This window comes from Pseudolysinimonas sp. (genome assembly GCF_051954455.1).
Taxonomy (GTDB): Bacteria; Actinomycetota; Actinomycetes; order Actinomycetales; family Microbacteriaceae; genus Pseudolysinimonas.
This window is the reverse complement of sequence record NZ_JBQCHS010000015.1, coordinates 106912-210575: the sequence shown is the minus strand read 5'-3', so window position 1 is coordinate 210575 and position 103664 is coordinate 106912. Positions and strand designations below refer to the sequence as shown.

The 103664-nt window shown below is 71.3% G+C and carries 108 protein-coding genes and 1 tRNA gene (1 of these 109 running past the window's edge); 75 read left to right on the top strand and 34 right to left on the bottom strand.

Translation table 11 applies throughout. The annotated features are described in order from the left end of the window. The first annotated feature begins 158 nt into the window (after positions 1 to 158). The 14 genes from ACTHM3_RS07405 to ACTHM3_RS07340 are packed head-to-tail and all read left to right on the top strand — an operon-like array spanning position 159 to position 14945. Positions 159 to 1163 carry an ABC transporter permease gene (locus tag ACTHM3_RS07405; protein ID WP_440405466.1) on the top strand — a complete coding sequence of 335 codons (1005 nt, stop codon included), beginning with the start codon at positions 159 to 161 and terminating at the stop codon, positions 1161 to 1163. After that, on the top strand, positions 1163 to 2692 hold the full coding sequence (locus tag ACTHM3_RS07400) for a sugar ABC transporter ATP-binding protein (RefSeq protein WP_440405465.1): 1530 nt from the start codon (positions 1163 to 1165) through the stop codon (positions 2690 to 2692). Before ACTHM3_RS07405 ends, ACTHM3_RS07400 begins: the two co-directional genes overlap by 1 nt. Positions 2693 to 2715: 23 nt before the next feature. Continuing rightward, a complete protein-coding gene (locus tag ACTHM3_RS07395) occupies positions 2716 to 4194 on the top strand; it encodes an aldehyde dehydrogenase family protein (protein ID WP_440405464.1) in 1479 nt (492 codons plus the stop codon). A 43-nt stretch (positions 4195 to 4237) separates the two neighbouring features. After that, complete coding sequence (locus tag ACTHM3_RS07390) at positions 4238 to 5014, top strand: IclR family transcriptional regulator (protein WP_440405463.1); 777 nt, start codon at positions 4238 to 4240, stop codon at positions 5012 to 5014. Positions 5015 to 5027: 13 nt separating this feature from the next. Further along, positions 5028 to 6512, top strand: a complete 1485-nt coding sequence (locus ACTHM3_RS07385; RefSeq protein ID WP_440405462.1) for an aldehyde dehydrogenase family protein — start codon at positions 5028 to 5030, stop codon at positions 6510 to 6512. Then, a complete protein-coding gene (locus tag ACTHM3_RS07380; protein ID WP_440405461.1) occupies positions 6509 to 7543 on the top strand; it encodes a zinc-dependent alcohol dehydrogenase in 1035 nt (344 codons plus the stop codon). Before ACTHM3_RS07385 ends, ACTHM3_RS07380 begins: the two co-directional genes overlap by 4 nt. Continuing rightward, positions 7540 to 8289: a maleate cis-trans isomerase family protein gene (locus ACTHM3_RS07375; RefSeq protein ID WP_440405460.1), complete on the top strand. Its 750-nt coding sequence runs from the start codon at positions 7540 to 7542 to the stop codon at positions 8287 to 8289. Before ACTHM3_RS07380 ends, ACTHM3_RS07375 begins: the two co-directional genes overlap by 4 nt. Positions 8290 to 8326: 37 nt before the next feature. After that, complete coding sequence (locus ACTHM3_RS07370) at positions 8327 to 9547, top strand: FAD-dependent oxidoreductase (protein ID WP_440405459.1); 1221 nt, start codon at positions 8327 to 8329, stop codon at positions 9545 to 9547. A 7-nt stretch (positions 9548 to 9554) separates the two neighbouring features. Continuing rightward, positions 9555 to 10154 (top strand): 3-isopropylmalate dehydratase small subunit, encoded by a 600-nt coding sequence (leuD, locus tag ACTHM3_RS07365; protein WP_440405458.1) that lies wholly within the window; start codon positions 9555 to 9557, stop codon positions 10152 to 10154. Beyond that, entirely contained in the window at positions 10151 to 10795 is a 645-nt protein-coding gene (locus ACTHM3_RS07360; RefSeq protein ID WP_440405457.1) for an isochorismatase family protein, read from the top strand. The genes leuD and ACTHM3_RS07360 overlap by 4 nt, the downstream gene beginning before the upstream one ends. Continuing rightward, on the top strand, positions 10792 to 12210 hold the full coding sequence (gene leuC / locus ACTHM3_RS07355; protein WP_440405456.1) for a 3-isopropylmalate dehydratase large subunit: 1419 nt from the start codon (positions 10792 to 10794) through the stop codon (positions 12208 to 12210). Before ACTHM3_RS07360 ends, leuC begins: the two co-directional genes overlap by 4 nt. Next, positions 12207 to 13328: an alcohol dehydrogenase catalytic domain-containing protein gene (locus ACTHM3_RS07350; RefSeq protein ID WP_440405455.1), complete on the top strand. Its 1122-nt coding sequence runs from the start codon at positions 12207 to 12209 to the stop codon at positions 13326 to 13328. Before leuC ends, ACTHM3_RS07350 begins: the two co-directional genes overlap by 4 nt. After that, positions 13325 to 14200, top strand: coding sequence for an isocitrate lyase/PEP mutase family protein (locus ACTHM3_RS07345; RefSeq protein WP_440405454.1), 876 nt, complete (start codon positions 13325 to 13327; stop codon positions 14198 to 14200). Before ACTHM3_RS07350 ends, ACTHM3_RS07345 begins: the two co-directional genes overlap by 4 nt. A gap of 4 nt (positions 14201 to 14204) precedes the next feature. Next, complete coding sequence (locus ACTHM3_RS07340; protein ID WP_440405453.1) at positions 14205 to 14945, top strand: SDR family oxidoreductase; 741 nt, start codon at positions 14205 to 14207, stop codon at positions 14943 to 14945. Between the two features lie 13 nt (positions 14946 to 14958). Here ACTHM3_RS07340 and ACTHM3_RS07335 read toward each other — a convergent pair whose 3' ends face one another. Further along, positions 14959 to 15249, bottom strand: a complete 291-nt coding sequence (locus tag ACTHM3_RS07335; RefSeq protein ID WP_440405452.1) for a DUF1905 domain-containing protein — start codon at positions 15247 to 15249, stop codon at positions 14959 to 14961. Continuing rightward, entirely contained in the window at positions 15246 to 15674 is a 429-nt protein-coding gene (locus ACTHM3_RS07330) for a GtrA family protein (RefSeq protein ID WP_440405451.1), read from the bottom strand. Before ACTHM3_RS07330 ends, ACTHM3_RS07335 begins: the two co-directional genes overlap by 4 nt. A 114-nt stretch (positions 15675 to 15788) precedes the next feature. On the opposite strand from ACTHM3_RS07330, the gene ACTHM3_RS07325 reads away from it, so the two are divergent. Then, positions 15789 to 16220 (top strand): VOC family protein, encoded by a 432-nt coding sequence (locus tag ACTHM3_RS07325; protein ID WP_440405450.1) that lies wholly within the window; start codon positions 15789 to 15791, stop codon positions 16218 to 16220. 13 nt (positions 16221 to 16233) lie between these two features. After that, positions 16234 to 16890 carry a winged helix-turn-helix transcriptional regulator gene (locus ACTHM3_RS07320; protein ID WP_440405449.1) on the top strand — a complete coding sequence of 219 codons (657 nt, stop codon included), beginning with the start codon at positions 16234 to 16236 and terminating at the stop codon, positions 16888 to 16890. A 117-nt stretch (positions 16891 to 17007) separates the two neighbouring features. On the opposite strand, the gene ACTHM3_RS07315 is transcribed toward ACTHM3_RS07320, so the two are convergent. Genes ACTHM3_RS07315 through ACTHM3_RS07305 form a run of 3 tightly spaced genes read right to left on the bottom strand, consistent with a single transcriptional unit; the run spans position 17008 to position 20187 of the window. Beyond that, positions 17008 to 17643 (bottom strand): LysE/ArgO family amino acid transporter, encoded by a 636-nt coding sequence (locus ACTHM3_RS07315; RefSeq protein ID WP_440405448.1) that lies wholly within the window; start codon positions 17641 to 17643, stop codon positions 17008 to 17010. 56 nt (positions 17644 to 17699) lie between these two features. Further along, positions 17700 to 19106, bottom strand: a complete 1407-nt coding sequence (locus ACTHM3_RS07310; protein WP_440405447.1) for an MFS transporter — start codon at positions 19104 to 19106, stop codon at positions 17700 to 17702. Between the two features lie 43 nt (positions 19107 to 19149). Next, a complete protein-coding gene (locus ACTHM3_RS07305) occupies positions 19150 to 20187 on the bottom strand; it encodes a LacI family DNA-binding transcriptional regulator (RefSeq protein ID WP_440405446.1) in 1038 nt (345 codons plus the stop codon). 138 nt (positions 20188 to 20325) lie between these two features. On the opposite strand from ACTHM3_RS07305, the gene ACTHM3_RS07300 reads away from it, so the two are divergent. The 5 genes from ACTHM3_RS07300 to ACTHM3_RS07280 all read left to right on the top strand — a co-directional run bounded on the left by ACTHM3_RS07300 (position 20326) and on the right by ACTHM3_RS07280 (position 27667). Further along, entirely contained in the window at positions 20326 to 22428 is a 2103-nt protein-coding gene (locus tag ACTHM3_RS07300; RefSeq protein WP_440405445.1) for a beta-galactosidase, read from the top strand. A gap of 26 nt (positions 22429 to 22454) precedes the next feature. Then, positions 22455 to 23804, top strand: coding sequence for an ABC transporter substrate-binding protein (locus ACTHM3_RS07295; RefSeq protein ID WP_440405444.1), 1350 nt, complete (start codon positions 22455 to 22457; stop codon positions 23802 to 23804). 67 nt (positions 23805 to 23871) lie between these two features. Next, positions 23872 to 24807, top strand: a complete 936-nt coding sequence (locus tag ACTHM3_RS07290) for a carbohydrate ABC transporter permease (protein WP_440405443.1) — start codon at positions 23872 to 23874, stop codon at positions 24805 to 24807. Then, positions 24804 to 25730: a carbohydrate ABC transporter permease gene (locus ACTHM3_RS07285; protein WP_440405442.1), complete on the top strand. Its 927-nt coding sequence runs from the start codon at positions 24804 to 24806 to the stop codon at positions 25728 to 25730. The genes ACTHM3_RS07290 and ACTHM3_RS07285 overlap by 4 nt, the downstream gene beginning before the upstream one ends. Next, entirely contained in the window at positions 25727 to 27667 is a 1941-nt protein-coding gene (locus tag ACTHM3_RS07280; RefSeq protein WP_440405441.1) for a beta-galactosidase, read from the top strand. Before ACTHM3_RS07285 ends, ACTHM3_RS07280 begins: the two co-directional genes overlap by 4 nt. 40 nt (positions 27668 to 27707) lie before the next feature. Here the strand turns inward: ACTHM3_RS07280 and ACTHM3_RS07275 are convergent, their stop codons facing one another. The 6 genes from ACTHM3_RS07275 to ACTHM3_RS07250 are packed head-to-tail and all read right to left on the bottom strand — an operon-like array spanning position 27708 to position 33108. Next, positions 27708 to 28226, bottom strand: a complete 519-nt coding sequence (locus tag ACTHM3_RS07275) for a gluconokinase (RefSeq protein WP_440405440.1) — start codon at positions 28224 to 28226, stop codon at positions 27708 to 27710. A 39-nt stretch (positions 28227 to 28265) separates the two neighbouring features. Next, positions 28266 to 29204: a siderophore-interacting protein gene (locus ACTHM3_RS07270; RefSeq protein WP_440405439.1), complete on the bottom strand. Its 939-nt coding sequence runs from the start codon at positions 29202 to 29204 to the stop codon at positions 28266 to 28268. Next, positions 29197 to 29994: an ABC transporter ATP-binding protein gene (locus ACTHM3_RS07265; protein ID WP_440405438.1), complete on the bottom strand. Its 798-nt coding sequence runs from the start codon at positions 29992 to 29994 to the stop codon at positions 29197 to 29199. Before ACTHM3_RS07265 ends, ACTHM3_RS07270 begins: the two co-directional genes overlap by 8 nt. Continuing rightward, positions 29991 to 31025, bottom strand: coding sequence for a FecCD family ABC transporter permease (locus tag ACTHM3_RS07260; RefSeq protein ID WP_440405437.1), 1035 nt, complete (start codon positions 31023 to 31025; stop codon positions 29991 to 29993). Before ACTHM3_RS07260 ends, ACTHM3_RS07265 begins: the two co-directional genes overlap by 4 nt. Then, positions 31022 to 32077: a FecCD family ABC transporter permease gene (locus ACTHM3_RS07255; protein ID WP_440405436.1), complete on the bottom strand. Its 1056-nt coding sequence runs from the start codon at positions 32075 to 32077 to the stop codon at positions 31022 to 31024. Before ACTHM3_RS07255 ends, ACTHM3_RS07260 begins: the two co-directional genes overlap by 4 nt. After that, positions 32074 to 33108, bottom strand: coding sequence for an iron-siderophore ABC transporter substrate-binding protein (locus ACTHM3_RS07250; RefSeq protein WP_440405435.1), 1035 nt, complete (start codon positions 33106 to 33108; stop codon positions 32074 to 32076). Before ACTHM3_RS07250 ends, ACTHM3_RS07255 begins: the two co-directional genes overlap by 4 nt. Positions 33109 to 33223: 115 nt before the next feature. Between ACTHM3_RS07250 and ACTHM3_RS07245 the strand changes: the two genes are divergently transcribed. The 4 genes from ACTHM3_RS07245 to ACTHM3_RS07230 all read left to right on the top strand — a co-directional run bounded on the left by ACTHM3_RS07245 (position 33224) and on the right by ACTHM3_RS07230 (position 36073). Continuing rightward, entirely contained in the window at positions 33224 to 33787 is a 564-nt protein-coding gene (locus tag ACTHM3_RS07245; protein WP_440405434.1) for a dihydrofolate reductase family protein, read from the top strand. Beyond that, the gene (locus tag ACTHM3_RS07240; RefSeq protein WP_440405433.1) at positions 33787 to 34812 is read left to right on the top strand and encodes an alpha-hydroxy acid oxidase; all 1026 of its coding nucleotides are present in this window, start codon (positions 33787 to 33789) and stop codon (positions 34810 to 34812) included. The genes ACTHM3_RS07245 and ACTHM3_RS07240 overlap by 1 nt, the downstream gene beginning before the upstream one ends. 89 nt (positions 34813 to 34901) lie before the next feature. Further along, positions 34902 to 35246 (top strand): PadR family transcriptional regulator, encoded by a 345-nt coding sequence (locus ACTHM3_RS07235; RefSeq protein ID WP_440405432.1) that lies wholly within the window; start codon positions 34902 to 34904, stop codon positions 35244 to 35246. Beyond that, positions 35243 to 36073, top strand: coding sequence for a hypothetical protein (locus ACTHM3_RS07230; protein ID WP_440405431.1), 831 nt, complete (start codon positions 35243 to 35245; stop codon positions 36071 to 36073). Before ACTHM3_RS07235 ends, ACTHM3_RS07230 begins: the two co-directional genes overlap by 4 nt. A 9-nt stretch (positions 36074 to 36082) precedes the next feature. Here ACTHM3_RS07230 and ACTHM3_RS07225 read toward each other — a convergent pair whose 3' ends face one another. Next, positions 36083 to 38560 (bottom strand): MMPL family transporter, encoded by a 2478-nt coding sequence (locus ACTHM3_RS07225; protein WP_440405430.1) that lies wholly within the window; start codon positions 38558 to 38560, stop codon positions 36083 to 36085. A 134-nt stretch (positions 38561 to 38694) separates the two neighbouring features. Between ACTHM3_RS07225 and ACTHM3_RS07220 the strand changes: the two genes are divergently transcribed. Beyond that, entirely contained in the window at positions 38695 to 39261 is a 567-nt protein-coding gene (locus tag ACTHM3_RS07220; protein WP_440405429.1) for a TetR/AcrR family transcriptional regulator, read from the top strand. Here ACTHM3_RS07220 and ACTHM3_RS07215 read toward each other — a convergent pair. Next, positions 39246 to 40007: an SDR family NAD(P)-dependent oxidoreductase gene (locus ACTHM3_RS07215; RefSeq protein ID WP_440405428.1), complete on the bottom strand. Its 762-nt coding sequence runs from the start codon at positions 40005 to 40007 to the stop codon at positions 39246 to 39248. The genes ACTHM3_RS07220 and ACTHM3_RS07215 overlap by 16 nt on opposite strands. 39 nt (positions 40008 to 40046) lie before the next feature. Between ACTHM3_RS07215 and mgrA the strand changes: the two genes are divergently transcribed. The 3 genes from mgrA (at position 40047) to ACTHM3_RS07200 (ending at position 42207) form a co-directional block, all read left to right on the top strand. Further along, on the top strand, positions 40047 to 41108 hold the full coding sequence (mgrA, locus tag ACTHM3_RS07210; protein ID WP_440405427.1) for an L-glyceraldehyde 3-phosphate reductase: 1062 nt from the start codon (positions 40047 to 40049) through the stop codon (positions 41106 to 41108). Continuing rightward, on the top strand, positions 41105 to 42106 hold the full coding sequence (denD, locus tag ACTHM3_RS07205) for a D-erythronate dehydrogenase (RefSeq protein WP_440405426.1): 1002 nt from the start codon (positions 41105 to 41107) through the stop codon (positions 42104 to 42106). Before mgrA ends, denD begins: the two co-directional genes overlap by 4 nt. Positions 42107 to 42131: 25 nt before the next feature. Then, positions 42132 to 42207: transfer RNA gene (locus ACTHM3_RS07200), tRNA-Arg, on the top strand. A gap of 31 nt (positions 42208 to 42238) precedes the next feature. On the opposite strand, the gene ACTHM3_RS07195 is transcribed toward ACTHM3_RS07200, so the two are convergent. Both ACTHM3_RS07195 and ACTHM3_RS07190 read right to left on the bottom strand, forming a co-directional pair. Further along, positions 42239 to 43519, bottom strand: a complete 1281-nt coding sequence (locus tag ACTHM3_RS07195) for a site-specific integrase (protein WP_440405425.1) — start codon at positions 43517 to 43519, stop codon at positions 42239 to 42241. After that, a complete protein-coding gene (locus tag ACTHM3_RS07190; RefSeq protein WP_440405424.1) occupies positions 43512 to 44078 on the bottom strand; it encodes a hypothetical protein in 567 nt (188 codons plus the stop codon). Before ACTHM3_RS07190 ends, ACTHM3_RS07195 begins: the two co-directional genes overlap by 8 nt. A 109-nt stretch (positions 44079 to 44187) precedes the next feature. On the opposite strand from ACTHM3_RS07190, the gene ACTHM3_RS07185 reads away from it, so the two are divergent. From ACTHM3_RS07185 to ACTHM3_RS07135, 11 genes are all read left to right on the top strand, one after another. Continuing rightward, the gene (locus ACTHM3_RS07185) at positions 44188 to 44460 is read left to right on the top strand and encodes a helix-turn-helix domain-containing protein (RefSeq protein ID WP_440405423.1); all 273 of its coding nucleotides are present in this window, start codon (positions 44188 to 44190) and stop codon (positions 44458 to 44460) included. A gap of 252 nt (positions 44461 to 44712) precedes the next feature. Continuing rightward, positions 44713 to 44940 carry a hypothetical protein gene (locus ACTHM3_RS07180; protein WP_440405422.1) on the top strand — a complete coding sequence of 76 codons (228 nt, stop codon included), beginning with the start codon at positions 44713 to 44715 and terminating at the stop codon, positions 44938 to 44940. A 352-nt stretch (positions 44941 to 45292) separates the two neighbouring features. Beyond that, positions 45293 to 45601 (top strand): hypothetical protein, encoded by a 309-nt coding sequence (locus tag ACTHM3_RS07175; protein ID WP_440405421.1) that lies wholly within the window; start codon positions 45293 to 45295, stop codon positions 45599 to 45601. After that, complete coding sequence (locus tag ACTHM3_RS07170; RefSeq protein ID WP_440405420.1) at positions 45601 to 46851, top strand: DUF3631 domain-containing protein; 1251 nt, start codon at positions 45601 to 45603, stop codon at positions 46849 to 46851. Before ACTHM3_RS07175 ends, ACTHM3_RS07170 begins: the two co-directional genes overlap by 1 nt. 368 nt (positions 46852 to 47219) lie before the next feature. After that, complete coding sequence (locus tag ACTHM3_RS07165) at positions 47220 to 47459, top strand: hypothetical protein (protein ID WP_440405419.1); 240 nt, start codon at positions 47220 to 47222, stop codon at positions 47457 to 47459. Further along, entirely contained in the window at positions 47456 to 47917 is a 462-nt protein-coding gene (locus tag ACTHM3_RS07160) for a hypothetical protein (protein WP_440405418.1), read from the top strand. Before ACTHM3_RS07165 ends, ACTHM3_RS07160 begins: the two co-directional genes overlap by 4 nt. Continuing rightward, positions 47904 to 48347 (top strand): hypothetical protein, encoded by a 444-nt coding sequence (locus ACTHM3_RS07155; RefSeq protein WP_440405417.1) that lies wholly within the window; start codon positions 47904 to 47906, stop codon positions 48345 to 48347. Before ACTHM3_RS07160 ends, ACTHM3_RS07155 begins: the two co-directional genes overlap by 14 nt. A 136-nt stretch (positions 48348 to 48483) precedes the next feature. Beyond that, the gene (locus tag ACTHM3_RS07150; RefSeq protein ID WP_440405416.1) at positions 48484 to 48879 is read left to right on the top strand and encodes a hypothetical protein; all 396 of its coding nucleotides are present in this window, start codon (positions 48484 to 48486) and stop codon (positions 48877 to 48879) included. Beyond that, on the top strand, positions 48851 to 49468 hold the full coding sequence (locus tag ACTHM3_RS07145; RefSeq protein WP_440405415.1) for a hypothetical protein: 618 nt from the start codon (positions 48851 to 48853) through the stop codon (positions 49466 to 49468). Before ACTHM3_RS07150 ends, ACTHM3_RS07145 begins: the two co-directional genes overlap by 29 nt. A 747-nt stretch (positions 49469 to 50215) precedes the next feature. Then, on the top strand, positions 50216 to 50605 hold the full coding sequence (locus ACTHM3_RS07140; RefSeq protein ID WP_440405414.1) for a DUF7426 family protein: 390 nt from the start codon (positions 50216 to 50218) through the stop codon (positions 50603 to 50605). Between the two features lie 48 nt (positions 50606 to 50653). Further along, a complete protein-coding gene (locus tag ACTHM3_RS07135; protein WP_440405413.1) occupies positions 50654 to 53341 on the top strand; it encodes a hypothetical protein in 2688 nt (895 codons plus the stop codon). A gap of 8 nt (positions 53342 to 53349) precedes the next feature. On the opposite strand, the gene ACTHM3_RS07130 is transcribed toward ACTHM3_RS07135, so the two are convergent. Next, positions 53350 to 53610: a hypothetical protein gene (locus ACTHM3_RS07130; RefSeq protein ID WP_440405412.1), complete on the bottom strand. Its 261-nt coding sequence runs from the start codon at positions 53608 to 53610 to the stop codon at positions 53350 to 53352. Between the two features lie 45 nt (positions 53611 to 53655). Here ACTHM3_RS07130 and ACTHM3_RS07125 point away from each other — a divergent pair, with 45 nt between their 5' ends. Then, complete coding sequence (locus ACTHM3_RS07125; protein WP_440405411.1) at positions 53656 to 53991, top strand: hypothetical protein; 336 nt, start codon at positions 53656 to 53658, stop codon at positions 53989 to 53991. A 40-nt stretch (positions 53992 to 54031) separates the two neighbouring features. Continuing rightward, positions 54032 to 54571 carry a hypothetical protein gene (locus ACTHM3_RS07120; RefSeq protein WP_440405410.1) on the top strand — a complete coding sequence of 180 codons (540 nt, stop codon included), beginning with the start codon at positions 54032 to 54034 and terminating at the stop codon, positions 54569 to 54571. Between the two features lie 871 nt (positions 54572 to 55442). On the opposite strand, the gene ACTHM3_RS07115 is transcribed toward ACTHM3_RS07120, so the two are convergent. Then, positions 55443 to 55778, bottom strand: a complete 336-nt coding sequence (locus tag ACTHM3_RS07115; protein WP_440405409.1) for a hypothetical protein — start codon at positions 55776 to 55778, stop codon at positions 55443 to 55445. Further along, the gene (locus ACTHM3_RS07110; RefSeq protein WP_440405408.1) at positions 55775 to 56119 is read right to left on the bottom strand and encodes a hypothetical protein; all 345 of its coding nucleotides are present in this window, start codon (positions 56117 to 56119) and stop codon (positions 55775 to 55777) included. The genes ACTHM3_RS07115 and ACTHM3_RS07110 overlap by 4 nt, the downstream gene beginning before the upstream one ends. A gap of 456 nt (positions 56120 to 56575) precedes the next feature. Here ACTHM3_RS07110 and ACTHM3_RS07105 point away from each other — a divergent pair, with 456 nt between their 5' ends. The 11 genes from ACTHM3_RS07105 to ACTHM3_RS07055 all read left to right on the top strand — a co-directional run bounded on the left by ACTHM3_RS07105 (position 56576) and on the right by ACTHM3_RS07055 (position 68435). Then, positions 56576 to 57532: a ribokinase gene (locus ACTHM3_RS07105; RefSeq protein ID WP_440405407.1), complete on the top strand. Its 957-nt coding sequence runs from the start codon at positions 56576 to 56578 to the stop codon at positions 57530 to 57532. Between the two features lie 94 nt (positions 57533 to 57626). Next, positions 57627 to 58670 (top strand): LacI family DNA-binding transcriptional regulator, encoded by a 1044-nt coding sequence (locus ACTHM3_RS07100; RefSeq protein ID WP_440405406.1) that lies wholly within the window; start codon positions 57627 to 57629, stop codon positions 58668 to 58670. Next, positions 58667 to 59578, top strand: coding sequence for a carbohydrate ABC transporter permease (locus ACTHM3_RS07095; RefSeq protein ID WP_440405405.1), 912 nt, complete (start codon positions 58667 to 58669; stop codon positions 59576 to 59578). The genes ACTHM3_RS07100 and ACTHM3_RS07095 overlap by 4 nt, the downstream gene beginning before the upstream one ends. Beyond that, positions 59575 to 60432 (top strand): carbohydrate ABC transporter permease, encoded by an 858-nt coding sequence (locus ACTHM3_RS07090; protein ID WP_440405404.1) that lies wholly within the window; start codon positions 59575 to 59577, stop codon positions 60430 to 60432. The genes ACTHM3_RS07095 and ACTHM3_RS07090 overlap by 4 nt, the downstream gene beginning before the upstream one ends. Positions 60433 to 60477: 45 nt before the next feature. Then, complete coding sequence (locus ACTHM3_RS07085) at positions 60478 to 61761, top strand: ABC transporter substrate-binding protein (protein ID WP_440405403.1); 1284 nt, start codon at positions 60478 to 60480, stop codon at positions 61759 to 61761. A gap of 67 nt (positions 61762 to 61828) precedes the next feature. After that, on the top strand, positions 61829 to 62992 hold the full coding sequence (locus tag ACTHM3_RS07080) for an ADP-ribosylglycohydrolase family protein (protein ID WP_440405402.1): 1164 nt from the start codon (positions 61829 to 61831) through the stop codon (positions 62990 to 62992). Next, positions 62989 to 64326 (top strand): ADP-ribosylglycohydrolase family protein, encoded by a 1338-nt coding sequence (locus tag ACTHM3_RS07075; RefSeq protein ID WP_440405401.1) that lies wholly within the window; start codon positions 62989 to 62991, stop codon positions 64324 to 64326. The genes ACTHM3_RS07080 and ACTHM3_RS07075 overlap by 4 nt, the downstream gene beginning before the upstream one ends. 29 nt (positions 64327 to 64355) lie before the next feature. Then, entirely contained in the window at positions 64356 to 65354 is a 999-nt protein-coding gene (locus ACTHM3_RS07070) for an ADP-ribosylglycohydrolase family protein (protein ID WP_440405400.1), read from the top strand. Continuing rightward, positions 65351 to 66355, top strand: coding sequence for an ADP-ribosylglycohydrolase family protein (locus ACTHM3_RS07065; RefSeq protein ID WP_440405399.1), 1005 nt, complete (start codon positions 65351 to 65353; stop codon positions 66353 to 66355). The genes ACTHM3_RS07070 and ACTHM3_RS07065 overlap by 4 nt, the downstream gene beginning before the upstream one ends. A gap of 2 nt (positions 66356 to 66357) precedes the next feature. Next, positions 66358 to 67563 (top strand): CaiB/BaiF CoA transferase family protein, encoded by a 1206-nt coding sequence (locus tag ACTHM3_RS07060; protein WP_440405473.1) that lies wholly within the window; start codon positions 66358 to 66360, stop codon positions 67561 to 67563. Next, the gene (locus tag ACTHM3_RS07055; protein ID WP_440405398.1) at positions 67560 to 68435 is read left to right on the top strand and encodes an HpcH/HpaI aldolase/citrate lyase family protein; all 876 of its coding nucleotides are present in this window, start codon (positions 67560 to 67562) and stop codon (positions 68433 to 68435) included. The genes ACTHM3_RS07060 and ACTHM3_RS07055 overlap by 4 nt, the downstream gene beginning before the upstream one ends. Before the next feature lie 127 nt (positions 68436 to 68562). Here the strand turns inward: ACTHM3_RS07055 and ACTHM3_RS07050 are convergent, their stop codons facing one another. Further along, a complete protein-coding gene (locus ACTHM3_RS07050; protein WP_440405397.1) occupies positions 68563 to 69144 on the bottom strand; it encodes a GNAT family N-acetyltransferase in 582 nt (193 codons plus the stop codon). Further along, positions 69125 to 69616 carry a DUF2076 family protein gene (locus ACTHM3_RS07045; protein WP_440405396.1) on the bottom strand — a complete coding sequence of 164 codons (492 nt, stop codon included), beginning with the start codon at positions 69614 to 69616 and terminating at the stop codon, positions 69125 to 69127. Before ACTHM3_RS07045 ends, ACTHM3_RS07050 begins: the two co-directional genes overlap by 20 nt. Positions 69617 to 69832: 216 nt before the next feature. Between ACTHM3_RS07045 and ACTHM3_RS07040 the strand changes: the two genes are divergently transcribed. Genes ACTHM3_RS07040 through ACTHM3_RS07025 form a run of 4 tightly spaced genes read left to right on the top strand, consistent with a single transcriptional unit; the run spans position 69833 to position 74760 of the window. Then, complete coding sequence (locus ACTHM3_RS07040) at positions 69833 to 70561, top strand: hypothetical protein (RefSeq protein ID WP_440405395.1); 729 nt, start codon at positions 69833 to 69835, stop codon at positions 70559 to 70561. After that, positions 70558 to 72969 (top strand): bifunctional lysylphosphatidylglycerol flippase/synthetase MprF, encoded by a 2412-nt coding sequence (locus ACTHM3_RS07035; RefSeq protein ID WP_440405394.1) that lies wholly within the window; start codon positions 70558 to 70560, stop codon positions 72967 to 72969. Before ACTHM3_RS07040 ends, ACTHM3_RS07035 begins: the two co-directional genes overlap by 4 nt. A gap of 28 nt (positions 72970 to 72997) precedes the next feature. After that, on the top strand, positions 72998 to 73666 hold the full coding sequence (locus ACTHM3_RS07030) for a response regulator (RefSeq protein WP_440405393.1): 669 nt from the start codon (positions 72998 to 73000) through the stop codon (positions 73664 to 73666). Between the two features lie 11 nt (positions 73667 to 73677). After that, on the top strand, positions 73678 to 74760 hold the full coding sequence (locus ACTHM3_RS07025) for a sensor histidine kinase (protein WP_440405392.1): 1083 nt from the start codon (positions 73678 to 73680) through the stop codon (positions 74758 to 74760). 205 nt (positions 74761 to 74965) lie between these two features. Here ACTHM3_RS07025 and ACTHM3_RS07020 read toward each other — a convergent pair whose 3' ends face one another. Both ACTHM3_RS07020 and ACTHM3_RS07015 read right to left on the bottom strand, forming a co-directional pair. Further along, positions 74966 to 75745 carry a carbohydrate ABC transporter permease gene (locus ACTHM3_RS07020; protein WP_440405391.1) on the bottom strand — a complete coding sequence of 260 codons (780 nt, stop codon included), beginning with the start codon at positions 75743 to 75745 and terminating at the stop codon, positions 74966 to 74968. A 25-nt stretch (positions 75746 to 75770) separates the two neighbouring features. Further along, positions 75771 to 77072 carry an ABC transporter substrate-binding protein gene (locus ACTHM3_RS07015; RefSeq protein ID WP_440405390.1) on the bottom strand — a complete coding sequence of 434 codons (1302 nt, stop codon included), beginning with the start codon at positions 77070 to 77072 and terminating at the stop codon, positions 75771 to 75773. A gap of 107 nt (positions 77073 to 77179) precedes the next feature. Between ACTHM3_RS07015 and ACTHM3_RS07010 the strand changes: the two genes are divergently transcribed. The 5 genes from ACTHM3_RS07010 (at position 77180) to ACTHM3_RS06990 (ending at position 81287) form a co-directional block, all read left to right on the top strand. Continuing rightward, positions 77180 to 78190 carry a LacI family DNA-binding transcriptional regulator gene (locus ACTHM3_RS07010; protein ID WP_440405389.1) on the top strand — a complete coding sequence of 337 codons (1011 nt, stop codon included), beginning with the start codon at positions 77180 to 77182 and terminating at the stop codon, positions 78188 to 78190. Positions 78191 to 78256: 66 nt separating this feature from the next. Further along, positions 78257 to 78457: a hypothetical protein gene (locus ACTHM3_RS07005; protein ID WP_440405388.1), complete on the top strand. Its 201-nt coding sequence runs from the start codon at positions 78257 to 78259 to the stop codon at positions 78455 to 78457. A gap of 64 nt (positions 78458 to 78521) precedes the next feature. Then, positions 78522 to 79235, top strand: coding sequence for a hypothetical protein (locus ACTHM3_RS07000; protein ID WP_440405387.1), 714 nt, complete (start codon positions 78522 to 78524; stop codon positions 79233 to 79235). Between the two features lie 31 nt (positions 79236 to 79266). Beyond that, on the top strand, positions 79267 to 79950 hold the full coding sequence (locus tag ACTHM3_RS06995) for a response regulator transcription factor (protein WP_440405386.1): 684 nt from the start codon (positions 79267 to 79269) through the stop codon (positions 79948 to 79950). After that, positions 79947 to 81287 carry a HAMP domain-containing sensor histidine kinase gene (locus ACTHM3_RS06990; RefSeq protein ID WP_440405385.1) on the top strand — a complete coding sequence of 447 codons (1341 nt, stop codon included), beginning with the start codon at positions 79947 to 79949 and terminating at the stop codon, positions 81285 to 81287. Before ACTHM3_RS06995 ends, ACTHM3_RS06990 begins: the two co-directional genes overlap by 4 nt. A gap of 14 nt (positions 81288 to 81301) precedes the next feature. On the opposite strand, the gene ACTHM3_RS06985 is transcribed toward ACTHM3_RS06990, so the two are convergent. The 3 genes from ACTHM3_RS06985 to ACTHM3_RS06975 are packed head-to-tail and all read right to left on the bottom strand — an operon-like array spanning position 81302 to position 85296. Beyond that, complete coding sequence (locus tag ACTHM3_RS06985) at positions 81302 to 82132, bottom strand: ferritin-like domain-containing protein (protein ID WP_440405384.1); 831 nt, start codon at positions 82130 to 82132, stop codon at positions 81302 to 81304. After that, entirely contained in the window at positions 82133 to 84451 is a 2319-nt protein-coding gene (locus tag ACTHM3_RS06980) for an SDR family oxidoreductase (RefSeq protein WP_440405383.1), read from the bottom strand. Beyond that, positions 84448 to 85296 (bottom strand): hypothetical protein, encoded by an 849-nt coding sequence (locus ACTHM3_RS06975; RefSeq protein ID WP_440405382.1) that lies wholly within the window; start codon positions 85294 to 85296, stop codon positions 84448 to 84450. The genes ACTHM3_RS06980 and ACTHM3_RS06975 overlap by 4 nt, the downstream gene beginning before the upstream one ends. A gap of 80 nt (positions 85297 to 85376) precedes the next feature. Here ACTHM3_RS06975 and ACTHM3_RS06970 point away from each other — a divergent pair, with 80 nt between their 5' ends. Genes ACTHM3_RS06970 through ACTHM3_RS06950 form a run of 5 tightly spaced genes read left to right on the top strand, consistent with a single transcriptional unit; the run spans position 85377 to position 90574 of the window. Then, complete coding sequence (locus ACTHM3_RS06970; RefSeq protein ID WP_440405381.1) at positions 85377 to 86168, top strand: SDR family NAD(P)-dependent oxidoreductase; 792 nt, start codon at positions 85377 to 85379, stop codon at positions 86166 to 86168. Beyond that, positions 86165 to 86935 carry a lysophospholipid acyltransferase family protein gene (locus ACTHM3_RS06965; protein ID WP_440405380.1) on the top strand — a complete coding sequence of 257 codons (771 nt, stop codon included), beginning with the start codon at positions 86165 to 86167 and terminating at the stop codon, positions 86933 to 86935. The genes ACTHM3_RS06970 and ACTHM3_RS06965 overlap by 4 nt, the downstream gene beginning before the upstream one ends. After that, entirely contained in the window at positions 86932 to 88731 is a 1800-nt protein-coding gene (locus ACTHM3_RS06960; RefSeq protein ID WP_440405379.1) for an FAD-binding oxidoreductase, read from the top strand. The genes ACTHM3_RS06965 and ACTHM3_RS06960 overlap by 4 nt, the downstream gene beginning before the upstream one ends. 32 nt (positions 88732 to 88763) lie before the next feature. Further along, positions 88764 to 89678 carry a pseudouridine-5'-phosphate glycosidase gene (locus ACTHM3_RS06955; RefSeq protein ID WP_440405378.1) on the top strand — a complete coding sequence of 305 codons (915 nt, stop codon included), beginning with the start codon at positions 88764 to 88766 and terminating at the stop codon, positions 89676 to 89678. Then, positions 89675 to 90574 carry a carbohydrate kinase family protein gene (locus ACTHM3_RS06950; protein WP_440405377.1) on the top strand — a complete coding sequence of 300 codons (900 nt, stop codon included), beginning with the start codon at positions 89675 to 89677 and terminating at the stop codon, positions 90572 to 90574. Before ACTHM3_RS06955 ends, ACTHM3_RS06950 begins: the two co-directional genes overlap by 4 nt. 16 nt (positions 90575 to 90590) lie before the next feature. On the opposite strand, the gene ACTHM3_RS06945 is transcribed toward ACTHM3_RS06950, so the two are convergent. From ACTHM3_RS06945 to ACTHM3_RS06935, 3 genes are all read right to left on the bottom strand, one after another. Continuing rightward, positions 90591 to 91955 carry a cryptochrome/photolyase family protein gene (locus tag ACTHM3_RS06945; RefSeq protein WP_440405376.1) on the bottom strand — a complete coding sequence of 455 codons (1365 nt, stop codon included), beginning with the start codon at positions 91953 to 91955 and terminating at the stop codon, positions 90591 to 90593. After that, positions 91952 to 92395, bottom strand: coding sequence for a MarR family winged helix-turn-helix transcriptional regulator (locus tag ACTHM3_RS06940; RefSeq protein WP_440405375.1), 444 nt, complete (start codon positions 92393 to 92395; stop codon positions 91952 to 91954). The genes ACTHM3_RS06945 and ACTHM3_RS06940 overlap by 4 nt, the downstream gene beginning before the upstream one ends. A gap of 235 nt (positions 92396 to 92630) precedes the next feature. Then, positions 92631 to 93554, bottom strand: a complete 924-nt coding sequence (locus ACTHM3_RS06935) for an NADP-dependent oxidoreductase (protein WP_440405472.1) — start codon at positions 93552 to 93554, stop codon at positions 92631 to 92633. An 80-nt stretch (positions 93555 to 93634) separates the two neighbouring features. Here ACTHM3_RS06935 and ACTHM3_RS06930 point away from each other — a divergent pair, with 80 nt between their 5' ends. From ACTHM3_RS06930 to ACTHM3_RS06915, 4 genes are all read left to right on the top strand, one after another. Continuing rightward, positions 93635 to 94627 (top strand): GlxA family transcriptional regulator, encoded by a 993-nt coding sequence (locus ACTHM3_RS06930; RefSeq protein ID WP_440405374.1) that lies wholly within the window; start codon positions 93635 to 93637, stop codon positions 94625 to 94627. Between the two features lie 84 nt (positions 94628 to 94711). Next, a complete protein-coding gene (locus tag ACTHM3_RS06925) occupies positions 94712 to 95092 on the top strand; it encodes a nuclear transport factor 2 family protein (protein WP_440405373.1) in 381 nt (126 codons plus the stop codon). 58 nt (positions 95093 to 95150) lie between these two features. Further along, complete coding sequence (locus ACTHM3_RS06920; protein ID WP_440405372.1) at positions 95151 to 95396, top strand: hypothetical protein; 246 nt, start codon at positions 95151 to 95153, stop codon at positions 95394 to 95396. Positions 95397 to 95406: 10 nt separating this feature from the next. Further along, entirely contained in the window at positions 95407 to 95781 is a 375-nt protein-coding gene (locus tag ACTHM3_RS06915; protein ID WP_440405371.1) for a nitroreductase family deazaflavin-dependent oxidoreductase, read from the top strand. On the opposite strand, the gene ACTHM3_RS06910 is transcribed toward ACTHM3_RS06915, so the two are convergent. After that, a complete protein-coding gene (locus ACTHM3_RS06910) occupies positions 95778 to 96488 on the bottom strand; it encodes a winged helix-turn-helix domain-containing protein (RefSeq protein ID WP_440405370.1) in 711 nt (236 codons plus the stop codon). The two genes, ACTHM3_RS06915 and ACTHM3_RS06910, sit on opposite strands and share 4 nt — an antisense overlap. Before the next feature lie 302 nt (positions 96489 to 96790). Further along, entirely contained in the window at positions 96791 to 97423 is a 633-nt protein-coding gene (upp, locus tag ACTHM3_RS06905) for a uracil phosphoribosyltransferase (RefSeq protein WP_440405369.1), read from the bottom strand. A 12-nt stretch (positions 97424 to 97435) separates the two neighbouring features. On the opposite strand from upp, the gene tadA reads away from it, so the two are divergent. Further along, positions 97436 to 97912 (top strand): tRNA adenosine(34) deaminase TadA, encoded by a 477-nt coding sequence (tadA, locus tag ACTHM3_RS06900; RefSeq protein WP_440405368.1) that lies wholly within the window; start codon positions 97436 to 97438, stop codon positions 97910 to 97912. Here tadA and ACTHM3_RS06895 read toward each other — a convergent pair. Further along, positions 97909 to 98691, bottom strand: coding sequence for an SDR family NAD(P)-dependent oxidoreductase (locus ACTHM3_RS06895; RefSeq protein WP_440405367.1), 783 nt, complete (start codon positions 98689 to 98691; stop codon positions 97909 to 97911). The two genes, tadA and ACTHM3_RS06895, sit on opposite strands and share 4 nt — an antisense overlap. A 101-nt stretch (positions 98692 to 98792) precedes the next feature. Here ACTHM3_RS06895 and ACTHM3_RS06890 point away from each other — a divergent pair, with 101 nt between their 5' ends. Next, positions 98793 to 99647, top strand: a complete 855-nt coding sequence (locus tag ACTHM3_RS06890) for a helix-turn-helix transcriptional regulator (RefSeq protein ID WP_440405366.1) — start codon at positions 98793 to 98795, stop codon at positions 99645 to 99647. Here ACTHM3_RS06890 and ACTHM3_RS06885 read toward each other — a convergent pair. Then, the gene (locus tag ACTHM3_RS06885) at positions 99631 to 100596 is read right to left on the bottom strand and encodes a cation diffusion facilitator family transporter (protein ID WP_440405365.1); all 966 of its coding nucleotides are present in this window, start codon (positions 100594 to 100596) and stop codon (positions 99631 to 99633) included. The genes ACTHM3_RS06890 and ACTHM3_RS06885 overlap by 17 nt on opposite strands. Before the next feature lie 42 nt (positions 100597 to 100638). On the opposite strand from ACTHM3_RS06885, the gene proC reads away from it, so the two are divergent. Beyond that, entirely contained in the window at positions 100639 to 101469 is an 831-nt protein-coding gene (gene proC / locus ACTHM3_RS06880; RefSeq protein WP_440405364.1) for a pyrroline-5-carboxylate reductase, read from the top strand. A 110-nt stretch (positions 101470 to 101579) separates the two neighbouring features. Beyond that, positions 101580 to 102695: a Fic family protein gene (locus ACTHM3_RS06875; RefSeq protein ID WP_440405363.1), complete on the top strand. Its 1116-nt coding sequence runs from the start codon at positions 101580 to 101582 to the stop codon at positions 102693 to 102695. Between the two features lies 1 nt (position 102696). Here ACTHM3_RS06875 and ACTHM3_RS06870 read toward each other — a convergent pair whose 3' ends face one another. Together ACTHM3_RS06870 and ACTHM3_RS06865 are read right to left on the bottom strand one after the other, a co-directional pair. Further along, positions 102697 to 103383 (bottom strand): potassium channel family protein, encoded by a 687-nt coding sequence (locus tag ACTHM3_RS06870; protein ID WP_440405362.1) that lies wholly within the window; start codon positions 103381 to 103383, stop codon positions 102697 to 102699. After that, positions 103376 to 103664 carry the end of a TrkH family potassium uptake protein gene (locus tag ACTHM3_RS06865; protein ID WP_440405361.1) on the bottom strand. Its footprint extends 1130 nt past the window's final position, so the window shows 289 of its 1419 coding nt (coding positions 1131–1419); the start codon falls outside the window, past its right edge — the gene reads right to left on this strand; its stop codon occupies positions 103376 to 103378. The genes ACTHM3_RS06870 and ACTHM3_RS06865 overlap by 8 nt, the downstream gene beginning before the upstream one ends.

Here is a 103664-nt window from a genome sequence, read left to right as displayed (position 1 = left end):
CGCCGACGGCCTGGTGTGCTCCCGGCTCTTTGTGACCGCGAAGCCTTCCCTGGGGGCTTGGAAGAATACGTCGGGTATCTGATCCCCGCCGCCGCCGCCCGTGTTTGGGGGGGGGCGGCGGCTCCCCCTCGATAGCCCTCGACGCGAAGGACCCTCCCATGAGCGAGTCAGCGCAGTCCCTCGACACGGCTCCGGCAGCGTCGCCGGCCCGCGTCGCCCCCGCCCGCCCGAACCTGGGGCGCGGGATCCAGCGATGGAGTCTCCCCATCGTCTTCGTCGCCGCGATCGTCCTCTTCTCGATCCTGCGGCCGGACGTCTTCCCCACCGTCAACAACCTCGTCTCGGTCCTGCAGCAGAATCTGCCGCTGCTCCTCGTCGTCGCCGGGCTCTGCCTCGTGCTGTCGCTGCGGGAGTTCGATCTCTCGTTCGGTTTCATCGCCGGCGCGGCCGCGGCCCTCGCGGTCCAGTCGATGGTGCTCTGGCACGTCCCGCCCGGCGTGGCCGTGCTCCTCGCGTTCGCGCTCGGTGGCGTCCTCGGACTGGTCAACGGTCTCCTCGTGGCCTTCACGCGACTCCCGTCGTTCATCGGGACGCTCGCGACCGGGGCGGCCATCGAGGGCGTCATGCTCGCGATCTCCACCCAGACCGTGTTCCAGGGGATCCCGGAGTCCTACATCGCCCTCACGAACGTCAAGGTCGGCGGCGTCAACGTCGACATCGTTGTCGTGGCGGTGCTGGTCGCCGTGCTCGCGTTCGTCCTCCGGTTCACGGTGTTCGGGCGCCAGGCGACCGCCATCGGCGACAACCCGGCCGCCGCGCGCATCGCCGGGGTCAACGTGCGACTCACGCAGGTGGTCAGCTTCACGCTCGTCGGCATCTGCGCCGGCCTGGCGGGTGTGCTCATCACATCGCAGGCCGCCCAGTACTACCCGGATCCGGCGTCGGGGCTCACCCTGCCCGCGTTCGCGGCCGCCTACCTGAGCCTCTCACTCGGCCGCGGCTGGCGATTCAACGTCCCCGGAGCGATGCTCGGCGGCCTGTTCCTCGCCGTCATCCAGACCGGCGTCACGATGCTCAATCAGCCCACCTGGCTCGGCCAGCTGCTGCAGGGCGTCATCCTGCTCGTCGCGATCCTGGCCCTCAACCGTCGGCGGGCGGCCTGATGGCCGGACGGACAACGCCGCCGGAGCCCTGGCTGCGCGCCGTCGGGCTCACGAAGACCTTCAACGGAGTCGTCGCGATCGGCGATGCCGACCTCGAGCTCCGCGTCGGGGAGGTCCGCGGGGTGGTCGGCCCCAACGGCGCGGGGAAGTCGACTCTCATGCAGATGCTCGCCGGCATCCACCGCATCGACGAGGGTCAGCTGCTCATCGACGGCACCCCGGTGCGGTTCCGCGGCCCCCAGGAGGCGCTCGCCGCCGGGATCGCGCTCGTCCCGCAGGAGATGCAGCTCGCGATCAATCTCTCGGTCGCCGGCAACATCGTGCTCGGCCGGGAGCCGCGACGCGGCGGGGTGGTCTCCGCGGGGCGTTCGCGTCGCCTCGCGGCCGACGCGCTGCGGCGGGTGGGCAGCTCGATCGACCCGGACGCCGACGTCAGCTCGCTGTCCACGGTCGAGCGTCGGCTGGTGATGGTCGCCCGCGCGCTCGTCGCCGACGCGCGCCTCATCATCCTCGACGAGCCCACCGCCGCCCTCGCCCCGAGCGAGGCGACGGCCGTGCTGCGGATGGTGTCGACCGTCGCCGAGGGCGGCGTCTCGGTGCTCTACGTCTCGCACCGCTTCGACGACATCTCGGCGGTCGCCGAATCGGTCACCGGTGTGCGGGACGCCCGTGTCGTCGCCGACCTCGGCCGCGAGGAGATCACGCACCGCCGTCTCGTCGAGCTCGTCACCCCGGTCGACGCCGTCTCGCACCGCGTCCCCGAGACGGCCCGCGGGGCGCGCGTCGACGGGGAGCAGGTTCTCGTCGTGGACGCTCTCGGGGCGGGTCCGCTGCGCAACGCGTCGTTCACCGTGCGAGCGGGCGAGATCCTCGGGGTCGCCGGCCTCGCCGGATCCGGGGCCGACGAGCTGATCCGCGCCGTCGGGGCCATCGAGCCGCGCCGCACCGGCACGGTGACGGTGGGCGGTGCGGTGCTGAAGTCCGGCGACCGCCTGCGCGCGGTGCAAGCGGGTGTCGCCTACGTGCCCGGTGACCGCACGCTCGCGACGTTGCCGAGCCACGACATCGCGTCCAACATCTCGATCTCCGATCTGCGGGCCGTCGCCACCCTCGGGGTCGTCTCCCCGCGCCGCGAGCGTCGGCTCGCCGCCGAGACCGCCGCACGGGTCGATCTCGCCGGGTCCCTGGGGCGCGCGCTGTCGTCCCTCTCCGGCGGCAACCAGCAGAAGGCCGTCTTCGCCCGGTGGATCGCGACGCATGCGCGGGTGCTGCTGCTGCACGACCCGACCGCCGGCGTCGACGTGGGCGCGCGCGCCGAGATCCACCAGCGCGTCCGCGAGCTCGCCGCCGACGGCGACGCCGTGCTCCTCGTCACCACCGACCTGCCGGAGCTCGTCGAGCTCTGCGACCGGATCCTCGTCGTCGACCGCGGCGAGGTCGTCGACGAGATCGACGGCGCCGATGCGAGCGAGAGCGGCGTCCTGGCCGCCATGACCCGCGGCGGACGCCCGCTGTCCGCCGCTTCCTGACCCCACCCCTCGAAAGGATCGACATGCCCGAGTTCACCCGCCCCCGTCACTGGATCGACGGCGAATGGGTCGCCTCCACCGGCTCCGAGATGCGCGACCTCATCAACCCGACGACCGAGGAGGTGCTGGGCGCGATCCCGATGGGGACCGCCCAGGACGTCGACCTCGCCGTCCGTGCGGCGGCCCGCGCGTTCGAGACGTGGTCCGTCACGACGCCCGCGGAGCGCGCCGCACTGATCGCCCGCTTCGCCGAGGGCATGGAGCGCCGCGGCCCCGAGCTCGCCGAGGTGATCACGGCGGAGGTCGGTGCCCCGGTCAGCATCTCGCTGCCGCACCAAGTCGGCTTCCCGCTGAACGTGCTCAAGTCGCACGTGCCGATCCTCGAGAGCTTCGAGTTCACCGACCGGATCGCGAACTCGCTCATCCTCAAGGAGCCGGTCGGCGTCGTCGGGGCCATCAGCCCCTGGAACTTCCCCATCCAGCTCGTGATGGCCAAGCTCGCCCCGGCGCTCGCCGCCGGCTGCACCGTGGTGCTGAAGCCCAGCGAGTACACGCCGCTGACGGCCTTCATCCTCGCGGAGATCCTCGAGGAGGCCGGCCTCCCGGCGGGCGTCTTCAACATCGTGACCGGCGACGGGCCGACGGTCGGTGAGGCGATCAGCCGGCACCCCCTCGTCAACATGGTGTCGATGACCGGTTCCACCCGTGCCGGTCGGCAGGTGTTCGCCGCTGCCAGCGAGACCATCAAGCGCATGCACCTCGAGCTCGGCGGCAAGAGCGCGAGCGTCATCCTCGACGGCGCCGACTTCGAGAAGGCCGTCCGCATCACGATCGACCAGGCGTTCTTCAACTCCGGTCAGGCGTGCCTCGCCTGGTCGCGCATGCTCGTGCCGGCGCACCGGCAGGACGAGGCCGCCGACATCGCGAAGGACCAGGCGGAGTCCTACGTCGTCGGCGACCCGACCGACGCCGCGACCAACCTCGGACCGCAGCAGAACCTCGCGTGCTACGACCGCGTGCAGGACTACATCAGTGCCGCCCAGGCGTCGAACGCGCAGCTGGTCACCGGCGGCCTCGGGCACCCGGAGGGCCTCGACCGCGGCTACTTCGTGAAGCCGACGGTGTTCCGCGACGTCCGGCCCGACGATCGGATCGCACAGGAGGAGGTCTTCGGACCCGTCATGGCGATGCTCCCGTATCGCGACGAGGACGATGCGGCGGCGATCGCGAACAACAGCTCGTTCGGGCTGCACGGCGCGGTGTGGGCGGAGGACGACGCGACGGCGGTCGAGTTCGCGAAGCGCGTCCGCACCGGGCGCATGGACATCAACGGGGCCCCTCTCAACCTGGTGTCGCCGTTCGGCGGGTACAAGCAGTCGGGGTTCGGCCGCGAGCTCGGGGTCTACGGCTTCGAGGCCTACCTCGAGGTGAAGTCGCTGCAGCTGAGCGGCGACACGGAGGGGCTGAAGACCGGCATCCGTGTCAAGGAGGCCCAGGGCTGATGCATCGGACGAAGAGGGAGGCCAAGGGATGACCGGACCAGAGGTGAGACGGCCGGCAGCAGCGGGCAGCAAGGCGACCTCCGGGTCGGAGAGCGCCCGCAAGGTGCTCTCTCTGCTGCTCTCCTTCAGCGAGGAGGATCCGACGCGGAGTGTGCAGGAGATGGCGACGGCGCTGGATGTGCCGGTCAGCAGTGCCTACCGCTACGTGAGCCTGCTGCGCGAGTTCGGGCTCCTGGAGGAGGCCGAGTTCGGCGGCTACCGCGTCTCGCTGCGCGCGGTGGGCCTGGCCCGCGCCGCCCGCGCCGGTGCCGCCGGCCTGTCGGACATCGCCCACCCCGTCGTGCAGGAGCTCGCCCGCGAGACCGGCGAGACCGCGCTGGTCATCCGACGCCTCGGTCAGGCGGTCGTCGCCGTCGACATCGAGGAGTCGGCCCAGCCGGTCCGGCTCACCTTCGAGCGCGGCGTCCTGATGTCGCTCAATCGCGGCTCCGCCGCCCGGCTGCTGCTCGCCGCCCTCACCCCGAAGGAGCGGGCCGACTACTACTCCTTCCTCCGCACGGTGGAGAACGACCCCGAGCTGCCGGGGGAGGAGGAGCTCGCCGCGATCGCGGAGCAGGGCTGGACCGAGAGCTTCGGCCAGGTCTCCGACGGGATCTGGGGCTGCGCCGCCGCCATCACCGTCAACCGTCGGGTCGTCGCCGCACTGAGCGTGGCCGGCCCGCTCTTCCGCCTGGACGACGCGCACCGCGCGCGGATCGTCGAGGCGGTCCGCCGCCGCGCCGACGAGATCAACGCCGCCGTCGCCGGCACCGAGTTCTGACCTGGATGCATCGATGACCCTCTCCCTCCCTCTCTGGATCGGCGGCCGCGCCGTCGCCGGCACCTCCGTGATCACCCGCGAGAACCCCGCGCGCCCGACGGAGATCGTCGGCCAGGTGGCCGCGGGCGACGCCGCCCTGACGGCCGAGGCGATCGGTGCCGCGCACGCGGCCGCCGGTCCGTGGGCGGCGACGCCCGTCTCCGACCGCACCCGCCTCGTCCGCGACGCGATCGAGGCGGCGTCGGCCGCGAACCCCGAGCGCGCGCGTCTGCTGGCCTCCGAGCTCGGCAAGGTGGTGACCGACGCGCTCGGCGAGCTGGGGTTCGCCGCCGCGCTCGCGCGCTACGCGGCGCCCCTCGCCGAGCGGCTGTGCGCCGACGTCGTGGTCGAGGACGACGAGGGCCGTCTCGTCATCGTCCAGGAGCCGTTCGGCGTGGTCGCCGCGATCACGCCGTGGAACGCGCCGGTCATCCTGGCGTCGCTCAAGGTCGTCCCCGCCCTCATGACGGGCAACACGATGGTGCTGAAGCCGTCGCCGCTCGCGCCGCTCGCCGTCACGGAGTTCCTCTCCGCCGTGGCGGCCGGGCTGCCGGACGGCGTGCTCAACATCGTCAACGGCGGCGCCGACGTGGGCGAGGCCCTCGTGAGCGACCCGCGCGTCGCCAAGGTCACCTTCACGGGCGGGCTCGTGACCGCGCGGTCGATCGCATCGACCGCCGCGAAACGGGTGACCCCGACGGTCATGGAGCTCGGCGGCAACGACGCGGCGATCTTCCTGCGCGACGCCGAGTACACGGAGGACATGTACATCCGCGCGGTGTTCGGCGCCTTCCTCACGAGCGGGCAGGTCTGCATGGCCACCAAGCGGATCTTCGTGCCGCGCGAGCGCCACGACGAGTTCGTCGCCGGCTTCACCGCGGCGGCGGCCACGGCGCTGAAGGTCGGCGATCCCCTCGCGGCCGAGTCGACGATGGGTCCCGTCGTGACCCGCGACCACCAGGAGCGGCTCCACGCGCTCATCGCGTCCGCCGAGGCCGCGGGCGGCGTCCTGCACCGGATCGGCGACGTGGAGATCCCCGACGCCGACGGCTACTGGGTCCACCCCGCCGTCGTCACCGGCCTCGCGGACGACCACCCGCTCGTCGCGGACGAGCAGTTCGGCCCGGTCGTGCCGATCCTCGCCTACGACACCGAGGACGAGGTGATCGAGCGGGCCAACGCCGTCGAGCAGTCCCTGGCGTCGTCCGTCTGGTCCACCGACGAGGCGCACGCGCAGGCGGTCGCCCGGCGGCTCGACGTCGGGTTCACCTTCCTGAACTGCGCCAACCGCGCCGGCACCTCGCTCCGCGCGCCCTTCGGCGGGCGCGGGCTGAGCGGGCACGGGCGCGAGTTCGGGGAGGCGGGCATCGCCGAGTACCTGCAGACGCACGCGATCAACTACCCGAACGCGATCCGCACCGGGACCGCGCGCGGCAACGCCTACCCGGTGCCCGCGTGAGCGCCGTCGCCGAGCCGCGGGTCGGCGGCCGGGTCCTGACCCTCACGGCACCGCGCGAGCTCCGCCTGGTGGAGTCGCCCGCCCCCGAGCCGGGACCCGGCGAGGCGCGGGTCCGCATCCGCGCGGTGGGGATCTGCGGCACCGACGTGCACGGGTATCTGGGTCGCGCCGAGCGCTTCCCGACGACGCTCGGGCACGACGCCGTCGGCACGGTCGACGCGCTCGGGCCCGGCGTCACCGGGCCGGAACTCGGCGACCGCGTCACGATCGATCCGACCATCGCCTGCGGCGCCTGCCCCTGGTGCACCGCCGGCGGTCCCCAGCTTTGCGCGACGGGCAGCTACCTCGGCATGACCTCGGCCGGCACCATGGCGGACCTCGTGGTCGTGCCCGCGGATCGGCTCGTCGCCGTTCCCGCGGCCCTCGATGACGTCGACGCGACGGCCCTCGAACCCGTCGCGGTCGCCCTGCATCTGCTCGATCGGATCGGCGACTTCGCGCCCGCCGGGCGGCACGCCGAGGTCGTCGGCGGCGGTCCGCTGGGTGTGCTCCTGGCCCAGACCCTGCAGGCGCGCGGCTGGACGGCGCTCCTGCACGAGCCGCAGCCCGCCCGCCGCGCGATCGCCGCGGATCTCGGCCTCGCGGTCGCGGACGGCTCGGCCGCGGCGGCCGCCGCCGAGGGCCCGATCCTGGTGGTCGACACGTCCGCCTCGGCGCCCGGGATCGAACTCGCCCGGCGCCTCGCGAACCGCGGATCCGTCATCGCGCTCATCGGGCGCGCGTCCGCCGACATCCCCGTCCCGCAGATCCTCGGCGACGAGCTGACGGTGGTCGGCGTCAAGTCCGGTGCCGGCCGATACCCGGAGGCCATCGAGCTCGTCTCCTCCGGCGCGGTGACGCCGCGGGCCACCGTCACCCACTCCTACGACCTCGCCGACGCCGACCGGGCGTTCGCCGAGGTGACCGACCCGGCGGCGCAGGTGATGCGCGCCGTGCTTCGCACCGACACCGCAGACAAGGACCGTCCATGACCCTCGACGTCACCGGCTACCGCAGCAAGATCGGGGTCATCGTGCCCTCGACCAACACCGTGGTCGAGCACGACACCGCGATGCTCGCGCCGCACGGCATCACGTTCCACACCGGGCGCATGTACATCGAGCACCCGTCGATGGACAGCAACGAGAACTTCGACAAGCTCCGGCTCCAGATCAACGCGTCGATGGACACCGCGCTGCGGGACGTCATGACCTGCAAGCCCGAGCTCATGATGATGGGGATGTCGGCCCAGACCTTCTGGGGCGGCGTCGAGGGCAACGAGAGCTTCATCGAGCACGTGCGGTCCCTGACCGGCGGCCTCCCGGTCACCACCGGCGCCACCGCCTGCCGGGCCGCGCTCGAGACGCTCGACGTCAAGCGCATCGCCGTGTTCTCCCCCTACCAGCCCATCGCCGACGTCAACGTGCACCGCTACTTCACCGAGGCGGGGTTCGACGTGGTCGCCATCACGGGTCTCCGTGCGTCCAGCGCGACGGCCATCGCGGAGATCACCCCGGAGGAGGTGATCCGCACCCTCAAGGAGATCGACTCCCCGGACGTGGAGGCCATCGTGCAGGTCGGCACCAATCTGTCGTTCGTCCGCACCGCCGACGAGGCGGAGCACTGGCTCGGAAAACCGGTCATCGCCATCAACGCGGCGACCATCTGGCACACCCTGCGGCAGGCCGGCTTCACCGACACCTGGGGCGGTGCCGGCACCCTGCTCCGCAACTTCTGACCATCCCGCCGCCCCTTCTCCCGGAGAACCACACGCCATGAGCGACCCCACTGCCACCGGTCCCGCCGTCCCGCCCCTCGACGCCGACGTCATCGTCGTCGGCGGGGGCCCGGTGGGCGCGACCACCGCCCTCAAGCTCGCCCGCGGAGGGATGCGCGTCATCGTCCTCGAGCAGCGCGAGGCGACCGGACTCGAGGAGCGGGCGACCACGTTCCACCCGCCGACGCTCGAGATGCTCGACGACCTGGGTCTTGCGGAGCCGCTCATCGAACGCGGCGTCCGCGCCGACTCCTACCAGTTCCGCGACGCGAAGCTGGGCAAGATCGTCGACCTGCGGTTCGACATCCTGAGCGGCGACACCCGGTTCCCGTTCCGCCTGCAGTGCGAGCAGAGCGTCATGACCCGAATGGCGATCGCCGCGCTCGACGAGGAGCCCCTCGCCGAGTACCACCCGAACTCCCGGGTGGGCACGATCCGCCGGATCGACGGCCACGTGGAGGTGGACGTCCAGTCGGGTCCGCGCCGCGGCACGATCCGCGCCGCGCACCTGGTCGGCGCCGACGGGATGCGCAGCACCGTCCGCGAGCAGCTCGGCATCGGCTTCCACGGGCACACCTACCCGGAGCGCTTCCTCGTCATCTCGACGCAGGTGCCGCTTCAGGAGGAGCTTCCCGATATCGCCTACGTCAACTACATCGCCGACCCGGTGGACTGGCACGTGCTCATGCGCAACCCGAGCGGGTGGCGGATCCTGTTCCCGGCACCGCCCTCATGGGGTTCCGACGAGGACGTGCTCGCCCCCGACAACGTCCTGCGTCAGTTCCGGCGCGTGCTGCCGGACCGGGACGCCGATGCGATCGACTGGGTCACCCTCTACGAGGTGCATCGCAAGGTCGCCGACCGGCTGCGGGACGGGTCGACCTACCTCGTCGGCGACGCCGCCCACGTCAACAATCCGATGGGCGGGATGGGGATGAACAGCGGGGTGCACGACGGCTATCTGCTCGCCGAGATCCTGCTCCGGGGACATGCGGGCGAGGAGGTCGACGCCGACCTCGACCGCTGGGCCGAGCGTCGCCGCGCCGTCGCCCTCGACTTCGTGGGCAAGGAGACCGAGGGTAACTGGTCAGCCCTGCGCGACGACGACGAGCAGCGTCGCGCCGCGCAGCGGGCGGCCTGGGAGGCGCTGGGCGCCGACGACGAGGCGCGTCACGAGTTCCTGCTCACCTCCTCGATGCTGTCGAGTCTGCGGGGCTGAGCGGCGGATGGAGAGCTTCACGGTCCACGTCGGCGTGGGCGTGCCGCTGCGTGCGAGCAACGTCGACACCGACCAGATCCTGCCGTCGCGATACCTCAAGCGGATCTCCCGCTCGGGATTCGAGGACGCCCTGTTCGCGGCCTGGCGCCGGGAGCCGGATTTCGTGCTGAACGATCCCGCATTCAGCGGCGGGACGGTCCTGGTCGCCGGCCCCGATTTCGGCACCGGCTCGTCCCGGGAGCCGGCGGTGTGGGCGCTCCAGGACTACGGCTTCCGAGTCGTCATCTCACCGCGGTTCGGCGACATCTTCCGCAACAACGCCGGCAAATCGGGCCTGCTGGTGCTCACGCTGCCCGAACCGACGGTCGAGCGCCTGCTGGACGCGCTGGAGGCGGAGCCGGGGCGCGAGATCACGGTCGACCTCCGGCGCGGAGCGGTGCGCTGCGGCGACCTGGAGACCGCGTTCGAGATCGACGAGTACACGCGGTGGCGTCTTCTCAACGGCTTCGACGACATCGCGATCACGCTGGAGTCGAGCGCGGCGATCGCCGAGTACGAGGCGCGCCGCTGGCGCCTGATGCCGCGGATCCAGGAGGCTGCACGGTGAGCGCACGCGACGAGGTCATGACCGACGCGGACGCCGGGTTCGCCGGCCGGCTGCCGCTCGGCGCCCGGCCCGCTCTGGTCGTCGTCGACATGGTGAGGGCGTACTTCCAGCCGGGCGCCCAGCTGTACATGGGGCGCGACGACTGCCTGCGCGCCGCGGCCGAGCTCCTCGCTGCCGCACGCGCGGCCGGGATCCTCGTGCTGCACACCCGGGTCTCGTTCGTCGAGGGGGGTCTCGACGGCGGCCGCTTCTTCCAGAAGGTGGGCGCTCTCGCCGCCTTCGTCGGCGACAGCGACGAGGCGGCGATCATGCCGGAGGTGCAGCCGCTGCCGTCGGAGCCGGTGCTGGTCAAGCAGTACGCCAGCGCGTTCTTCGGGACGAGCCTCGCCTCCACCCTGCAGGCCAACGGCGTCGACACGCTCGTGATCGCCGGGGTCTCGACCAGCGGATGCATCCGCGCGACGGCGGTGGACGCGATCCAGCACGGTTTCGTCCCGGTCGTCGATCGCGAGGCCGTCGGCGATCGCGCGGACGGGCCCCACGAGGCGAACCTCTACGACCTGCAGGCGAAGTACGCCGAGGTGCTGCCGCATCGATCGGTGCTCGAGTACCTCCGGGGCGCGAAAGGGGGAGCCGCATGAGCGCGCCCCGGACGATGGTCGAGAAGATCTGGGATGCCCACCGCATCGAGCGCGATCCGCACCTGCCCGACCTGCTCTATGTCGACCTGCAGTTCGTCCACGAGGTCTCGAGCCCGCAGGCGGTCGACGGTCTCCGCCTCAGCGGGCGGCCGGTCCACGGTCCCGATCTGACGCTCGCGACCGAGGACCACAACGTGCCCACCGACACCCTCGAGCTGCGCGACCCCGTCAGCCGTGCGCAGGTCGAGGCGCTGCGGCGCAACTGCGAGGAGTTCGGGATCAGCCTGCAGCGGCTCGGCACCGCGGGGCAGGGGATCGTGCACATCATCGGGCCGGAGACGGGACTCACGCAGCCGGGGATGACGATCGTGTGCGGCGATTCCCACACCTCGACGCACGGGGCGCTCGGCGCCCTCGCCTTCGGTATCGGCACGAGCGAGGTCGAGCATGTGCTGGCGACCCAGACCCTGCCGCAGACCCGGCCCCGGACGATGGCCGTCACCGTGACGGGGGAGCTCCGACCGGGGGTCTCGTCGAAGGATCTCGCCCTGACCCTCATCGCGACCGTCGGGACGGGTGGCGGCCAGGGCCACGTGGTCGAGTACCGCGGGTCGGCGATCCGGGCCCTCTCGATCGAGGCGCGGATGTCGCTGTGCAACATGACGATCGAGTGGGGAGCGCGCGCCGGCCTGGTCGCGCCCGACGCGACGACGCTCGCCTATCTGGCGGGGCGCCCCTACGCGCCGACCGGGTCCGACTGGGACGAGGCGGCGGAGCGCTGGCTCGAGCTCGCGAGCGACGACGGCGCGGTCTTCGACCACGAGTTCGTGCTCGACGGCTCGGCCATCGAGCCGTTCGTCACCTGGGGCACCAACCCGGGCCAGGGAGTGCCGCTCGATGCGGCCGTCCCCGATCCCGACGGCATCGACGACCCCGTCGGTCGGGCGGCCGCCGAGCGTGCGCTCTCGTACATGGGTCTGCAGGCCGGCACCCCGATGCGCGACATCGCGATCGACACGGTGTTCATCGGCTCCTGCACCAACAGCCGCATCGAGGATCTGCGCATCGCGGCCGCCGTCCTCGACGGCCGCCGGGCCGCCGACGGCCTCAGCCTCCTGGTCGTCCCGGGGTCGATGGCCGTGAAGCGGCAGGCGGAGGAGGAGGGTCTCGACCGCGTGTTCCGGGAGGCGGGCGCCGAGTGGCGCTCCGCCGGCTGCTCGATGTGCCTCGGGATGAACCCCGACGTCGTGACGCCCGGCCGGCGGACGGCCTCCACCTCCAACCGCAATTTCGAGGGGCGGCAGGGACCGGGTGCGCGCACGCACCTGGTGTCGCCCGCCGTGGCCGCCGCCACCGCGGTGCGGGGACGGCTGTCCAGCCCCGCCGACCTGGAACCGCTCGGGAGGGCGTCGTGAAGATCACCGGAGCCGTCCTGGAAGAGGTCGGATCGGCCGCGCCCTGGAGCGTGTCGCGTCCCATCGTCGTCCGTGACCTGGAGCTCGGCGATCCGGGCCCCCACGAGCTCCTCGTGCGCATCGAAGCCGCCGGCGTCTGTCACTCCGATCTGTCGGTCGTCAACGGCGTCCGTCCCCGGGCCGTTCCCTTGCTGCTCGGGCACGAGGCCGCCGGCGTCGTCGAACGCGTCGGGACCGAGGTGGCCGATGTCGCCGTGGGCGATCGCGTGGCCATGACCTTCCTCGCGCGTTGCGGGGAGTGCGCGTCCTGTCGCTCGGGGGGTCGGACGCCGTGCGAGCCCGGCTCCGCCGCCAACGGGTCCGGTCGGCTCCTCGACGGGGCGAAGCGGATCCGCGATCACGGTCGGGTCGTCGACCACCATCTCGGCGTCTCGGGATTCGCCACCCACGCCGTCGTCGACCGCCGCTCGGTCGTCGTCGTCGGCGACGATGTGCCCGCGGCCGTCGCGGCGATCATGGGCTGCGCCGTGCTCACCGGCGGAGGCGCGGTCATCAACGCCGCCGACGTGCAGCCCGGGGAACGGGTGGCGATCGTCGGCCTCGGCGGCGTCGGCATGGCCGCGCTCCTCGTGGCGCTCGCGGTCGACGGCGTGGAGGTCGTCGCCGTCGACGCCAACGCCGAGAAGCTCGCGACCGCGATCGAGCTCGGGGCGGCCCGGGCGCTCACACCGGACGACGCCCTCGCCGAGGGGATCACGGCCGCCGCGGTCATCGAGGCCGTGGGCCGCGCCGCCGCATTCGAGACCGCGGTGCGGCTCACGGCGGCGGGAGGGCGCACCGTCACGGTCGGGCTGCCCGCGCCCGACGACCTCGCGTCGCTCTCGGTGCTCGCGCTGGTGGCGGAGGGCCGGCGGATCATCGGCAGCTACCTCGGCAGCTCGATCCCCTCGCGCGACATCCCGCGCTTCCTCGACATGTGGCGAGCCGGGCGTCTGCCGGTCGAGCGCCTCATGTCGTCGCGGATCGGTCTCGACGACCTGAACGAGGCGATGGACGCCCTCGACAGCGGTCGAGCGCTCCGCCAGATGATCCTGTTCGATGAGAAGGAGCCCGCATGACCGTCCCGACCCTCCGCCAGCAGCTCACCGACACCTCGCGGCCCGCGGTGATCCCGGGGGGCGGGACGCCCTTGGAGGCGCTCGCCACCCAGGCCGCAGGGTTCGGCGGCTTCTACCTCAGCGGGTACGCCGTCGCCGCCTGGCGGCACGGCCTCCCCGACATCGGACTGCTCGGCGCGACCGACCAGCTCGATGCGCTCCGCGCGGTTCGCCGGGTCGTGCCCGAGCTCCCGGTCATCGTCGATCTCGACACCGGGTACGGCGACGAGACCTCGGTCTGGGCCAACGTGCGTCTGCTCGAGGAGGCGGGCGCATCGGCCCTCCAGATCGAGGATCAGGTCTGGCCCAAGCGCTGCGGTCACATGGCCGGCAAGGAGGTCATCGACGCGGACACCGCCGTCCGCAAGATCGCCAGCGCGGCCGCCGCGCGCCGGAATCCCGAGACCGTGATCATCGCGCGGACCGACTCTCTGGCCCCGCGGGGTCCGGATGAGGCGCTCGCCCGGTGCCGTCGGTTCGCGGACGCGGGCGCGGACGTCCTCTTCATCGACGCGCCCGATCACGAGCAGCTGCGGCGGATCGGCACCGAGCTCCCCGGCCCGCTCATGGCCAACATGAGCGAGGGGGGACTCACCCCGCTGCTGTCGGCGGGCGAGTTCCACGCCCTGGGATTCCAGCTCGTCATCTATCCGACGACCACGCTGCGGATCGCGTCCCACCAGATGAGCGGCTTCCTCGCGGATCTGCGCCGCTCGGGCGATTCCGCCCCGTGGCGCCCCCGGATGGACGGGCTGGACGAGCTGAACGCCCTCGTCGGGCTGGACGAGTACCTGACGATCGGCGATCGGGTCTCCGCGCCGTCCGGGAGCTGAGGGGATGAGGGCGAGCGGCAACACGATCCTGGTCGCGGGAGGGACCTCGGGGATCGGCCTGGGGCTCGCGCTGCGCTGGCGCGACGCCGGCAACGTCGTCGTCGTCGCGGGACGGCGCGACGACCTGCGCGCGGCGATCGAAGCCGAGCACGGCCTCGCGACGCTTCCGCTCGACGTCGCGGATCCGGCCTCCATCGACGAGCTCGCCGCTCGGGTCGCCCGCGACCACCCCGATGTCGACGCCCTCGTGTGCATGGCGGGCATCATGCTCGCCGAGGACCTCACCGATCCGGGTCACCTGGACATCGCCGAGCGCACCGTCGAGGTCAATCTGCTGGGCACGATCCGGCTCGTCCACGCGATGCTGCCGCAGCTCCTCGCCCGCGAGTCGTCCGCGATCATGACCGTGTCGTCCGGGCTCGCCTTCGTCCCGCTGCCGGTCACCCCGACCTACAACGCGACCAAGGCGGCGATCCACTCGTACACGCAGAGCCTGCGGGTGCAGCTCGCCGGCCGGGGCGTGGAGGTCGTCGAGCTGGTCCCGCCGGGTGTGCGCACGACGCTCTTCGGTCAGGAGGAGGCCGGCTCGGGGATGCCTCTCGACGAGTTCCTCGACGAGGTCATGCAGCTCCTCGCGGTCGAGCCGCCGCTCGAGGAGATCTGCGTGGAGGACGTCGGCTACTTCCGATACGCGGAGGCGCGGGGGCAGCATGCCGAGGTGCTGCGGGTGCTGAGCGGCGCCTGATCCGGCGCCGGCCTCAGTTCAGCCGGCGCGCGAGGTGCACGGTGACCTCGTCGCCGTCGGACTTGCCGATCCGCCGGCGGATCGCCGCCGCGACCGGGAGCTTGTGCGTGCCGTCGCCGAGCGCCATGAACGCCCCGCGGAACGGCTCGCCGTCCACGGTGCCCTCGACTTTGACGAGGCCGTGGGTGCCGAGGATCGTGGCGGAGCCGGGCATCTGCACGCAGGTCCAGGTGTCGCCCTCGCGGACCCTGCCGAGCGTCGCGGTGAAGGTGATGTCGAGATCCGCCGGCTCCGTCGCCGTCATGGCGACCAGTGTGCTCCCGATCGAGCCCGAGGACCACCCCCGGCCCGCGGACGGAACACGAACCACCGCATGGCGCAGTACATGAAGACGCCCTCGCCGGCGCCCGCGATGATCCTCGCCAGCTGGTACTGCACGCCGATCGCGCTGAGACCGGTCGTCAGGCCGAGCAGCAGCACGAGGAAGTTGACCGCGACGACCCCGACGTACCGGGCGACCTGGCCGCCGACCGGCGCGTGCGAGCGGAAGTTGAACCGGCGGTTCAGCACGAACGAGACCGTGAACGCGATCGCGTAGCCGACCGTCACCGCGACGGGGACCGGCCACCCCCACACCCCGTGCGTGAGCGAGACGATCCCCAGGTCGAGCGCGAACGTGCAGCCGTTGATGAGGACGAAGCCGATGATCGTCCGCAGGTTGCCGGGCACGGTCGGACCGTAGGGCAGCCGGGTGAACTCCGGTCGACGCGGGGATTGACCGTGTGCTTGTTTTTTGCAAGTGTGGTTCCCGTCCGACACGGACTCCGACGAGAGGAACCAGCCATGATGTTCGTCACCCTGCCGGTCACCGACCTGGATCGCGCCGTCGCGTTCCACACGGCGATCGGCGGCACCGTGAATCCCGCGTTCACCGACCACAACGCCGCCTGCATCGTGATCGAGGAGGACCACAACTACTTCATGCTCGTGACGCGCGACTTCTTCCAGACCTTCACCGACCTGCCGATCGGCGACAACGCGAAGAACCCCGCCGTCGCGATCTCGCTGTTCTACGACAGCCGGGAGGAGGTCGACGCCGTCGCCGGGAAGGCGCTCGCCGCGGGCGGCACGGAGCCGCGGCCGGCCTCCGACTACGGCTTCATGTACCAGCGCGGCATCGCCGACCCCGACGGCAACCAGGTGGAGTTCGGCTGGATGGATCCGAAGGCCGCCGCGGAGGGCCCCGCGGCCTACGCGGCCGAGCACCAGGCCTGATCGGGGACCGGTCATGGCCGCGCGCGACTACGGGCAGTACGACGGCGTGACCCGCGGGCTCGAGCTCGTGGGCGAGCGCTGGGCGCTGCTCATCGTGCGCGACCTGCTCGTCGGGCCGCGCCGCTACGGGGAGCTCGCCGCGGGTCTGCCGCGGATCCCGAGCAACATCCTGGCGGCGCGGCTCAAGGAGCTGCAGGCGGCCGGCGTGATCCGTCGCGCCCCGCGCTCGCGGATCGTCATCTACGAGCTCACCCCCTACGGCCGCGAGCTCGAGCCGATCGTGCTCGGCCTCTCGGCGTGGGGGTTCAAGGCGCTCGGCGACGCCCGCGAGGAGCAGATCATCACCCCCGACGCGATGACCGTCGCGCTCCGCTCCGCCTTCCGCGCCGACGTCGCGGCGGGCCTGCCCGCGACCGCCTACGCGGCGCAGCTCGGTTCTGCGGAGCTCCGCATCCGCGTCGACGGCCCGGCTCTCGACGTGCGCCGGGGCGCGGGCGAGGATGCGGCCCGCGGTGTCGACCTGGCGTTCGCGGCCGGCCCCGAGATCCGGCGTCTCCTGTCGGGGGAGCTCGCCCCGGCCCGCGCGATCGCGACCGGCGCCGTGCGCGTGCTCGGCGGTCGCGGCGAACTGCTCGACCGCTTCGCGAGCACCTTCCACCTCGCGGCCTGACCCGCTCGGCCGCCTCACGTCCCCGGACGAATGACGGAGATCGCGCGCTCGCGGGAGGTGGGAACCACGGATCCCCGGTGATGCGGTCGTACCGGACGACGCAATCTCCGTCATTCGTCACACCGACGGGAGCGGTGGCAGCAGGGGGAGCACGAGGGAGACCGCCACGCCGAACATCACGGCCGCGATGACCGCGTCGAGGACGCGCCAAGCGAGGGGACGGCGGAAGACCGGGCCGAGGGCGCGCGCCCCGAAGCCGAGCAGAGAGAACCACAGGATGCTCGCCATGGCCGCGCCGACGCCGAATGCCCAGCTCAGGTCGCCGTGCGTGCCCGCGATGGAGCCGACGAGCACCACGGTGTCGAGGTAGACGCCCGGGTTCAGCCAGGTGAAGGCGAGGCAGGCGGCGACGACGGCGGCGCGGGTGCCGGGGCCGGCCTGGGATCCCGCGACGAGAGCGGCCGCCCGGATCGCGCGCCGCACCGCGAGCACGCCGTAGGCCGCGAGGAAAGCGGCGCCCGCGATCCGCGCGACCACGATGAGCCACGGCACGGCCCGCACGAGCGTGCCCGCTCCGCCGACGCCGAGGGCGATGAGCACGACGTCGGAGCCGGCGCAGATCGCGACGACCAGCGCCACGTGCTCGCGGCGAAGACCCTGCCGGAGCACGAACGCGTTCTGCGCGCCGATCGCGACGATGAGCGATGCCCCGAGTGCGAGGCCCGCGAGCGCGGCGGTCAGGGCGGCGAGCACCCCTCGACCGTAGGGGTCCGGCGTGTCGCGAGGATAGCCACGCCGCCGGCGCCCGCCTAACCGGCCGCCCGCTCCCGCGTCTCGGCGCGCACCGCGATCGGCAGGGCGACCAGCGCGATGACGGTCGCGAGGAGGATCGCGACCGGGAATCCCAGCCCCGCGGCGCCCCCCGCGGTCGCGAACGCGAGACCGCCGAGCGCGATCGCGGTCGCCCCGCCGACCGACTCGATGTTGCTGAGCGCCGAGCTGTTGAATCCCTGGTCGGCGGGCGCCGAGTAGCCGAGCATCATGGTGCTGAGTCGCGGGTACATCGTGCCCATGCCGCCGGCCGCGATGAGCCACCCGACGCCCGCGACCGCGGGGTGCAGCGTCAGCGCGGCCGTCACCAACTGCAGTGCGATGCCGGTCGCGAGCAGGCAGGCGCCCACGACGAGCGCGCGCGTCTCGCTGATCCGGTCGCCGAGCCGCGGCTGGACGACCGACGCCGCGGCCCACGCGACCGCGCCGATCGTCAGGATGAGGCCGGCCGCCCACGGCTTCCAGCCGTAGTGCGCCTGCAGGAGGTAGGGCAGCCGCACCTCGGTCGAGAAGAAGGCGGCGGCGATCACCCCGCGGAGGAGGATCGTCGCACCGAGCCCGCGCCGCGCGGTCAGCGCGCCGTGCGGGAGGAGGGGTCGGAACAGCAGCACCGCGGCGACCACGCAGACCGCGGCGACGATCCATCCGACCGCGAGCGGCAGCTCCTCCGCGGCGCTGATCCCCACGACCGCGAGGGCGAGGAGCGTCGCCAGGACGAGGTCGCGCGCGGTGCGCGAGAGCGGCGTCGGAGCGGCGCCCTCGTGCACGGGCGGCGGCTCGCGTCGCAGCCGCACCAGCGACGGCCCGACGATGCCGAGCGCGACGACCACGAGCACGCTCACCCCGACGAAGACCCAGCGCCACCCGACCGCGTCGGAGACGGCGCCCGCGGCGACCGGCCCCACGAGCCCCGGCACGACCCACGCGGCGGCGAAGGTCGCGAACACCCGGGTGTGCAGGGCCGGCGGGTAGGCGCGGGCGATGATGACGTAGATCGACACGATCGCGGCGCCCATCCCGAGCCCCTGGAGGAACCGGCCGAGCACGAAGAGCGGCATGGCGGTGGCGGTGGCGGCGACCACGAGCCCGGCGACGAAGATCGCGACGGCCGCGACGAGCGGCGCGACCGGTCCGCGGCGGTCGGACCAGGCTCCCGCCGCCACGGTGCCGATGACCCCGGCGGCGAGCGTCGAGGAGAACGCGGCGGAGTACAGCGCGGCCCCGTCGAGCTCGCGTGCGACGGTCGGCATGATCGTCGTCACCGCGAGGGCATCGAACGCGGCGAGGAAGACGATCGCGTTGGCGCCGAGCGTGAGCCACAGGAGCCGCCCCGACCAGATCCCGGCGCTCGCGGGCGCAGGCGCGGCGGCGGAATCGGCGGTCACTTCCCCACGCTAGCCGCGTCCGACGCGGTGCCGCCGGGATCGGTCAGCGCCGCGGCGCCGGTGCGGGCCCGGTCGACCCGCGCTCGATGAACAGCGCGGTCGGCTCGGTCGGGACGCCCGGTCCGGCGGCCGCCGCGGGGTCGATGCGCTTCAGCAGGCGCAGGAACACCCCCTCGCCCTGGGTGAGGAAGTCCAGGCGCACGGTGGAGAGCGGCGGGCGCAGGTAGGCGGCCTCCGGGATGTCGTCGACCCCGGTCACCGACACGTCCTCCGGCACCCGGACCCCGTGCTCCTCCAACCCGCGGAGCGCCCCGAGCGCCATCTGGTCGTTCGAGGCGACGATCGCGGTCACGTCGGGTGGCAGTTGCGCGACGGCCGCGTACCCGGAGGCCGACGACCAGTCGCCGGCGATGGTGGCGGCCGACTCCAGCCCGTGCCGCTCGACGGCGGTGCGGTAGAACGCCTCGCGGTTGCGGGCCGCGACCCAGCCCGGGGGGCCGGCGATGTGCACGAGGCGGCGGTGGCCGAGCGCGGCGAGCCGGGCGACCGTCCGGTCGAGGGCGCGGCCGATCGACTGCTCGACGGACGCGCCGCCGTCCTCGTCGATCGAGAGCTCCACGGGCACGCGGAAGCGCGCCTGCGCGTACGCCTCGGCCATGTCGTCGGTGGAGGCGAAGACGATGATGCCGGCGAGGTCGTGCTGGGTCATCAGCTCGAGGCTCTCCTCGATCGAGGCGCGATCGGTCGCGTCGAGCGTCACGATGTCGAGCACGTAGCCCGCCTGGCGCGCCGCGCGGGCGGCGCCCTGCACGATCCGGCTCGGTCCCACCTGCTCGAACTCGTGCATGACCGCGCCCACGCGGTGCGAGCGGCCGGTGATGAGCGATCGGGCGGTGAGGTTCGGGCGGTAGTCGAGGGTGTCGAGCGCGTGCTGCACGCGCTCGCGGGTCTCGGGCCGGATGCCCTCGAAGCCGCGGAGCATGCGCGTCACGGTCGCGTGCGACACCCCGGCGAGCCGCGCGACGTCGTAGATGGTGGCAGCCCGCGCGGGCTCGGCCACCGGGCCGCGGGCGTCGTTCATCGTGCGCCGACCCTAGCGGGCCGGACACGGCCCGGATGTTGCGCTCGTCGTCGCGCGTCGGTTACGGTCATGGCACTCGCTCGATGTTAACGACAACATGCGGAATGTTGTCGATAACATCCCTCACGAAAGTCGATGATGACGGCAGCTCCCCGCTTCTCCGGTGTTCTCTACGGAGCCGCGTATTACGCGGAGTACCAGCCCGTCGACCGCACCGAGCGCGACCTCGACCTCATGCAGGAGGCGGGCTTCACCGTCATCCGGGTCGGAGAGTCGGTCTGGTCGACGTGGGAGCCGCGCGAGGGGGACTTCGACCTCGAGTGGCTGCTGCCGGTGCTCGACGGGGCGCACGCGCGCGGGATCGGCGTGATCCTCGGGATGCCGACCTACGCCGTCCCGATGTGGCTCGCCCGCCGCCACCCGGAGATCGCCGCCGAGAGCGCGACCGGGCAGCGCGTCGGCTGGGGCGGGCGGCAGGAGATGGACCAGAGCCACCCCGCATACCGGTTCTTCGCGGAGCGGATCGTGCGGAAGGTGACCGAGCGCTACGCCGGCCACCCGGCGGTGATCGGGTACCAGGTCGACAACGAGCCGGGCCTCCTGCTGCCGCACAACGAGGGCGTCTTCCAGCGCTTCGTCGACTGGCTGAGAAGCCGCTACGGCACGGTCGAGGCGCTCAACGAGGCGTGGGGTCTCGTCTACTGGTCGCACCGGCTCTCCGACTGGGCCGATCTCTGGCGCCCGGACGGCAACTACCAGCCCCAGTACGACCTGGAGTGGCGGAGGTTCCAGTCGACGCTCGCGACCGAGCTCATCTCGTGGCAGGCGGACGTCGTGCGGGAGTACGCGCGCGACGACCAGTTCATCACCACGTGCATCTCGTACCCGCGCCCGCAGGTCGCCGACGACCAGCTCGTCGCGAACCTCGACGTCGTCGCGGGCAACCCCTATTACCGGATGCAGGACGCGCTCGATCAGCCGGCGACGGTCGCGGCGTCGCCCGAGCGCTGGTGGCACACCGGCGTCTGGGCGCTGCACCAGTGGGGCGACCGCGCCTGGTCGTCCGCCGACTGCCAGTACCTCGTCACAGAGACCGACGCCCAGTCGATCGGCGGCCCATGGAGCAACCACCCGCCGTACCCGGGACAGCTGCGCCAGGCGGCCTTCGCGCTGCTCTCGCGCGGCGGCCGGATGGTCGAGTACTGGCACTGGCACACGCTGCACTTCGGCACCGAGACCTACTGGGGCGGGGTCCTCCCGCACAGCGGCGAGCCCGGGCGCGTGTACCGCGAGGTCGCCGAGATCGGCGCCGCGTTCCGCGCGATCGGGTCGGCGCTCGACGACTACACGCCCGACGCCGATGTGCTGATGCTGTACTCCACCGACACGAAGTGGTCCTACTCCTCTTACCCGCCGCTCGCGGACGCCGCCGGCGGCCCCGACCGGCACGCCTACGAGCACATCCTCGACGCGTACTACCAGGGCCTCTTCGAGGCGGGCGCGCAGGTGCGCTACCAGCACGTCGCGCGGTTCCTCCGCACCCCGGTCGAGGAGCTGGTGCGGCGCCACCCCGTCCTCCTGGCTCCGGCGCTCTACGTCGCCGGTGACGAGGTGCTCGCCCACCTGCGCGCGTACGCCGAGGCCGGCGGCCATCTCGTGCTCGGCATCCGCACCGGCTACGGCGACGAGCTCGCCCGGGCGCGGGCCGAGGTCGCCCCGGCACGGCTGACGGACGCCGCGCGGCTCCGCTACGACGTCTACAGCAACCTCGAGGCGCCGCTGCCGGTGACCTCCGACGCGCTGGAGCTCGAATCGGGGGCCGCCGGCGAGCACTGGATCGACGTGCTCGAGCCCGAGGGCGCCGAGGTGCTCGCCCGGTTCACCGCCAACGAGCTCGGCGCGGAGGCGGCGCTCACCAGCGCGCCCTTCGGCGCCGGGCGGGTCAGCTATCTGCCCACCGTGCCGAACCCCGCGCTCGCGCGCAGCATCGCCCGCTGGCTCGTGCCGGATCGCGCGAGCGCCGCGTGGTCCGCGGGCCCGAGCGTCTCGGTCGCGACCGGCGTCTCGGCGGGGCGGCGCATCGCCTTCGTCTCCAACTGGTCGTCCACCGCGAGCGAGGTCGTCGTGCCCGCCGCGATGCGCGACCTCGTGACCGGCGCGCAGCACGCCGCCGGCTCCCCCCTGCTCCTCGCGCCGCGGTCCGCCGTCGTGCTCGAGGCGACGGACTCCTCGACCGAGTAGTCCGACCCCTTCACCGAAAGAGAACCATGAGAAGCGCACGCAAGACAGCAACGCTGCTGGGCGGGCTCGCGGTGGTCGCCGCGCTCGCGCTCACCGGCTGCTCGGGCAACACCGGCTCCGGCGGCTCCAGCGGCCCCGTGAGCCAGTCCGACATCGACAAGGCGATGAACACCCCGACCACGATCACCATGTGGAGCTGGGTGCCGAACCTCAAGAACGAGGTCGCCCTGTTCGAGAAGAAGTACCCCAAGATCAAGGTCAACCTGCAGAACGTGGGATCGGGCGCCGACCAGTACACCAAGCTGCGCACCGCCCTGAAGGCGGGCAAGGGCGCCCCGGACGTCGCGCAGATCGAGTACCAGTACATCTCCTCGTTCCGCCTCACCAACAGCCTCGAGGACCTGTCGAAGTACGGCGCCGACAAGCTCGGCAGCCAGTACGTCGACTGGGTGTGGAACCAGGTGTCGGACGGCGGCGTGTGGGCGATCCCGCAGGACTCCGGGCCGCTCGGCAACCTCTACCGCACCGACATCATGTCGGCGGCCGGCGTCACCACGCCGCCCGCGACGTGGGACGAGTACGCCAAGGACGCGGAGGCCGTGAAGTCCAAGACGGGCTCCTACATCTCCAACCTCCCGGGCAACGACCCCGGCCAGATGGTCGGCTTCTTCTGGCAGGCCGGCGCCAAGCCGTTCGGCTACGACGGCAAGAAGGGCGTGAAGATCGACCTGAACAGCGCCGACACCCAGAAGGTCGTCTCCTACTGGAACGACCTGCTGCAGAAGGACCTCGTCTCCAACGACGCGGACTTCAACGACAACTGGTACCAGGGCTTCAACTCCGGCAAGTACGCCGGCTGGCCGTCGCCGGCCTGGGCGCCGGTGTTCCTCCAGGGCTCGGCCAAGGCGACCGCGGGCAAGTGGGCCGCGGCGAAGATCCCGCAGTGGAACGCGGGCGATGACGTCTCGGGCAACTGGGGCGGGTCGTCGGACGCGGTCCTGTCGTCGTCGCAGCACAAGATCGCGGCGTACGAGCTGGCCAAGTTCATCAACAACGACAAGGAGTCGACGCTGAAGCTCGCGAACGAGCAGTTCCTGTTCCCGACGCTCAAGTCGACCCTGCAGGACTCGTCGTTCGTCGACCAGAAGGCCGACTTCTACGGCGGCCAGCAGGTCAACAAGCTCTTCACGGGCATCTCGGACACCGTCGACGTGAAGTTCCAGTGGCTGCCCTTCATGGACTACGTCTACTCGAGCTACAACGACACCCTCGGCAAGGCGATCTCGGACAAGACCGATCTCAAGAAGGGCCTGTCCGACTGGCAGGACGCGGTCGTCGCGTACGCCAAGAAGCAGGGATTCACGGTCACCCAGTGACCTCCCGCGGGGGTCGGGATCCGTTCCCGGCCCCCGCGCCCCCTACCCGTCCGTCCAAGGAGATGCGATGACCGCCGCACCCGCCGTCGCCCGTCCCGCGCGTCCCGCGCGCCGGCGCGCCACCCCCGCCAAGCGCCGCCAATGGATCGCGGCCTACGTCCTGATCATCCCGTTCCTCGTCGTGTTCATCGCGATGCTGGTCGTGCCGCTCGTCTATTCCGGCTGGCTCAGCCTCTTCACGAGCCAGCTCATCGGCGGGCAGCAGTTCGCGGGCCTCACCAACTACGTCAACGCGCTCACCGACCCGAAGTTCCTCTCGAGCGTCGGCCGCATGGGGCTCTTCCTGCTCGTGCAGGTGCCGATCATGCTCGCGCTGGCGCTCTTCTTCGCCCTCGCGCTCGACAGCAACCGGGTGCGCGGCAAGCGCTTCATCCGGCTCGCGATCTTCGTGCCCTACGCGGTGCCGAGCGTCGTCGCGACGCTCATGTGGGGCTACCTCTACGGCAAGGACTTCGGCCCGATCTCGCAGTTCTTCCAGGCGATCGGGCTGGGGACGCCGGACCTGCTGTCGAACCAGACGATCTTCGGATCCCTCGTCAACATCGTGACCTGGGAGTTCGTCGGCTACAACATGATCATCCTGTACGCCGCGCTGCGGACGATCCCGGCGGAGCTGCTCGACGCGGCCGAGGTCGACGGCGCGGGCGCGTGGCGGACCGCGTGGAGCGTGAAGATCCCGGCGATCCGCCCGGCGATCCTCCTCACCGTGATCTTCTCGATCATCGGCTCGTTCCAGCTCTTCAACGAGCCGAACCTGCTGCACGGCGTCGCGCCGAACGTGATCGGCACGAGCTACACGCCGAACCTCTACGCGTTCAACGTCGCGTTCATCAACCAGGACGTCAACTACGCGGCGTCGCTCGCCTTCATCCTCGGGATCGTCATCATGGTCGTGTCGTACGTCGTGCAGCTCACCACCAACCGGGCGGAGCGGAACCGATGAGCGCGGTGGCGACCGCGCGGCCCGCCGGGACGGCGACCCGCGCGAAGGGACGCAAGCGCAAGGCCCTCGCCCGCGACGACCGGCGGAGCACGCTGCTCACCATCGTCATGTGGCTCGCGGCCGCCTACTTCCTGCTGCCGCTCGTCTGGCTGCTGATCTCGGCCACGAAGAGCACGGGCGACCTGTTCTCGACGTTCGGGTACTGGTTCGCGCCGCACTTCGGGCTGTGGGACAACATCGTGCGCACCTTCACGTACGAGGACGGTGCGTTCGGGCGCTGGATCCTCAACACGATCCTGTACGCGGGCGCGGGCTCGATCGGCGCGACGATCCTCTCGACGATGGCCGGCTACGCGTTCGCGAAGTACGACTTCCCGGGCGGCAAGGCGATCTTCAGCGTCGTGCTCGGGTCGATCATGATCCCGCTCACGGCCCTCGCGATCCCGACCTACCTGCTGTTCTCGGGCGCGGGGCTCACCGACACCCCGGCGGCGGTCATCATCCCGTCGCTCATCAGCCCGTTCGGCGTCTACCTCATGCGGGTGTACGCCGCCGACTCGGTGCCCGACTCGATCCTCGAGGCGGCGCGGATGGATGGCGCGGGCGAGTTCCGGATCTTCCTGCAGGTCGCGCTCCGACAGCTCGGCCCCGGCGTGGTCACGGTGTTCCTGTTCGCGCTCGTCGCGACCTGGAACAACTACTTCCTGCCGCTCATCATGCTCAACTCCTCGCAGTACTTCCCGCTGACCGTCGGCCTCGCACACTGGCAGGCGACGGCCACCAACCCGAGCGGCGGCAACACCCCGCTGTTCGACATCGTCATCACCGGTTCGGTGATCTCGGTGCTGCCGCTCGTCGCGGCGTTCCTCTACCTGCAGCGCTACTGGCAGTCGGGCCTCGGCACCGGCGCCGTGAAGGGATGACCGCCGGCATGGCGATGGACCGCATCTGGTACGGCGGGGATTACAACCCGGAGCAGTGGCCGAGCGAGGTCTGGGACGACGACGTGCGCCTCATGCGGCGCGCCGGCGTCACGGTCGCGACGGTCGGCGTCTTCTCGTGGGCGCTCCTCGAGCCGGAGGACGGTCGCTTCGACTTCGCCTGGCTCGACGACGTGCTCGACCGGCTGCACGCCGGCGGCATCCGGGTCGACCTCGCGACGGCGACCGCCTCGCCGCCGCCGTGGCTCGTCGCGGAGCATCCCGACATCCGCCCGGTGACCGCCGACGGCGTTCCGCTCGGGATCGGCAGCCGGCAGTCCTACTCCCCGAGCTCCGCCACCTACCGCCGCTACGCCGACCGCCTGGTGCGCGCGATCGCCGAGCGCTACGGCACGCACCCGGCGCTCGAGGCCTGGCACGTCAACAACGAGCTCGCCTGCCACGTGCGGCACGACTACTCCGAGGAGTCGGGGGCGGCGTTCCGCGCCTGGCTGGAGGCCAAGTACGGCACGATCGACGCGCTCAACGCGGCGTGGGGCACGGCCTTCTGGTCGCAGCACTACGGCTCGTTCGCGCAGGTCGAGCCGCCGCGCGCGATGCCGACCTTCGTCAACCCGGGGCAGGCCCTCGACTGGGACCGCTTCTCCTCCGACGCGTGGCTCGGGGTCTACCGGGCCGAGGCGGCGATCCTCCGCGAGATCACGCCCGACGTGCCGATCACGACCAACTTCATGGGCTTCTTCGCGGGCGCCGACTACTGGCGCTGGGCCGAGGAGATGGATTTCATCTCCGACGACCACTACGTCGACCCCGCCGACCCGGCCGCCGCCGCGTACGCCGCGATGAGTCGCGACCTCATGCGCTCGCTCGCCGGGGGCGCGCCGTGGATCCTCATGGAGCAGTCGACCAGCGCCGTCAACTGGCGCGCGCGCAACGCGCCGAAGCCCCCGGGGATGCACCGGGCGCTCTCGCTGCAGGCCGTGGCGCGCGGCGCGGACGGCGTGATGCAGTTCCAGTGGCGGCAGTCGGCGGCGGGAGCCGAGAAGTTCCACTCGGCGATGGTGCCGCACGCCGGCGAGGACACCCGGGTGTTCCGGGAGACCGTCGCGCTCGGCGAGGAGCTGGCCGGCCTGGCCGACGTGGTCGGCTCGCGTCTCTCGGCGCGCACCGCGATCCTCTTCGACTGGGACAGCTGGTGGGCCCACGAGCAGTGGGCGACCCCGTCGCGCATCGACTACGTGCGCACGGTGTTCCGCTGGTACCGGGAGCTGTGGCGGAAGGGCGTGCTCGTCGACTTCGCGCGGCCCGGTGCGTCGCTCGGCGGGTACGAGGTCGTCGTGGTGCCGGCGGCGGTCGTGCTGTCGCCCGCCGCGCGGCAGGAGCTCGCGCGGTTCGCGCACGACGGCGGGCGGCTCCTCGTCACCTACCAGTCGGCGATCCTCGACGAGGACCTGCACGTCGTCCTCGACGGCTACCTGGGTGAGCTGCGCGAGACCCTCGGCCTCCGCGTCGAGGAGTTCGCGCCGCCGGCCGAGCCGTCGCTGAGCGGCGGCCCGGTGCCCGCGCTCGAGATCGCCGGTCTCGCCGCGGGCGCCGCGCACGAGTGGGGGGAGGTCGTGCGCGCGGAGGGCGCCGAGGTGCTCGCGACGTTCGTCGGCGGGATGCTGGACGGGATGCCCGCGATCACCCGCAACGCGATCGGCACGGGAGCGGCGTGGTACGTCGCGACCGCGCCCGACGACGCGGCGGCGGTGCTCGACGCGGTGCTCGAGGACACCGGCATCGCGCCGGTCGCGGCGCCGCCCGCGGACGTGGAGATCGTGGAGCGCGGCGGGCGCCGCTTCGTGCTCAACCACGGCGCCGATCCGGTGGTCGTCGACGGCGTCGAGATCGAGGGGCACGGCGCCGTCGTCTCCTGAGCGGCTGGCGCGCCTCCCGAGCGCGGTCGGCGTGACGGAGTCAGCCGGCCGTCTCGTCCAGCCGCTCGACGATCGTGTCGACGAGCTCCGCCGGCGTCGGCCCGATGTCGACGACGATGCCGCGCTCGTCCGGCTGCAGCGGCTCGAGCAGCGCGTACTGCGATCCGAGCAGGCTCGCGGGCATGTACTCGTGATGGCGGTGCGCGACGCGCTCGACGATGGTCGCCGGGTCGCCGGCCAGATGGACGAAGAGTGCGCCGGGCGCCGCGAGCCGCAGCCGGTCGCGGTAGACGCGGCGGAGGGCGGAGCACGCGACGACGGGGGTCGGCGCCGCCGCGAGCCGCGCGCCGACGGCGTCGAGCCACGGCCAGCGGTCGTCGTCGTCGAGCGGGATGCCGGCGGCCATCTTCGCCTTGTTGGCCGCGGGGTGCAGGTCGTCGCCGTCGACGAACGGCATGCCGAGGCGCTCGGCGAGGAGCGCGCCGATCGTCGACTTCCCGCTGCCCGAGACTCCCATGACGACGAGCGGGGTGCGGTCGGACGGAGCCGTCGGGGTCATTCCGGCAGCGTACGGCGTCGGGCCGGGCGGCTCGCGCGGTCAGGCCCGCATCGCGACCCCGCGCCGCCAGTAGCCCATGAACGCGACGCGCCGCCGCGGCAGGCCGAGATCGGTGACGAGCCGGCGGCGGAGGGTCGTGACGACGCCGCTCTCGCCGGCGATCCAGACGTACCCGGTGTCGAGGGGGTCGTCCGCCGGGAGGACGTCGATGGCTCCGACGGCGGCCCCGTCGCCGGCCGGGAACGCGGGCGTCTCCCAGACCAGCTCCTCGCCCTCCGGCTCGCGCGCCCCCGCATCCGCGTCCGAGCCGAGGTGCGCGAGCACCGCCGGGATGAGCGCCGCGCCGTGCTCCGCCCCGTCGCGCGGGAGCCAGTGCACGTCGACGCCGGCCGGGGCCTCGACGTCGAGCGCATCGGCCGCGTGTGGCACCTCGATGAACGCGGCACCGCGCAGCCCGGGCCCGGCATCCTCGAGGATGCGGGCGATCGCGGGCGCCGCGGTCTCGTCGCCGGCGAGCAGCACCGTGCCCGCGTCGCCCGGGTCGAACTCGACGCCGCCCGCGTCCGGCCGCCCGCGCCGCGGCCCGATGAGCAGCACCTCGTCGCCGGGAGCCGCGGCCTCGGCCCAGAGCGACGCCGGCCCGGTCGCGCCCGCCGCGAGGTGACGGACGAAGTCGACGACGATCCGCGTCGCGGTCGGGCCGACCTCGAGCGACCGGATCGAGTAGGTCCGCATGGAGCCGCGCTCCTCCTCCGGCACGGCGAGCCACGCGCTCCACCAGTCGTCGTCCTCCGGAAGGCGAGGGACGGCGCCGCCGGGCGGCGGGAACACGATCTTGATCCGCTGGTCGAGCACGGGTCCGGGCCCGCCGATGTCGTGGAGCTCGGGGCCCGCGAAGGTCACCCGCGCGAAGGTCGGCGAGATCCGCTCGATCCATTCGACGCGGGAGCGCGCCAGGGCGAAGGCGCCGTCAGGCATGGTGCCTCCCCACCGGGAGCACGAGCGGGGCGCCCGACACGGGATCGGGGATCACCCGGCTCGCCAGGCCGAACACCTCCTGCACGAGTGCGGGTGTCACGATGTCGCCGGGCGCCCCGCTCGCGAGCACCCGCCCGTCGCGCACCGCGACGAGCTCGTCGGCGTAGCGGGCCGCGAGGTTGAGGTCGTGCAGCACCATGACGATCGTCGTGCCGCGCTCGCGGTTGAGGTCGGTCAGCAGGTCGAGCACCTCGATCTGGTGGGCGACGTCGAGGAAGGTGGTCGGCTCGTCGAGCAGGAGGATGTCGGTCTCCTGCGCGAGCGCCATCGCGATCCAGACCCGCTGCCGCTGGCCGCCCGAGAGCTCGTCGACGGGGCGCTCGGCGAGGTCGAGCGTGCCCGTCGCCTCGAGGGCCGCGCCCACCGCGGCGTGGTCGGCGACGCCGAAGCGTGCGAGGAGGCCCTGGTGCGGATGCCGCCCGCGTCCTACGAGCTCGGCCACCGTGATGCCCTCGGGCGCGACCGGGCTCTGTGGGAGGAGGCCCAGCATCCGGGCGACCTCGCGCGACGGACGGCGGTGCAGGGCCTCGCCGTCGAGCACGACCCGCCCGGCGCGCGGGGGCACGAGGCGGGCGAGCGCACGGAGCAGCGTCGACTTGCCGCAGCCGTTGGCGCCGACGACCGCGGTGATGCGGCCGGGCGCGAGGGCGAGGTCCAGCTCCTCGACGACGACGCGGTCGCCGTAGGCGAGGGTGAGGTCGTCGGCGGCGAGCCGACGGGCGGTGGTCACAGGGATCCTCCCGAGCGATGGGTGCGGACGAGCAGGAACAGCAGGTACGGGGCCCCGATCGCGCCGGTGACGATGCCGACCGGGTAGCGCACACCGAGCGCGGTCTGGCCGACGAGGTCCGCGACGAGCACGAGCTGGGCGCCGACGAGTCCCGCGGGCAGCAGCAGCCGCGCGCCGGGCCCGACGAGCCGCGCCGCGATCGGTCCCGCCATGAGGGCGACGAACGCGATCGGCCCCGCCCCCGCGGTCGCGAAGGCGAGCAGGCACACCGCTCCGACCACGGCGACGGCGCGCACGACGCCGACCCGCACGCCGAGTGCGGCGGCCGCGTCGTCGCCGAGCCGCAGCAGTCCGAGGCCCCGTTCCTGGAGGAGCAGCACCGGCACGATCACGACGCCGGCGACGGCGAGCGGCCCGATCTGCGGCCACGCGGCCGCGTTGAGGCTCCCCGTGAGCCAGCGCATGGCGGTCTGCAGGTCCCACTGCGCGGCGCCGGCGAGCACGTAGGTGACGACGCTGTCGAGCAGGGCCGCGACGCCGATGCCGATGAGGATGAGGCGCGCGCCCGCGAACCCGCCGCGGCGTGCGAGCAGCGCGATGACGAGCGCTGTCGCGAGAGCACCGCCGAGGGCGAGGAGCGCGATCGCGGCGCCGCCGAGCCCGAGGACGACGATCCCGACGACGGCGGCCGCGCTCGCCCCGGAGCTGATGCCGATGACGTCGGGGGAGGCGAGCGGATTCCGCAGCATGGTCTGGAACGTCGTGCCGGCCATGCCGAAGGCGAGGCCCGCGAGCACGCCGAGCGCGACCCGCGGCAGCCGCAGCTCGCCGACCGTGAAGGAGGCGCCCGGGACCGTCTGCCCGAGCAGCACCCGGATCACCTCGTCCGGCCCGTAGAAGGTGTTGCCGACCATGAGCGAGGTCGCGGCGACGACCACCACCGCGGTCGCGAGGGCGACGGTGACGAGCGCCCGACGTCGTGTGCGGCGTCGTCGACCCGCCGCGAGCGCCGGCACGGCGAGGGCGGTCACAGTTCGCGCACCTTCCGCCGGCGCACGATCGCGATGAACACGGGTGCGCCGATGACGGCCGTCACGATCCCGACCTCGATCTCCTGCGAGGGCACGACGACCCGCCCGACGACATCCGCGGCGACGAGCAGGATCGCGCCCGCGACCGCCGAGAACGGCACCAGCCAGCGGTGGTCGCCGCCGACGAGCAACCGGCAGAGGTGCGGGACGACGAGGCCCACGAAGCCGATCGGGCCGGCGATCGCGGTCGCGGCGGCGGCGAGCAGCACGGCGCCGCCCGCCGCCACCAGCCGGGTGCGCAGGACGCGCGCGCCGAGTCCGGCGGCGAGGTCGTCGCCGAGCGCCAGGAGGTCGAGGCCGCGGGCGGCGACGAGGCACACGACGGCGCCGAGGAGGAGGAACGGGGCGACCACGCCGATCCGGGTCCAGTCCGCCCCGCCGACCCCGCCGACCTGCCAAAACCGGAACACCTGCATCGCGTCGGTCCGCGGCAGCAGGAGGGCGCCGATCAGCGACGAGAAGGCGGCGGAGGTCGCGGCCCCCGCGAGCGCGAGCTTCAGCGGCGTCGCCCCGCCGCGCCCCGAGCTCCCGATGACGAACACGATCACGGCCGCCGCGATGGCGCCGCCGAGCGCGAGCGCGATGTAGGCGTACGGGTTCGAGATGCCGAGGAACACGATCCCGGCGACCACCGCGACCGCGGCGCCGTTCGAGACGCCGAGGATCCCGGGGTCCGCGAGCGGGTTGCGGGTCACCCCCTGCATCGTCGCGCCCGCGATGCCGAGCGCCGCCCCCACGAGGGCGCCGAGGACGGTCCGCGGGATCCGGGCGCGGACGGCCGCCTCGCCGATCGTCGCGTCGTGCCCGCCGAGCGCACCGAGGATCTCGTCGACGGGGACGAGCCGGTTGCCGAGCGCCAACGACGCCGCGAGCGCCAGCGCGAGGACGCCCGCGGCGGCGAGCAGCCATCCCGCGCGGACCGCCGCCGGACGCCGCAGCCGGGTGTCGGGCGCGGTCGTCGCGGCGGCGGGCGCGGAGGTCGTCGTCGTCACGCCCCGGGCTTCAGCGCCGCCGCGAGCACGTCGAAGTACCGGTCGATCCCCCAGCCGATCGAGAGCGGCGAGGGATTCGCCGACGCGGCGAGCGGCGTGGAGTCCGGCAGCACCGCGACCGAGCCGCGCTTGATCGCCGGTATCGTGCCGAGCAGCGGGTCCGCCTGGAGGCGCTTCTCCAGATCGCCCTTCGGGTCGCCGTAGGTGACGATCAGGTCGACGTCGTCGAAGCGCGGCGCCTGTTCGGAGCTCACGTCGACGAAGAACGCGTCGGTCTTCTTCGACTCCTCGGCGACGATCGCCGGAGTCGGCATCCCGAGGCCGGTCAGGAAGCCGGGCCGGGTGTCCTTCGCCGTGTAGAAGCTGATCGAGCTGAGGTCCGTCGGGTCGACGAAGGCGAACAGCACCTTCGCCGACGCGAGCTGCGGGTGCTCGTCGAGCGCCGCCTTCGACTCCGCGTCGAGCCGGTCGATGAGCTTCGCGCCCTCGCGCGACAGTCCGAGCGCCTTGGACTCCAGGGTGATCATCTCGTCGACCGAGGTGCCCCAGGCGACGTCGGGGAACGAGACCACCGGGGCGATCTTCGACAGGGTCGTGTAGTCCTGCTTGCTGAGCCCGGAGTAGGCGGCGAGGATCACGTCCGGCCGGGTGTCGGCGACCGCCTCGAAGTCGATGCCGTCGGTCTCGTCGAAGAGGACCGGGGTCTTCGCCTTGAGCTGCTTCAGACGGTCCGCGACCCACGGCAGCACACCGTCCCCGTCGTCGTCGCCCCAGGTCGCCTTGCTCATGCCCACCGGCACGACGCCGAGGGCGAGCGGGACCTCCTGGTTCATCCACGCGACGGTCGCGACACGGGTCGGCTTCTTCTCGATCGTCGTGGTGCCGTACGCGTTCTGGATGCGGACCGGGAACGCGGCGTCGTCACCGGGCCCGGCGGGGCCGCCGCCGGAGGAGGCGGGGGCGGCGCAGGCGGCCAGGGCGAGGGTCAGGCTCGCGGCGACGAGCACGGCGATCAGGCGGGCGGGTCTCACGGGGGATCCTCTCGTCAGGTGAGGACACCCTAACTCAGGTATGCCTTACCTAACCAAATTCCCCGGGATTCCCGCGCCCGTCGACCGGGGAACCCGCGGTCCGTACGCTGGCCGCATGCGGACGCTGATCGTCACCGAGTTCATCAGCCTCGACGGCGTCATCGACTCGCCCGGCGGCGACGACGGCCACCCCCACGCGGGCTGGACCTACAAGGACGTCGCCTTCGATCCTGCCGCCTACGAGCTCAAGGGCCGCGAGCAGGAGGAGGCCGAGACGCTCCTCCTCGGCCGGGTGAGCTACGAGCTGTTCGCGCCGGTCTGGGGCGGGATGGACGAGTTCGCCCGGTACAACGCGATGCCGCGGTACGTCGTCTCGACGACCCTCGAGGGCGACGACCCGCGCTGGCCGGCGACCGTGCTGCGATCGCTCGACGAGGTCCGGGTGCTGCGGGAGGGCGAGGGCGGCCCGATCATCGTGCACGGCAGCTCGCGGCTCGCGCAGTCGCTCGCCGCCGCCGGACTCGTCGACCGGTACCACCTCCTCGTCTTCCCCGTCCTGCTCGGGTCCGGGGCGCGGCTGTTCGGCGACGACCCCGACGCGTACGCGAAGCTCGCGCTCACCGAGCACGAGGCGTACGGCAACGGCATCGTCAAGCTCGTCTACGACATGCAGCGCTGATGGACCTCGCGCTGCTGCGCGAGGCGGCCCGCGCCGCGATCGCCCCCGATGCGTGGGCGTTCTACCAGGGCACGGCCGACGGGCTCGCCGACCCCGAGCGCGACGCCCGGGCGTGGGACCGCTGGGACTTCGTGCCCCGCGCGATGACCGGCCTCACCGCGATCGACACGACCGTCGAGCTCGGCGGCCACCGGCTCCGGTCGCCGATCACCATCGCGGCGACCGCCGCCCACGGCGGCGCGCACCCCGACGCCGAAGCCGCGACGGCGGCGGGGGCGACGGCGGCCGGGGTGCTCATGGCGTACTCGCACAACGCGACCCTGTCGGTCGAGGCCTTCGCGGCCGCGGCGACGGGACCCTGGTGGGCGCAGACCTACCTGCAGCGCGACCGGGCGGCGACCGACGACTACGTCGCGCGGAGCACCGCGGCGGGCGCCTCGGCGATCGTGCTCACGGTCGACGTGCCCGGCATCCTCGCCGACGCCGCGTTCCGCCGCCAGCCGGTGACGGGGCCGGTGCAGGTGCGCGGCAACGTGCCCATCACGGGCGGCGGTGCGGGCACCGCGGCCGAGACCGCGATCACGCCGGACGACGTCGCCCGCCTCGCCGCGACGGCCGGCGTCCCGGTCTGGGTGAAGGGCGTCATGGCCGCGGAGGACGCGGTGCGCGCGCTCGACGCGGGGGCGGCCGGTGTCGTCGTCTCGAACCACGGCCGCCGGCAGCTGCACGGCGTCGCCCCCGTCGCGACCGTGCTCCGCGGGATCGTGGAGGCGGTCGACGGCCGCGCGCCGGTCATGGTCGACGGCGGCATCCGATCCGGCGCCGACGTCGTGCGCGCGCTCGCGCTCGGCGCCGCCGCGGTCGGCATCGGCCGGCCGGCCCTGTGGGCACTCGCCGCGGGAGGCGCCGACGGCGTCGCCGGGCTGCTGAGCGGGCTGCAGGAGGAGGTCGCGGTGACGCTCGCGGGCGTCGGCGTGGGGCGCATCGCGGATCTGACGCGGGAGATGGTGCGGCGGAGCGACTGAACCTCGGGCGCTCGAGAACGTGATCGTCGGAAGGGGAGCGCGCATCCCGATGTTTCCTATACCTTGTGGCGCAAGGTATCCTTCGGTGCATGGCCAACGGCACGATCACGCAGCTGCGCCGCGGCGTGCTCGGCCCGTGCGTGCTCGCGCTGCTCGCGCGCCGTCCGCGTTACGGCCTCGAGCTGGCGCGCGAGCTGGAGGCGGCCGGCGAGCTGCTGACGAGCCAGGGCACGCTCTACCCGCTGCTCGGCCGGCTGCACGACGCCGGGCTCGTCACCAGCCGCTGGGAGCTCGGCGACACCGACCGACCGCGGCGCTACTACGAGATCAGCGCCGCCGGTCGGCGCGAGCTGGCGGAGTTCCAGCGCGAGTGGGCGGCGTTCGCCGGGGCCGTGACGGCGGTCGCCGGGCCGCCGTCGGAGGGGGAGTCATGATCGCATCCGAGGACCATCCGCTCGTGCGCGCGTGGCTGCGCCGCTTCGACGCCTCGGCGGTGCGGCTTCCCGAGGTCCGCCGCGCGGAGCTGCGCGCCGAGGTGGCCGCGCACCTGCACGAGGCGACGTCGCCCGACATGCCGGACGGCGCCGTCCGCGACGTGCTCGACGAGCTCGGCGAGCCGGCCGCGATCGTCCGCGAGGAGTCGGCCGAGGTCCCGTCGACCCGGCGCGTGCCGTGGATCGTCGGCGGAGCGCTGCTGATCCTCTCCGTCGTGGTGCAGGGGGTCACGCAGTACAGCGGAACCGGCGGCGTGCCGCTCCGCGAGCTCGTGTGGGCGGCCGGTCTCCTGGTGCTCGCCCTCGCTCGGCCGTCGGTCACCGCCCGCCGACCGCTCGGCACCGGCGCGATCGTGGGACTCGCGATCTGGAGTGTGGCGTCGACCATCGTCGGCGGCATCATCGCGCGCAGCGTCGCGGGCGTGGGCGGCGACACCGCCGGCCTCGTGACGTGGGGCTACGTCGACAGCGCGGGGCTGTTCGTCCTCGCGCTGATCGCCGTCGTGCAGATCAGCCGCGTCGAGGCGGTCCGCCGACCGTGGCGATGGGTGCCTGCGTGGGTGCTGGGCGTCGTCACGGCCGTGTGGCTGCTCGACCTGCTCGTCGGGGCGCTCGCCGGGCCCGCGGCCGTCGGCTACTTCGGCGTCGGCCTCGGCGGTCTCGTCATGACCGGCGGCACACTCGTCCTCGGCATCGTCGCGATCGGGCTCGGCGCGGGCGTCCTGCGGCAGCAGGGCGGCACGCCGCCCGCAGCCGACGACGCCTGAATCGGCTTCTCAGCCCTCGGTCGCGACCGGAGTGCCGATCCCGGCGCTCTTCGCCACGGTCGTCCGGGGCTCGTGCACGGCACCCGGGTGCGGATGCGTCCGCTCCAGTGCCGCGCCCTCGATGTCGACGTGCGGCAGGATCCGGTCGAGCCAGCGCGGCAGCCACCAGGCCGCCCGCCCGACGAGGTGCATGAGCGCCGGGATCAGCACCATGCGCACCACGAACGCGTCGAAGAGCACGCCGGTCGCGAGACCGAAGCCGAGCGGCTTGATCGCCGCGAGGTGGGAGAACACGAATCCGCCGAAGACCGAGACCATGATGATCGCCGCCGCGACGATCACGGCGCGCGCATTGCGGAACCCCGACGCCACCGCCGCCCGCGCCGGGACGCCGTGCGCGTACGCCTCGCGCATCCCCGAGACCAGGAACAACTGGTAGTCCATCGCGAGGCCGAAGAGCACGCCGACGATGATGATGGGCGCGAAATTCAGCACCGGGCCGGGATCGTGGACCCCGAAGACCGCGCCGAGCCATCCCCACTGATAGACCGCGGTCATCGCTCCGAGCGCGGCCGCGAACGAGAGCACGAACCCCGCGGTCGCCATGACCGGAACGAGCAGCGACCGGAACACGATCAGCATGATGACCAGTGACAGGGCGACGACCACCGCGAGGTAGATCGGCAGGACGCTCGCGAGCTTCTCGGAGATGTCGATGTTGGCGGAGGCCTGCCCGGCGACGCCGACCTTCACGCCGCTGCCGAGGTCGACGCCGCGCAGGTGGTGCACGAGCTGCTCGGTGCTGACGCTCGACGGTCCGCCGGTCGGCACGACCTGGAAGGCGATGAAGTCGCGCGCGTCGTTCGTGCCGATCGGGGCGACCCCGGCCACGTGGTCCTGCTTCATGAGGATGCCGACCAGGTCGGCCTCCTTCGCGGTCAGGTCGTCCTTCGCGACGGCGGACGGGAGCTGCGCCGTGACGAGCAGCGCGCCGTTGCGACCGGCGCCGAACTCCTTCGCGACCGTCTCGTAGGTGCGGTATTGCGTGGTGTCCTGCGCCTCGGCCGAACCGTCGGGGAGCCCGAGCCGGATCGAGAGCGCCGGGATCGCGACCACGAGGAGCGCGATGATCGCGACGAGACCGGTCACCACCGCGCGCACCGTGCGCATCGGCTTCGGGGTCGCGTCGGCGTGCTCCGGGTGGCCGATCCGGCTCCGCGCGCGCTTCGACAGCACGCGCATGCCGAGCATCCCGAGGAGGGCCGGCGTCAGCGTGATCGCGACGAGCACGGCGACGAGGACGCACGCCGCCCCGACCACGCCCATCAGGGCGAGGAACGGGATGCCTGTGACGGTCAGCGCGAGCAGCGCCACCAGCACCGTCGCGCCCGCGAACACGACCGCGGAGCCGGAGGTGCCGTTGGCGAGCCCGATCGACTCGGCGAGCGGGGTCCCCTGCTTCAGCTGCCGGCGGTGCCGGTTGATGATGAAGAGCGCGTAGTCGATGCCGACCGCGAGGCCGAGCATGACGCCGAGCACGGGCGTGACGGAGGTCATGTCGACGACGCCCGAGAAGGCGAGCGCCCCGGCGACGCCGACGCCCACGCCGATGAGCGACGAGATGAGCGGGAACAGGGCGGGCAGCAGGGTGCCGAACATCACGATCAGCACGATGGCCGCGATCACGACCCCGGTGATCTCGCCGGGGCCGATGATGCCGTCGGTGGAGTTCGCGATCTCGCTCGACCAGTCGACGGTGACGCCCGGGATCCGGGCGCCGCGCAGCTCGTCGGCGACGGCGGTCTTCACCGACGCCGGCATGTCGAAGAGCGTGTCGTGGAACTGGATGATGCCGAGCGCGGTCGAGCCGTCGCTCGAGACCATCCGCAGCTCCTTCGAGGCGGCGAGGAGCCGCTGACCGGCGTCGAGCTGGGTCGCCTGCGCCTCGAGCTTCGCGCGATTCGCGTCGAGCGCCTGCTGCTGCGTCGCGATCTGGGCGAGCGCGGCCTGCCCGGCGGCGCCGGCGGCCGAGGCCTGCGCCTTCGCCGCGTCGAGCTGCTGCTGGCCGGCGTCGAGCTGCGCGCGCGCGGCCGCGACCTGCGCGGTGCCGTCGCTCAGCTTCTTCTCGTTCGCCGCCATGGTCGCCGCCGTGTCGAACGGATCGACGGTCGCCGAGACGCCCTTCACCGTGTCGACCTTCTTCAGGAGCGCCGCGATGCCGTCCTGCTGAGCCGTGTCGAGCTTCGAGCCCTCGGAGCTGCGGAACGCGACGGTGCCGGTCGCACCGCCCACGCCCGACAGGTTCTTGTCGAGCTGCTGGGTGACCCGGTCGGTCTCGGTGCCCGGGATGCTGAAGGTCGAGGCGAGCGATCCGCCGAACGCCAGGAACGCGCCGCCCGCGAGCGCGAGCGCGATGAGCCACGCGATGAGCACGCGCCACTTGTGCGCGGCGGAGAAGCGGCCGAGGCGGTCGAGGAGGGAGGCCATGCGATGCCCTTCGGGAGCGATGTTCGGGTACGGCGCTCCATCGCGTCGCGCCGAGCATATGCGACACGTGTCGGAAAAACGACACCTGTCGCTGAAAGGTCACCGAGAGCTCATCGGCTGGCAGACTGACGGGGATGGATCCCCGGATCGCGCGCACGCGGCGCAGCCTGCAGGAGGCGCTGTTCGAGCTCGCGCGCGAGCGCCCGCTCGACGACATCACCGTGGGCGACATCGCGGAGCGCGCGGGGGTGAACCGGTCGAGCTTCTACCAGCACTACGCCGACAAGGAGACCCTCCTCGCCGACGCGCTCGACGCCGCGGCTGACGAGGCGGAGGCGAGCCTGCCGGAGGCCGTCGACCTCGCCGCCGCGCCGCCGGATGCGGCCTCCGCCTACTTCGGGCACATCGCCGACCACGCCGATCTCTACCGGCGGGTGCTCGGCGACCACGGCTCCGCGGTCGCGACGTCCCGGCTCCGCGAGCGGGTCGAGCGCATCGTGCGCGACGAGATCGCGCGCTCGGGCGGATCCGACTACCCCGACCTCCCGATCGACGTGGTCGCCGCCGGAGTCACCGGCTCGGTGCTCGGGATCATCGGCGCCTGGCTCGGGCGCGACCCGCTGCCGCCCGCCGAGACGGTCGCCGCCTGGGTGTGGGGCGTGATCCTCGGTCCGAACCGCCCGGCTCAGAAGACCGAGTAACCCCCGTCGACGGTGAGCACCGAGCCCGTCATGAAGCTCGACGCGTCGCTCGCCAGGAACACGATCGCGCCCCCCAGCTCCTCCGGGCGTCCGGCGCGCAGCATCGGCGCGTCCTCGATCCAGTGCCTCCGGAACCGCGGGTCGTCCACCGGCGCCATGTCGGTGGCCATGTAGCCGGGCGCGAGGGCGTTCACGCGGATGCCGAGCGGCGCCCATTCCGCGGCGAGGCTGCGGGTGAGGTGATGGACCGCGGCCTTCGACGCGTTGTACGCGGGCTGCCACTGGGGCCGGTTCACGATGGCCCCCGACATCGACCCGATGTTGACGACGACCCCGCCGCCGCGCTCCGCCATGTGCGCGCCGAACACCTGGCTCGGGATCCAGACCCCGTCGACGTTCGTGCCGAGCACCCGATGCCACTCGTCGTCGGTGACCTCGAGGGCCGGCCGGTGGATGCAGGTGCCGGCGTTGTTGACGAGGATGTCGAGCCGGCCGAACTCGGCGAGCACCGCATCCCGGATCCGCTCCACCTCGGCGCGGACCGTGACGTCGCCGAGCGCGACGAGCGTGCGCGCGCCCACGGCCTCGAGTTCCGCTCGGACCGTCTCGGCGGCCGCGGCGTCGCGCCCGTTGACGACGATCGCGGCGCCCGCGTCGGCGAGGGCGAGGGCCATGGCGCGGCCGAGGCCGCGGGTGGATCCGGTGACGAGCGCCGTGCGCCCGGTGAGGTCGAACTGCGACAGCATGCGGCGATTCTGACAGCACGACAGTGCCAGGCTTGAGCCATGAGCTACGTCGCTGATCCGGCCCGGTACGAGGGCGCCATGACCTATCGCCGGACGGGACGCTCCGGCCTCGACCTGCCCCTGCTCTCCCTCGGCTACTGGCACAACTTCGGCGACGACCGGCCGTTCGAGGTGCAGCGCGCGATCAGCCGCCGTGCGTTCGATCTCGGCGTCACGCACCACGACCTCGCGAACAACTACGGGCCGCCGTACGGCGCCGCCGAGATCAACTTCGGCCGGCTCATGCGGGAGGACTTCGCGCCGTACCGCGACGAGATGATCATCTCGACGAAGGCCGGGTGGGACATGTGGCCGGGGCCGTACGGGCAGGGCGGCGGCTCGCGCAAGTACGTCCTCGCGTCGCTGGATCAGTCGCTGCAGCGGATGGGCCTCGACTACGTCGACATCTTCTACTCGCACCGCTACGACTCGTCCACCCCGCTCGAGGAGACCGCGGCCGCGCTGTCGACGGCCGTCACCTCCGGCAGGGCCCTCTACGTCGGGATCTCGTCCTACGACGCGGAGCACACCCGCGCGATCGCGGAGCTGCTGCGCGCGAACGGCACGCCGCTCCTCATCCACCAGCCCTCGTACTCGATGCTCAACCGCTGGATCGAGACCGAGGGCCTGCTCGACGCGGCCGCCGAGGTCGGCGCCGGCGTCATCGGCTTCACCGCGCTCGCGCAGGGCCTGCTCACCGGCAAGTACCTGAACGGCGTGCCGGAGGGCTCGCGCGCGGCGGCGGGGACCTCGTTCGACGCCGAGTGGATCACCGACGACGTCGTGAACCGGCTGCAGCAGCTGAACGGCATCGCCGAGAACCGGGAGCAGACCCTCGCCCAGCTCGCGCTCGCGTGGGCGCTCCGCGACGAGCGCGTCACGTCGCTCGTCATCGGCGCCTCGTCGGTGGAGCAGCTGGAGCAGAACGTCGGCGCGCTCGACCGGCTCGACTTCACCTCGGAGGAGCTCGCCCGGATCGACGAGGTCGTCCGTGCTCCCGACGGCCGTGGCGCGGTCGACGTCGACCTGTGGCGCGGCGCGCGCAACGGCGAGGTGTCGTGAACGGCGAGGCAGCCGCGGGCGCGCGCGTCGCGATCACGGGGGGAGCCGGATTCCTCGGCGCCGCCCTCGCGCGCCGGCTGCTCGACGCGGGCTCCGTGTCGATCGGGGGCGCACCCGCCGCGCCGCTGGCGTCGCTCGTCCTCGCCGACATCGTGGCCCCGCCCGCACCGCTGGCCGACGACCCGCGCGTGCGCGTCGTGACCGGCGACGTGGAGCAGCTGGCCGCCGACCTCGGTGAGGTGGACCTCGTGTTCCACCTGGCCGGTGTCGTGAGCGGCGCCGCGGAGGCCGACTTCGACCTCGGGATGCACACCAACGTCGACGGTCTCCGCGCGATGCTCGAGACGCTGCGCGCCCAGCCCGGCGCGCCCGTGATCGTCTACTCGAGCTCCGGCGCGGTGTTCGGGCAGGACCCGGCGCTCCCGCCGCTCGGCGTGATCGACGACGACACCCTGCCGCGCCCGCAGTCGAGCTACGGCATCCAGAAGTTCCTGGGCGAGCTGCTCGTCGCCGACTACACGCGCAAGGGCTTCCTGCGCGGCCGCAGCGTGCGGCTGCAGACCGTCGCCGTGCGCCCCGGCAAGCCCAACGCGGCGGCGTCGAGCTTCGTCTCCGGCATCATCCGCGAGCCCCTCGCCGGCGAGCGGGCCGTCTGCCCGGTGCCGCCCGACATGCCCGTGACGCTCCTCTCCCCCGACCGGACCCTCGACGGCATCCTGCTCGCCGCCTCCGTCGCCGACGACGTCTGGGGCAGCACGACCGCGATGACCTTCCCCGCGCTCACGACGACGCCGCGCGAGATGGCGGCCGCCCTGTCGCGGGTCGCCGGCCAGCCGGTCGCGGACCTCATCGAGTGGACCGAGGATCCCGCGATCACCGCGATCGTCGGCACCTGGGCGGAGCGCTTCTCCACCCCGCGCGCCTCGCGCCTGGGGCTCGTCGCCGACGCCTCGGTCGACGAGGTGATCGCGCAGTACGCCGCCGCGCATCGGGTATAGTCGTGGGGTTGCCTGGCGGCAGCACGCGCCCGTAGCTCAACGGATAGAGCATCTGACTACGGATCAGAAGGTTGGGGGTTCGAATCCCTCCGGGCGCACCACCGAGAAGCCCGAGTTTCCGGCGAAGTTGCTTCACAGCGACACCTCCAGAGGCTCGGGCTTCTCGCTGTCTGTGCTCACGTTGTGTGCATACCGGGTTGGGAGCAGCGCCTCCGCCGCATCCGCAGCCGCCTTGTTCGCGTCTGTGAGCAGGTGTGAGTACAGGTCGCTCGTCACTGCGATGTTGCTGTGTCCGAGCCGCTTGCTGACGACCACGAGAGCGGTCCCGCCAGCGAGCATGAGGCTTGCGGCGACGTGCCGGAGATCGTGCAGACGTGCCGCGGGGAGCCCTGCGCGGGTCACGATGCGGTTGAACGCCTGAGTCATGGAGTGCGGCAGAACGGCGGTTCCATCCTCTCGGGTGAACACGCGGCCGGTGTCGACCCATGCGTCCCCCGCGGCCTCTTTCTCGGACTCCTGACGGATTCGCCACGCCATCAGTGCGCCAATCGCCTGCGGTCCGAGGCTGACGCGCCGATCCTGCCCTGCGTCCGTCTTGATCGACCCTTCGACAACCTGCTTGCCGACCTGCACGTGCTGCTTACGGACGATGATCTCCCCGCTCTCGAGGTCGACGTCCTCCCAGCTCAGGCCGATCAGCTCGCCCCGGCGCATACCGGTGAACACGGCCAGCTCGTAAAACGCGCCCAGCCGCTCGTGCGTGGTGGCATCCATGAACTTCGCGACCTGGGCCACGTCCCAAATGCGGATCTTGCCCTTGCCCGTGGACGGGAGGCTGATGTTGCGGGCCGGGTTCGACTCGATCAGGTCGAGCTTCACAGCGAACGTCAGAGCTGACGAGAGGGTCGCGTGGATGCGTCGCACGGTGGTCGCTCCGCGTGTCTTGCGAAGGTCCTGCACGAACGCATCCACGTTGTGCTTGCGGAGCTCTGTGAGGGGCAGTGCGCCGAGCGCCGGCACGATGTCCTGGTCGATATAGCGGCGGTACATGAACGCCGTAGAAGCGCGCATGCCGTCCTCGACGCGGCGCTCGATCCACTGCTGCAGGTAGGCGGCCACGGTCAGTTTGCGGTCGCCTGGGTAGCGGCCGGCGCGCATGTCCGCCCGAGCCTTGTCGCGCTCCTCGATGGCAACGGCGCGGGTCGGAAAGCCTGACTTGCGAGCCTGCAGACGCTTGCCCGTTCCGGGGTGTCGACCGCCCGAGACTGCGAAGCCCCAGGAGCCGTGCTTCGGGTTGGAGAGAAGCTGCGGGCAGGCTGCTGCGCGCTGTGCATCGGTCGGTCGCTCGACCAGTAGCCCGTAGTAGGTGCCGTCTTCGCGACGGCATCCGCAGCGGCGGAAGAGGTTAGCCATGGTGCTCTCCTGAGACTCCGGGACGCGCTGCGCCGAGCATGCCGGCCTTGCGGGCGTCGCTGAGAAGGCGGCTCACGTAGCCGCGTGCGTAGTTGAGCTGACGGGCGACGTCAGCGGTGGGGGAGTTGCTGCCGCGTGCGATGGCATCGCGGTATGCCTCGACCACCTGGGGGAGAACGGTAGAGCGGGGCTGTCGGGAGGCGCGCTCCTCTACGACTGTGGGGGTCGGGACGCTGATCTGCTCGCCGTCCACGAGGCGGTACGGGAATCCGAGGTCGGTCAGCATGCGCTCGAGGACCGCTGCCAGGGGAATCTCTCGGAGTGTCGTAGGTGACACCTTGGGGCCTCCGGGAATGGCGGAGACCTGGAAAAGCTCGCAGACGGGTTTGCGGTCGATGATCCGCATTCCGACTCTCAGGTTGTAGTCCCCGAAGCGGGCATCAGCGGTCACCTCACTGAACGGCAGATACACGCCTTCGGCAACCTCCGCGGGCTCTCCGGTCGGGTTGCTGGCGTTCACATGCCAGTTGTTCGGGATGGCTGCGCGGCGGGGACTCACGTCCGCAACGTATGCCGTGGGTTTCGCGTTTGTCAAGGGTGACACCTCCTGCACGAACGAGTGTAACCGATCGGTGCCACTTTTGCAATAGTGACGCTAAAATGGTGTTATGACCACGAAACAGACACAGCTCCGGCAGATTGCCGAGGTGCGCCGCATGTTCCGCGACGGTGAAGCCGAGCGCGTCCGTCGTGGTGCCGGCATCTCTCAGAGCGAGCTAGCGCGGACCATCGGAGTCGCCTCATCCACCGTTTCCCTGTGGGAGAGCGGGGACCGCGTGCCCCGCGCATCAGTCGCCCTCCTCTGCTGGCAGATCCTCTCCACCCTGCGCGGGCTTGGTCCGCGCGAGGACGATGCGCAGACCACGCGACGAGAGTCCTAGGAGGCGCTGCGCCGTGCTCCACGTCATCCCGCCGTCGACAGCCCTTCGCGCGATCTGGTCGCGTTCGGCAAGTGCCTCGCGCATGAGCCTGTCGAGCCGGTCGATGCGGTTTCGGATCCTCTTGCAGTCAGCTTCATCGTCCATGACACGCCACTGTACCCCGTACCCCAAAGAGTCGGGAGCATCGGCTACTGTTGCCACGGTACCGGGTACTCCGGTCAAAGACAGTGAAAGCCGGAAAGGAATCGAGCCATGAGTGCCGCCAACATCAGCACTGCGGAAGGGCTCACGCCGAAGCTGCGCGAGATCCTCAACGAGAACTTGACCATCGACGTAAAGACGACCGCGGCCATTTTGGGCATCGGATCGAATCAGGCCTACCAGGCCATTCAACGCAAAGAGATCGACGCAATCCGCCTCGGTGGGCGATGGCTCGTGCTCACTACCCCCCTCAAAAAGCTCCTAGGAGCAGACCACTAACCAACCCTCGATCATCCCCAGATCGGACCCGGAGTCCATTGCATGACAACTACGAAACCCACAGCACCGACTACTTCCCGCAGCCTCCCCGCCGCAAGCGCAGGCGTCGCCCCTCGACTGGCCGGAACGGCAACGGCGGCGGACGAGCACGACGGAAGTTCGATCACGCGGACCCGACCTGGGATGCGGTACTTCGCAGCATCCGCACTTCGCATGAGTTCTCTGCAGTCCTCGCAGACGGCTCCCGAGTGACCTTCCGGCCGGCTCAGATCCTCGCGCTCGCGAAGGTCGCGGATCGGCTCGTCACTCAGTACACGCGCAGCGAGCTCGTCGCCCTCCTGCGAGGTGTCGCATGACCATTCTCGAGACCCCCGCACAGCGCATCGGAGCCTCCGTCGAGGACGAGCTGTTCGCCACGCTCTGGAAGCTCGTGGCAGGCGAAATCGAACTGCACGACTGTTCGGACGCGCTGCAGGCGTGGTGGGCCGTCGCTCACGCAGACGGCTACAACGCCGGCTACGCCACCACGAACGAATGGCTCCGGCACGACCGGGACCGCTGGTATTTCGTCGCCTCGAACCCCGGCAAGAAACCCGGCGACTACCTGATCCACATCACCCACCGTCTCTGGGAAGAGGCCGACCGAGGAGAGGCGTACTGATGACTGACGACCTCGCGGAAGTGAGTTCCCTGACTCACCCGAGCCCGCTGAACGATGTTGAGACCTTCCTTCGTCGCTTTGTCTCGTACCCATCTGAGGAGGCTGTCGTCGCGCACGTTCTCTGGATCGCGCACACGCACCTCATCGACTGCTTCGACAACACGCCCCGACTCGCGGCCTGCTCCCCCGAACCCGGCAGCGGAAAAACCCGCCTCCTCGAGATGACCGAACCGCTCGTGCCCCGCCCAGTCATCACCGTCAACTCCACCCCGGCCTACGTGTTCCGCAAGATCAGCGACCCCGTGGGAAAGCCCACTCTCCTCTTCGATGAAGTCGACACCGTATTTACCGGAAAAGGTGATGCGAGCGACGAACTCCGGGGGCTGCTCAACTCCGGCTATCGGCGCGGCGCGACGGCCGGACGAGCAGCCGTTCGAGGCAAGGAAGTCGTCACCGAAGATTGGCCGTCATTCGCAGCCGTAGCGATGGCTGGTCTCAACGATCTCCCGGATACCCTCGCCACTCGCAGCGTCATCATTCGGATGAAGCGACGCAAGCCTGGGGAGTACGTCGAGCCGTATCGCAGACGGGTAGTCGCCCCGGAAGCCGAGGCGCTTTACGACCGACTCGCAGCGTGGGCCGCGACCCATGTGACCGATGTGACCGACTCCTGGCCGGACCTGCCCGAAGGCATTGAGGATCGCGACGCCGACGTATGGGAACCCCTCATCGCAGTCGCAGACGCTGCCGGAGGTGAATGGCCCACCAGAGCTAGGACGGCAGCAGTAGCACTCGTCGCCCAGGCACACGACCGCCCCGCCACCCTCGGGATTCGACTCCTCAGTGACATCAAATCTGTCATTGGGAAGGCGGACAGGATCAGATCCACGGAACTCCTCGCACGGCTTCACGCCCTTGAGACCGCCCCGTGGGCATCCATCAAGGGCGAACCGATCGACTCCCGATTCCTATCCCGTCAACTCGCCAAATACGGCATACCCAGTTCACACACCATCAGGTTCAGTGATGCGGGAAACGGAGCAGACACCGCCAAGGGGTACCTCAAATCCGACTTCGCAGACGCCTTCGCCCGCTATGTCCCGGAGATCGGTCACATCGGTCACACCACCGATGCGTCGACCTCAGCTGAAGGGGCAGGTGTCCCAAACTGCACCACCTGCGGCACACCGCTACACCCGATCCTCGCCGCTAAGGGAGACACAACCCACCCCAACTGCGAGGCAGCATGAACGCGAAACCGAGTCGTGGCCGGGCGGTTCATGCCCTTGCGGCGAACCTGCGAAACGCGCCGCGCGCGCGTAGGTCGACCCGGCAGCGTGCACACATCGCGTTCACACAGCCTCGAGAGGCCCGTATTTGCAGGGGAGTCGGGCTGTGCTTCTGACACCGAATCAGATTGTTGGGCGCTCCCGTCAGCAGCTCTACGGGGCTGTAGCTGACGCCGTTGAGGAGATCGATCCGTTCGCTGCAGCGATCCTCCGTGACTACGTGACCGCGCTGCGCCGTGAGGCAGCGGACTACCGCCGCCGACTGAACGAAAGGCCCCGCAATGACTGACAACCTCATCCCGTTCCCCGCACCCCCAGGCTCGCGAGGCATGAGCGCCGTAATCGTGGAGATCCTGCAGGACGTCGCAGACGACCGACAGGACCCCGAATGGGCGAACCGCGTCGAGGCGTGGGCAATGCGACAGGACGACCCGATGCGGGCGCTCAGCAACATCGCGGTCGCAGGCGTCCTCCTGGCCGCGTCCGTGCTGATCGACAGCGAGGGCGGAGACGCCCTACCGGCGTACCTCGGCCACGCTCGCAAGCACTGGCCGGGGGTGACCAATTGAGCGACGACTGGACGCCCGCGTTCCCCGGACAGCGGCCACCGTTCCGTCCCGGCAACAAGTGGCGCGTCGGTGCCGGGAATCAGCTCGCGCGAACCCACGGGGCCTACAGCTTCCGAACCGTCCAGCCTCGCGCTGAGCGCATCGTCCGCGACCTTCTCGCCATCCCTGAGCTCGGCTACCTCGCTGCTCCGATGTTCCACGAAACCCTCTGGAAGTACGCACGCGCCCAGGCACGCGCCGATCTCGCCGCGGAGTGGGCCGGCAAGATGCCCGGCTATGAGGCGTTCGTGTCGCCTCCTGGCGGTCGTCCCGCTGCAGAGGTCCACCTGGGCATGGAGGTGACCGCGCAGAACCTCGCAGACAAGCTCGGCCTGTCGCCCGTCTGGGCGGAGTTCTTCGCTGACGACATCGCCGCCGCGTGGGAGCAGATCGGAGGCAAGCCCGATGCCCTCGGATGAGATCGAACCTGTGGAGAATTCCACACCTGACCTGACTGTCGAACGGGTCGAGCCGATCGCGCAGGCCTACATCGCAGAGGTCCGCAGCGACCCCGGCACGCAGTACCTGCAATCACCCCGCTTCGCATCCGCCCTCTGGCATTGGGCACAGGCACAGGCCAAGGTGCAGCTCCTCACCGAATGGGTGGACTCCATGTCCATCGCCCAGGCAGCAGACAGCGCACGCGGCCAGACGTCCGCTCTCGAGCTACTGCGCAAGTGGATGAGCACAAGCCAAACCTGGGCTGCACGCCTCGGCCTCGACCCCCTAAGCGCAGCCAAGCTCGGCAAAGACGTAGCGCAGGGCAGACAGGCAGACGCAGCCACCATGCTCAGCCGCCTCAGGGCCGAGCACGAAGCCGCCACCCGCGACAGCGAGGACGAATCGTGACGGGGGGTGGGAGCCCCCTTTTGCATGCGTGCGCCCTTCGATACACCCGCGTCGGTATTGGGTGCGTCGGCAAACTCGGTTTTGGGTCGGCTTCCGAAAATTTGCGCGGGACTTTTTCTGATTTTCGGTTTTGGCTGTGAGTGATCTTGAGGAGTTGTTGCGGGGTCGTGTGGCTCATGGTGTCCTGTTGGCGACGATGGGTTTTTTGCGTCGGCGGTGGGAAGTGGATGGCTCGCCGTTTCCTTCTTGGGCTAAGCCGGTTTTGGAGGCGTTGGCTGTTGCGGCCAATCAGCCTGATCCTGATATGTCCGAATTCGGACGTGCTGTTGGGACGATGGATTCAACCAATTGGGTGACCGTCCGGGAGGCGGCACGTTTGGTGGGGCGCAGCGAGCGTCATGTTCGCCGTCTTGCTCAGGAACGCCGGGTGCGTTCTCAGCGCGAAAATAACTGGCTCTGGCTGGTCGATATCGACAGCCTAAAGAACGTTTTGGAGAGGTCGAATGTCGAAGGTCGAGGAGCAGGATCCTGACCGGATTGTCGCGGATGCGGAAGAGCGCGCCCGGGAGGCGCAGGCTTTGGTCACGGCGATCGAGGATCGGATTATGGCCGGCGATACGTCGGTGTCGCACGAGGACTTGTCGAGTCAGATCTCCGTGGCTCGGGCGCTGGCGCTGGTCGTTGAGGGCGCTCGGACGAAGGCCGCTCAGATTCGCGAGCAGTCGCGGGGGAAGGCTCTGGAGGCGCTAAGGGCTGAGATCGAGTCTCGTGCGCCGGAGTCAGGGGCGGAGCTTGTGACGAGGCTCCGGGCGGTGGAGGACGCTGCTAGGGAGTATCTGGCGGTGGCTGAGGCGTATTCGTCGCTGTATGAGGGTTGGCGGCTTCGGTTGGGTCAGCTGGACGTGAAGCCGGGGAGGCTGGATCACGGCGTCGGCTATACGGAGTTCGGCGGGATTCTGACGGACGAGTTCACGCTGCAGCGTGAGGACGGCGGGAAGTACCTGCACATGATCTTCAATGCGCCGTATGGGGAGCCGGCTCGTCTGCTGCTGACGCATGACGAGAAGCGCCGCGATGACGTGTACCGGATTCTCGGGAACATCGGGAAGGCGGACGCCTGATGGCGGGGACTGAGCCGATTGTGCAGCACTCTGCGGAGTGGCTTGCGGCGCGTCCTGCGCAGCGAGATGAGGCGTGGCTTGTGGCGAATAAGTCGAACGCTGCTGAGGTCGTGCGAGCCGCTGCCGCGGGTGAGCTCGATGTTCTGATGGGGCGGGTTTGAGGGGCGATTCGGCTCCTCAGTTCTCGCGTGCGTGGCTTGATTCGGCTGCTCCTGCAGCGCGTTGGGAGGCCCATCATGCGGGCAATCTCGACGTGGTGTTGGGGCATCGGGCTTTGGCTGAGGGGGAGTCGTTCCAGGACCCTGCACCTGAAACGGATGTTTCACCTGAGGCGAATGCCTCAGCTGAGCCTGCCGCTCCTGTAGGTCCGCCGCAGCGTGACGAAGCCTGGCTGAACGCGCACCTGTCGGACCCCGAGGAGATCACCCGCGCCAAGAATGCCGGCGAGCTGGACGTGCTGTTGGGGCGTGGTGGTCATGGAGCCTGACTGGTACGTGCTGCTGACCCTAGACGGCGGTATCGAGTTGCGTGTTTCCGATCTCGAGGATTCAGCGTCTGCGCGCGCCGGGTGGGAGACGTCTTTGCGGACGGGCAATTTCGATCCGGCTCGGGTCCGGGTTGCGATCACGATTCCGTCGACTGAGGCATATCCGTGGCATCAGCCGAGCGATATCCGTGACCTGATTATGAGCCGCTATTCCCGTAGCCGTGAACGTGTTTTCCAAGATCCTCCGAAGGTGGTAGCAGATGTCTAAGTTCGAGGACTTCTCCGAGATTTATGAGCCGCTTGTGCTCCCGGTGAACGGGAAGAGTTACACGATCCGTCCGGTTGTCGGGGCTGAGGGTGAGAAGTTCAATGCCGCTATTGCCGGTGGTGACAATGCGCCGGAGTTCTCGGACGTTGATCTTGAGGCGATGCTGCTCGGCCCCGAGTTGAAGCAGCGGCTTCTCGACGACGGCGTTTCGGACGCGGCGATCAAGCGCATCCTTCTGACTGCTCTGGCGGAATTCCAGGGCGGTCGTGCGATGGCGGAGATCATGTGGGCCACGGGTGGCGAGACTGCCGCGATGGCCGATTACGTGAAATCTCACGCCCCGAACCGTGCCGCGCGTCGCGCAGCCCCGAAGCAGAAGTAATCCCCCTCTACCCACCCCCTCGATCATCCCCAGGACCGAGCAGATGAATTGGCAACAGAAGGTGCGACGACCGTTGGCGCGATCAACGCGAAGATCGGCGCGACGCTCACGGAGCTGCAGGAGAAGGTCGCTGAGGCCAAAGCTCTCGCGAAGGAGCTGACCTCAACTCCGACGAACGTCAAGATCGGCGCTGACGTCTCGGAAGCGATCACGAAGCTGTCCGCGGTTGAGGCTGCGCAGCGGAAGGCCGGACTCGCGCTCGACAACTACAAGCTCGCCTATCAGCGCCTCGACGAGGTGCAGGCGAAGGGTGGCGCGTCCGAGTCACGGCTGATGGCGCTGCATCTAGCGGCCACGAAGGCGGACAACGCGCTCACTGACGCGGTCTTGCGGCTGCAGGCGGCTGAGGCTGCGGCAACCGTAGTTGAGGACGAGAACACTGCCGCCACTGAGCGGTCGAACACGGCGCAGAAGCAGAACCTGCAGCGCTGGCAGGCGATCGCTCTGGCGGTCGCTGCACTGGTGCCGTTGCTCGGGCCTTTGGCGGGCTATGCGGCGGGTGTCGCGGGCGCGTTCGGTGTCATGGGCGCTGCGGGTGTTCTCGCGGTCCTCGGCATCAAGAACGCGATGTCTCAGGGCACCGCAGCCGGCAACAGCTACTCCGCGGGGCTGCAGGTTCTCAAGGGTGACCTGAACGAGCTGAGCAACACGGCCGCGGTGTCGATGCTGTCGTCGTACTACGTCGCTATCGGGCAGATCAACGCGGCGATGCCGAGCCTCAACAGTTCGACGAAGCTTTACGCGCAGCAGCTCGGGACGGCCGGCAACTTTCTCCTCGGGACGCTCGTCACGGGCCTGAAGGTTGCGCAGCCGCTGCTGCTCACGGCAGGGGTGTACGTCGAGCGGGTCGCGGCTGGGTTGCTGTCGTGGACGAAGGACGGCGGCTTCCAGTCGTTCGTGCAGTACGCGGTCGGGCAGCTTCCGAAGGTGTCGGCCGCTCTCGGTCAGATCGCGGATCTCGCGCTCCGTTTGGTGCAGGCTGCAAGCCCGATCGGTTCGGTGGTGTTGCCGATTCTGCAGGGCGTGACGTGGGCGCTGAGCCAGATTCCGATCCCGATCCTCACAGCCCTGATCTCGGTTGTGGGTGCCGGGTTCATCGCGTTCAAGGCGTGGCAGGTCATCCCGGGCATCGTCGACGGAGTGCGGGGCGCTGTCACGGCGCTGGGTGCCGCAATGGACACATCGCTGGGGCCGATCGGGATCGCGGTCGCGCTGCTGGGGACGCTCGCGGTGGCGGTCGGCGCGACGGTCGCTTCCACGCAGGCTGCTCGCGCGGCGCAGCTCGACTTCACCTCCGCAGTTCAGCAGGACGCGGGCGTGATCGGTGAGCACACCCGACTGCAGGTCGCGCAGAACCTCGTCACGGAGGGGGCCTACAAGACCGCTGACAAGCTCGGGATCTCGCAGAAGGAACTCACCGCGGCGGTCATCGACGGGGGCAAGGCGCACTCGGAGGTCACGGCCAAGATTCGCGCCGCGTCCGAGGCTGCCGACAAGGCGGTGTCGTCCTACGGGTCGATGGCTTACGGCAACAACGGGGCGTCGGCGGCTGAGCAGAAGCATGCGCAGTCTCTGCACGATCTGCTGAACGCGATCGAGCAGAACCGGGGCGGTATCAAGTCGCAGATTCAGGTCTACAACGAGATCCAGAACGCGATCGGCGGGATGACGATCTCCACAGAGGCGCAGCTCCGGGCGGAGAAGGAAAACGCGGCGCAGTACGGGGTGTCGCTTCCGACGTATCAGTTGGCGAAGCAGGCGCAGAAGCAGACGCAGGATCAGCTCGAGCAGACCACCACCGCCATGCAGTTGCAGAACGATGCAGCTGGTTTGCTGCGGAACGCGCTTGACATCCTCAACGGCAAGACGCTCGGTGTCGCTCAGGCTCAAACCGGTCTGGCTGGTGCGAACAACTCCTTGGTCGATTCGCTGAAGCAGAACCATGACGCGGTTGACGGGACGTCGAAGGCGGCGGTCGCGAATCAGCAGGCGATTCAGCAGTCGATTCAGGCGGCTCAGCAGTATGCGGAGGCTGTCGGCAAGTCCACGGGTTCGAGCGTTCAGGCGCGTCAGGCGCTGATCGATTCGAAGACGCAGATGGAGGACACGCTCCGGTCGCAGGGTTTGCTGACGGACGGTGTGCAGGCGTACATCGACAAGATCTTCCAGATCCCGGACGTGAAGAACACGAAGGTCGACGTCGACACCGACGCTGCAGCGGCGAAGGTCGCGGCCCTGCAGAAGCAGCTCGAGGCGCTGAATTCCATCGCCGGCAGTGCGCAGGCGAAGCTCAACGCCTCGGGTATCGCTACGGGGACGTTGCTGCATCAGGCGACCCAGAACCGTGCGAACGGTGGCTCCATCTACGGGTACGCAGGCGGCGGTTCACCGGGTCTCTCGGGGACCGTGTTCGGTCCGGGATCGTCCACGTCGGACTCTGTGCTCGCACGGCTGTCCGTGGGCGAAGAGGTGACCAAGGCGAGCTCGGCCAACTACCCAGGGGTGCGTCCTCTGCTGAAGTCGCTGAATTACGACGCGCCCGGCACGATGGCAGCGCTCTCGACCCGGCCAGCGTCGCAGAAGACGACGGTAAACAACTGGTACATCACGAACGCTGTCGACCCGGCGCAGGTCGCTGTCGAGGTGCAGCGGCGAGTCAACTTGAGGGTGACATGACCGCGCGCTCATCGATGGCCTACGTACATGTTGGGGAAGAGGAATACGGATGCGATCAGCAGCGCGCCGAAGAGGAGGAACCCAAACATCAGGCGACGGATTCGGGCTGGGTAGATGGTGGAATCAGCGATGGATTGGCCCCAGGCTCGACGCATGAGCCGGTGATTGAGTCGCACCATCCAGCGGCTGCGTAAGAGTCCGATAGCTCCCCAGGCGATGCAGATTGCCGCCAGCAGTAGCGCGAACACGCTGTAGATGGTCAGGGTCACGGGCAGAGCGTACCGATGGCTTTGCGTGTCGCGACATTCGAAACTATGTTCGACGCTATGTTGGTGCGCCGGATGCTCCCGCGGTCAGGTCGCGATCGTGAGGAGCGGTTCGAGGTCGCTGATGAGAAGGGCCGCCCGCTCGGGTGGATCCGCGTGTGGACGTCGTCTCGAGGTCGGCGCTTCTACGACGCCCGCGTGACGAGCCCGAAGAACGAAGAGGTGTCCCTCGGGTCCGACACGGACATGTGGACTCGGCTCGAAGCGATCGAGCGGTTCGGTCTCGACCCCGAGCAATTCAGGCTGGTGTGGGCGCGCGAGTACAGCGGCCACGTCGACGACCCGTCGCGAGTCGTACACGGCCCCACGGCTACCGAACTCTGACCGGCCTCTGCGTGCGTCGATTTCTTGTCATAATCCGAGCATGGCTGACAACGACTGGTGGGACCGCTCACCACTAAAACCGTTGGCCATGCTGGTGGGGATCGCTGCCGGTCTCTGCACGATCGGGGCCGCGATCTACACGTACGGGCCCGGTCTCACACATTGGCTCGAGAGCTTGGACGAACCAAGTGATGCCTCATCTCTCGCCGCAACGCCCACCCCAACCAAGTCGCCTTCGGGAGCTGTAAATCTCTCATTCCGGCCAGCTGATGACAACCTTCGCGCCGCAGGCCCCTCTGATTTCGTCATCGCGAAACCTCAGAAAGGGGGGCGATACGACGTCATCGTCACATTCGAGCCGTCTGTAGATGCTTCGGGCTGGAAGGACGACTGCACGACTGTTGTCTCCGCAACGACAGTCGCCCCTTATCGCACCAGCCTGTGCTCAAACGCCAACGATTTCGGCACGCTCTCAATGCCACTGACCAAAGGGCCAAACATCGTGACCGTAACAGTTACGCACGCCGGGCAGCTGTACTTCGGTCAGGTGAACGTCCAGGTCTACGCGGACGGCCACTGACGAGGGCTTGCCGCCCCCGCTGCCTCTCCGAACTTTGAGGCTTGCCCCGGTCGCGCGGTGACCCGACATTCCTCGCACCACCACGCCGTCACAGTTGGCTCCATCGGCTCGAGGCATCCTGGACAGTTAGGCCCGATTGCGTCATCGAGCTCATTCACCCGCGGATTGAATCACGCCCGTCTGGCCGCCCACACAGGTCTATCCACAGCCGACCCGAATCGGCGCGAGTTTGAATCATGGGAACTCCTCCGTGAGCGCTCTGACTGTAGAGCTAACGAGTCTTGCTCGGCTAGTCCCAGGGGGGGAGCGGGCGGGACGCAACCCTGACAAGAAATGCCCCGCCCGTCCCGGCACTAGGGGAGGTTTTCTGCTCCTCGCGGAACCGCAGCCAACCGAGCGCGTCGTGCTTCTCGCTCAGCCTTCTCCGCGGCCATCATGCAACCGACGCAGGAATCTCTTTGCGGTTCGATCGGCTCTCCGCAGTTACACCGCTTCGGCAAGATCTCCTCCACGAGCTGGCACGCGCGAAGGAGCGCCTCTCCGAGAGCACGCGCCTCCGCAACTGTGAACGTCTGCGAAGTCCGCGGAGGCCACCCGGGCTCATCGTCGACACCTTGAACGCCGTGCCACATCCGAATCTGGGGCTCCCAGACCCCGCCAGAACTCGCGGTCTGCTGCACGGCCACTGCGGTCGGCCTGAGCCCGGGATAGCGGCGATAGAAGAGCTGCGACGCGGAGTGTTGGCCGAGGTACTTCACGTCCTCGACTCGGGCATGGTCATCGAGGAACTTGTGCGTCGTGGCCTTCGCGCCTCGGTGGTTCTCGCACCATTCCGGGCAGTCGACTTCGACGGGCAGCGACACGATCTCGTTCACGAGCGCGCCTCCCACATGGCCGAGGCGTTCCCGTACCGGGTCGAGCCGCGCTTCCCGCTGTCCCGCACCTGCCCGGCGATCACGAGCTCATGCCGGCGCGTGCGGAGGCTCTGCGGGCTCGCCATCGGCAGGTGCGGGTGCTGGGCGCGGTGCACCTGATACAGGCTCTCGATCCGCTCATCCGTACTCGGACCGTTCTCCCGCAGCAGCCGCAGAATCGCGGACTGCACGAGAGTCAGGTTCGACGGGTCGAGCTTCGCCGCCGCGTCCAGGGAAGTTCCCGGGTCGAGGACGGCCGGACGTGCCTGCACGAGGCCGCGGAGCCCGCTCACAGCGTCACCGCCGCGTTCTCCGGCTTCCACGTCGTCAGCAGCGCCTCGAGCTTGTTCGCGATCACCCGCAGGTCACGGATGCCCGCCACGACCGTGCCGGGCTCGAGGTCCAGGAAGTCGAGGTAGACGCTGAACGAGGTGTGACCGGTTGTCGTGTTGAGCAGTGCGGTCACGTCGACCGTCTTGTCACCGCCGCTGACGGTGCCGATGGTCCCTTGGTGCGCCTCGGCGGCGTCCTGCACCTCGGGTCCGTTGTGTCCCTTGCACCACGGCAGGGCTGCCGGGCACGGCTGGTTGTAGGTGTCGGCGGAGTAGCGATCTCCGGTGTAGGTAGCGTTCATGTTGTCCGTGTTCCTTTCTCGAATTCGGACGTCGCCCTCGGCCTGTTGGCGCAGGTCGGGGGCACCTTTTTTGTGTGCAGCGTTGTGTGCGTGATGCCCGTGACGGTCAGTGAGAGGTCGTGAAAGCCCCCTCCCCGAGAGAGGTCGGAGCCCCGTGAATACGGGGAAGTGGGGGTGCGTAGTGACCCGCGGTGAACCTCGACCGTTGACTACGGATCAGAAGGTTGGGGGTTCGAATCCCTCCGGGCGCACACACACGAAGCGGCTCGTGCATGCGGGTCGCTTCTCGCGTTTCAGACACCCGATCGGGCTTCGTTCTGCTCGGTCGACCGTCGACCGACTTGACGCCCCCGCCCCGACGCCGCTAACTTCGGCCGGCTCCCCGGCCCCTTCTCGTCTGTGGTGGAAGGGCTTCCACGAGGTCGCCGATGAGCGCGCCCCAGGATTGCGAGGAACATGGACCCGCTCACGTCTCCCGTCGGTGTCCCCGTGCCGCGCGGCGAGGTGGTCGTCTTCGGCAGCGCCAACGTCGATACGGCCTACGTCGTCGATCGCCTCCCTGCGCCCGGCGAGACGGTGCTCGGCAGGGTGGAGCACCGCGGGCCGGGCGGCAAGGGGTCCAACCAGGCGGTGGCCGCACGGGTCCACGGCTCAGCGAAGACCACGTTCATCGGGGCCGTGGGCGACGATGCGGACGGCCGCGCTGTCGCGCAGGCGCTGCGCTCACGAGGCGTCCGCGCCGAGCTGACGATCACGACGAGCGCGACCGGGTCGGCGACGATCCTCGTCGACGCCACCGGCGAGAACTCGATCGTCGTGGCCGCGGGCGCCAACGACGAGATCGACGCGGGCGGTGCGGCGACGGCGCTCGGCCGTGCCGCGATCGTGCTCGTGCAGCTCGAGGTGCCTGTCGAGGCCACGACCGCGGCGATGGCGGCGGCCGGAGGGTGGACGGTGCTGAACGCGTCGCCGATGGCGCGGGGCCTTCCCGCGATCAGGCCCGATCTGCTGGTCGTCAACGAGGGGGAGGCGCGCGAGGTGGCCGGACGCGCCGCCGACGCGCCACTCGGGCAGGTCGTCGCCGCGTTGCGCGGCATCGCCGACGAATGCGTCATCACGCTCGGCGGCGCCGGGAGCATCTACGCGTTCGGCGGCGGGATCCTCCGCGCGAGCGCGCCGCGCGTCCCGGTCGTCGACACGACGGGGGCCGGGGATGCCTTCGGCGGAGCGCTGGTCGGGGCGCTCGCCGGGGGTCTGTCCCGGGCCGAAGCGCTGCGGACGGCGGCCGCGGCCGGTGGCTGGACCGTGCAGCACCGCGGGGCCCAGGCTCCGGCGATGAGCCCTGCCGAGCTGTCCGAGCTCCGCGCGCAGGTGCGGGTCGACGTCCTTGACGCCTCCGCGTCGCGCGGCTAGTGTCCTCGGACCCTATGGGGGGGTGGAGCCGCTTTTGGAAACGATTCCAATCCACATAGGGAACGTTCAGTACCCGGAGCTCGAAGGAGAGATCATGCCGCGCGCGACACTCCACGACGTGGCCGAGGCCGCCGGCGTCTCACTCGCCTCCGCGTCGCGGGCGCTCTCCGGCGGCAGCGCGAGCATGAAGATGATCCGCAAGGTGCGCGCCGCAGCGCGCGACCTCAATTACCTGGCCGACAGCACGGCGCGCGCGCTGCGCGCGGGCGGGGCGACGCGGCGGGTCGCATTCGCCGTGGACGACATCGGCAACCCGAACTACGTCGCCATGCTGCGGGCCGTGGAGCGCACGTTCGGCGCGGACGGGCCACGAGTGAGCGTCACCTCGACGAGCGAGCCTGGACGCACTGCGGAATGGGTGCGGCAGCTGTCCCTCGGCGGCGCCGACGGCCTGATCCTGTCCTCGCTCCGCTCGGACGACGTCCTGCGCCGCGCGGTCGTCAACTCGGCGATCCCCGTGGTCGTGATCGGGTCGCTCGGCGACGGGCTCACGATCGACAACGTCCGGGTCGACTCGAGCGTCGCCGTCGAGCAGGCCACGGCTCACCTGCACGCGCTCGGGCGCCGCAACTTCGCCTTCGTCAACGGACCGCTCGACACGCAGCCGGGCTCGGTGCGCGAGCGGGGCTTCTATCGCTCCACGCGGAGGCTCGGGATCCCGGACGCGCACGCGTCGCAGATCATCGCATCCGAGTTCACGCTGGAAGCCGGTCGCGCGGCTGCCGCTCCGATCTTCTCGCGCTGGCATCGACAGCGTCGCCACGAGCGGGTGGATGCGGTGGTGGCCGCCAACGACCTGATCGCGCTCGGCGTCATCGTCGCCGCGCACGATGCCGGTCTGCGTGTGCCCGACGACCTCGCCGTCACGGGCATCGACGACATCGAGTTCGCCGCGATGTACAGCCCGAGCCTGACCAGCGTGTCGATGTTCGCCGCACGACGGGGCGAGATCGCGGCGGACCTGCTGCTGCGCCGGTTCGACGAGCCGACGCGTCCGTTTCAGACCGTCGAGGTGCAGCCGGAACTCGTGGTGCGCGACTCGACGGCCGGTTCGCTCTCCGGGAGGCGTGCCGGATGAGCACTACCGTCACTCGTCGACGCGCCACGATCGCGTCGACCCGACGCACCGAGGCCATCGCGCTCGCGCTGCCCTCGGCGCTGCCGATCATGATCCTCAGCGTCCTGCCGATCATCGTCGGGCTGCTGTACGCCTTCACCGACTCGACGATCATCAACCCGGATCCGCCGCAGTTCGTCGGGCTCAAGAACTTCGGGCGCGTCTTCGCCGACGCGCCGTTCTGGCAGTCCTTCGGCATCGGCGCCGTCTGGACGGTCTCCGTCACGGTCCTGCAGGTCGTGCTGGGCCTCGCCCTGGCCCTCCTGCTGAACTCGAACCTCCGCTTCCGCGCCTTCGTCCGCGTGCTCGCGATCGTCCCGTGGGCGATGCCGCCCGTGGTGGTCGCGATCATGTGGCAGGCCATCTACTCGCCGACGCACGGCCCGCTCAACTGGCTCATCGACGCGCTCGGCGGCCCGACGGACATCAACTGGCTCGGCAGCTTCAGCCTCGCGCTGCCGGCCGTCATCCTCGTCGGGGTCTGGGCGGGCATGCCTCAGAACACCGTCTCCATGCTCGCGGGACTCCAGCAGATCCCCACCGAGCTCGTCGAGGCGGCGAAGGTCGACGGAGCCAACGCCTGGTCGCGCTTCCTGCACGTCACGCTCCCCGCGATCCGGCCGGTGATGATCGCCGTCGGCTCGCTCAGCCTGATCTGGAACTTCAACTCCTTCGGCATCGTCTACGTGCTCACGGGCGGAGGGCCCGGCGGCCAGACCCTGCTCCCCATGCTCTTCGTCTATACAGAGGCCTTCCATAGCGGCGACACCGGCCTGGCGGCCGCGATGACCGACGTGATCCTCGTGCTGATCCTCGTGCTCGCATCCTTCACCTTGCTGCGGCGCCTGCGTCGGGGAGCCCGGGCATGAGCGCCCGGCCCGTCCGCCGGAGCGCCGGGGGCGTCGTCGCACGCGTGCTGCAGTACGTCGCGCTCGCCGCGTTCGCGATCTTCCTCGCGTTCCCCTTCGTCTGGCTGATCTCGACCTCGCTCAAGACCAGCCGCGACATCAACTCGCTGACCGTCAGCCTGTTCCCCCAGCACCCGACGTTCGACAACTTCGCGGTGGCGCTGCAGACCCAGGGCCTCGTCCAGGCCGCCATCAACAGCGTCGTCGTCGCCCTGTCGACGACGCTCATCGTGATCGTCGTCTCCGTCCCGGGCGCGTACGCGATGGCCCGCTACCGCGGGCGCGTGCGCAACCTCGGGATCGGGTGGATCCTCGTGAGCCAGATCATCCCCGTGCCGCTCATCATCATCCCGATGTTCTTCGTGCTCCGGGCTCTGGGGCTCATCGACAACCTCGGCGGACTGACCCTGGTCTACGTCGTCTACACGCTGCCGTTCTCGTTGTGGATGCTGCAGGGCTACGTGAGCGGCATCCCCGGCGACATCGAGGAGGCCGGCTCGATCGACGGGGCCGGACGGCTGCGCATTCTCTGGAGCATCGTCCTGCCGCTGCTGCGTCCCGGCCTGATCGCGACCTCCATCTTCACGTTCGTCTCCGCATACAACGAGTTCTTCTTCGCGCTGGTGATCCTGCAGTCCTCTCCGAACTACACGCTCTCGGTGACGCTCAGCACGTTCGTGAACGGGCAGGGGCTCTCACTGATCGGACCGCTTGCCGCGGGCGCGCTGCTCTCGGCGATCCCGAGCATCGTCTTCTTCTCGATCCTGCAGCGCCGACTGGCCGGCGGGCTCCTCGCCGGCGCGGTCAAGGGCTGAGACCCGACCAACCCTTCACCCAGAACCCAACAGATAGGAAGTGACATGAAAGCCCGTGGCTCTCTCGCGTTCGGCATCGCCGCCGTCGCGCTCGTCGCACTGAGCGGCTGCTCCGGCGGCTCGAACAGCACCGGCGGAGGCTCCGCGACGTCCGGCTCGATCACGTACGAGTACTTCAACAACCAGCCGGCGGCCATCGCCCAGACGAAGAAGCTCGTGGCCGACTTCGAGAAGAAGTACCCCAAGATCAAGGTGACCCTCGAGGTGGCGCCCGCCGACAGCCTCGAGCAGAAGCTGCAGACCCAGTACGCCGGGGGCGTCGCTCCCGACGTCGTGCAGAACGACGCCCCGGGCGACACCCTGCAGTTCTCGGCCTACCTCGCCGACCTCGGCAAGCTCCTCCCGAAGTCGACGGTCGCCGACATCCCGGCGAGCGTGCGTGCCGGTCTCGAGAAGGACGGCAAGCTGCTCGCCGTCCCCACCGAGCAGCAGAGCTACGTCGTGTTCGCGAACAAGGATCTGCTGGACGCCGCGGGCGTGCAGATCCCGACCGGAGACACCATGACGTGGGATCAGTTCGAGAACATCGCGAAGAAGACCACCACCGGTGGCGTGAAGGGTCTCGTCTGGGGCCTCAAGTCGCCCACGTCGAACTTCGCGAGCTTCGGCCTCGGCTTCGGCGCGAAGTTCTTCACGAGCTCGGACGAGACGAAGGCCAAGGCCGACATCGGCTCGGCGGAGCTCGCGGTCCCGTCGCGCGTCAAGAAGATGATCGACGCCGGATACGTCGACCAGACCGGGGTCACCCAGTCCACGTCGGACGCCCTTCCCACCTTCTACGGCGGCAAGGCGGCGATGACGGTGGCGGGTTCCTACCAGATCGCGAACATCGCGGCCGACGCGCCGGCGGGGTTCAACTGGATCGTGCTGCCGGCCCTCGAGGGCTCGAAGGGCGCGCAGCAGATGTCGGCTCCGATCACGCTCTCGATCACCAAGAAGTCCAAGAACCAGGCCGCCGCGGCGACGTTCGTGAACTTCTACCAGTCGGCGAGCAACCTCGCGGCGATCAACATCGCGGACGGGGAGATCCCGGCGACGACCTCGGCCCTCGCGGAGGCGTCGAAGCTGACCGCCGGCAAGAACGGCTGGGCGCAGGTGCTCGCCTCGGGCAAGCACCTCGTGAACCCGACCTGGAACACGTTCACGAAGTACGAGACGTGGAAGTCGACCGTGGCGACCCCGGCGTACCAGAAGTACCTCGGCGGACAGATCGACGAGAAGGGCCTCGCGTCCGCTCTCGAGACCGGTTGGCAGACCGTCAACGGCTGATCCCGACGGCGGCCCGGATCGACGCCGAGCCGCCGTCCCCGACGACCATCAAGGAGAGCAAGCACACGTGAGCAGCTGGATCGAGGATCGCGCCCTCGCGGTCGTCACGGGATCGGCGGTCGGCGACGCCCTCGGCGGCGCGACCGAGGGATTCACCCCGGAGGCCATCGAGGAGCGGTACGGCGGTCGGGTCGAGGGCATCGTCCCGCCCTTCTTCGCGGACTGGCAGACACATCGCCCCATCAGCCCGTACCACAAGGGCGACGGGCACATCACCGACGACACCCTCATGACCCAGGCGCTCATCGAGGTGTACGCCGAGCGCCGTGAGCACCTCGATGCGTTCGCCATGGCCGACGGCCTCGTGCCGCGACTGATCGGCGACGTGCGGTGGATCCCGGAGCTCGAGCGGGAGACGGTCCTGCTCAACAGGATCTTCCTCGCTGAGAAGTGGATGGTCACCCGTCTGCAGTACGGCCACATCGATCCCCGCGAGGCGGGCGTGGGCAACGTGGTCAACTGCGGCGCCGCGATGTACTTGGCTCCCGTCGGCGTGGTCAACGCGGGCGACGCCACCGGGGCGTATCGCGAGGCGATCGATCTGGCCGGCGCGCATCAGTCCAGTTACGGGCGCGAAGCGGCCGGCGCCTTCGCGGCCGCCGTCGCCGCCGCGCTGGCACCCGGGGCCGATCCGCTCGGCGTCGCGGACGCGGTGCTCTCGGTCAGCCATGACGGCACCCGCGCCGCGGTCGCCGCGGTGGTCGAGGCGGCGACGACGGTCGGCGACGCATCCGACCGAGAGATCGGAGCCCGCCTGCGCGACGCGATCCGGCCCTTCGACACGGTCGGCGAGCGCTATCGCGAGCCGGCGGCGGACGCCCGGATCCCCTCGCGGACCAAGTCCATCGAGGAGTTCCCGGTCGCGTTGGGCATGGTGATCGCTCACGGCGGCGACTACCGGCGGGCCGTGCTCGGCGCGGTCAACTACGGCAGGGACTCCGACTCGATCGCCAGCATGGCCGGCGCGATCATCGGCGCGATGCACGGCTCCCACGTCGTGCCCGCGGAGTGGGTCGAGGAGATCGGGGCCGCCAGCCGCGTGGACTTCGGGGTGCACGCCGGTCTGCTCGCGCAGGCCGCGAGCGACATCCTCGAGCGCGACCGGGTGCGGGCGCTCGCCGCGGTCGACCGCATCGGCGCCCTCGCGGACCCGGAGCGACTCGCCTCGTGAGACTCAGCTGGTCGCAACCGGAGGACCTCGTCGTCCTCGAGATCCGGCAATCCGGCGAGGAGGGCAAGGACGTCGCGTGGGCGGCGGCCGAGTGGGAGCGCGCGGGTGGCGACCTGACGGTGCTGCGCAACGGAGCCAGCGCAGAGGCAGCGAGCCCCGAGCTGCGCCTCCTCGCGGGCGAGCTGCTCGACCGGCTCGACGCGACCCCGGCGCCTCCCGCTCCCGACGAGCCGGACGAGCTCGGCGCCATCCTCGCCGATGCCCCCGACGGGGGCGCCGTCCGTCTCGACCGTGATCGCGCCCTCGGGGCCTGGCTCGGCCGGGCGGCAGGGTGCCTGCTCGGGAAGCCGGTGGAGAAGATCCCGCCGGAGGGCATCCGCGCGATCCTGGAGTCGACGGGCCGCTGGCCGCTGCGCGACTACTTCACCGCAGAGGGCCTCGACGCCGAGGTCGCCGGACGGTGGCCCTGGAACCGCGCGTCCGGCCCGACCTCCCTCGCCGAGAACATCGACGGGATGCCCGAGGACGATGACCTCAACTATGCGATCCTCGCGCTGCAGGCGGTGGAATCGCACGGAGCCGAGCTGACGACCGACGACGTCGCGCTCTCCTGGCTCGCCTCGCTCCCTGCCGGACGGGTCTTCACGGCCGAGCGCGCCGCCTACCGCAACCTGCTCGAGGGCGTCGACCCCGAGCGGGCGGCGCGACGCTGGAACCCGTTCCGCGAATGGATCGGGGCGCTCATCCGCACCGACGTCTACGGGTGGACCGCTCCCGGCGATCCGGCGGCGGCGGCCCGCATCGCCTACGCCGACGCGCGGCTCAGCCACACCCGCAACGGCGTCTACGGCGCCATGTGGGTCGCGGGCATGTCGGCGGTCGCGGTCGTATCGGGCGACTACGACGAGGTCGCCGGAGCCGGGGTGGCCGTCATCCCTCCCCGCAGCCGGCTCGCCGACGCGATCCGATTCGGCGACGAGCTCGGCCGATCCGACCTCGACCTCGACGCATCGCTCGCGGCGCTGTGGGAACGCTTCGCCGGCATGCACTGGGTGCACGTGCTCAACAACGCGGCGACCATCGCCTGGGCGCTCCGACGCGGCGGAGCGCGCTTCGACGACGCCGTCCCGCTGGCCGTGATGGCCGGCTGGGACACCGACTCGGTCGGCGCAACCGTCGGGGCGATCTGCGGGGCGCTCGCAGGCGCCTCGGCGATCCCCGACCGCTGGACCGCTCCGCTCCACGACCGGATCGCGACGAGCCTGCCCGGCCGGGACGGGGTCGCGATCAGCGCCCTCGCCGCCCGGACCGTCGCGGCCGCATCCCGCTCCTGACACCACGTCCCCGGGAGGACACCGACCCCATGACCGACCACACCACGCCGCCCAGTCGCCGTGCCCGCGCGCGGGGCGCGATGGCGGGCCTCGCCATCGGCGACGCCATCGGGCGCCCCGTCGAAGGGCTCTCCGCGGCCGAGATCCAGGCGCGCTACGGACGCGTGACCGGGTACCTCGCCGACACGCCGGCCGGCAGCGACGACACCGAATACGCCCTGTTGACGGCGAAGACCGTCCTGCGGGCGGGGACGAGCGCGACCCGCGACGACTTCGCCGCCGCCTGGATCGAGGACGTCCTGCCGCAGCGCGATGGCTTCGCGGGCGGAGGGTTCAGCGAGATGGCCGCGATCGACAACCTGCGGCGCGGCGTGCGCCCCCCGCTGTCGGGCGATCACATCCACGGGTGGAGCGACGGGCTGGCGATGCGCGTCGCGCCTCTCGGGATCGTCGCCGACGGCGACGTCGTGCTCGCGGCCCGGCTCGCCGTCGAGGACGGCGTGGTGAGCCACAGCGGCGAGGGCATCCACAGCGGCGTCGCGGTCGCGGTGGCCGTGACTGCGGCGATGGCGGGAGCCGACGCGGAGTCCGCGTTCGCCGCCGCGCTGGCGGCGATCCCGGCCGACTCCTGGACCGCGCGGAACCTCGTCGACGGTCGCGAGCTGGTGCACGCCCACGACGACCCCGACGCCCTCGCCATCGCGCTGCACGATCGCCTGGCGATCGTCGACTACTACTGGGCCGACATCGCACCGGAGGCCGCGGCGTTGGCTCTGTGCGCCGTCATCGCGGGCCGGGGGCGATTCGCCGACAGCACGCTGTTCGCCGTGAACCTCGGCCGGGATGCCGACACCATCGCCGCCATGGCGGGATGCATCGCGGGGGCGATCGACGGTGTCGACGCGATCCCGCAGGACTGGCTCGACGGCCTGCGCCCGGTCGAGGGGTCATGCATCCGGTCGATGGCCGGCATCCATCCGCTCGACACGGCGGACCAGCTCGTCGATCTCGTGGAGGGCACCCGATGACCACCGACCGCCTTCGTCTCGTCGCCCGCGGACTCCTCTGCGGCGAAGCGATCGCCTGGCCCGACGCCGGGTACCGGATCCGCTTGACGACCCCCAAGCGCCTCGCCCGCATGGAGACGCTCGCCGCGTTCGCGCGGGAGCACGGCACCACCACCCCCGCCGTCCCGTACGCGCACTCGTCGCCGATCGACCTGCTGCAGCCGGGCGCCGGGGAGGCGATCGAGTGGTTCGCCTTCACGGCCCGAGCTTTGCGGCGCGTCGCCGAGGAAGCCGGGCTGGAAGCCATCGACGACGAGTGGATCGCCGTCGCCGATCACGCGGGGCCGGCGCGGATCGGCACCCGCATCCCGATCGAGAACCTGCGTCGAGGTCTCCGGGCGCCGCAGTCGGGCAACGACAATCCGCACTACTTCGACGACATGCCGATGGTCCGCGCGGCCGCCGCAGCCGCGACCCTCTCCGACGAGACGGCCGTGCGCGAGGCCGCCCGTCGCGATGCCGAGCACACCGGTGCGCGTGACGGCGTCTGGTGCGCCGAGGCGACGGCGGTGCTGATCTCCCGACTGCTCGGCGGTGAGGGGTCGGAGCGCGCCATCGACGGAGCGCTCGCCGTGCTGCCGCCCGAGACATGGTCGCGACGCCTCGCGGAGTCGGCCCTCGCATCCGTGCAGGGCGCGACAGGCGCCCTCGACCGGGCCGTCCGGCTCTCGGCCTCGATCGGCGACGTGATCTACAGCTACGGCACGGTCGCGCCCGAGACGCTCGCGCTCCTGCTCGGTCACCTCGCGCAGGCGCGCGCCGCCGACGAGCTCCTGCTCGGAGCGCTGGCCCACCCTCGCAGTGCCGCCACCCTGCCGGCGCTGGCGGGAGCGGCCGCCGCCGCGCTCCACGGCGAGAGGTGGATGCCGGCCGGGATCACCCTGCGTGCGCGGGTCACCGGGATCAGCGTTCCGGCGCTGGCCGACGTGCCCCTCGACGAGGCGCTGGCCCTCGCGCGGTGACGATGGACGACCAGGCGATCGACCCCGGCCCGCTCGCGGACCTGCGCGTGCTCGACGTCGCCACCCTGTTCGCGGCACCGGGCGCAGCGACGATCCTCGGCGACTTCGGCGCCGACGTGATCAAGGTGGAGCATCCGTTGCGCCCCGACGGATCGCGGGGACACGGCGCCAGCAAGGACGGCGTCGGCCTCTGGTGGAAGTCCCTCGGGCGCAACAAGCGCACCATGACGCTCGACCTCTCCACCCCGCGCGGTCGCGACCTCATGCTGCGGATGGCCGCGGAGGCGGACGTCGTCGTCGAGAACTTCCGCCCCGGCACCCTGGAGCGCTGGGGACTCTCCTACGCCGAGCTCAGCGCGCAGAACCCGGGCCTCGTCCTCGTGCGGGTGACCGGGTTCGGGCAGAACGGGCCGATGGCGCACCGGCCCGCGTTCGGCACGCTGGCGGAGGCGATGAGCGGCTTCGCCAGCTCGACCGGCCAGCCCGACGGGCCGCCGACGCTGCCGCCTCTCGCGCTCGCCGACAACATCAGCGGGATCGCGGCCGCCCTCGCGACGATGATGGCCGTCCACAGCCGCTCGCGCACGGGCCGCGGACAGGTCGTCGACCTCGCGATCGTCGAACCGATCCTCGCCATGCTCGGCTCGCAGATCACGGTGTTCGACCAGCTCGGCATCGTGCCCCGCCGCACCGGCAACCGCTCCGAGAACAACGCCCCCCGCAACACCTACCTCACCCGCGACGGCCGGTGGGTGGCCGTCTCCTCGAGCGCGACGCCGGTCGCGGAGCGGATCATGCGTCTGGTCGGGAGAGAGGATCTGGTCGCTCTCCCCTGGTTCGCCTCTGGGCGGGAGCGTGCCGCGCACGCGGACGAGATCGACTCCGCAGTCGCGGGGTGGATCTCAACCCGCGACCTGGACGAGGTGCTCGCTCGGTTCGAGGAGGCCGAAGCCGCGATCGCCCCCGTCTACGACATCGCCCAGGTGATGGCCGACCCGCAGTACCGCGCGCTCGGCACGATCGCCGAGGTGCCGGATCCGGACCTCGGGAGGGTCAGGATGCAGAACGTCCTGTTCCGGATGTCGCAGACGCCCGGCCGGATCCGCTTCGCCGGGCGCGGTCACGGCGCCGACACCCTCGAGATCCTGAGGGAACTGGGATGCTCGGACGAGGAGATCGAGGAGCTGCGCCGGGAGGGGGTCGTATGAGCATCCACGAGGTCGTCGCCTGGCTCTACGCGCCGGCCTCACGGCCGGAGCTCTTCCCGAAGGCGCATGCCGCGGCCGACGGGGTCGTGGTCGACCTCGAGGATGCCGTCGTCCCCTCCGAGCGCGACCGCGCGCGATCCTCGCTCGCGTCGCTCGTCGAGCTGACCGGTAAGCCGGTGGTGGTGCGGGTCAACCGCCCGGGGTCGATGGACCTGGAGCGGGATCTGGCGGCCGTGGGGCCGCTCGTCCACGCCGGAGCCGTCCACGGGATCCGAGTGCCGAAGGTCGATGCCGCCGAGGATCTCGACGCGATCGGCGATGCCGTCGCGGGATGGCCGGTCGAGCGTCCGATCATCGCGCAGCTGGAGAGCGCCCGGGCGGTGGCCGATGCACTGCGGATCGCCGGGCACCCGACGGTGGGCGCGATCATGCTCGGCGAGGCCGATCTGCGGGCCGACCTTGGGCTTCCGCGCGGCGCCGGCGACGCCGGACTCGGGCTCGCCCGCCAGACGGTCGTGATGGCGGCGCGTGCGCAGGGACGTCCCGCCCCGGTCGGGTCCGCCTTCACCGACACCGCCGATGCCGACGGCCTCGCGACCAGCAGCCGCGACCTGCGCGAGCTCGGCTTCGTGGGGCGCAGCTGCATCCACCCCCGACAGGTGCCGGTCGTGCGGGCGGCCTTCCAGCCGGCCCCGAGTGAGGTCGCCTGGGCGCGGGACGTGCTGCGCACCGGGCACGCCGCGAGAGCGCACGGATCGGCCGCCGCGGTGGCCGAGGACGGCACGTTCGTCGACCCGGCCATCGAGCGCGAGGCCCGCGAGATCCTCCGGCGCATCTCGGCGCCGGGCTCGGGCTCGCTGGACACGCGCTGAGCCGCGTACCAGTGGATCGGCGCGGGGCCGCCTTCCGCTGCGCGCGAAGCGCGATCGGCTCACCGGTGCTCGCGGGAAGCCCGTCCCAGCTAAGGGCGACGGCCACAGTGCTTGCGACAGCAATGCCCTACGGGCTGACTCCCCCCTCCCGCGCGCCGACGCCGCCCGCCCGCGGCATCACCTTCACGAGCCGGAACATGAGGTCGGGTCCCTCCGCGCCGGCGTCCGGGTGATGGTCCTCCGGGTGGCCCGGGTGGAAGAACTCGACGATCGCGAAGCGGCAGCGGTTGACGTAGAAGTGGAGGTTGCGCTGGTCGAAGTACGGCGTGACCGTCTCCCAGATCGCGGTGCCGTCGTAGCGCGCCTCGATCGCCGACCAGGCGGCGGCGCCGATCCCGGCGCCGTGCCGCCCGGCGTCGACGAAGAGGAAGTCGAGCTCGCTGATGCCCGTGCGTCGGTCGGCCGTGACGACAGCGCCGCCGACCCGCTCGTCGCCGAGCACGATCTGGAGCGCGTCCGCGCCGGGCGCGTCGAGCGCCTCCGCGATCTCGTCGTCCGACGGGACCGGCTCGGAATCCTCGGGGAGGCCCGCGTCGGTCATCCCCGCGGCGAACGCCGTCTGCAGGCGCTCCGCGAACGCGAGGCGATCGGCGGGCTCGAGCGGCTCGAGGCGAACCCGGTCCGTCGACTCATCCCCAATCGGTGTCATCGTCCCAGCCCTCCTCGGGGTCCTCGTCGTAGGAGCCGGCGAGACCACCGTGCTCGGAGCCCGGTCCGCCTCGGAACAGGCTCGAGATCCCCTGCGCCACGAGCAGGCCGCCCGCGGCTCCCGCGGCGCCCGCGGCCGCCGTCTTCAAGAAGCTCGAGCCGCCGCCCGCAGCCGCGGCACCGCCGTCGGACCCCGGGAGTCGACCGAAGAGTCCCCGGGGCTGCGCGGGGGACGCCGCCGGCGCCGCGGCGGCGGGGAACGCCGGCTGGCCCGATCCGGCGGGTGCAGCGGCCTGCGCCTGGAGCGCCTGCTTCTGCACGAGGACCGTCTGCACCAGGAAGTAGAGCGCGTCGGGCTGGCTGCCGATCAGCTGCGTGATCAGCTGAGCCGCCTCCGGGTCCTTCGCGACGGGCGACGCATCCCGCACGGCCTGGGCGAGCTCCGAGATGAGCGTGATGTCGGTGGGCTGCATGATCTCCTCCGTCGTCGTCCGTCCCGCGGTGGGACGGCGTGAGGGTTCCATGGTCGACGGCGGCCGCTCGCGTGGACATCCGCCGGACGGCTGGTTCCGGAGCCGTTCGGCGGGGTCGCGGCGGCGCGAGCCGACCGCGAAGATCAGCCGGAAGGGGGATGCGTCCCCGCCATCGGCGGGATGTGCGGGTCCCGAGGGTCAAGGGATCCTCGAGGTATGCCACAGGAACGCGTCGTCCCGCTCCCGGACGCAGCCAGGATCGTCGTCGATGCGACGGCCGGGCGCGTCGTCGACGCCTGGCAGGTGACCTCCGCGATCCGTCGGGCGGTCGTCGCCTGCGACCCCGGCAGGCTGCCCGCCTCCTCGGGCGCACTACTGATGGACTTCCGCGCCCCGGACGGTCGGCAGATGTCCGGCGTCGCGCGCGTCCGCCGGCGCACGAGCCGGTCGGCGGAGGTGGTGCTCGACTACGCGGACCCCGTCCCCGCGCGCGTCCCCTTCTCCTCCGGGCGGCCGTCCCGGAGGATGAGCCTCCTCGCCGTCGCGACCGTCGAGCCCCTTCCGCCGGTGCCTGGGCGGCACGTGCTGATCGCGGAGGAGTCGACCCTCCCGCTCCTCGCCGCGCGAGCCCGCACCGCGGCGCCGGGTGCCGAGGCGGTCTCGTTCGTCCGCAGCGTGTGGTCCGACACCGGGGACTATCTCGACGCCGACGGCGTGCCGCTCGACGCGACGTGGTGCCCCGTCCGGCCGAACGGCAGCGAGATGCACCGGATCGCGGAGCAGATCGCCGCGCTCGACGGCCCGGTGCAGATCTGGGCCGCCGCCGACCCCGAGCGGGTCCGCGAGCTGCACCGGTCCCTGATGGATCTGGGCATCTGGATCGACGATCTCGCCCGGTCCGGGGCGGACGACCCCGCCGGCGCGCCCCGCGGGCGGGTCGCGTGAGCGCCGCGGTCGCCGCGGGGGTCTCGCTGCCGCATCGACTCTCGGGGGCGATCCGACGGCGCCCGGTCGCCGTCCTCATCGTCGGGGCGATGATCGGGCTCGGCGCGGCTCGGCTCGTCGTGCCGGGAGCCGGGCACGCGTGGAGGATCACCGCGGCCGGCCTGGTCGACGGCTCGGCGTGGTCGCGTCTCCTCCTCGCCCCGTTCACCGCCGCCCCCCTCGGCGGATGGATCGTGGCGGTGGTCGCCGCGGCGGTGGCTCTCGCGTTCGCGGAGCCGCGACTCGGCTCGCGCCGCACGGCTCTCGTCTGGGCGGTCGGCGGCGTCGTGGGCGCCCTGGTCGGTCTCGTGAGCGCCCTCGTCGGGGCGATGCTGCAGGCCGATGGAGCGCTCGAGGTCCGATCCGAGGCGTTCGCGGACGTGACCCCGGCCCTGCTCGCCGTGGTCGTCGCCGTCGGGATGCGGGACCGCTCCGGCCGGATGTCGTGGGTCCCGGCGGCCGCTGCGATCGTGGTCGGGGCCGTGCTGCTGTACTCGGGCGACCCGCGCGACATCGGTCGTCTGGCCGGGGTCGCGGTCGGCGTGATCGCGGGCATGGCCGCGGGCGGCCGGTTCGCGCGGTCACCGCGCCCGAGCGGGCGGCATGCCCTCGCGCGCCGCGTGCTCGCGCTCGCGACCGTCGGCGTGGCCGTCGGCCCTCTCATCGTGTTCTTCGGCCCACGGCACCCGGGCGTGCTGTCCCTCCTCGGCGGTGCCCTCGTCGCGCAGCCGACGTGGACCGCCGGCACCCTCGCCTCGGGACTGGGCGTGCTGAACGTGGCGGTGATGGTCCTCATGCTCGTGGCGGCCCACGGGCTCCTCGTGGGCACCCGCGCCGGGGCCCTGCTGGCGATCGCAGTGCATGTCGTCGTCGGATCCGTCGGCGTCGGGGGCTACATCGTGCCCGCGATCGCCGAGCACTGGTTCGCGTGGCGCAGCCTCGGGGACGTCGAGTTCGACGGCGCCCTGCTCGCGGTCGCGGTCGTCCCGCTGGGACTCGCCGCGGTCATCGCCCTGCGGCTGCGCGACTTCGAGGTCCGTGCGGCGCCGGGGATCGGGATCCGGTCGTTCGCCGCGATCGGAGGCGCGATCGTCGTCTCCGTGTCCGCGTACGCCCTCATCGCGGCGGCGGCCGGCGCGCAGCCCGACGAGATCCTGGCGGGCGTCAACTCCCGGTTCCTGCCTCCCGGCGTCCTGAACGTGCTCGGCCTCGAGCCCGTCACGCTCGACGCGACCGTCCGCGTCGTCGGTCGCTGGTGCGGCCTGGCCCTCTGGGCGGCGGTCGTCGTGGTCGCTCATCGGGCCGTGCTCTCGGTGGTGCCGGCGGGCGAGGACGCGGCCGCCGCCGCCGGGATGCGGTCCCGGCTCCGGCTCTACGGCGGAGGGACCCTCGGGCACATGGCCACATGGCCGGGGTGGCGCATCTGGCTGGACGACGCGGGCGCCACCGCCATCGCGTACCGCACGGTCGGTCGGGTCGCCCTCGCGCTGGGCCAGCCGGTCGGTCCGGCCGCCGACGAGGCGGGGGCGATCGCGCGGTTCTCGCGCTGGTGCGAGGACCGCGGGTGGAGCCCTGCCTTCTACAGCGCTCCGAGTCGTCTGCAGCCGGTCTTCGACGAGCTCCGCTGGCGGACCGTGTCCGTCGGCAGTGAGGCGACCGTGCGGCTGCCCGGCTTCTCGCTGAGCGGCAAGCGCAAGCAGAACGTCCGCACGGCCGTGAACCGCGCCGAGCGCGAGGGCATCGAGGCCCGGTGGCTGGCGCCCTCCGAGCTGTCGCCGCACCTCTGGGCCGAGGTGCGCCGGGTCTCGGAGGCCTGGACGGCGTCGCGCGCCCTGCCCGAGATGGGATTCACGCTCGGCGGCGTCGACCAGCTGCACGACCCGGAGGTCCGGCTCATGCTGGCCGTCGACTCGGACGAGCGGGTGCACGCGGTGACGAGCTGGCTGCCGATCTGGGAGGGGAACGCCCTCGTCGGCTACACCCTCGACGTCATGCGACGCGGCGGGGAGGCGATGCCGGGGGTGATCGAGTTCCTCATCGCGCAGACGGCGTTCCGCGCTCGGGACGCGGGACTGGACCGCATCAGCCTCTCGGTCTCGCCCCTCGAGTCATCGGTCACGACCCGGCGCGTCGACCGCTGGATCTCGCGGCTCGGCCGGCTGGTGGAGCCGCTCTACGGTTTCCGGTCGCTCGCGGCGTTCAAGGGACGTTTCGACCCGGTCTACGAGCCCGTGCTGCTGGCCTTCCCGGGGGAGGGCGCGATGCCCGTGACCATGACGGCGGTCGTGCGCAGCTACCTGCCCGACGTCTCGATCGGCGCGGCGCTGTGGGCGTCGCGGGGCGTGCTCCGGCAGCTGGCCCGCGCGTGAGGAGCGCACACGGCGTTACGGTGAGCCGATGGTGCTGAACCCCGCCGCGGTCCGGGTCGCGATCGTCGACGACGAGGCCCTCGTGCGGTCCGGGTTCAGTCTCATCCTCGACGCCGCGGAGGGGATCGACGTCGTCGGGACCAGCGACGGCATCGGGGCCCTCGCGCTGATCGCCGAGACGCAGCCGGACGTCGTGCTCCTCGACATCCGCATGCCCGGCGTGGACGGTCTGGCGGTGCTCCGCCAGGCGCGCCGGGCGCCGGCTCCGCCGGCCTTCCTCATGCTCACGACCTTCGACGCGGACGAGTACGTCATGACCGCGCTCGACGAAGGCGCCTCCGGCTTCCTCCTCAAGGACACCGACCCCGACCAGCTGCACGCGATGGTCCGGGCGGTCGCGGGAGGAGGGATCGTGCTGTCGCCGCTCGTCAGCGGCCGGTTGGTCGAGCGTCGGCGCGAGGTGACCGAGGCGGCGCCGGACCTGTCGGCCCTGACGCCGCGGGAGCGCGACGTGCTCGCGGCGGTGGGAGAGGGCCTCACGAACGCCGAGATCGCGCGGGCCCTGCACCTGAGTCCCGCGACCGTCAAGGACCACGTCAGCGCGGTGCTGTTGAAGCTCGGCGTCTCGGGCCGGGTGCAGGCCGCCCTCATCGCCCAGCGGGCGGCCGGAGCCCGAGCGCGACCGGACCGACCGTGATGCGCCCGTGGATGCTGCCCATGCTGGTCGACGTGGTCTTCATGGCGGCGGCCGCTGTGGAGCTGGCCCTCGGGGATCTCTCCGATCCGGTCCTCGCCATGGTGCTCGGGATCGCCGCCATCGCCGCGGTCCCGTTGCGGCACCGGGTGCCCTGGGTCGCGCTCGTCTTCACCCTCCCGGCGGTCACGGACCCCGGCGTCCTGACCCCGGCCCTCCTCGCCCTGTTCACCGTCGCTCAGGGGACCGTGCGACGGCGGTGGGTGCTCGCGCTCCCGTCGGCCGCCGTCATCGTGCTGTGGTTGGCGCCCTGGGATTACACGCTCCGGCTCCCGTTGGTCTACGGCGCCATCTACTCGATCATGTTCGGGATCACCCCCGTCGCGCTCGGGCAGCTCGTCCAGGCCCGGCGCTCGCTCGCGTCGCGGCTCGACGAGCTGATCCGGCTCCGCGAATCCGAGCGGAACGCCGTTGTCGAGCAGACGCGTGCCGAGGAACGCGCCCGCCTGGCGCGCGAGATGCACGACGTCGTCTCCCACCAGGTGAGCCTCATCGCGGTGCAGGCCGGGGCGCTGCAGGTTTCGGCGCCCGATGCGACCACGCGGAACGCCGCGGTCACGCTGCGCGACCTCGCGCGTCGGACCCTCGACGAGCTCCGTCAGATGCTGGACGTGCTGCGCGTCGCAGCTCCCGCCGCCGGCCAGATCGCGCCGCAGCCCGACCTGTCGCAGCTGCCGCAGCTCGTGCACGACAGCGGTGTCGACGCCCGCCTGACGACGGACCTCCCCGTGGATCTGCCCGTGCCGGTCCAGCGCGCCCTGTTCCGCGTCGTGCAGGAGGGGCTCACCAACATCCGCAAGCACGCCCCCGGCGCCTCCGCCGAGATCGCGATGTCGACGGCGGAGGGGATCCTCACGCTGCGTCTGCGGAATGGGCCGCCGACGCAGTCCGCGGGGCGCATCCCGGGAAGCGGTCACGGGTTCATCGGCATCCGGGAGCGGGCCGAGCTGCTCGGGGGCACCTTCCACGGCGCGGCCACCTCGGACGGCGGATTCGAGCTCACCGTGCTGCTTCCGCTACGCGATCGCGTGGGCTGACCCGGCCGGGTCAGCGCCCGACGGCGGTGCGGGCTCGACGCAGCAGTGCGACACCGACCACGAGTTCCGGGAGGAGCACCACGACCGCGACTGACGGCTCGACCGCGCGAGCGCGAAGCCCGCAGCGGCGCGATGAGGACCGCGACGATCGCCGCGGCCCGACGCGACGCGCGCCGGCGGCCGGTTCTCCGGATCATGTCTCGGATCAGCTTCGCGCGCGGACCCGCGGTCCCGTCCCCGCGACCAGACCGCGCCCTCGCGTGGCCACCACCAGAACCATCGCGAGCACCACAGGAGGCACCATCATCACCGTCGCGAGCGCCGTCGAGCCCGACCCCGCGATGGCGACGCCGAGCGTCAGCACCTCGTCGGAGCGCAGGAATGTGACGGCGACCATGTACTCGTTCCACGCCTGCAGGAACACGAAGATCGCCACCGGCACGAGTCCCGGCGCCGCCGCGCGGAGGACGATCCGCGCGAATCCCGCGGCGACCCTGCAGCCGTCGATCCAGGCGGCCTCCTCGAGCTCGATCGGCACCTCGTCGATCACGGCGGCCGACATCCAGGCCGCGACGGCGACCGTCGACCCCACGTAGACGATCTCGATGCCGGCGAGCGAGTCCGCCAGCCCCGCGCCCGCGATGAGGATGAAGAGCGGCACCACGACCACCACGATCGGCAGGGACTGGGCGCCGAAGAGCAGCAGCGCGTAGCCGGAGACCCATCGGCCGCGCGCGCGGGAGACCACGTAGCCGGCCGGCGCGCCGATCGCGAGGGAGGCCGCCGTCGTCGCGAGCGCGACCGTCAGCGAGTTGCCGAGCCACGTCGTCCCGGGGCCGTCGAGCGCAGTGCCGACCGCGGACGGCGTGGTGCGCCCGACGACGGCGGCGACGGGGATCAGGACGACGGCCGTGAGCACGACCAGGAGGAGCGTCCGCGCTCCGCGTCCCACCGCATCGCGGGCGCGGAACCGGCGTCGGGCCATGCGACGACCCTAGAGCGGGGTGCCCCTACTTCTTGAGCGCACCCTCGAGCCGGGTCTGCAGGGTCTGCAGCGACTCCTTCGGCGTCTCCTTGAGCGAGAGGACGTTCTGCGCCCAGTCGGTCATGGGGGTGGTGCTGTCGACGATGGTCACGTTCGCGAAGAGCGCATCGCCGCCCGGCGCCGCCCAGGTCTTGCAGATCGGCTGCCAGTCCGAGATCAGCTTCGCCGCGTTGGGATCGGACTTGAACTCCGGCGTCTCGGCGATCGACCGCAGCACCGGCAGCCCGATCCCGGTGTGCTGCGTCCAGAGCGGCGCCATGTTCTTGTAGTAGTACGTCAGGAACGCCTCGGAGCCCTTCTGGCTGGGGGTGTTCGTGTACATCATGATGTTGTTGGGGAAGAAGAGCGCCCCCTTCTTGCCGGTCGCCCCCGTGAGCGGGTCGCCGATCACGATGTCCTTGGTGAAGGTGCCGCCGAGGTTCGAGGCGAGCCCCGGCCCCTCGAACCCCATCGCGAACTTGCCGGCCTTCCACTGCGCCTGCGCGTTGTCGGTCGAGTAGCCCACGCTGCCCGGGTCCACGTACCCCTTGCGGATCATCTCGACCACGAACTCCAGGGCCTGCACGTTCTCATCCGTGACGCAGCGGGGCTTCTGCTCCTCGTCGAAGAGGCCGCCGCCGTTGTTGATGAGCAGCCCCACCAGCACCTGGAACCCGTTGCCCTGTGGCCCGGCGGAGATTCCGAACCCGTAGGCGCCGATCTTCTTGAGCGCCTCGCACGCGTCGAGGTAGGACTGCCAGTCGGTCGGCGCCTGGACGCCCGCCTTCTGCAGCAGGGGTGCGCTCAGCCAGAGCGCGCGCATGTCGAGGTTGTAGGGCACCGCCACATAGCCCTTGGGGGTCTTCATGGTGTCGAGGAGCCCCGGCAGGAAGTCGTCGTGGAGGCCGTTCTTCTTCCAGGAGTCGAGCAGGTCGTCGGCGTAGGCGATCTGGCCCTGCTCGGCGAACTGGAACGCCTGGGTGCCGCTGCCGCTGCTCACGGCCGGACCGGTCTTCGAGGCGATGGCCGACGCGAAGGTGGCGACGAAGTTCGCCCACTGCACCGCTTGGTAGGTCACCGGAGGCAGCCCGTGGGCGGGCCGGTACGCCTGGCTGATCTTCTTGTCGAGCGGGTTGAAGCTCACCCCGCCCCACGGCATGTTCCAGAATTTGAGCGGCTTGCCCGAGCCCGCGCCCGACCCGGAGCAGGCCGCGAGAGCGGCGGCGAGGCCGAGGGCCGCCGATCCGGCGAGCACCGAGCGGCGGGTGAGGAGGCGGGTGTCGTTCACGGGGTCCCTTCGACGGTGAAGAAGCTGCCGTCATGCTGACACTGCTTCGGACGCGGATCGCGGGACGCGGATCGAAGTTTGCGCAACTCCCGCGGTACGGTCGGCTCGTGTCCTCACCGCGGAAGGCCGTGACCCTCTCCGACATCGCCGCGCGCGTGGGCACCAGCGTGCCGACCGTGTCCAAGGTGCTCCGCGGGCGCACCGACGTCTCGACCGCGATGCGCCGCCGCGTGCTCGACGCAGCCCACGCGCTCGGCTACCTCCCCCAGGATCGGGCGACCTCGCGGTCCACTCCGCTCGCGCCGCTCGTGGATCTCGTCATCAGCAACGTCGAGGGCACCTGGGCGAACGGTGTGCTGTCCGGCGTCGAGGAGGCCGCGACCGACGCGGGGGTCGACGTCGTGCTCACGATCGCGCGGCCGGGGCGCGAGTGGGTCGCCCGACTCCTCCGCCGTCCCTCGGAGGGCGCGGTCATCATGCTCGTCGATCCGGCCCCCGCCGAGCTCGCCGCCCTCACCCGGGCCGGCATCGCCGTCGTCCTCGTCGACCCCATGAGCCCGGCGCCGAGCCACATCCCGACGGTCGGCGTCACCAATCGCGAGGGGGGTCGGGTGGCGGCGGAGCACCTCCTCGCCCTCGGTCACCGCGACTTCGGCATCGTCGCGGGCGCGCGGCGGCACCGCTACAGCACCGCCCGGGTCGAGGGATTCCGCACGGCGCTCGACGGGGCCGCAGCGCGCATCGTCTTCGGCGGCTGGGATCGCGCCACGGCTCGCGCCGAGGCCCGCGCCCTCTTCGCCGGCCCGCATCGCCCGACGGCGGTGTTCGCCTGCTCCGACCTCATGGCGCTCGGCGTGTACGACGCCGCGGCCGAGCTCGGCATCCACATCCCGGAGGATCTCAGCGTGGTCGGCTTCGACGACGTCCCCGAGGCGCAGTGGGCCTCTCCCCCGTTGACGACGGTGCGGCAGCCGATCACGGACATGGGCGCCGCGGCGCTGCGGGCGCTCCTCGTCGCCCGCTCGGAGCGGCAGCGCGCGACGGCGGCGCGGCTGGAGCTCCCGACCTCGCTCGTCCCGCGCTCCTCGACCCGGTCCCCGGCGGGAGCTCGCCGCTGAGCGGCCGCCCCTGAGCACGGGCCGAGTCCGTTCGCCGGGAGCGCCGCGGCACGGCACACTGGAGGCATGGCGAGCAACGCGAGCGGCAACCAGTCCGAATCGGCCCAGACGTGGGACGAGGTCGACAGCGGCATGTCCGACGACGTCGACAACAGCCTCACCGGCCAGGGCACCGCGGACCGCGAGATGACGAAGGACGCGGACCGCGACGAGGCGGTCGAGGACGAGGACGGCGGCGACGACCCGAAGGTCATCTCCGTCTCCTGACGGTTTACGCTCCCCGAACACGAGCCTGATCGGGGCGCGACGCGCGCGGCGGAGAGTCGTCGCCATGAAGACACCTCTCCTGATCGCCGCGCCCCTCGTGGCCGGCGCGTTGCTGGCCGGCGTCGCGACGCCGGCGTTCGCCGACGGCTCGCCGAGCCCCGCTCCTACCGCGACGCACGCCGCCGCCTCCCTCTCCGACATCCAGGCGAAGGGAGCCGCGGCCACCTCGAAGCGGATCGCTTCGCTCACCGCGGAGATCTCCAAGATCACGTCCGCGAAGGGCATCAGCTCGAGCGACCAGAGCACGGTGCTCGCGACACTCAACGCCGACGTGACCGGCATGAAGACCCTCGCGACCAAGATCGCGGCCGACACGAGCGTGTCGACGGCGCGCACGGACTACCGCAGCATCTACGAGACCTACCGCGTGTACGTCGTGGCGCTCCCGCAGGCGCGCATCACCGCGGCGGCCGACCGGCTCACCGGAACCGCCATCCCGCGGCTCCAGCAGGTCTCCTCGAAGCTCGCGACCAGGGTGTCGGGCAACTCCGACCTGCAGGCCAAGCTCGACGACCTCAACGCGCAGCTGAAGACCGCCTCCTCCGACACCGACGGTCTCGCGGCCGCGGCGCTCGCCGTGACCCCGGCGGACTTCAACGCGAACCACTCCGCGATGACCGGGCTGCACGACAAGGCGAAGGCCGCGCTCGCCGCGGTGAAGCAGGCCGCGCAGGACGCGAAGGCGATCCACCAGGGTCTGAAGCCGACCACGAAGTGAACCCCGGCGGGGCCGCGGGTACGGTGAGCGGGTGAACGCCGACCGCGGCCTCGTCGTCGTGCTCGAGGACGAGCGCGCGATCGCCGAGATGGAGCGCCTGTACCTGCAACAGGCGGGGTTCGGCGTGCACGTCGCGACCGACGGGCACGCGGGCCTGGCCGACATCCGCCGGCTCTCGCCGGTCGTGGTGCTCGTCGACATCGGGCTGCCCGGCTTGGACGGCCTCGAGGTCGTCCGACGCCTCCGTGCCGACGGCGACTGGGTGCCGGTCGTGTTCGTCACGGCGCACGACGGCGAGGTCGACCGGATCGTCGGGCTCGAGTTGGGTGCCGACGACTACGTGACGAAGCCCTTCTCACCGCGCGAGCTGGTCGCCCGGGTCAAGGGGCTCGTGCGCCGATCGGCGGCGCCCGCCGCGGCGACCGTCCGCCGGGCCGGCCGCATCGAGCTGGACGAGGGCACGCGCCGGGTGCGGGCCGACGGCGAGCCGGTGGAGCTCACCACCACCGAGTTCGACCTCCTCGCGCACCTGCTCTCCCGCCCCGGTCAGGTGTTCACCCGCGAGCAGCTCCTCTCGGCGGTGTGGGGGATGGCCGACTACAGCGGCACCCGCACCGTCGACGTGCACATCGCCCAGCTGCGGGCGAAGCTCGGACACCCCGATCCGATCCGCACGGTGCGCGGCGTCGGCTACGCGATCGAGGACACCGCGTGAGGGGGCCGATCCGTCGGCGGCTCCTCGTCGCGACCGTCGTGGTGGCGCTCGTCGCGGTCGTGGTCACGGCGATCGCCGCGCTCACGCTCGTGCGGAGCGTCGACGACTCGGCGGCGCGCGCCCAGCTCGTCGCCCAGGTCGAGCGACTGGTCGCCGCCTCGCCGACCGCTCGCAACGCCGCGATCGACGGGCTCTCGCAGCTCGACGATCCCGGTGTCGTCGTCGCACGTGTCGGCAGGAGCGGGGCGATCACGGGCTCCGCATCGTTCGTCGTCCTCCCGCGGATCGCGACGAAGCTCCGCGCCGGCGACGACGTGTCGACGACCGTACGACGGGGCGGTCAGACCTACGCCGTCGAGGGGCGGCCGACCAAGCAGGGCGGCGGCATCGTGGCGGCGCAGGACATCGCGACGGCCCGCACCCTCACGCCGACCGTACTGGCGCGCGTCCTGCTCGCGCTCGCGATCGGATTCGTCGTCGCCCTGATCGTGGCGGTCATCGCCTCGCGCGCCCTGTCGCGACCCCTGGTGCGCCTCGCCGGCGCGGCGCGGCGGCTCGCATCGGGGGAGCGCAACGTGCCTCTGGACCCCAGCCCCATCGACGAGGTCGCCGACGTCGAGTCGGCGCTCGGCTCGCTCGACCGGGCGCTCGCGCACTCCGAGGGGCGGCAGCGCGAGTTCCTGCTCTCGATCTCGCACGAGCTCCGCACCCCGCTCACCGCGATCCGCGGCTACGCCGAGGCGCTGCGCGACGGGGTCGTGCCGCCCGAGCAGCTGCCCGAGGTCGGTCGGACGCTCGAGGCCGAGTCCACCCGACTGACCGCCTTCACCGACGACCTGCTCGCACTCGCCCGGTTGGAGGCGGAGGACTTCCCGGTGCAGCCGGTCGACGTCGAGCTCGGCGCGGTCCTCCGCGAGGCGGCGGCCGCGTGGCTCGCCCGGGCCGCATCCGGGCACGTGGAGATCGACGTGGACGCGGTCGGCCCGGTGACCGCCCGCACGGATCCGGCGCGGGCACGGCAGGTCGTCGACGGACTGCTCGAGAACGCCCTGCGGGTGAGCCCCGCGGGGTCGCGCATCGTGCTCCGCGCCGGGAGGACGGACGGCGGCGCCGCGGTCCTCGAGGTCGCCGACGGGGGGCCGGGTCTCACCCCCGACGACGCCGAGCACGCCTTCGAGCGCGGGCGCCTGCGCGACCGCTACCGCGACGTCCGGCCGGTCGGAACGGGGCTGGGTCTGTCGATCGCGGCCCGCCTGGTGGAGCGACTGGGCGGCACGATCAGCGCGCACTCCACGCCGGGCGGTGCGGTCTTCCGGATCGTGCTGCCGGCGAGCTGAATCCGCGAGCTGATCTACGCGGCGACGAGCTCCTCGACCGGGGCCTCCTCAGTCGCGGAGATGTGGAAGCGCTCGAGCGAGTTCTCCACGATCCTGAGCCCCGACATGCCGGGCAGCTTCGCGATGTGCGAGTCCACGTCCTGGATGAGCTTGCGGCCCTCGGGCCCCGAGAACATCTGACGCATGACGTGCTCGACCTCGGAGTCGGGGCTGATGCCCGAGCCGACCGGCTTCCAGAACTTGTTGAGGGCGAAGCGCGCGATGACCTGCGCCTTCTTGGAGTCGGCGAGGCGCGCGCGCGCCTGCGAGGCGTAGAACGCGACGTGCTTCGTCTCCTGCGCCGCGATCCGCTTCAGCAGCTCGCCGAGCACGGGGTGGTTCTGCTGCTTGGCGAGGCGCAGGTAGGCGGCGTTCGCCGACCACTCGTTGACGGCTCCCCAGGCCATGTGCACGGCGACGAAGTCGTGACCGACCAGCCCGCCCATGAGCGACTGCTTGATCGGGTCGAGGCGGTCCTTCCAGCCGAGCTTGACGCGGTTCGCCTTCAGCTCGTCGAAGTCGAGCGTCATCCCGTGCTTGTTGAGCACCGCGGCGAGGGCCTCGCCGTGCCAGAACTCCTCGCGGTTCCACATCGTCATGAAGGCGCCGATCTCCGGCTCCTTGTGCGACGGGGTGGTCAGCAGATCGCGGAGGTAGCAGACGGTGTGATATTCCACATCGGCCATGTACCGGATCGTGCGCAGCGTCTGCGCGGGAAGCGGATCCGTGTCGAACGCGTCGAAGTCGAGGTCGCTCCAGGCGACGCTCTGCGAGTTCGTCGTGTACTTGTCGATGTCGAAGGCCATCTAGGCGTCCTGTCGTTCGGGCTCGGGTCGTTCTGTCGGCGCTGCCTCGATCTCATCACGCTTCGGTGAGTGAGCGCTGCGCTTCCAGCTGTCGATTCTCCAATGTCTTCGTTGCGCCTCGCGCTGCAGTTGGGTGTCGGGGTTGACCGCGTGCGGATGCCCGAGCAGTTCCAGCCAGCCGACGTCGGCATGCGAGTCGCCGTATCCGTACGAACCGGAGAGGTCGAGCCCGTTCTGGTCGGCATAGCGCTGCAGCCAAGCGGCGCGCGCCTCGGCGACGAGCGGCGGGCGACCGAGGAACCCGGTGAGGACCCCGTCGCGCACGTGCATGTCGCTCGCGACGACCTCGTCCACCAGGCCGGCGATGGGCTCGACGAGCAGGCCGATGGACCCCGTGACGAGAACCGTGCGGTGGCCCGCGTCGCGGTGCGCCTTGATCCGCGCGACCGCGTCGGGGCTGACGTGCCGGCGGAGGGTGTCGCCGTAGCCGCCCTGGACGATCCGCTCGAGGCGCGCCAGCGGCATGCCCTCGTAGCGCCGCAGGAACGACCGGATGAACTCGCCCCGGTCGCGGCGATCGGTGCGCAGGTACCCCGGCGCGGACGCGAGCAACCGCGCGAACTCCGCCGGCCACGCCGCCTTGCGCAGGCCCGCGGAGCGCACCCACAGGTACTGCTGGACGATGTTCGAGTCGACGACGGTGCCCTCGAGGTCGAACACCGCGACGACGTCGCTGCGCTGCGGCAGCTCGCGGCGGGGCTTCGACGACGCCGGCGTCGAGGGGCCCTGCTTCCGCTTCGAGTAGGCGCGCGTCATGCCGGTGATCGCCGGGAAGTGCACGTTCTGGAGGTAGTCCTCCCAGTCGATGCCCGGCACGTCGAAGCCGCGGTCGGCGCGCTTCGTCTTCGGGATCGCGTCGTTGAGGGCGCGTGTGTTGCTGTCGTCGAAGATGATCTCGGTCTGCGTGTACGCCCGGTAGAGCTGAGCGAAGTTGCGCAGGGTCTCGAGGTCGTGCGCGCCGGACTCCAGCTTCGCGAGGTTCTCACGGATGGCCGGCGTCTGCGGCAGGCGGCGCAGGAGCGCCGCTGCGCGGACCGCCGCCTTCTCGCGGCGGACGATCCCGCGCTCGACCTTGCGCCCGCCCGGGAACTTCCAGGTCGGCACGCGGATCTCCCCCGGCTCGCCCGGCTTCGGCATCGGGTGCTCGAGGAAGTAGCGGTTGACGTTCTCGAACATCCGGTGGAACGGGAGCGGATTGGAGGCGCCCGAGCTCACGTGGAAGTACTGCGCCTTCGCCTTGTCGGGGTTCGCCGCCGCCGCGAGGACGGTGTTGACGACGTAGTCGACCGGGATCAGGTCGAGGATCGAGTCGGGCAGGCCCGGGAACTCGGGCAGCTGACCGCGCCCGTAGGCGATGATCAGCGGGTCGGCGACCTTGAAGCCGTCGATCCACCCCGGGAACGGATGCTGAATCGCGGACTCGATGATGGTCGGTCGCACGATCGAGAGCCGATGGCCGTTGGCGGCCCACAGCTCCTCCGCGGCACGCTCCGCGCTCGCCTTGGTCAGGGTGTAGACGTCGGTCCAGCCGAGCGACTCGGCGCGGGTGCGGCCGGCGTCGACGAGCTGCGCCTCGACCCACTCGACGCGGGCGGCCTCCGTCGCCTTCGACACGGCCTGCGGGCCCTGCTTGCCGTGCTGATCGCGCGCCTTCTCGAGCATCGCGCGGAGCCGCTCCGGGCGGCGCGATTCGAGCTCGACCTCCTCGCGCGCGGCGCGGGCCGCGGCGTACTCGGCACGCCAGTCGACGTTGTGCTTGAGACTCGCCTCGGGCTGCACGCCCTTGCGGAGCCCCCCGACGTAACAGGTCGAGACATGGACGACGTGCGGGTCGCCGCCCGTCGCGAGCAGCGCCTCGTAGAGGTTCATGGCGCCGCCGACGTTGGTGTCGAACGCCTGGTCGATCGGCGGGTCGAACGAGACCGACGCCGCGGAGTGGATGACCAGGTCGAGGTCCGTCGGCAGCTCGGGGACCCGCGAGAGCGAGCCGTCGATCACGCGGACGCGCTCGGCGACCGCCGCGTCGACGGCCTCCTGGCCGACCCGCTCGCGCCAGGTCGAGAAGACGGGCTTGCGGAGCAGGGTGCGGAGGCGGTCGGCCCCGCCGGCGGAGCCCTTGCCGCGGATGAGCAGCGAGATCGTGGTGCCCGGGTGATCGGCCAGCAGGCGCTCGAGGATGGCCTGGCCGACGAACCCGGTGGCGCCCGTCAGCAGGACGTGCGCGGAACCGAGGTCGGTGGATGCGCGCTTCGGGGTCACGGAGCGAGCCTCGCCGCCACCACGGGTGCGACGGGCTGCATGCCGGGCAGGGACGCGATGAGCGCTCCGATGCGGTTGACGGCCGCCTGACCCTCGCCGCCGCCGAAGACGATGCGCTCGAACGCGTCGCGCTCGTCACCGGCCAGCTCGGTCGCTCCGACGGGCCACGCCATCCGGCTCAGCTCCCTGCGGGTGAGTCGGCGACCCTTGCGCGAGGACGCGAGGCGGCGCTGCGCCTCCTCGGCGAAGAAGGCGATGTGGCGCGACTTGACGTCGAGGACCATCTCCACGACGGAGCCGAGCGCCGCCGCCAGTTCGCCGAGCTTGCGGTAGGCGATCTGCCCGATCCACTCGTCGACGAGCTGGGTGGTGATGTGCGCGTCGACGAGCGCGGGGCCGGCGATGTTCGCGGCGATCGCGCGCTTCACCGGGCCGCGCCGCTCGACGCGCTCGCTCAGCGTGGTGCGCGGCGGCGCCGTGAACTCGGTGGCGGCGCGCTCCTCCTCGGCCGCGTCGAGCACGGCGTCGAGCGCGTCGGCGAGCCAGAACTTCTCGAACGCCCAGGTGGTGAGGAACGCGGTCACCCGCGCGTCCTTGTGGGTCGCGGTCACGAGCACGTTGCGCATGCGGTGCATGGTGGTGCGCTCGAGGTCGCGGAGGGTCCGGGTGAGCCGGACGGCGTCGAGCGGCAGCTCGTGCACCCCGCTCAGATCGAGCTCCGCGCGGTGGTTGCCGCGGGCGGTCCGCGCGAACTCACGGATGTCGAAGGAGTCGTCCATCGTGCGGGTCTCCGGGGTCGCCGACGCGAGCGTGGCGCTCGGAGCGTCGGAGTGCTGGGGGGTCATCGGAGCAGGCCCTTCCTGGCCGGAGCGGGGGTTCATCGGTGTCCCGGAACCGCGCGCGCTTGCACCGTATCGTAAGCCATATGGCCATCGCAGGGGGCATCGCGCTCGTCACCGGCGGCACCTCCGGCATCGGTGCCGCGTTCGCGCGCGCCCTCGCTCGCCGCGGGCACGATCTCGTGCTCGTGGCGCGCTCCGAGGGGCCGCTCGAGTCCATGGCGGCCGAGCTGCGGTCGCTCGGCCGCGAGGTCGAGACGATCGTCGCGGACCTCGCCGACGACGAGGCGACCGCCCGCGTCGCCGCCCGGCTGCGCGACGCCGAGCGCCCGGTCGAGGTCCTCGTCAACAACGCCGGCTTCGGCCTGCGCACGCGCATCCTCGGCGCGGACGTCGCCGAGCACGACCGCGCGTTCGACGTCATGATCCGCGCCGTCTTCGTCCTGGCGTCGGCGGCGGGCGAGGCGATGCGCGCCCGCGGCCACGGGACGATCGTGAACGTCGGCAGCGTCTCCGGCCGCACCTCGATGAACGCCTACTCGGCGACCAAGGCGTGGGTCAACACGTTCTCCGAGGTGCTGGCCAACGAGCTGCACGGCAGCGGCGTCACGGTCACGAACCTCGAACCCGGATGGGTGCACACCGAGTTCCATCAGCGCGCCGACCTGCGCTCGTCGAGCATCCCGAACTTCCTCTGGCTCGACGCCGAATACCTCGTCGACCGCTGTCTGCGCGACGCCGAGAGGGGCAAGGTCCTGTCCATACCGAGTGTTCGGTTCCAAGTGCTCACCTGGTTCACCCGACATCTGCCGAGCGCGGCGATGCGGGCGATCTCCCGCCGGATCGCGCTACGCCGGCGCGATACGGTTACCCCATGACCGGCGACGACGCGGCGAAGAAGCCCCCCCGCGATCGGTTCAACTCCAAGGGCCATGCGGCCGCCCGGTTCGTGGCGCAGCACCTGCTCCTGAAGCCGGTCGTCTGGTCGGTGGTGACCGTGCAGATCCACGGGCGCGAGAAGCTCAAGAAGACCAACGGCGCCTTCATCGTCGTCGCCAACCACTCCTCGCACCTCGACGCCCCGCTCATCCTCGGCTCGCTCCCGCGCAAGATGTCGCGCTACCTCGCGGCGGGCGCGGCCGCCGACTACTTCTTCGACGTGTGGTGGCGGCGCGGCCTGACAGCCCTCTTCTTCAACGCCTTCCCGGTCGACCGCACCGGCAACCACCCCCGCCGGGTGAGCGCCAAGGAGCTGCTGCAGCGCGGGGTCCCGCTGCTCGTCTTCCCGGAGGGCGGGCGCTCCAAGGACCTCAAGATGCACCCCTTCAAGCCGGGCGCCGCAGCGCTCGCGATCTCGGTCGGCGTGCCGATCGTCCCCGTCGCGCTCGTCGGCGCCGGCGAGGCGCATCCGAGCGGATCGAGCTGGCCGAAGCCCGGACGGCTGCCGGTCGGCGTCGTGTTCGGCGACCCCATGACGCCCGGTCCGGACGAGAACGCGGTCACGTTCATGACCCGCGTGCACGACGTCGTCGAGGGGATGGTCGAGGCGCACGGCCCGCGTATCCTCGCTTCGGAGAATTCGGCCGGAGGCGCGACGCCGCCGGACGACAAGGCTGGGACCGGATCCGGAGGAGCGGCCACATGAGCGACGTCAAGCACATGAAGTGGTGGGGGTGGGGCGTCGAGGGCGTCGGCTTCCACTGGCAGGACAAGCCGGGCTTCGCGCCCATCGTGATGAAGGCCATCGGCCTCGACCTCCACACCGCCAGCCCCGTCGAGAAGCCCGTCTTCGAGGACCTGTCCATCGCCGGGCCGGTCGTCTCCGACGACCTGCTGGCGACCCTCAAGGGCATCGTCGGCGACGACGACGCGACCATCGCCCCGATGGAGCGCGTCGTCCACACCTACGGCAAGAGCCTCCGCGACCTCGTGCGCATCCGCGCCGACGCGGTCGAGCGCTACGTCGACGTCGTGGTCTACCCGGACGACGAGCAGGAGGTCCAGGCGGTCGTCGACGCGGCGGTCGCGGCCGACGCCGTCATCATCCCGTTCGGCGGCGGCAGCAACATCGCCGGCAGCCTCGAGCCGATGAAGGACGAGACGCGCGCCGTCATCTCCCTCGACCTCGGACGCCTCAACAGGCTCGTCTCCATCGACGAGACGTCGGGCCTCGCCCGCATCCAGGCCGGCGTGCAGGGCCCCGACATGGAGGAGCAGCTGGGCGCGAAGGGCTGGACCCTCGGGCACTTCCCCGACTCCTTCACCCACTCGACGCTCGGCGGCTGGGTCGCGACCCGCAGCTCCGGCATGCAGTCGGACAAGTACGGCGACATCGCCGACATCGCCCGCGGCCTCCGGGTCGTGCGGCCGAGCGTCGACGGCACGGGCACGGACGGCACCCTCGTCATCCGCGGCATCCCCTCGGCCTCCAACGGGCCGAGCGTGCGCGAGATGATCCTCGGCAGCGAGGGACGCCTCGGCGTCATCACCGAGGTCACCGTGCAGGTCCACCGGCTGCCCGAGAAGCGCGACGTCTACGCCTACTTCTTCCCCAACTGGCGCACCGGCATCGAGACGATGCAGGAGCTCGCCGCCTCCGACGTGCACCCGTCGATCACGCGCGTCTCGGACGCCCGTGAGACCGAGTTCACCCTCGCCACGAGCAAGGAGCGGCACGGCTTCTCGAAGTTCACGGCCGAGACCGTGCTCCCGGCGCTCATGCGCCGCAAGGGCTGGAACCTCGACGAGATCTGCATCTCGTTCATCGCCTACGAGGGCGACACCGCCTACGCCAAGCGCCAGAAGAAGCTCGTCGAGGCGATCGTGAAGAAGCACGGCGGGATGGGCGTCGGCGCCGGCCCGGGCGTGCTCTACGACCAGAAGAAGTTCGACACCCCGTACCTGCGCGACTTCCTGCTCGACATGGGCGCCGCAGGCGATGTGTCGGAGTCGGCGATGCCGTGGTCGCAGGTCATCCCGCTCTACGACGCGGTGCGGAAGGCGGCCGATCAGGCGTTCGACGAGATCGGCATCCAGGGCTGGATCATGGCCCACATGTCGCACTCGTACCACTCCGGGGCGTGCCTGTACTTCACGTTCGCGTTCGTCTTCGGCGACGACCCGATCGGCGAGTACGACACCGTGAAGCGCGCGATCCAGCAGGCGTTCGTCGACAACGGCGGGTCGATCTCGCACCACCACGGAGTGGGCGTCGAGCACTCGCCGTGGATCGAGCAGGACATCTCGCCCCAGGGCGTCGCGGTCATGCGCGGGCTCTTCGAGGCGACCGACCCGAAGGGCACGTTCAACCCGCGCAAGGTGGTGCCGGATGCGGCGCCCGCGAGCAACACGGCGCGTCGGTCGGCGGGCGCGGCGGCCACGGTGACGGGCCCGGACGCGGAGCCGGTTGCCACCCGGACTCGGGCCACCGCGGGGTCGTAGCGAGACCGGGAGCCGGGATAGCGTTGTCCACGATGTCCCCCGATTCCCTCTCCGTGTCCCCCGAGGTCGCCGACGCGCTCGCCGCCGGGCGGCCCGTCGTCGCTCTCGAGTCCACGATCATCTCGCACGGGCTCCCGCGCCCCCGCAACCACGAGGCGGCGCGGGAGTTCGAGCAGCTCCTGCGCGACCGGGGCGTCGTACCCGCGACGGTCGCGGTGCTCGACGGGGTCCCGCACGTCGGCCTCGACGCCGAGGGCGTGCGCCGGATCGCGGAGGACGACCTCGTGAAGGCCAGCGTCCGTGACCTCCCCATCCTCGCCGCGCGCGGCGCCTCCGGCGCGACCACGGTCGCCGCCACCGCGCATCTGGCCGCCCGGGCCGGCGTCCGGGTGTTCGCCACCGGCGGCCTCGGCGGCGTGCACCGCGGCGCGGCGGAGACCTTCGACGAGTCGGCCGACATCCCGACGCTCGCGGTCACGCCGATCACGGTGGTGAGCGCCGGGGTCAAGAGCGTCCTCGACATCGCCGCGACGTTGGAGCGGCTCGAGACCCTCAGCGTGCCGGTGGTCGGGTACGGCACCACCCGCTTCCCCGCGTTCTGGCTGCGCGACTCCGGGCACGACCTCGACTGGGGCGTGGAGTCGGGCGCCGAGGTCGCCGCGATCATGGCCGCCCGCGACGCTTCGGGTTCGAGCACCGGCATCGTCGTCGCGAACCCGGTGCCCGCCGAGGACGAGTGGGAGCCCGCCGAGCACGACCGCGTGCTCGCGCAGGCGCTCGGCGAGGCCGAGGCGGCGGGCCTCCGGGGCAAGGCGGTGACGCCGTTCCTGCTCGGCCGGATCGTCGAGCTCTCCGACGGCCGCAGCCTCGAGGTGAACCTCGCGCTCGCCCGCCACAACGTCCGGGTCGCCGCCGACATCGCGACCGCCTGGGCCGACCGGCGGTGAGCGGGTCCGCACCGGGCGAGCGGATCGTCTGCTTCGGCGACCTCGCGAACGACGTCGTGGTCGCGCCGCGCGGCGAGATCCGGGCCGACACCGACACCTCCTCGCACATCCGGCACACCCCCGGCGGATCCGCGGCCAACACGGCGGCGTGGCTCGGCGTCCTCGGTGCGCCCGTCGACCTCGTGGCCTGCGCGGGCCGGCTCGACGTCGCGAACCACGTCGAGTGGCTGCGCGGTCAGGGGGTCGTGCCGCACCTGCACGTCGCGACGGGGCTCGAGACCTCCACGATCGTGATCGTGGTCGAGGGCGACCGGCGCACGATGCTCACCGATCGCGGAGCGAACCGGGCGCTCGGCGACGACCAGGTCACCGACGCTCTCCTCGACGCGGCCGGGTACCTCCACCTCACGGGCTACAACCTCATCGACGGGCCGCGCGCGGCCGGGATGGCGCGGCTGATCGCGCGGGCGCACGACCGCGGCATCCTGGTCTCGATGAATCCGGGCTCGGCGGGCTACATCGCCGACTACGGCGCCGATGCCTTCGTCGCGGAGACCGCGGAGGTGGACCTCATGGTCGCGAACGCCGACGAGGCGACGCTGCTCGCAGGCACGTCCGACGCGCCGGCGGCGGCGCGGCTGCTCGCCGACCGCCACGGGATGGCCGTGGTGACGCAGGGCCCGCGGAGCGTCCTCGTCGCCGCACGCGACGCGGCGCCGCACGAGGTGTCGGTGCCGGCGGCGCGCATGGTCGACCCCACGGGCGCGGGGGACGCGATGGCCGCCGGCTTCCTCAACAGCTGGCGGTCCCAGCGCGACCTCGTGCGCGCGGCGGAGGCGGGCATCCTCGTCGCGGCGCAGGCGATCCAGATGTACGGCGGCCGGCCCCCGTTCTGACCCGCGACCGATCCGTTCAGCGGGTCGTGCGCGCCGCCTTGACGTGCTCGAACGCCGCGAGCGCCTCGGCGCGCGACTGCTTCAGGTCGACGATCGGCTCCGGGTACTCGTCGCCGTCGATCTCGGGCACCCACTGCCGGATGTATTCGCGGTGCGGGTCGAACTTCTCGGCCTGCAGCTCCGGGTTGAAAACCCGGAAGTAGGGAGCCGCGTCGGCGCCCGACCCCGCGACCCACTGCCAGTTCGCGGGGTTGTTGGCCTCGTCGGCGTCGACGAGCGTGTCCCAGAACCACTTCTCGCCGATCCGCCAGTCGATGAGCAGGTTCTTGATGAGGAAGCTCGCCGTCACCATCCGCACGCGGTTGTGCATGTAGCCGGTGGTCCACAGCTCGCGCATGCCGGCGTCGACGAGCGGGATCCCGGTCCGCCCCTGCTGCCACGCCTCGAGGTCGGCCTTCCGCGGGTGCTCCCACGGGAACGCGTCGAACTCCTCGCGGAAGTTGCGATGGGCGAGCCCGGTGTTGTTGTAGAGGATGCTCCAGTCGAACTCGCGCCAGCCGACCTCGCTGAGGAACCGGCCCGCGTTCTTGCGCGCCGCCGCGGTGAGTTCGCCGTGGGCTCGATGCCAGATCTGCACGGGGCTCAACTCGCCGAACCGCAGGCGCGGGCTGAGGTGGGAGGTCGCCTCCTGCGCCGGCAGATCGCGCTCGTGGTAGTCGGCGAGCACCTCGCGGACGAAGTGCTCCAGGCGACGATGGGCGGCGTGCTCGCCCGGTTCCCACCGCTCGCGGAGGCCGCCGGCCCAATCCGGGTGCGTCGGCAGCAGGCCCCAGTCGTCGAGGTCGTCGGAGTCGACGTGTTGCGGCGAGGTCAGCTCGCGCGGGGCGGGCACGAGCTCCCGGACCGGCTGCTGCTGCGCCGCGCGCCAGAACGGCGTGAAGACCTGGAACGGCCGCCCCTGCTCGGTCTGGACGGTCCACGGCTCGACCAGGAGGTTGGCGGCGAAGCTCGCCACCTCGATGTCGTCGCCGCGGAGGCGCTCCTTGAGCCGCGCGTCGATCTCGCGGCTGGCGCCGTACCGACGGTTCCAGAAGACGGCGTCGGCGCCGGTCTCGCGCACGACGGCGGGCACGATCTTCTCCGCGGGGCCGCGGCGCAGCACGAGCCGCCCGCCGCGCCCCGAGAGGTCGTCGGCGAGCGCGGCCAGGCTGTGGTGCAGCCACCAGCGGGTCGCGCCGCCGAGCGGGCGGATGCCGGGGCTCTCCTCGTCGAACAGGTACAGCACGACGACCGGACCGCCGTGGTCGACCGCCGCGCGGAGCGCCGGGTTGTCGGCGATGCGCAGGTCGTCGCGCAGCCAGGCCAGGGCCGGGGCGGTCACAGCGGGTCGACCCCGTGCCGCAGCTTGTCGGTGAGTCGCGCCAGCTCGCGCAGCTCGTCCTGGTCGAGGGACGAGGTCATGATCTCGGCGATCGCGGCCGCGTGGCGGCTGCCGACCCGACGGAAGATCTCGTAGCCGGCTTCCGTCAGGGTCACGATCGTGCCGCGGGCGTCGCGGGGGTCGTCGCTCTTCGTGACGAAGCCGCGGGCCGCGATCCGGTCGAGCAGGCGGCTCACGCTCGGCTGGGTGAGCAGCAGCCGCCGGTTGAGGTCGCGGATGCGCGCGGCGTGCCCCGGCATCCGCGACAGGTTGAACAGGACGTCGTACTCGCTGACCGAGATGTCGTCGTCCGGGAACACGGTGCGGAGGCGGCGGAGGACCGTGACCTGCGCCCGGTAGAGCGCCTCCCACGCGTCGACGGCCTCGGTGCGATCGGTCACACGATCACCCTAAGGAAGTCCGCCGACTTAAATGATTGAGGGCCGGTCGCAGAGGCAAGCGACCGGCCCTCTCCCTTGCACCAAGAGTGTCCTGCAATCACATTCCGCGGTAGCTGCCACAGCAAACAACTAACGCTCTTGAAAGATATAACGGTCGGGTAACGGTGTCTAGTTATCCGTTCGTTATTTTTCCTGGGAAGTCGCCAACAGGACCGGCGGACCCGACGGGCGGCCGTCAGTCGACCGTGAGCACGACCTTGCCCGAGCCGTGCGGCGCCAGCTGGGCGGCGGCGGCGTCGGCGAGCGGCCGTTCCGCGGCGATGGTGGGGACGAGCTCCCCCGAGTCGGAGAGGGCGGCGAGCCGTCGCATGCCCTCACCGTCCGACTCCACGAAGAGTCCGACCGCTCGTACGCCTCGCTCAGCCGCCGCGGCGGAAGCGGCCGCCACCGACTGCGGCGCGAGGGTCACCAGCGTGCCCCCCGGGCTGAGCGTGGGGATCGCCCGCAACGGGTAGTCGCCCCCGACGCAGTCCAGCACGGCGTCGAGGTCGCGCAGCTCCGTCGCGAAGTCGGCCGAACGCGCGTCGATGAGCCGGCTCACGCCGAGCGCCCGCAGGTACTCGGCGTGATGCGCGGATGCGACGGCGACCACCTCGGCTCCGCGCGCGACGGCGATCTGCACGGCCAGGTGCCCCACCCCGCCGGCAGCCGCGGTGATGGCCACTCGCGAGTCGGCTCCGACGCCCGCGGTGTCGACCAGGCTCTGCCACGCGGTGAGGCCGGCGAGCGGAAGCGCCGCCGCCTGGACGTGCGTGAGCCGCTCGGGCTTGCGGACGAGCGCGCGGGCCGGGGCGACCGCGTACTCCGCGTACGCCCCCATCCCGCGCGGGAAGGGGAGCATCCCGAAGACCGGATCGCCGGGGCGATGGATCGTCACTCCGGGTCCGACGGCGTCGACGACCCCGGACACGTCCCACCCCGGCACGAACGGCACGGGGCGACCGAGCGGCGACCCCCGGCGCACCCCCACGTCGACCGGGTTGACACCGGCCGCCGCGACGCGCACCCGTACTTCGCCGATGCCCGGCGTCGGCCGCTCGATCCACCGCTCTTCGAGCACTCCCGTCTCGCCGGTATCGGTCACGAGCATCGCGCGCATGGTCTCCACGGTCGCGACGCTAACCGCCCACCGACCGCAGCGCTGCTGACGAGAATGTCACCTTCCATTACGATCACGCCATGTCCGCCGCAGCCCCCCATCGCGTCGTCGTTCTCGCCCAGGACGGCGCGTATCCGTTCGAGCTCGGGATCCCCGCCCGCATCTTCGGCGCCGCGGACGAGCCGTACGAGGTGCTCCTGTGCACGCCCGACGGTGGGCCGATCCGCACCAATGCGGGCTTCTCCGTCGCGCCCGAGCACGGACCCGAGGCCCTCGAGACCGCCGACACCGTGATCGTCGCGCCCGTCGACCCCACCCGGTTGCGCCGCGAGCTGTCGCCGGTGGTGGCGGCGGCTCTCGCCCGCGTCCGGCCGGGGACGCGCATGGCATCCATCTGCACCGGCGGCTTCACGCTGGCCGCGGCCGGTCTCCTCGACACCCGGCGCGCCACCACCCACTGGCAGTGCGCGCCGCTCTTCGCGACCTGGTACCCCCATGTCGACGTGGACGAGAACGTGCTCTACGTCGGTGACGAGCACGTCGTGACGTCGGCGGGTGCGGCGTCCGGCATCGACCTCTGCCTTCACCTGCTCCGCCAGGACCACGGGGCCGCCGCGGCCGCCCGCGCGGCACGCCGCTGCGTCGTCGCGCCCCACCGCGACGGCGGTCAGGCGCAGTACATCGAGCGCCCGGTCGCCGCCCTCGCCGACAGCTCGACCTCCGCCACTCGCGCCTGGGCGATGGACCGGCTCGGGGAGATGCTGACCGTGGCGACTCTGGCTCGGCACGCGCACATGAGCGAGCGCACCTTCGTGCGCCGCTTCACCGCGGAGACCGGGGTCGCGCCGCGCCGGTGGCTGACGCAACAGCGACTGCTCGCCGCCCGGGCCCTGCTGGAGTCCACCGACATGGGGGTCGATGCCGTCGCAGCGCACGTCGGCTACGCCACCGCCACGTCGCTGCGCAATCACCTCGGGTCCGCGCTCGGCGTCGCGCCCTCGGTGTACCGCCGCACGTTCCGCCGTCGCCCGTCCACACCCGGAGAGGCGTCGGACGACCTGGCCGGTTCGTAACGGACCCTGACGCTCGCGTCACTGTCCGCCGGGGCGCGGTCGACCTAGCCTCGAGGCGATCCGACCGCTTGCGAAAGGCCGACATTGCCCGCCCTCGATCCTACCGACCTCGTCGTCGCGTTCTACACACGCGCCTTCAACGACGGTCAGCCCGAAGCCGCCGCCGAGGCCGCGCTCGGGGAGAGCTACGTCCAGCACAACCCCGGCGCCCCCGACGGAGCCGCGGCGTTCATCGCCTACGTGCGCACGATGCGCGGGCAGTTCCCGCAGTTGCGCCTCGAGGTCAAGCGCACCATCACCGATGGCGAGTACGTCTGGACCCACAGCAGGATCACGCTGTCGCCCGAGCGCCGCGGGCTCGCGGTGGCCGATATCTGGCGCGTCGCCGACAACCGGATCGTGGAGCACTGGGACGTGATCCAGGAGGTGCCCGACCAGGCGGCGAACGGCAACACGATGTTCTGAGCCGGCCCCCCGCAGCCGCCCGCTTCCGGATGGCGGGCGGTGCGTGCACCATGAGCCTGTGGACGGTGAACGGCAGTCGGTCGGTCGAGCTCGGCTCGACGTGATCGTCGGCGAGCGGCTCGACGGTGCGGACGGCGCGCTCGTGGTCAAGCTGCCGGAGGAACGCGTGCGCGGGCTCGTCGACGCCGGTGAGGGCGACCCGATGACCATCCGCGACCGGACGATGCGGGAGTGGGTGCGGATCCCGCCCGACGGCGACTGGCAACCTCTCGTCGTCGAGGCGCACGCGTTCCGCGCCGTGTGACGATGGACCCGTGGCATCCCTCGAGCAGGCTCTGGCGCAGGATCGCGTCGTCGACATCACCACCACCGGGCGCACGAGCGGCGAGCCGCGGCGCATCGAGATCTGGTTCGAGCGGTTCGACGACCGCTACTGGATCACCGGCACGCCGGGGTCGCGCGGCTGGTACGCGAACCTCCTCGCCACACCGGATTTCACGTTCCACCTCAAGGAGTCGGCGCAGGCCGACCTGCTCGCCCACGCCCGCCCCGTGACCGGCGAGGAGAAGGCACGCGTGCTCGCCGGCATCATGACCGAGCTCCCGGCCTTCGCGGGGAAGCTCACCGACGCCAGCCCGCTCGTCGAGGTGACCTTCGACGGCATCCCCGGCAGCGGCGACCGAGACTAGAAGACGTCCGGCGACGGCGTCGAGGCGTAGCGGATCGCGACGTCGGCGTGCCGGTCGAAGCGGTAGCCGGCGCCCCGCACGGTCCGCACGATGTCCTCGTACGCCCCGAGCTTCGAGCGCAGCCGCCGCACGTGGACGTCGATGGTGCGCTCGTTCGGCGTCTCCTCGTCGTCGCCCTCGCCCCACAGCGTCGCGATGATCTCGTGGCGGTCGATGGTGCGCCCCTCGCGCAGCACGAGGAACTGCAGGAGCTCGAACTCCTTGTAGGTGAGCGGCGCGGTCTCGCCGTCGAGCAGCACGCGCTTGCGGGAGATGTCGATGACGACGCCCCCGTGCGGCTCGGGCGCGGCGGGCACCGGGGCGGACTGGCGGTGCTTGGCGAGGGCGGCCGGGTCCTGCAGCGCGAGCCGCACGACGTCGACGTCGCGGCCGCCCGAGCCCGCCGGGGCGAGGGCGACGGCCGCATAGGTCTCGGCGCCGGGCGCCAGGTCGGCCAGGGCGCGCTTCAACGCCTGGACGATGCCGGGGAGGTCGGTGCCGGCCGCGGCCGCGGCGGCCTCGTCGATGCCGACGTAGAGCGCGAATCCGCGCGGCTCGGTGCCCTCGGGCACGGCGCGGAGGCGGCGCTCCGGCTGGGCGGGAGCGGGCGTCGGGGCGACCGAGATCGAGGCGGACGGGCGGACGGGGGAGAGAGCGGCGAGCGACATGGTGTCGAATCCTTGGTCTTCGGAGGCGTCGCTCGCGGAATGATCCGTCGCGGACGACGCGGTGGTGTCGGTGTGCGGTGGTTCGCCGGGAGAGTCCGGCGTGCGGGAGCTCACGAGAGGAACTCGGACGGGGCGGGATCCGTCAGGCGCACATTCGACAGCACATGACCGCGCTCGCCGGCATCATCGTGCCGGCGTTCCCGAGGGCCGAAGCGGTCCGGGTGCGCAGGTGGGCGGTCATGCGTGACATTGTCACACAGCGTGTGCTCCGCTGAGAAGCGGGGCCCATCCGGCCCGACCGCTCAGACCGTGCCGTACAGCCGGTCGCCGGCGTCGCCGAGCCCCGGGACGATGTAGCCGACCTCGTTGAGCCGTTCGTCCTTCGCGCCGAGCACGATCGTCACATCGCGGCCCTCGGTCGCCTTCTCGACGGCCGCGAGGCCCTCCGGCGCGCCGAGCAGGCAGATCGCGGTCACGTCGACGGCGCCGCGGTCGAAGAGGTACTCGATGGCCGCGATGAGCGAGCCGCCCGTGGCGAGCATCGGGTCGAGCACGAAGCACTGCCGATCCGAGAGGTCGTCGGGCAGGCGCTCGGCGTAGATGTCGGGCTGCAGGGTCTCCTCGTTGCGCACCATCCCGAGGAAGCCGACCTCCGCGGTCGGGACCAGCTTGACCATGCCGTCCAGCATCCCGAGACCGGCCCGGAGGATCGGGACCACGAGCGGGCGTGGGTCGCTGATCGCGAGCCCCTGCGCCTCGGCCACGGGCGTCTGCACCGTGACCGGCGTCGTGCGGACGTTGCGGGTCGCCTCGTAGGCGAGCAGCGTGACGAGCTCCTCCGCGAGGTTGCGGAACGTCGGCGACGGCGTGGTGCGGTCGCGCAGCACCGTGAGCTTGTGGGTGATCAGCGGATGGTCGGCCACGTGCACGCGCATAGGGTCAAGGGTATGGCCGCGGCCCTCGACCTCGAAGCCCCGATGCGGGCGGCGCTCGCCGAGGCCGAGCTGGCGCGGCGGCACGGCGACGTGCCGGTCGGGGCGGTGCTGCTCGACGCCGACGGATCCGTGCTCGCGACCGGCCGCAACCGCCGCGAGGAGGACCGTGACCCGACGGCGCACGCGGAGGTCGTCGCGATCCGCGCGGGGGCGGCGATCCGCGGGGACTGGCATCTCGACGACTGCACCCTGGTCGTCACGCTCGAGCCGTGCGTGCTCTGCGCGGGCGCGATCCTCGCGGCGCGCATCCCGCGGGTGGTGTTCGGGGCGTGGGACGAGAAGGCGGGCGCGGCCGGCAGCGTGCACGACCTGCTGCGCGACCGGCGCCTGCCCCATCGGGTGGAGGTGATCCCGGGCGTCCTCGCCGAGGAGACCGGGGCGGTGCTCCTCGAGTTCTTCCGCGGGAGGCGCGGCTCCGAGCTCGACTAACCGGCGAGCGGCTGCCAGCGCCCCATCCCCTGGCCGCCCGAGGCCTCGATCCGCTGGCCGGTGACCCACGCGAGGTCCTCGGAGAGGATCGCGGCGACCGCAGCGCCGATGTCGTCGGGCCGACCCGCGCGGCCGAGCGGGCTCGAGGCGGCGATCGCGGCCTGGTACCGCTCGTCGTCGCGGATGACCCCGCCGGCGAAGTCGGTCGCGGTCGCGCCCGGGGCGATCACATTGACCCGGATGCCGCGCGGACCGAGCTCCTTCGCGAGGTAGCGCGTCCACACCTCGACGGCCCCCTTCATCGACGCGTACACCGCGTACTGCGGGTTGACGAGGTTCTGCGTGAGCCCCGTCGACACGTTGAGGATGCGGGCGCCCTCGCCGAGCAGGGGGCTCAGCTCCTGGGTGAGGAGCAGCGGCCCGGTCAGGTGCACCGCGACCAGCTCGTCGATCTGCTCCTTCGTGGTGCTGCCGAAGGGGGTGTCGCCCGCGAAGCCGGCGTTGTTCAGGAGGACGTCGAGCTCCTCGCGGCCCCACCGGTCGCGGAGGACGGCGCGCAGCTCGGCGGCGAAGGCGGCGAAGGTCGCCGGCGTCGTCGTGTCGAGGCGGAGGGCGAGGGCGGTCCGTCCGAGCTCCTCGACCTCCGCGACGACCGCGGCGGCCTCGTCGGCGGCCGAGTTGTAGGTCAGGACGACGTCGACGTCATGAGCGGCGAGAGCGAGCGCGGATGCGCGACCGAGGCCGCGGGATCCGCCGGTGATGAGAGCGATGCGTGTCATGACCTCGATCGTGCGCGCCTCGCCGCGGAGCATCCAGGACCCGCGGATCGGGGGATCGCGGATCCCTGGCACGCGCGTCGCCGGCGCGGGAGCATGGACGCGTGGAGACCGATCGCGCCCAGCTCGCCGACTTCCTGCGCACCCGGCGCGAGGCGCTGCAGCCGGAGGACGTCGGACTCCCACGCGGGCCGCGCCGGCGGACGGCGGGGCTGCGGCGCGAGGAGGTGGCGCAGCTGGTCGGGATGTCGGCCGACTACTACGGTCGCCTCGAGCAGCAGCGCGGTCCGCAGCCGTCGGTGCAGATGCTGCAGGCGATCGCCCGCGGGCTGCACCTCAGCCGCGCCGAGCGCGACCACCTGTTCCGACTCGCCGGGCATCCGGCCCCGACCCGGCCGGGCGACCTGGACCACGTCGCGCCCGGCATCCTCCGCATCATGGACCGGCTGCGCGACACCCCCGCCCTCGTGCTCACCGAGACGGGCGAGACCCTGCTGCAGACCCCGCTCGCGTCGGTGATCCTCGGCGACGCGTCCCAGCGCCGCGGGTTCGAGCGCGCGACCGGTTACCGCTGGTTCACCGACCCGTCGTCCCGCGCGATGTACCACCCGGACGACCACGAGCTGCACGGCCGGGTCTGGGTCGCGGAGCTGCGCGCCGCGCTGTCGGCGGGCGGCCCGGGCTCGCGCGCCGCGGAGCTGGTCGCCGCGCTGCAGCGGGAGAGCCCCGAGTTCTCGGCGATCTGGGCCGAGCACGAGGTCGCGGAGAAGGCGCTTCGCACGAAGCGGTTCCGGCATCCGGAGGTCGGCGACTTCGTGCTGGACTGCGAGACGCTCCTCGACACCGAGACGCAGCAGCGGCTGCTGGTGCTCACCGCCGCGCCGGGCAGCGACTCCGCGGAGAAGCTCGCCCTGCTCGCCGTCGTCGCGGAGGCGGGGCTCGTCAGTCCGTCGACTTGATGACGATCGCGTCGGTCGCCATGTCGCGCACCTCGACCGGCCGGTAGACGTCGGGCTCGATGTAGATGAGGCGTGCGACCGGGATCTGCGCGCGGATGTCGGCCTCCATCTGGTCGATCGCCGCGGCGAGATCGACGGTCGTCGTCGCGCGCGGGAAGGCGACCTTCGCGGCCACGAGCATCTCCTCCGGCCCGAGGTAGAGCGTCTTCAGGTGGATGAGCGCCTCCGTCCGGGGGTGCGCGTTGAACGCGTCGCGGATGCGCTCGACGACGTCCGGCTCCGCCCCCTCGCCGATGAGGAGGCTCTTGGTGATCGAGCCCAGGACGATCGCGACCGCGACGAGGAGCAGGCCGATCAGCAGCGTGCCGATCGCGTCGAAGACGGGGTTGCCGGTGATCACGGTGAGGCCGACGCCGGCGAGGGCGAAGAGCAGGCCGAGAAGGGCCGCGCTGTCCTCGAACAGCACCACCGGCAGCTCCGGCGCCTTCGCCCGGCGCAGGAACGAGATCCAGGAGCCCGTCCCCTTGAAGGGCAGCGACTCCTTGCGCGCGGTGCGGAACGAGAAGCCCTCCAGCACGATCGAGATGAGGATGACCGTGATCGGCAGCCACCAGTTCTCGATCGCGTGGTGCTCCTCGGTGAGCTTCTGGATGCCCTCGTAGACCGAGTACGCGCCGCCCACCGAGAACAGCACGATCGAGACGATGAAGGCGAAGAGGTAGCGCTCGCGTCCGTAGCCGAACGGATGCTCCTGGTCGGCCGCCTTCTTCGCGCGCCGGCCGCCGACGAGCAGCAGCACCTGGTTGATGGTGTCGGCGAAGGAGTGCACGGCCTCGGCGAGCATGGCCGCGGAGCCGGAGAACAGCGCCGCGACGAGCTTCGTCAATGCGATCCCCAGGTTGGCCGCCATGGCCGCGATGATCGCCTTGCCGCCGCCCTCTGCGCTCACGCCCCCACGCTAGCGCTCGTGCCCTCGCATAGGATCGCGGCCGTGACCGCCTCGCTGCCCCGGATCGCCCTGCTCGGAGCCGGCTCGATGGGGGGTGCGATCCTCGCCGGCCTGCTCGCCTCGGGCGCGCCGCACGGCGGCATCACCGTCACCAACCGGACCGCGGCGAAGGCGGATCCGCTCGCCGGCGACGGGGTCGACTCGCTCGCTCTCGAGCGGGACCCGGCGGCCAACCGCACCGCGGTCCGCGGCGCCGGGCTCGTCGTGCTGGGCGTCAAGCCCGCGATGATCGGCGACCTGCTCGACGAGATCCGCGACGACCTCACGCCCGACGTGATCGTGGTCAGCATCGCGGCGGGCGTGACGATCGCGACCATGGAGGGGCGGATCCCGAACCCCGTGCTCCGCGCGATGCCCAACACGCCGTCGCTCGTGCGGCTCGGGGTGACGGGTCTCGCCGCCGGACCGCGCGTGACGCCGGAGCAGACCGCCGTCGCGCGCGCCCTGTTCGAGACGGTCGGGGCGGTCATCGAGCTGCCGGAGGACCGCATCGACGCGCTCAGTGCGGTCTCCGGCTCGGGCCCCGCCTACGTCTTCCTGCTCATGGAGCAGTGGACCGCCGCCGCCCGACAGCTGGGGTTCGACGAGGGCGACGCGCGCCTCATGGTCGAGCAGACCTTCCGCGGCGCGTCGGAGCTGCTGGCCGGCTCCGACGTCGACCCCGCGGAGCTCCGCCGCCGCGTCACGAGCCCCAAGGGCACGACGGAGCGGGCGATCGGGGTGCTCGAGGAGGGCGACCTGGTCGGGCTGTTCGGGCGCGCGATGGACGCGGCGCTCGAGCGGGCGCGGGCCCTCTCCCGCGGCGAGGCGTAGCGCCGCGGCGACACGATGTCCGTGTGAAGACGTTTGACACATCGATCTGACGTGTAAAAAGAACCGCCAAATATTTACACGTCTGGAGAGCGCGTCCCTAGACTTGGTCCATGAGTTGGGCTCCGTCGGCTCCCTACAACGACCTTCCTCTCCTACCGCCCTCGGTCGAGGTCGAGACGCGCGAGGTGCTGAAGCTGACCGTCGAGGCGCGGTCGGCGATGGCGAGCCTGGACCAGGCGGTGCGCCGCATGACGAACCCCCGGGTTCTGCTGAACGCGATCCCGCTGCTCGAAGCTCAGGCCAGCTCTGAGATCGAGAACATCGTCACCACGGCCGACGACCTGTTCCGCTTCGCGCAAGATGAAGGCGCGGCCACCAATCCGGCGACGAAAGAGACCCTCAACTATCGTGCGGCATTGTTCGAGGGCGTCGCCCTCATCCGCGCGCGTCCCTTGTCGGCCAACACGGCCATCGACGTATGCACCGTCGTCAAGAGTCGCGAGATGGATGTGAGGAAGTTGCCGGGGACGTTCATCGGAAACCCGGCTACCAGAGAGGCGATTTACACCCCGCCGATGGGTGAGAAGGTGATCCGCGGCCTGCTCTCAAACTGGGAGCGCTTCGTGCACGGATCGGGTGATCTCGATCCCCTCGTCTCGATGGCCATCGCGCATTACCAGTTCGAAGCGATCCACCCCTTCGAAGACGGGAACGGCCGTACCGGAAGAATTCTGAACGTCCTGATGCTGATGGAGGTCGGTCTGATCGCGGAACCGATCCTCTATCTCTCTCGATACATCATTCAGAACAAGGACGAGTACTACCGACTCCTGCTTGCGGTGACCGAGGGCGGCGCGTGGACGGACTGGGTGCTGTTCATGGTGGAAGGGGTCCGACAGACCGCCTTGAGCACGGTGCAGAAAATCGATCAGATTCAAGCTCTTCAGCTCGAGACGCTCGAGTCGATCCGAGCGGTGACAGGAGGGGCCAATGCCGACCTCCTGGCTGTCCTCTTCGAGCAGCCCTATTGCCGCATCGCCAACGTCGTCCAGCGTTGCCGGGTCTCGCGTCCGACCGCGACGAAGTGGCTGAACGATTTGCAGGATGCCGGGGTCCTTGTCGATGTGCGTGCCGGGCGTGAGCGCCTCTTCATCAACACCCGCTTCTTCCAGCTTCTCGTCCGGGCCGACTCCGCGCCGCCGATCGGCGAGCCGCGGCTGTTCTGAGCTACTTCAATCGCGCGAACCGCTCCAGCGCGTCCGAGGCGCCGCTGACCAGCACGATGTCGTCGTCGTGCAACACCGTCTCGGTCGTCGCGTAGGTGAAGTCGCTGCCCGGCGACTTCACGCCGACGACCGTCACCCCGTGCTTCGAGCGGAGCCCGCTCTGCCCGAGCGGGATGCCGCGGAGCGGCCGCGGGGCGCGCATCTTCACGATCGCGAAGTCCTCGTCGAACTGGATGTAGTCGAGCATCCGGTTCGAGACGAGGTGCGCGACCCGCTCGCCGGCCTCCGCCTCCGGGTAGACGACGTGGTGGGCGCCGATCCTCGACAGGATCGTGCCGTGGGCGTGACTGACGGCCTTCGCCCAGATCTGCCGGATGCCGAGGTCCACGAGGTTCGCGGTGATGAGCACGCTCGACTCGATCGACGAGCCGACCGCGACCACCGCGACCGGGAAGTCCTTCGCGCCCAGCTGCCGGAGCGCCTCGACGGAGCGTGCGTCGGCCTGCACGGCGTGCGTCAGCCGATCGGCCCACTTCTGCACGAGCGCCGCGTCCTCGTCGATGGCGAGCACGTCGCGGTCGAGTCGAGCCAGCTGGCCCGCGGTCGCGGCGCCGAAGCGGCCCAACCCGATCACGAGCACGGGGGCGTCGACGGGGATGTCGTCGAGGGTGAATGCGTCGTCAGCCAACGATGGGCCTCTCCTCCGGTCGGCGGAACAGCTGGCGCCGCGTGCTCGCGGCGAGCGCCGCCGCGATGGTCACGGTGCCGATGCGTCCCAGGAACATGGTCGCGGCGAGCACGTACTGCGCGGGCTCCGACGCGCTCGCCGTGAAGCCGGTCGAGAGCCCGCAGGTCGCGAACGCGCTGATGACGTCGAACAGCACGAAGTCGAGTCGGGCGCCCGTCATGACGAGCAGGGTGATGGTCGCCGCCGCGACGGTCGTGGCGCCCCAGAGCACGACGCTGACG

What these genes read in the sequence shown, in the direction of transcription:
- ACTHM3_RS07405 (WP_440405466.1), top strand. Translation starts at nt 159, where the DNA reads ATGAGCGAGTCAGCGCAGTCCCTCGACACGGCTCCGGCAGCGTCGCCG.
- ACTHM3_RS07400 (WP_440405465.1), top strand. Translation starts at nt 1,163, where the DNA reads ATGGCCGGACGGACAACGCCGCCGGAGCCCTGGCTGCGCGCCGTCGGG.
- ACTHM3_RS07395 (WP_440405464.1), top strand. Translation starts at nt 2,716, where the DNA reads ATGCCCGAGTTCACCCGCCCCCGTCACTGGATCGACGGCGAATGGGTC.
- ACTHM3_RS07385 (WP_440405462.1), top strand. Translation starts at nt 5,028, where the DNA reads ATGACCCTCTCCCTCCCTCTCTGGATCGGCGGCCGCGCCGTCGCCGGC.
- ACTHM3_RS07375 (WP_440405460.1), top strand. Translation starts at nt 7,540, where the DNA reads ATGACCCTCGACGTCACCGGCTACCGCAGCAAGATCGGGGTCATCGTG.
- ACTHM3_RS07370 (WP_440405459.1), top strand. Translation starts at nt 8,327, where the DNA reads ATGAGCGACCCCACTGCCACCGGTCCCGCCGTCCCGCCCCTCGACGCC.
- leuD (WP_440405458.1), top strand. Translation starts at nt 9,555, where the DNA reads ATGGAGAGCTTCACGGTCCACGTCGGCGTGGGCGTGCCGCTGCGTGCG.
- leuC (WP_440405456.1), top strand. Translation starts at nt 10,792, where the DNA reads ATGAGCGCGCCCCGGACGATGGTCGAGAAGATCTGGGATGCCCACCGC.
- ACTHM3_RS07345 (WP_440405454.1), top strand. Translation starts at nt 13,325, where the DNA reads ATGACCGTCCCGACCCTCCGCCAGCAGCTCACCGACACCTCGCGGCCC.
- ACTHM3_RS07340 (WP_440405453.1), top strand. Translation starts at nt 14,205, where the DNA reads ATGAGGGCGAGCGGCAACACGATCCTGGTCGCGGGAGGGACCTCGGGG.
- ACTHM3_RS07335 (WP_440405452.1), bottom strand. Translation starts at nt 15,249, where the DNA reads ATGACGGCGACGGAGCCGGCGGATCTCGACATCACCTTCACCGCGACG.
- ACTHM3_RS07325 (WP_440405450.1), top strand. Translation starts at nt 15,789, where the DNA reads ATGATGTTCGTCACCCTGCCGGTCACCGACCTGGATCGCGCCGTCGCG.
- ACTHM3_RS07320 (WP_440405449.1), top strand. Translation starts at nt 16,234, where the DNA reads ATGGCCGCGCGCGACTACGGGCAGTACGACGGCGTGACCCGCGGGCTC.
- ACTHM3_RS07305 (WP_440405446.1), bottom strand. Translation starts at nt 20,187, where the DNA reads ATGAACGACGCCCGCGGCCCGGTGGCCGAGCCCGCGCGGGCTGCCACC.
- ACTHM3_RS07300 (WP_440405445.1), top strand. Translation starts at nt 20,326, where the DNA reads ATGACGGCAGCTCCCCGCTTCTCCGGTGTTCTCTACGGAGCCGCGTAT.
- ACTHM3_RS07295 (WP_440405444.1), top strand. Translation starts at nt 22,455, where the DNA reads ATGAGAAGCGCACGCAAGACAGCAACGCTGCTGGGCGGGCTCGCGGTG.
- ACTHM3_RS07290 (WP_440405443.1), top strand. Translation starts at nt 23,872, where the DNA reads ATGACCGCCGCACCCGCCGTCGCCCGTCCCGCGCGTCCCGCGCGCCGG.
- ACTHM3_RS07285 (WP_440405442.1), top strand. Translation starts at nt 24,804, where the DNA reads ATGAGCGCGGTGGCGACCGCGCGGCCCGCCGGGACGGCGACCCGCGCG.
- ACTHM3_RS07280 (WP_440405441.1), top strand. Translation starts at nt 25,727, where the DNA reads ATGACCGCCGGCATGGCGATGGACCGCATCTGGTACGGCGGGGATTAC.
- ACTHM3_RS07275 (WP_440405440.1), bottom strand. Translation starts at nt 28,226, where the DNA reads ATGACCCCGACGGCTCCGTCCGACCGCACCCCGCTCGTCGTCATGGGA.
- ACTHM3_RS07270 (WP_440405439.1), bottom strand. Translation starts at nt 29,204, where the DNA reads ATGCCTGACGGCGCCTTCGCCCTGGCGCGCTCCCGCGTCGAATGGATC.
- ACTHM3_RS07245 (WP_440405434.1), top strand. Translation starts at nt 33,224, where the DNA reads ATGCGGACGCTGATCGTCACCGAGTTCATCAGCCTCGACGGCGTCATC.
- ACTHM3_RS07240 (WP_440405433.1), top strand. Translation starts at nt 33,787, where the DNA reads ATGGACCTCGCGCTGCTGCGCGAGGCGGCCCGCGCCGCGATCGCCCCC.
- ACTHM3_RS07235 (WP_440405432.1), top strand. Translation starts at nt 34,902, where the DNA reads ATGGCCAACGGCACGATCACGCAGCTGCGCCGCGGCGTGCTCGGCCCG.
- ACTHM3_RS07230 (WP_440405431.1), top strand. Translation starts at nt 35,243, where the DNA reads ATGATCGCATCCGAGGACCATCCGCTCGTGCGCGCGTGGCTGCGCCGC.
- ACTHM3_RS07225 (WP_440405430.1), bottom strand. Translation starts at nt 38,560, where the DNA reads ATGGCCTCCCTCCTCGACCGCCTCGGCCGCTTCTCCGCCGCGCACAAG.
- ACTHM3_RS07220 (WP_440405429.1), top strand. Translation starts at nt 38,695, where the DNA reads ATGGATCCCCGGATCGCGCGCACGCGGCGCAGCCTGCAGGAGGCGCTG.
- ACTHM3_RS07215 (WP_440405428.1), bottom strand. Translation starts at nt 40,007, where the DNA reads ATGCTGTCGCAGTTCGACCTCACCGGGCGCACGGCGCTCGTCACCGGA.
- mgrA (WP_440405427.1), top strand. Translation starts at nt 40,047, where the DNA reads ATGAGCTACGTCGCTGATCCGGCCCGGTACGAGGGCGCCATGACCTAT.
- ACTHM3_RS07195 (WP_440405425.1), bottom strand. Translation starts at nt 43,519, where the DNA reads ATGGCTAACCTCTTCCGCCGCTGCGGATGCCGTCGCGAAGACGGCACC.
- ACTHM3_RS07185 (WP_440405423.1), top strand. Translation starts at nt 44,188, where the DNA reads ATGACCACGAAACAGACACAGCTCCGGCAGATTGCCGAGGTGCGCCGC.
- ACTHM3_RS07180 (WP_440405422.1), top strand. Translation starts at nt 44,713, where the DNA reads ATGAGTGCCGCCAACATCAGCACTGCGGAAGGGCTCACGCCGAAGCTG.
- ACTHM3_RS07175 (WP_440405421.1), top strand. Translation starts at nt 45,293, where the DNA reads ATGACCATTCTCGAGACCCCCGCACAGCGCATCGGAGCCTCCGTCGAG.
- ACTHM3_RS07170 (WP_440405420.1), top strand. Translation starts at nt 45,601, where the DNA reads ATGACTGACGACCTCGCGGAAGTGAGTTCCCTGACTCACCCGAGCCCG.
- ACTHM3_RS07165 (WP_440405419.1), top strand. Translation starts at nt 47,220, where the DNA reads ATGAGCGCCGTAATCGTGGAGATCCTGCAGGACGTCGCAGACGACCGA.
- ACTHM3_RS07155 (WP_440405417.1), top strand. Translation starts at nt 47,904, where the DNA reads ATGCCCTCGGATGAGATCGAACCTGTGGAGAATTCCACACCTGACCTG.
- ACTHM3_RS07145 (WP_440405415.1), top strand. Translation starts at nt 48,851, where the DNA reads ATGTCGAAGGTCGAGGAGCAGGATCCTGACCGGATTGTCGCGGATGCG.
- ACTHM3_RS07140 (WP_440405414.1), top strand. Translation starts at nt 50,216, where the DNA reads ATGTCTAAGTTCGAGGACTTCTCCGAGATTTATGAGCCGCTTGTGCTC.
- ACTHM3_RS07125 (WP_440405411.1), top strand. Translation starts at nt 53,656, where the DNA reads ATGTTCGACGCTATGTTGGTGCGCCGGATGCTCCCGCGGTCAGGTCGC.
- ACTHM3_RS07120 (WP_440405410.1), top strand. Translation starts at nt 54,032, where the DNA reads ATGGCTGACAACGACTGGTGGGACCGCTCACCACTAAAACCGTTGGCC.
- ACTHM3_RS07110 (WP_440405408.1), bottom strand. Translation starts at nt 56,119, where the DNA reads ATGAACGCTACCTACACCGGAGATCGCTACTCCGCCGACACCTACAAC.
- ACTHM3_RS07105 (WP_440405407.1), top strand. Translation starts at nt 56,576, where the DNA reads ATGGACCCGCTCACGTCTCCCGTCGGTGTCCCCGTGCCGCGCGGCGAG.
- ACTHM3_RS07100 (WP_440405406.1), top strand. Translation starts at nt 57,627, where the DNA reads ATGCCGCGCGCGACACTCCACGACGTGGCCGAGGCCGCCGGCGTCTCA.
- ACTHM3_RS07095 (WP_440405405.1), top strand. Translation starts at nt 58,667, where the DNA reads ATGAGCACTACCGTCACTCGTCGACGCGCCACGATCGCGTCGACCCGA.
- ACTHM3_RS07090 (WP_440405404.1), top strand. Translation starts at nt 59,575, where the DNA reads ATGAGCGCCCGGCCCGTCCGCCGGAGCGCCGGGGGCGTCGTCGCACGC.
- ACTHM3_RS07085 (WP_440405403.1), top strand. Translation starts at nt 60,478, where the DNA reads ATGAAAGCCCGTGGCTCTCTCGCGTTCGGCATCGCCGCCGTCGCGCTC.
- ACTHM3_RS07070 (WP_440405400.1), top strand. Translation starts at nt 64,356, where the DNA reads ATGACCGACCACACCACGCCGCCCAGTCGCCGTGCCCGCGCGCGGGGC.
- ACTHM3_RS07065 (WP_440405399.1), top strand. Translation starts at nt 65,351, where the DNA reads ATGACCACCGACCGCCTTCGTCTCGTCGCCCGCGGACTCCTCTGCGGC.
- ACTHM3_RS07060 (WP_440405473.1), top strand. Translation starts at nt 66,358, where the DNA reads ATGGACGACCAGGCGATCGACCCCGGCCCGCTCGCGGACCTGCGCGTG.
- ACTHM3_RS07055 (WP_440405398.1), top strand. Translation starts at nt 67,560, where the DNA reads ATGAGCATCCACGAGGTCGTCGCCTGGCTCTACGCGCCGGCCTCACGG.
- ACTHM3_RS07050 (WP_440405397.1), bottom strand. Translation starts at nt 69,144, where the DNA reads ATGACACCGATTGGGGATGAGTCGACGGACCGGGTTCGCCTCGAGCCG.
- ACTHM3_RS07045 (WP_440405396.1), bottom strand. Translation starts at nt 69,616, where the DNA reads ATGCAGCCCACCGACATCACGCTCATCTCGGAGCTCGCCCAGGCCGTG.
- ACTHM3_RS07040 (WP_440405395.1), top strand. Translation starts at nt 69,833, where the DNA reads ATGCCACAGGAACGCGTCGTCCCGCTCCCGGACGCAGCCAGGATCGTC.
- ACTHM3_RS07030 (WP_440405393.1), top strand. Translation starts at nt 72,998, where the DNA reads ATGGTGCTGAACCCCGCCGCGGTCCGGGTCGCGATCGTCGACGACGAG.
- ACTHM3_RS07025 (WP_440405392.1), top strand. Translation starts at nt 73,678, where the DNA reads ATGCTGCCCATGCTGGTCGACGTGGTCTTCATGGCGGCGGCCGCTGTG.
- ACTHM3_RS07020 (WP_440405391.1), bottom strand. Translation starts at nt 75,745, where the DNA reads ATGGCCCGACGCCGGTTCCGCGCCCGCGATGCGGTGGGACGCGGAGCG.
- ACTHM3_RS07005 (WP_440405388.1), top strand. Translation starts at nt 78,257, where the DNA reads ATGGCGAGCAACGCGAGCGGCAACCAGTCCGAATCGGCCCAGACGTGG.
- ACTHM3_RS07000 (WP_440405387.1), top strand. Translation starts at nt 78,522, where the DNA reads ATGAAGACACCTCTCCTGATCGCCGCGCCCCTCGTGGCCGGCGCGTTG.
- ACTHM3_RS06985 (WP_440405384.1), bottom strand. Translation starts at nt 82,132, where the DNA reads ATGGCCTTCGACATCGACAAGTACACGACGAACTCGCAGAGCGTCGCC.
- ACTHM3_RS06975 (WP_440405382.1), bottom strand. Translation starts at nt 85,296, where the DNA reads ATGACCCCCCAGCACTCCGACGCTCCGAGCGCCACGCTCGCGTCGGCG.
- ACTHM3_RS06970 (WP_440405381.1), top strand. Translation starts at nt 85,377, where the DNA reads ATGGCCATCGCAGGGGGCATCGCGCTCGTCACCGGCGGCACCTCCGGC.
- ACTHM3_RS06965 (WP_440405380.1), top strand. Translation starts at nt 86,165, where the DNA reads ATGACCGGCGACGACGCGGCGAAGAAGCCCCCCCGCGATCGGTTCAAC.
- ACTHM3_RS06960 (WP_440405379.1), top strand. Translation starts at nt 86,932, where the DNA reads ATGAGCGACGTCAAGCACATGAAGTGGTGGGGGTGGGGCGTCGAGGGC.
- ACTHM3_RS06955 (WP_440405378.1), top strand. Translation starts at nt 88,764, where the DNA reads ATGTCCCCCGATTCCCTCTCCGTGTCCCCCGAGGTCGCCGACGCGCTC.
- ACTHM3_RS06935 (WP_440405472.1), bottom strand. Translation starts at nt 93,554, where the DNA reads ATGCGCGCGATGCTCGTGACCGATACCGGCGAGACGGGAGTGCTCGAA.
- ACTHM3_RS06930 (WP_440405374.1), top strand. Translation starts at nt 93,635, where the DNA reads ATGTCCGCCGCAGCCCCCCATCGCGTCGTCGTTCTCGCCCAGGACGGC.
- ACTHM3_RS06910 (WP_440405370.1), bottom strand. Translation starts at nt 96,488, where the DNA reads ATGTCGCTCGCCGCTCTCTCCCCCGTCCGCCCGTCCGCCTCGATCTCG.
- upp (WP_440405369.1), bottom strand. Translation starts at nt 97,423, where the DNA reads ATGCGCGTGCACGTGGCCGACCATCCGCTGATCACCCACAAGCTCACG.
- tadA (WP_440405368.1), top strand. Translation starts at nt 97,436, where the DNA reads ATGGCCGCGGCCCTCGACCTCGAAGCCCCGATGCGGGCGGCGCTCGCC.
- ACTHM3_RS06895 (WP_440405367.1), bottom strand. Translation starts at nt 98,691, where the DNA reads ATGACACGCATCGCTCTCATCACCGGCGGATCCCGCGGCCTCGGTCGC.
- ACTHM3_RS06875 (WP_440405363.1), top strand. Translation starts at nt 101,580, where the DNA reads ATGAGTTGGGCTCCGTCGGCTCCCTACAACGACCTTCCTCTCCTACCG.